83 protein-coding genes and 3 pseudogenes (1 of these 86 running past the window's edge) are annotated in these 98,236 nt (G+C 54.5%); 21 read left to right on the forward strand and 65 right to left on the reverse strand.

Annotated elements, in window-relative coordinates; genetic code table 11:
- Positions 1-678: the 3' portion of an ATP-binding protein gene (locus tag WMW72_RS26410; protein ID WP_341418582.1), read on the forward strand. The gene continues 609 nt to the left of window position 1, outside the view; 678 of the gene's 1,287 nt are visible here — the last part of the coding sequence; its start codon lies beyond the left edge, outside the window; it ends in the stop codon at positions 676-678.
- Here WMW72_RS26410 and WMW72_RS26415 read toward each other — a convergent pair.
- From WMW72_RS26415 to cymR, 17 genes are all read right to left on the reverse strand, one after another.
- The gene (locus tag WMW72_RS26415; RefSeq protein WP_341418583.1) at positions 675-2,507 is read right to left on the reverse strand and encodes a peptidoglycan D,D-transpeptidase FtsI family protein; all 1,833 of its coding nucleotides are present in this window, start codon (positions 2,505-2,507) and stop codon (positions 675-677) included. The genes WMW72_RS26410 and WMW72_RS26415 overlap by 4 nt on opposite strands.
- A 244-nt stretch (positions 2,508-2,751) precedes the next feature.
- Complete coding sequence (locus tag WMW72_RS26420; protein ID WP_423227605.1) at positions 2,752-4,788, reverse strand: methyl-accepting chemotaxis protein; 2,037 nt, start codon at positions 4,786-4,788, stop codon at positions 2,752-2,754.
- Positions 4,789-5,253: 465 nt separating this feature from the next.
- Positions 5,254-7,434 (reverse strand): methyl-accepting chemotaxis protein, encoded by a 2,181-nt coding sequence (locus WMW72_RS26425; RefSeq protein ID WP_341418585.1) that lies wholly within the window; start codon positions 7,432-7,434, stop codon positions 5,254-5,256.
- A 261-nt stretch (positions 7,435-7,695) separates the two neighbouring features.
- Positions 7,696-8,991: a peptidase U32 family protein gene (locus WMW72_RS26430; RefSeq protein ID WP_341418586.1), complete on the reverse strand. Its 1,296-nt coding sequence runs from the start codon at positions 8,989-8,991 to the stop codon at positions 7,696-7,698.
- 30 nt (positions 8,992-9,021) lie between these two features.
- Positions 9,022-9,972, reverse strand: a complete 951-nt coding sequence (locus WMW72_RS26435) for a peptidase U32 family protein (RefSeq protein ID WP_341418587.1) — start codon at positions 9,970-9,972, stop codon at positions 9,022-9,024.
- A 38-nt stretch (positions 9,973-10,010) separates the two neighbouring features.
- A complete protein-coding gene (mltG, locus tag WMW72_RS26440; RefSeq protein WP_341418658.1) occupies positions 10,011-11,072 on the reverse strand; it encodes an endolytic transglycosylase MltG in 1,062 nt (353 codons plus the stop codon).
- A gap of 107 nt (positions 11,073-11,179) precedes the next feature.
- On the reverse strand, positions 11,180-11,491 hold the full coding sequence (locus tag WMW72_RS26445) for a DUF1292 domain-containing protein (protein ID WP_341418588.1): 312 nt from the start codon (positions 11,489-11,491) through the stop codon (positions 11,180-11,182).
- Positions 11,492-11,525: 34 nt separating this feature from the next.
- A complete protein-coding gene (locus WMW72_RS26450; protein WP_341418589.1) occupies positions 11,526-11,855 on the reverse strand; it encodes a DUF1292 domain-containing protein in 330 nt (109 codons plus the stop codon).
- A gap of 6 nt (positions 11,856-11,861) precedes the next feature.
- Positions 11,862-12,284 (reverse strand): Holliday junction resolvase RuvX, encoded by a 423-nt coding sequence (gene ruvX, locus WMW72_RS26455; protein WP_341418590.1) that lies wholly within the window; start codon positions 12,282-12,284, stop codon positions 11,862-11,864.
- A gap of 21 nt (positions 12,285-12,305) precedes the next feature.
- Positions 12,306-12,569 (reverse strand): IreB family regulatory phosphoprotein, encoded by a 264-nt coding sequence (locus WMW72_RS26460; protein ID WP_072329451.1) that lies wholly within the window; start codon positions 12,567-12,569, stop codon positions 12,306-12,308.
- A 91-nt stretch (positions 12,570-12,660) separates the two neighbouring features.
- The gene (alaS, locus tag WMW72_RS26465; RefSeq protein WP_341418591.1) at positions 12,661-15,282 is read right to left on the reverse strand and encodes an alanine--tRNA ligase; all 2,622 of its coding nucleotides are present in this window, start codon (positions 15,280-15,282) and stop codon (positions 12,661-12,663) included.
- Positions 15,283-15,730: 448 nt separating this feature from the next.
- Positions 15,731-16,801 carry an AI-2E family transporter gene (locus WMW72_RS26470; RefSeq protein ID WP_341418592.1) on the reverse strand — a complete coding sequence of 357 codons (1,071 nt, stop codon included), beginning with the start codon at positions 16,799-16,801 and terminating at the stop codon, positions 15,731-15,733.
- A gap of 233 nt (positions 16,802-17,034) precedes the next feature.
- Positions 17,035-18,117: an LLM class flavin-dependent oxidoreductase gene (locus WMW72_RS26475; protein WP_341418659.1), complete on the reverse strand. Its 1,083-nt coding sequence runs from the start codon at positions 18,115-18,117 to the stop codon at positions 17,035-17,037.
- Between the two features lie 212 nt (positions 18,118-18,329).
- Positions 18,330-18,527 (reverse strand): hypothetical protein, encoded by a 198-nt coding sequence (locus WMW72_RS26480; protein WP_028549805.1) that lies wholly within the window; start codon positions 18,525-18,527, stop codon positions 18,330-18,332.
- 10 nt (positions 18,528-18,537) lie between these two features.
- Positions 18,538-19,074, reverse strand: a complete 537-nt coding sequence (locus WMW72_RS26485; RefSeq protein ID WP_341418593.1) for a PRC-barrel domain-containing protein — start codon at positions 19,072-19,074, stop codon at positions 18,538-18,540.
- Between the two features lie 139 nt (positions 19,075-19,213).
- A complete protein-coding gene (locus WMW72_RS26490) occupies positions 19,214-20,365 on the reverse strand; it encodes a cysteine desulfurase family protein (protein ID WP_341418594.1) in 1,152 nt (383 codons plus the stop codon).
- Positions 20,366-20,450: 85 nt separating this feature from the next.
- Positions 20,451-20,873: a cysteine metabolism transcriptional regulator CymR gene (cymR, locus tag WMW72_RS26495; protein ID WP_341418595.1), complete on the reverse strand. Its 423-nt coding sequence runs from the start codon at positions 20,871-20,873 to the stop codon at positions 20,451-20,453.
- 166 nt (positions 20,874-21,039) lie between these two features.
- On the opposite strand from cymR, the gene mnmA reads away from it, so the two are divergent.
- Positions 21,040-22,125 carry a tRNA 2-thiouridine(34) synthase MnmA gene (mnmA, locus tag WMW72_RS26500; protein ID WP_423227602.1) on the forward strand — a complete coding sequence of 362 codons (1,086 nt, stop codon included), beginning with the start codon at positions 21,040-21,042 and terminating at the stop codon, positions 22,123-22,125.
- 92 nt (positions 22,126-22,217) lie between these two features.
- On the opposite strand, the gene WMW72_RS26505 is transcribed toward mnmA, so the two are convergent.
- The 7 genes from WMW72_RS26505 to WMW72_RS26535 form a co-directional block, all read right to left on the reverse strand.
- Positions 22,218-23,558, reverse strand: coding sequence for a TrkH family potassium uptake protein (locus tag WMW72_RS26505; protein WP_341418597.1), 1,341 nt, complete (start codon positions 23,556-23,558; stop codon positions 22,218-22,220).
- Between the two features lie 75 nt (positions 23,559-23,633).
- Positions 23,634-25,172 (reverse strand): MDR family MFS transporter, encoded by a 1,539-nt coding sequence (locus tag WMW72_RS26510; RefSeq protein WP_341418598.1) that lies wholly within the window; start codon positions 25,170-25,172, stop codon positions 23,634-23,636.
- Positions 25,173-25,244: 72 nt separating this feature from the next.
- Positions 25,245-25,979 (reverse strand): bactofilin family protein, encoded by a 735-nt coding sequence (locus WMW72_RS26515; protein WP_341418599.1) that lies wholly within the window; start codon positions 25,977-25,979, stop codon positions 25,245-25,247.
- A gap of 5 nt (positions 25,980-25,984) precedes the next feature.
- Complete coding sequence (locus WMW72_RS26520) at positions 25,985-26,743, reverse strand: polymer-forming cytoskeletal protein (RefSeq protein ID WP_341418600.1); 759 nt, start codon at positions 26,741-26,743, stop codon at positions 25,985-25,987.
- A gap of 6 nt (positions 26,744-26,749) precedes the next feature.
- The gene (locus tag WMW72_RS26525; protein WP_341418601.1) at positions 26,750-27,373 is read right to left on the reverse strand and encodes a YhbD family protein; all 624 of its coding nucleotides are present in this window, start codon (positions 27,371-27,373) and stop codon (positions 26,750-26,752) included.
- A gap of 141 nt (positions 27,374-27,514) precedes the next feature.
- Complete coding sequence (locus WMW72_RS26530; RefSeq protein ID WP_341418602.1) at positions 27,515-27,727, reverse strand: helix-turn-helix domain-containing protein; 213 nt, start codon at positions 27,725-27,727, stop codon at positions 27,515-27,517.
- Between the two features lie 63 nt (positions 27,728-27,790).
- Positions 27,791-28,147, reverse strand: a complete 357-nt coding sequence (locus WMW72_RS26535; RefSeq protein ID WP_341418603.1) for a hypothetical protein — start codon at positions 28,145-28,147, stop codon at positions 27,791-27,793.
- Between the two features lie 205 nt (positions 28,148-28,352).
- Here WMW72_RS26535 and WMW72_RS26540 point away from each other — a divergent pair, with 205 nt between their 5' ends.
- On the forward strand, positions 28,353-28,796 hold the full coding sequence (locus WMW72_RS26540) for a helix-turn-helix domain-containing protein (RefSeq protein WP_341418604.1): 444 nt from the start codon (positions 28,353-28,355) through the stop codon (positions 28,794-28,796).
- A 236-nt stretch (positions 28,797-29,032) separates the two neighbouring features.
- Here the strand turns inward: WMW72_RS26540 and WMW72_RS26545 are convergent, their stop codons facing one another.
- The 6 genes and pseudogenes from WMW72_RS26545 to WMW72_RS26570 form a co-directional block, all read right to left on the reverse strand.
- A complete protein-coding gene (locus tag WMW72_RS26545) occupies positions 29,033-30,415 on the reverse strand; it encodes a hemolysin family protein (RefSeq protein ID WP_341418605.1) in 1,383 nt (460 codons plus the stop codon).
- Positions 30,416-30,767: 352 nt separating this feature from the next.
- Complete coding sequence (locus WMW72_RS26550; protein ID WP_341418606.1) at positions 30,768-31,277, reverse strand: PCYCGC motif-containing (lipo)protein; 510 nt, start codon at positions 31,275-31,277, stop codon at positions 30,768-30,770.
- A gap of 27 nt (positions 31,278-31,304) precedes the next feature.
- On the reverse strand, positions 31,305-32,570 hold the full coding sequence (locus WMW72_RS26555) for a replication-associated recombination protein A (protein ID WP_341418607.1): 1,266 nt from the start codon (positions 32,568-32,570) through the stop codon (positions 31,305-31,307).
- A 440-nt stretch (positions 32,571-33,010) separates the two neighbouring features.
- A pseudogene (locus tag WMW72_RS26560) lies at positions 33,011-33,670 on the reverse strand (ABC transporter transmembrane domain-containing protein); the annotation flags it as partial.
- A 76-nt stretch (positions 33,671-33,746) separates the two neighbouring features.
- Positions 33,747-34,757, reverse strand: a complete 1,011-nt coding sequence (locus tag WMW72_RS26565; protein ID WP_341418608.1) for a phosphotransferase enzyme family protein — start codon at positions 34,755-34,757, stop codon at positions 33,747-33,749.
- Complete coding sequence (locus tag WMW72_RS26570) at positions 34,723-35,301, reverse strand: serine/threonine-protein kinase (protein WP_341418609.1); 579 nt, start codon at positions 35,299-35,301, stop codon at positions 34,723-34,725. Before WMW72_RS26570 ends, WMW72_RS26565 begins: the two co-directional genes overlap by 35 nt.
- Before the next feature lie 181 nt (positions 35,302-35,482).
- Between WMW72_RS26570 and WMW72_RS26575 the strand changes: the two genes are divergently transcribed.
- From WMW72_RS26575 to WMW72_RS35700, 4 genes and pseudogenes are all read left to right on the forward strand, one after another.
- Positions 35,483-36,832 (forward strand): glycosyltransferase, encoded by a 1,350-nt coding sequence (locus WMW72_RS26575; protein ID WP_341418610.1) that lies wholly within the window; start codon positions 35,483-35,485, stop codon positions 36,830-36,832.
- Positions 36,833-36,996: 164 nt separating this feature from the next.
- A complete protein-coding gene (locus tag WMW72_RS26580) occupies positions 36,997-39,312 on the forward strand; it encodes a CotS family spore coat protein (protein WP_423227606.1) in 2,316 nt (771 codons plus the stop codon).
- Positions 39,313-39,332: 20 nt separating this feature from the next.
- The gene (locus WMW72_RS26585) at positions 39,333-40,478 is read left to right on the forward strand and encodes a glycosyltransferase family 4 protein (RefSeq protein ID WP_341418612.1); all 1,146 of its coding nucleotides are present in this window, start codon (positions 39,333-39,335) and stop codon (positions 40,476-40,478) included.
- 307 nt (positions 40,479-40,785) lie between these two features.
- Positions 40,786-41,290: pseudogene (locus WMW72_RS35700) on the forward strand (transposase); the annotation flags it as partial.
- A 252-nt stretch (positions 41,291-41,542) separates the two neighbouring features.
- On the opposite strand, the gene WMW72_RS26590 reads toward WMW72_RS35700, so the two are convergent.
- A complete protein-coding gene (locus WMW72_RS26590; RefSeq protein WP_341418613.1) occupies positions 41,543-41,989 on the reverse strand; it encodes a hypothetical protein in 447 nt (148 codons plus the stop codon).
- Between the two features lie 204 nt (positions 41,990-42,193).
- Here WMW72_RS26590 and WMW72_RS26595 point away from each other — a divergent pair, with 204 nt between their 5' ends.
- The 6 genes and pseudogenes from WMW72_RS26595 (at position 42,194) to WMW72_RS26620 (ending at position 45,427) form a co-directional block, all read left to right on the forward strand.
- A complete protein-coding gene (locus tag WMW72_RS26595) occupies positions 42,194-43,177 on the forward strand; it encodes a sugar phosphate nucleotidyltransferase (protein WP_341418614.1) in 984 nt (327 codons plus the stop codon).
- Positions 43,119-43,646: pseudogene (locus WMW72_RS26600) on the forward strand (hypothetical protein); the annotation flags it as partial. The gene WMW72_RS26595 and the pseudogene WMW72_RS26600, both read left to right, overlap by 59 nt.
- A gap of 30 nt (positions 43,647-43,676) precedes the next feature.
- Positions 43,677-44,009 (forward strand): hypothetical protein, encoded by a 333-nt coding sequence (locus WMW72_RS26605; RefSeq protein ID WP_341418660.1) that lies wholly within the window; start codon positions 43,677-43,679, stop codon positions 44,007-44,009.
- Positions 43,894-44,271: a UDP binding domain-containing protein gene (locus WMW72_RS26610; protein WP_341418615.1), complete on the forward strand. Its 378-nt coding sequence runs from the start codon at positions 43,894-43,896 to the stop codon at positions 44,269-44,271. The genes WMW72_RS26605 and WMW72_RS26610 overlap by 116 nt, the downstream gene beginning before the upstream one ends.
- A 32-nt stretch (positions 44,272-44,303) precedes the next feature.
- Entirely contained in the window at positions 44,304-44,471 is a 168-nt protein-coding gene (locus tag WMW72_RS26615; RefSeq protein ID WP_341418661.1) for a hypothetical protein, read from the forward strand.
- Between the two features lie 5 nt (positions 44,472-44,476).
- A complete protein-coding gene (locus WMW72_RS26620) occupies positions 44,477-45,427 on the forward strand; it encodes an NAD-dependent epimerase/dehydratase family protein (RefSeq protein WP_341418616.1) in 951 nt (316 codons plus the stop codon).
- A gap of 183 nt (positions 45,428-45,610) precedes the next feature.
- Here WMW72_RS26620 and WMW72_RS26625 read toward each other — a convergent pair whose 3' ends face one another.
- From WMW72_RS26625 to isdC, 11 genes are all read right to left on the reverse strand, one after another.
- Positions 45,611-46,360 (reverse strand): tRNA threonylcarbamoyladenosine dehydratase, encoded by a 750-nt coding sequence (locus tag WMW72_RS26625; RefSeq protein ID WP_341418617.1) that lies wholly within the window; start codon positions 46,358-46,360, stop codon positions 45,611-45,613.
- 34 nt (positions 46,361-46,394) lie between these two features.
- Positions 46,395-48,182, reverse strand: coding sequence for an aspartate--tRNA ligase (aspS, locus tag WMW72_RS26630; RefSeq protein ID WP_341418618.1), 1,788 nt, complete (start codon positions 48,180-48,182; stop codon positions 46,395-46,397).
- Positions 48,183-48,238: 56 nt separating this feature from the next.
- On the reverse strand, positions 48,239-49,498 hold the full coding sequence (hisS, locus tag WMW72_RS26635; protein WP_341418619.1) for a histidine--tRNA ligase: 1,260 nt from the start codon (positions 49,496-49,498) through the stop codon (positions 48,239-48,241).
- A 457-nt stretch (positions 49,499-49,955) separates the two neighbouring features.
- Positions 49,956-50,774: a class B sortase gene (gene srtB / locus WMW72_RS26640; protein WP_423227603.1), complete on the reverse strand. Its 819-nt coding sequence runs from the start codon at positions 50,772-50,774 to the stop codon at positions 49,956-49,958.
- 128 nt (positions 50,775-50,902) lie between these two features.
- Positions 50,903-56,977, reverse strand: a complete 6,075-nt coding sequence (locus WMW72_RS26645) for an NEAT domain-containing protein (protein ID WP_341418621.1) — start codon at positions 56,975-56,977, stop codon at positions 50,903-50,905.
- 151 nt (positions 56,978-57,128) lie between these two features.
- Positions 57,129-57,533 carry a hypothetical protein gene (locus tag WMW72_RS26650; RefSeq protein WP_341418622.1) on the reverse strand — a complete coding sequence of 135 codons (405 nt, stop codon included), beginning with the start codon at positions 57,531-57,533 and terminating at the stop codon, positions 57,129-57,131.
- 473 nt (positions 57,534-58,006) lie between these two features.
- Positions 58,007-58,783, reverse strand: coding sequence for an ABC transporter ATP-binding protein (locus tag WMW72_RS26655; RefSeq protein WP_341418623.1), 777 nt, complete (start codon positions 58,781-58,783; stop codon positions 58,007-58,009).
- Entirely contained in the window at positions 58,773-59,756 is a 984-nt protein-coding gene (locus tag WMW72_RS26660; RefSeq protein WP_341418624.1) for a FecCD family ABC transporter permease, read from the reverse strand. The genes WMW72_RS26655 and WMW72_RS26660 overlap by 11 nt, the downstream gene beginning before the upstream one ends.
- Before the next feature lie 29 nt (positions 59,757-59,785).
- Positions 59,786-60,697 carry a heme ABC transporter substrate-binding protein IsdE gene (gene isdE / locus WMW72_RS26665; RefSeq protein ID WP_341418625.1) on the reverse strand — a complete coding sequence of 304 codons (912 nt, stop codon included), beginning with the start codon at positions 60,695-60,697 and terminating at the stop codon, positions 59,786-59,788.
- A 68-nt stretch (positions 60,698-60,765) separates the two neighbouring features.
- Positions 60,766-61,992 (reverse strand): S-layer homology domain-containing protein, encoded by a 1,227-nt coding sequence (locus WMW72_RS26670; protein WP_341418626.1) that lies wholly within the window; start codon positions 61,990-61,992, stop codon positions 60,766-60,768.
- Positions 61,993-62,076: 84 nt separating this feature from the next.
- Positions 62,077-62,868 (reverse strand): heme uptake protein IsdC, encoded by a 792-nt coding sequence (isdC, locus tag WMW72_RS26675; protein ID WP_341418627.1) that lies wholly within the window; start codon positions 62,866-62,868, stop codon positions 62,077-62,079.
- 499 nt (positions 62,869-63,367) lie between these two features.
- Between isdC and WMW72_RS26680 the strand changes: the two genes are divergently transcribed.
- From WMW72_RS26680 to isdG, 3 genes are read left to right on the forward strand one after another with little or no spacing between them, the layout of a single operon-like run.
- Positions 63,368-64,324 carry an ABC transporter substrate-binding protein gene (locus tag WMW72_RS26680; protein ID WP_341418662.1) on the forward strand — a complete coding sequence of 319 codons (957 nt, stop codon included), beginning with the start codon at positions 63,368-63,370 and terminating at the stop codon, positions 64,322-64,324.
- Between the two features lie 4 nt (positions 64,325-64,328).
- Positions 64,329-65,327: a FecCD family ABC transporter permease gene (locus WMW72_RS26685; RefSeq protein ID WP_341418628.1), complete on the forward strand. Its 999-nt coding sequence runs from the start codon at positions 64,329-64,331 to the stop codon at positions 65,325-65,327.
- Positions 65,324-66,460 (forward strand): heme oxygenase, encoded by a 1,137-nt coding sequence (gene isdG, locus WMW72_RS26690; protein ID WP_341418629.1) that lies wholly within the window; start codon positions 65,324-65,326, stop codon positions 66,458-66,460. The genes WMW72_RS26685 and isdG overlap by 4 nt, the downstream gene beginning before the upstream one ends.
- Positions 66,461-66,542: 82 nt before the next feature.
- Here the strand turns inward: isdG and WMW72_RS26695 are convergent, their stop codons facing one another.
- The 7 genes from WMW72_RS26695 to WMW72_RS26725 all read right to left on the reverse strand — a co-directional run bounded on the left by WMW72_RS26695 (position 66,543) and on the right by WMW72_RS26725 (position 75,769).
- Positions 66,543-67,646 (reverse strand): glycosyl hydrolase family 18 protein, encoded by a 1,104-nt coding sequence (locus tag WMW72_RS26695; RefSeq protein ID WP_341418630.1) that lies wholly within the window; start codon positions 67,644-67,646, stop codon positions 66,543-66,545.
- A gap of 27 nt (positions 67,647-67,673) precedes the next feature.
- Positions 67,674-68,975, reverse strand: coding sequence for a nucleotide sugar dehydrogenase (locus WMW72_RS26700; RefSeq protein WP_341418631.1), 1,302 nt, complete (start codon positions 68,973-68,975; stop codon positions 67,674-67,676).
- 284 nt (positions 68,976-69,259) lie between these two features.
- Positions 69,260-71,215: an FAD-dependent oxidoreductase gene (locus WMW72_RS26705; protein ID WP_341418632.1), complete on the reverse strand. Its 1,956-nt coding sequence runs from the start codon at positions 71,213-71,215 to the stop codon at positions 69,260-69,262.
- A 313-nt stretch (positions 71,216-71,528) separates the two neighbouring features.
- Positions 71,529-71,705: a hypothetical protein gene (locus WMW72_RS26710; protein WP_341418633.1), complete on the reverse strand. Its 177-nt coding sequence runs from the start codon at positions 71,703-71,705 to the stop codon at positions 71,529-71,531.
- Between the two features lie 104 nt (positions 71,706-71,809).
- On the reverse strand, positions 71,810-72,259 hold the full coding sequence (gene dtd, locus WMW72_RS26715; protein WP_341418634.1) for a D-aminoacyl-tRNA deacylase: 450 nt from the start codon (positions 72,257-72,259) through the stop codon (positions 71,810-71,812).
- Between the two features lie 107 nt (positions 72,260-72,366).
- On the reverse strand, positions 72,367-74,565 hold the full coding sequence (locus WMW72_RS26720; protein ID WP_341418635.1) for a RelA/SpoT family protein: 2,199 nt from the start codon (positions 74,563-74,565) through the stop codon (positions 72,367-72,369).
- A gap of 151 nt (positions 74,566-74,716) precedes the next feature.
- On the reverse strand, positions 74,717-75,769 hold the full coding sequence (locus WMW72_RS26725; protein WP_341418636.1) for a CotH kinase family protein: 1,053 nt from the start codon (positions 75,767-75,769) through the stop codon (positions 74,717-74,719).
- 541 nt (positions 75,770-76,310) lie between these two features.
- Between WMW72_RS26725 and WMW72_RS26730 the strand changes: the two genes are divergently transcribed.
- Entirely contained in the window at positions 76,311-76,643 is a 333-nt protein-coding gene (locus WMW72_RS26730; protein ID WP_341418637.1) for a hypothetical protein, read from the forward strand.
- A 203-nt stretch (positions 76,644-76,846) separates the two neighbouring features.
- On the opposite strand, the gene WMW72_RS26735 is transcribed toward WMW72_RS26730, so the two are convergent.
- The 6 genes from WMW72_RS26735 to WMW72_RS26760 form a co-directional block, all read right to left on the reverse strand.
- On the reverse strand, positions 76,847-77,359 hold the full coding sequence (locus tag WMW72_RS26735) for an adenine phosphoribosyltransferase (protein WP_341418638.1): 513 nt from the start codon (positions 77,357-77,359) through the stop codon (positions 76,847-76,849).
- 81 nt (positions 77,360-77,440) lie between these two features.
- Positions 77,441-79,864: a single-stranded-DNA-specific exonuclease RecJ gene (recJ, locus tag WMW72_RS26740; RefSeq protein WP_341418639.1), complete on the reverse strand. Its 2,424-nt coding sequence runs from the start codon at positions 79,862-79,864 to the stop codon at positions 77,441-77,443.
- A gap of 65 nt (positions 79,865-79,929) precedes the next feature.
- Positions 79,930-80,880 (reverse strand): cation diffusion facilitator family transporter, encoded by a 951-nt coding sequence (locus tag WMW72_RS26745; protein WP_341418640.1) that lies wholly within the window; start codon positions 80,878-80,880, stop codon positions 79,930-79,932.
- A 95-nt stretch (positions 80,881-80,975) separates the two neighbouring features.
- On the reverse strand, positions 80,976-81,911 hold the full coding sequence (gene secF / locus WMW72_RS26750) for a protein translocase subunit SecF (protein WP_341418663.1): 936 nt from the start codon (positions 81,909-81,911) through the stop codon (positions 80,976-80,978).
- 1 nt (position 81,912) lies between these two features.
- Positions 81,913-83,145, reverse strand: coding sequence for a protein translocase subunit SecD (gene secD, locus WMW72_RS26755; RefSeq protein ID WP_341418641.1), 1,233 nt, complete (start codon positions 83,143-83,145; stop codon positions 81,913-81,915).
- A gap of 112 nt (positions 83,146-83,257) precedes the next feature.
- Complete coding sequence (locus WMW72_RS26760; RefSeq protein WP_341418642.1) at positions 83,258-84,025, reverse strand: post-transcriptional regulator; 768 nt, start codon at positions 84,023-84,025, stop codon at positions 83,258-83,260.
- 176 nt (positions 84,026-84,201) lie between these two features.
- Between WMW72_RS26760 and spoVB the strand changes: the two genes are divergently transcribed.
- The gene (gene spoVB / locus WMW72_RS26765; protein ID WP_341418643.1) at positions 84,202-85,773 is read left to right on the forward strand and encodes a stage V sporulation protein B; all 1,572 of its coding nucleotides are present in this window, start codon (positions 84,202-84,204) and stop codon (positions 85,771-85,773) included.
- Positions 85,774-85,776: 3 nt separating this feature from the next.
- Here spoVB and WMW72_RS26770 read toward each other — a convergent pair whose 3' ends face one another.
- Entirely contained in the window at positions 85,777-86,466 is a 690-nt protein-coding gene (locus WMW72_RS26770) for a DUF421 domain-containing protein (protein WP_341418644.1), read from the reverse strand.
- 154 nt (positions 86,467-86,620) lie between these two features.
- Here WMW72_RS26770 and WMW72_RS26775 point away from each other — a divergent pair, with 154 nt between their 5' ends.
- Positions 86,621-86,980: a TIGR04086 family membrane protein gene (locus tag WMW72_RS26775; protein WP_341418645.1), complete on the forward strand. Its 360-nt coding sequence runs from the start codon at positions 86,621-86,623 to the stop codon at positions 86,978-86,980.
- 110 nt (positions 86,981-87,090) lie between these two features.
- Here the strand turns inward: WMW72_RS26775 and yajC are convergent, their stop codons facing one another.
- The 8 genes from yajC to WMW72_RS26815 all read right to left on the reverse strand — a co-directional run bounded on the left by yajC (position 87,091) and on the right by WMW72_RS26815 (position 95,266).
- Entirely contained in the window at positions 87,091-87,396 is a 306-nt protein-coding gene (yajC, locus tag WMW72_RS26780) for a preprotein translocase subunit YajC (protein WP_341418646.1), read from the reverse strand.
- 48 nt (positions 87,397-87,444) lie between these two features.
- A complete protein-coding gene (gene tgt, locus WMW72_RS26785) occupies positions 87,445-88,578 on the reverse strand; it encodes a tRNA guanosine(34) transglycosylase Tgt (RefSeq protein ID WP_341418647.1) in 1,134 nt (377 codons plus the stop codon).
- A 17-nt stretch (positions 88,579-88,595) separates the two neighbouring features.
- Positions 88,596-89,666 carry a tRNA preQ1(34) S-adenosylmethionine ribosyltransferase-isomerase QueA gene (gene queA, locus WMW72_RS26790; RefSeq protein ID WP_341418648.1) on the reverse strand — a complete coding sequence of 357 codons (1,071 nt, stop codon included), beginning with the start codon at positions 89,664-89,666 and terminating at the stop codon, positions 88,596-88,598.
- Between the two features lie 125 nt (positions 89,667-89,791).
- The gene (locus WMW72_RS26795; RefSeq protein ID WP_341418649.1) at positions 89,792-91,981 is read right to left on the reverse strand and encodes a SpoIID/LytB domain-containing protein; all 2,190 of its coding nucleotides are present in this window, start codon (positions 91,979-91,981) and stop codon (positions 89,792-89,794) included.
- Positions 91,982-92,120: 139 nt separating this feature from the next.
- Positions 92,121-93,125 (reverse strand): Holliday junction branch migration DNA helicase RuvB, encoded by a 1,005-nt coding sequence (gene ruvB / locus WMW72_RS26800; RefSeq protein ID WP_341418650.1) that lies wholly within the window; start codon positions 93,123-93,125, stop codon positions 92,121-92,123.
- A gap of 41 nt (positions 93,126-93,166) precedes the next feature.
- Complete coding sequence (gene ruvA / locus WMW72_RS26805; protein ID WP_341418651.1) at positions 93,167-93,808, reverse strand: Holliday junction branch migration protein RuvA; 642 nt, start codon at positions 93,806-93,808, stop codon at positions 93,167-93,169.
- Positions 93,805-94,308, reverse strand: a complete 504-nt coding sequence (gene ruvC, locus WMW72_RS26810; RefSeq protein ID WP_341418664.1) for a crossover junction endodeoxyribonuclease RuvC — start codon at positions 94,306-94,308, stop codon at positions 93,805-93,807. Before ruvC ends, ruvA begins: the two co-directional genes overlap by 4 nt.
- Before the next feature lie 238 nt (positions 94,309-94,546).
- Positions 94,547-95,266, reverse strand: a complete 720-nt coding sequence (locus WMW72_RS26815; protein WP_341418652.1) for a BofC C-terminal domain-containing protein — start codon at positions 95,264-95,266, stop codon at positions 94,547-94,549.
- 128 nt (positions 95,267-95,394) lie between these two features.
- Here WMW72_RS26815 and lepB point away from each other — a divergent pair, with 128 nt between their 5' ends.
- A complete protein-coding gene (gene lepB / locus WMW72_RS26820; RefSeq protein ID WP_341418653.1) occupies positions 95,395-95,943 on the forward strand; it encodes a signal peptidase I in 549 nt (182 codons plus the stop codon).
- A 176-nt stretch (positions 95,944-96,119) separates the two neighbouring features.
- Positions 96,120-97,319 (forward strand): alanine racemase, encoded by a 1,200-nt coding sequence (alr, locus tag WMW72_RS26825; RefSeq protein ID WP_341418654.1) that lies wholly within the window; start codon positions 96,120-96,122, stop codon positions 97,317-97,319.
- A 144-nt stretch (positions 97,320-97,463) separates the two neighbouring features.
- Here alr and WMW72_RS26830 read toward each other — a convergent pair.
- On the reverse strand, positions 97,464-98,236 hold a 773-nt coding region (locus tag WMW72_RS26830; RefSeq protein ID WP_341418655.1), incomplete at its 5' end, for a hypothetical protein.

Raw genomic sequence — 98,236 nt, forward strand, 5'->3', positions numbered from 1 at the left:
CATCACGACAAGATGAATGTGCTGACCGAGCTGGCCGCTTCCTTCGCTCACGAGGTGCGCCATCCGATGACGGTTGCCAAGGGCTTTGTGCAAATGATCAAGCAAGGGGATGTTTCGGAGGGCAGACGCCAGGTCTACGTGCAGATGGTGCTGGAGGAGATCGAAAGAGCTCAAGCCCTGATTCAAGATTATTTATCGTTCGCCAAGCCCCAGATGGACGCGATCGAACTGCTGGATGCCAAGCATCTGGTGCTTCAGGCGATTGGCTCTGTGGAAACCTTCGCCCGCCTGCGGAATGTCAAAATCGATGCCGATCTGCAGGATAAGCTGATGATTAGCGCCAATTCGGATAAATTCATGCAATGCATCGTGCATCTGTGCAAAAACGGCATCGAATCGATGCCTGGAGGCGGAACGCTGCGGGTCGTCGGCTCTCTTCAAAGCACCACCGTCAGCATCGACATCATCGACCACGGCATCGGGATGACACCTGACGAGGTCGGGCGATTGGGCACGCCTTATTATTCGATAAGGGGCAAGGACGCCGGGCTCGGCATGATGGTCACTTACCGGGCGATCCAAAATATTCACGGGCGTATCGATGTGACCAGTGAGCGGGGCAAAGGTACCTGCTTCACCCTGCTGCTGCCGACTCTACAGCCTTCCAGCTATCACTAACGGTCACTGGCAGCCAGCAGGTCCATCACATCACGGAAAAGCCTTACCGACCGGTTGGCTTCCCCGGTAGAGACATGGCGGCTCAACACGGCCACCGCGTACTTGGGCGCATCCGCAGGCCCATACCCGATGAACCAATGATTCTCGCCTTCTCTGCCGGTCTCCAGCCTGATCTGAGCGGTACCGGACTTGCCTGCGAGCGGCCAGACCGCCGCTTGCAGCGCCTTGCCTGTTCCGCGCTCGACAACACCACTCATCCAATGCAGCAGCGTTTCGGCTGTTTTCGAATGAACAGAAACCTCGTCCGCTCCTAAACCCATCCCTGCATCATGCGAATCAAACCGTTCGTAGAGCCGACCGTTCCCGAAGCGTACCTCCTGGACAACTCGCGGAGAAAGCACATTCCCCTCATGAAGCAGGGTCACCACCAGATTAGCCGCTTGCAGCGGAGTCATCTGCACATCGCGCTGACCGATCGCCGTCTGTACCAGCGCCCCTGGATCCGTGCGGTCAGTCGCAGGGGCATAGGTCTGGCCTGGCTGCTCACCGTCCCACTGATGGAACGAAGCTCCCGCGCTAGTTCCCCCCGTCCATCCAACCGGGGCCGTTACGCCCAGACGGCGAGCATACTGCTCGAGCTTCTCACCGCCCAGCCGCTCGGCAAGATGGGCAAATACCACATTGCAGGACTGAGCATAGGCTTCCTCGATCGTCAAGTCCCCATGTCCTCCGTGCTTCCAGCAGCGAAATCCGAACCGCCCCAGTTCACCATCACAATGAAAGACTTCACCCGGCTTGACCACCTGTTCCTCCAATGCGGCAACCGCAGTCACCGTCTTGAAGATAGAGCCCGGAGCCTCTGCCTGCAGCGCATGGTTGTTCCAGTCGCTGCTGCCCGGATCGACATGATCCGGGTGAAAGGAAGGAGCGCTGGCCATCGCAATCACATCGGCCGTTGCGGTATCCAGTACGACGACGGCACCTTCCCGGATGCCGGACTGCATCAGCTTGGTCTCAACCTGCGCTTGCAAGCCGCGATCCAGCGTCGTCACAATCTTCAAGGGATAGTAAGGATTAGAGGGCTTGATCGTCCGTATATCCAGACCCGGCAGCGGCCGCTTGCCTGCATCCGTGAACAGCGACACGGAGATTGCCCCAATCCCCCTAAGCCAGGGCTCGAATGACTTTTCCAGTCCGGCATTGCCGATCCGGCTTGTCAACTGAAGCTCCCCTTTATGAAATTGATCGGTGAATTGCCGGGTGACGCGCTCCGGATTTTGCCCGATATAGCCGATCAATTGGGCGGCAAGCTGATGTTCAGCGTAGCGCTGCCTATAGGCCGTTACGCGCAGATCCTCCAGCCCCAGCGCCTCCAGCTGACGGGCCTGCTCCTCCCGCAGGGGGAGAGGCTTGCCGTCCGGTCCGGGCCACATTCTGGGAGCAGCTGCCGCCTGTTGGAAGCTTCTCAGACTGACCAGCGGCACGCTCAGAATACGAGCGGCTTCTCCAAGCATCCGCTCCCTCTCCCCATCCCGTTCCGGCTCACTCCGGATGGGAAAGATGGTCAGCGTCTGCAGCGTAGTCCCTGTCAACGGCTCACCGTGCCGATCTACGAAATCCCCGCGACCGCTATCGAGTACGATTCCCTGCTCCCGCTGGACGACCGAATTTTCCACCAGATTGATGTGGCGAGAAGTCCAGCGCCCCGAAGCAGCAATCTGAATCCAGAATAAACGAATATTCCAGATCAGCAAGATGCAGACGATGAAGATCAAGATGACGAAGATCCGGTTCTTTTTCAAGTGAGCGTGCTCATGCGATCCATTCATAGCTGTATCTCCCGCCCGAGGCTCACAGATGTAACGCTAACAGCGAGCCAGTCTGTATACATGTCCAGTCATGCTTCATATAGACACAGTATGTACATAACCAGGATTCCCCAAACCGGCGGTGCGGCTAGGCGACCTCCTCGAACAACAATCCTCCAAGGGGTCATGCCAGACAAACACGCGAAAAATGCCCGCCTCAACCCGAGGCGGGCATTCCTGAATAGTTAGAGTGATGAACGAACGGTTAGACTTGGAACTTAGAAAGCGACTGCTTCAGAGAGTTGGATAGCTCCTCCAGCTTGTCTGACAGCCTGACCAGGCCATTGGAGATGCTAAGCTGCTCCGTACTGAGCGAGGCGACCTCTTGCGATGTCGCCGACGATTCCTCGGCCACGGCACTCACATTCGTCATCGATTCGTTCAGGACGAGCTGCGAGGTTTCAAGCTGACTGATCGATTCTGTAACCTCGGACAGACGTTCGATAAACCCGCCCATCTGCGCATCCACCTGCTTGAAGATCGTATCCGCTTCTTTCACGGATGCAATCTGCTCCTGGAAAATCGGGTAGGCCTTGGACAGCACCTGAACCGTCTCTTCGATTTCATTCTGGATTTTCTCCGTAATCTGCCCGACGATGGCGATCGATTGGCGGGACTGATCCGCCAGCTTGCGGATTTCATCGGCAACCACCATGAAGCCCTTCCCTGCCGCTCCCGCTCTCGCCGCTTCGATCGTTGCATTCAGCGACAAAATATTCGTCTGCTTGGAGATGTTGCCCAATACATCGAGAATCTTAACGATAGAACGCGTGCTTTCCTTCAAATTATCGACCTTCTCGACCATCGAGCGCGTCATCGACTCGGTCTCATTCGTCTTGCCGATCAACTCGTTCATATACGTGATTCCCTGCTTACTGGAGGTCTGCACCTCACCAGCCGCCGTACCCATGATCACGTTGGCCGACACGACACTTTGCATCTGCATGCCGATGGAATGCGTCAGCTCATTGCCCCGCTCGGATTCAACCGCCAAGCTGCTAGCTCCTGTGGCAATTTCCTCCGTCGCGACCGCAATATCCTTGGCCGACATCGCCGTCTTCTTAGACGCCTCGGACAGCTCGCCCGCTGTACCCAGCACTTCCTGGGCCGAAACATTCGTCTGCTGCACCAGCTGAGTAATCTTCTCCATCATTTCATTGAAGCTGACGCTGAGCTGACCGATCTCATCCTGCCCCTTCACCGCCATACGCACGCGCAGATTGCCCTGCTCGCCCTCTTTCATCAGATTCCGCAGCTGGATGAGGGGCCGGCCGATCATGCGGGCCAGCAGGTAACCGATCACGATGGCAATCAGCATCGCACCGAACGCCATGGCCACCGTGATGTCGAAGATCACCTTCGCATCCTTGACCAGCTCGTTCACCGGCATTAAGCCGACGAGATGCCAGCCGTTGATCTTGGATTTGTAGAAAACCAGCTGATTTTGACCATCCTTGGTCTTCAATTGGCCGCTTTCCTTATCCAGCGCACTCTTATCCAGATTCAGCGTATTCGGTTTAGCGAGCAGAGCTTGATCCGCATTGTATACATAATTGCCACTCGAAGAAATAACAATCGTGCTTCCGCCATCGCCCATATCGATCTGCTTCATCTGATCGCCGATAACTTCGACTTTGATCTCGATCAACAGTACGCCCGTAATCTGGTTGGTGGTCATGCTCTTCAGCACCCGTCCGAGCGCAAAGGAAGGACTTGCCCCGCTTGATATGACATTTTCCTGGGAGTAGCCCTTTTCCGATGTTTCCAGCCATACCGCCTGTCCGCCTGCTTCCACGATTTGTTTAAACCATGGCTGCTCTGCTGCGGAGCCGCCGCCGGCTGCATTGGAGGATGACCCTACCCCTGCCCCCTTCTCCGACAGCAGGTGAATGGATTTGATGTTCTTATTAGCGAACGCGTAAACGTTCAGCTTATCCGTAATTTGACGTGATAGATCCATGTAATTGTATGTATTAGCTTCTGTCGTGCGAAGCTCCGTGACCAGCTTGCGAAGATCTTCGTTCAGCATAATCTGCATGGACAAATCTTCATAGGTCGAGTAAATCAGATCCAGCTTTTGCCCGGCTTGGATGGCCGTTTGTTCGGTAGCGTCTGCGACTTTAGTCTGAATAACATCCTTGGATTTCGCGTAGGAAATCAGCCCGACAATCAGTACGAAGAACACGATACAAAAGAAAAAGATCGCAAAAAGCTTCACGCCAACCGACTTCAACGGATTCACTTGCAGCCCTTCGCCCGTATTGGCCAGCCCGGCCGTTCCACCGGCTCCCCCTGAGCCGGATGGGGTACTGCGCGATGCCAGTTTCGCTAGTAAGGTTTTGCCGGCATGCTGCAGACTTTCAAGCAGTGAAGACCATGTCTTCTTCACAGGAAGCACCACCTAATTCTGTTAGATAGAACGTATATGACCAGAATTTTCGATTCTTTACACGTTCTTCATATTGTTATGTACATACACTTTCGACACAATCAGTCAAATTCCTTTTCGATTTCCAAAAAGTTTCCACTGATTAAATAGTAGTACCATAGTCTTATCGACATTTCAGTCTCATCTTGTTATATCGGTTTGATCTATTTCTTTGAAAAAAAGAAAAAAATCCTGATTTCCGGGACTTTGTGCCCCGTTATTGGAGAACAAGAAAAAAATCCGGTCGGGATGACCGGATTTTCCTCTTTACCCGCTCCGTTACACTTGAAATCTCGATAAAGATTCTTTCAGGGAATTGGACAGGTCTTCCAGCCGGTCCGCCAGCTTCACCAGGCCGCCAGAGATACTGAGCTGCTCATTGCTAAGCGATGCGACTTCTTGTGACGTCGCCGACGATTCCTCCGCCACGGCACTCACATTCGTCATCGATTCGCTCAGTACGAGCTGCGAGTTTTCCAGCTGGCTGATCGATTCCGTGACCTCGGACAGACGCTCGATAAATCCGCCCATCTGCGCGTCCACCTGCTTGAAGATCGTATCCGCTTCTTTCACAGATGTAATCTGCTCTTGGAAGATTGGGTAGGCCTTGGACAACACCTCAACGGTTTCACCGATTTCCTTCTGGATCTTCTCCGTGATCTGTCCGACGATGGCAATCGATTGGCGGGACTGATCCGCCAGCTTGCGGATTTCATCGGCAACCACCATGAAGCCCTTGCCCGCCGCTCCCGCCCTCGCTGCTTCGATCGTCGCATTCAGCGACAAAATATTCGTTTGCTTGGAGATGTTGCCCAGTACATCGAGAATCTTAACGATAGAACGTGTGCTTTCCTTCAAATTATCGACCTTCTCGACCATCGAGCGCGTCATCGACTCCGTCTCGTTCGTCTTGCCGATCAACTCGTTCATATACGTGATCCCCTGCTTACTGGAAGTCTGCACCTCACCCGCGGCCGTGCCCATGATCACATTGGCCGACACGACGCTTTGCATCTGCATCCCGATGCCATAGGTCAGCTCATTGCCGCGCTCCGATTCGACCGCCAGGCTGCTCGCTCCCATCGCAATTTCCTCCGTGGCGACCGCAATATCCTTGGCCGACATCGCCGTCTTCTTGGAGACGTCAGACAGCTCACCTGCTGTCGCCAGCACCTCCTGGGCGGACCTGTTCGTCTGCTGCACCAACTGGGTGATCTTCTCCATCATCTGGTTAAAGCTGATGCTGAGCTGGCCGATCTCGTCCTGACGATTCACCTCCATGCGCACCTGCAGATTACCCTGTTCACCCTCCTTCATCAGATTCCGAAGCACCACTAACGGCCGGCCGATCATCCGAGCAAGCATAAATCCGATGACGATGGCAATCAGCATCGCTCCGAATGCCATCGCAAACGTCATATCGTAGATGACGGATGCATCCTTCACCAGTTCCTTCACCGGCATCGTGCCTACGACAGTCCAGCCGTTCACCGGGGATTTATAGTACACAATCTGATCGGTGTCGTTTTGCGACTTCAACTGGTCATGCGCCTGCTGGAAGCGATCCATCCCCATCTGGAACGTATTGGGCTTGCCAAGCAGGTCGAGCTTCTCGTTGTACACATAGTTGCCTTTCCCTGACAGCACGACCGTACTGCCGCCCTCCCCCATCTGGATCTGCTTCATCTGGCTGCCGATGACATCGACCTTGATCTCAATCACGAGTACGCCGTTCACTTCGCCGGTGAGCGAATTTTTCAACAGCCGTCCGAGGGCAAAGGAGGGAAGCGAGTTGCCCGCCGTTCCGTCGGTATAGCCCTTCGCCTTCGTCTCCAGCCAGCGTGCCTGGCCTCCTCCGTCCAGTATCGTTTTAAACCATTCCTGGTCCCCCTGGACCGTCGTTCCCAGAGAGTTGGAGGTCGAGTTGATGCCCTCGCCCTTGTCTGAGATCAGGTGAATGGCTTGAATGTTCTTATTGGCGAACGAGTACATATTCAATTGATCCGTTAGCAGGCGCGTCTGCTCCAGAAACTCATAGGAATTTCGTTCCGTCTTTTTGCTAGCGCTTACAAGTCTGCTTATTTCGTTATTCAGCATGATTTGCATGGATAGCTCTTCGTAGCTGGCGAAGATCAGATCGAGCTTTTGTCCGGCTTGAATGATTGTTTGCTCGGATGCATCCGCAACCTTCCTCTGGATCACTTCCTTGGATTTATTGTACGAGATGAGCCCCACCGTCAATACGAAGCATACGATACTTAAGAAAAAAATAACAAACAGCTTCGTTCCTACCGACTTCAACGAATTGACCCGCATACTCCCCAAAGACTCAGAAACTCCGCGGGATTGAAGACCGCCAGGTTCGGAGGAGCTGGACCCGGATGCAGAAGCAGCTTTGGTTTTCACGGACCGGCCAGCGTGCTGAAGGCGCTCAAGCAGCAATGATAGCGTTTTCTTCATAGGATACACCACCTGTTCTTAATAGGAGCTGGACGTTGTCTTAAAGTAAATATTTACCTGATCCGCCTCACTAAGACCAAGTATTCGACATCCTGGCCGGGAATCCTCTTGAAGTCCCGGTTATTTCAAAAAAATATCGTTTACGTAGTCCTACGGACTCATCATCCCGCCTAACCAGACGACTAGAATAAGCTTGCCGGCAAAGAAAAAAGCCCGTCATCAGCAAGTCCCTTGCGGACTTCGCTTCGACAGGCTTCTGGATTACTTGGCTTTGCCCATACGCTTGCGGACCATATCCAGCGGACGGACGGGCGCTTCCACCTTCATCCGGATCGGCTGGAGCGGATGACGGGCGGCATCCAGCGATTCTCCCGTTTCATTGAAGATATCCGGTACCGTCTGTTTGAAAAATGTGCCGCCAGGACCGAAAAATTCAATTTCCTGGCCGGGCTTGAAGTGATTGCGCTGCTGAACCAATGCGGTGCCGTTCTCATCGTCGTATGCCAGCACGACTCCTACGAAATCGTAAGGAGCAGCTTTATCCTCCGGCTCGAAGATATGATCTTCATGCCCCGGATAGTCATAGAAGAAGCCGGTATTCAGCGGGCGGTTCGCCGCCTTCTGAATTTCATACAGCCACTCCGGCTTCAGCTCGTAATTCACCGGATCTGCGAAATACGCGTCGATCGCCTGGCGGTACGCATTCACCACAGTAGCGACATAATGGACGCTCTTCATCCGTCCCTCGATCTTGAAGCTGTCCACACCGGAACGGATAAGCTCCGGTACATGCTCAATCATGCAAAGGTCTTTGGAGCCCATCGAGAACGGATTGTCGCCCTCCTGGAACATCGGCAGCTCCTTGATCCCGATCTGCGGACCGCTGAGCTCCTCCTCGGTCGCGAACAGATCATACTTCCAGCGGCATGACTGCGAACAGCCCCCGCGGTTGGAGTCCCGGTCGGTAAAGTGGTTGGACAGCACACAGCGGCCCGAGTACGAGCTGCACATGGCGCCGTGCACGAATACCTCGATCTCCATCTCGACATTCTGCTTAATATCCACGATCTCTTCCATGCTGACCTCGCGGGCGAGCACGACACGATCGACACCGTCTTCCTTCCAGAACTGCACGGCCTGACGGTTCATCGTCGACTGCTGCGTACTCAGATGGATCTCCAGCTTGGGAGCGACGCGTCTACAGGTCTCGATGATGATCGGATCGGCGACGATAATCGCATGAACGCCGGCGCCTTCAATCCCCCGCAAATAAGCTTCCAGCCCCTCAATATCCTCGTTATGCGCATAAATATTGGTCGCTACGAATACCTTGGCCCCGTACTTCTCGGCAAACTCCACCCCTTCGCGCATTTCCTCGAATGTGAAGTTGTCTGCATTGGAGCGGAGACCGTATTGCTGCCCGCCGATGTAGACCGCATCCGCGCCGTAGTGAACGGCGAACTTCAGCTTCTCCAGGCTGCCCGCAGGCGCCAGCAGCTCAGGCTTATCCAGCCGGATCCGCTTGCCGAGCAACGCTTCCTGTTCCCTTGTAGTCATTCGACTCACCTCTTCCCCTTCTGCCTTGGCTTAGTAGACTTGCACTTTAAAGAAAAATCCGTAGCTCAGCTCGCGTCTCGGGTCCTGGAGCTCGCGGATGGCATCCAGCAGCCCTTCGTCGAATACATAGCCTTCCGGATCGGCTATATAGGCATCGATGGCTTGACGGTAGCCCCGCAGCACGGTTTCATTGTATTCGACGGACTTAAGCAGCGATTCGATCTTGAAGCTGTCGATCCCGCCCTCCAGCAGCTCATGCAGCGTGTCCAGCACACAGATATCGTCAGAGCTCATGATGTGGGTCCCGTTGATATCCTCATAGACCGGATAACGCTCGTTTTGGCGCTCCTGCTCGATGAGGAATAGACCTTGATCCACGCCTGCCTGCAGCACCTCATCCGATGTGAGCACGCGGCTCTCTCCCTGATGGTTCTGATAATTGGTCAGCAGGCTGCGCTTGGAATGATAAATATTCGTGATGCCATGGACCTGTACCTGAGCTTCCATGTCGGGGAGCAGGCGCTTGATCTCCAGCGTCTCGTCGAGATTCAGCTCACGTGCCAGCACCATACGCGTAGCTCCCTTGGTCCCCCAATACTTGGCCGTAGCGTAGTTGGTCGATGTCATCTCCGCGTTCCAATGCAAGCCGATGCCGGGAGCAGCCCCGCGTACCGCGATAAGCACAGCCGGATCTCCGAATACCAGCGCATCGATTTTCACCCGGTGCAGCTCCTTCAGATACTCGTGCAGGTCATCCAATTGCTCGTTGCTCATCAGGTTGTTAACGGCGGCATACACCTTCACCTGGCGCTCATGCAGCCAAGGCACCAGCTCTTCCAGTTCATTGACGGTAACTCCCCCGGGTAAACGCAGGCCGAAGCGATGCTCACCAAGCAGAATGGCGTCCGCTCCTGCCTCCACATACCGCCTGGCTTCTTCAGGCGTGCCTGCAGCTATCAACAATTCCGGCTTTTTCGTCATTGCGACACCTCTTGTCCTCAGATTCGGTTCACCCTGGATCAAGGCGATCCCGTCTTGTTGCTCTCGGCTATATTTTTCTTGTGCTCCTCGAAGGTTTCGGCGAACAGATGCTTGCGGCTGCCATCCTTCTTGGTCACATAAAATAAATACTTCGTCTCTTGGGGATAGATCGCCGCACGGATCGAAGCTAGTGACGGACTTGCGATCGGCCCCGGAGGCAATCCCCTATTCAAGTACGTATTATAAGGACTCTCGACCCGCAAATCCTTCTCGAAGAGCCGTTCCTTCTGCTTGTCGAATAAATACTGGATCGTGGCATCAATCTCGAGCTGCTTGTTCTGCTTGAGCCGGTTATGGATGACGCCGCTGACGAGCGCACGTTCCTCATCCACAGCTACCTCCCGCTCGATCAGCGACGCGAGCGTCAAGGTCTGATGTAAAGTCAGTCCCTGGTCCGCCATCGCCTGCCGCCAGCCCTCCGGCAGCTCCTGCAGCCGCTTGTCGAGCTGCCCTGTCATCGTGGCGATCATCTCGTCCGGCGTCGCATCCTTCTTCCACTCGTACGTGTCGGGGTACAGATACCCCTCCAGACGCACCTTCAGGTTCGGATCGCTCGGAATGGCGGATGCCGCCGAATCCTTGGGTGCTGCGAAGCGCGTGACAGCCGCCTCGAACGCGGCCGGGTCAATCCCGGCCTGCTGCAGCTTCTCCGCGATCTGCCGGACGGTGAACCCTTCCGGCACGGTCAGGCGCAGCCCGGCTTCCTTAACCGTCTCCCCGCGGTTCAGCTTGTCCATAATCGCATCCAGTGTCAGTCCTGGCTGCATGTCGTAGTCCCCAGCTTGAAAGCGGCCGCCCTCGCCCTTGTACTTCACATAGTACGTGAACAGCCGCGCATCGCGGATCAAGCCCTTGCGCTCCAGCTCAGCAGCAAGCTGGCTCACGCCGGTTCCCGCCGGGAATACTATGCGTACGGATATATCCGAGGCAGGAGACGGTGCCAGGCTGCGGCTGATATACAAGGCCAGGCCGGCCGCAAGACCGGCGGCCAAACAAATAATCAGGATAAGTCCTCTCAACCAAAGCCGCTTGACTTTCATCACAGTTCCTTCAGGCGCTTCTTACGTCTTACGCCGCTCCTTTCTCCCAAACAAACGAAAAAGAGCGGATTATCTCCGCTCATTGGCTGTTAAAGGTCAATTGCCGCTTACAAGGCTTCATCATCCGGCAGCAGCAGCTCGTCGAACAACTCCGAGATATCTTCCCACTCGTCGTCATCCTCGATCGTCTCCAGCTCCAGCTCGCCATCGCCCTTGCGCGTGACGCGAAAAATCTCCGGTTCATCCGACTTGCCCGGCTTTTCCTTCTCCAGCATAGCGTAACCGTTGCCGTTCCATATAAGCTCGGATACGATACGGTATACGACGGATTCCTGCTGTTCGTCATATAAAATAATATCATCTCCGTACGCATCCCGCAACTGGCGCGTAGGAGCTGCCTCTTGGGCCGAATTCGACATAGGGTCCTCCTCACGTAGGGAAAGAGCCGAAGTTTTACTTCGACTCTTCCTCTTCCTCATCTTCATCGAACTCATCCATCAGGGTGTTGAACGTTTCTTCGACGATGTTCCACTCTTCCTCGTCTTCGATCGTGTACAGCTGGAGATCATCTCCGTCTTCCTCATAGCGGAACGCGTACACTTCATCGGACTCCTCATCCGCATCGACAGGAACAACCATCATGTACTTCTTGTCCGAGTCATCCACCTCGAACTTCATGATCACTTCGAATTCTTCCTCATTGCCTTCTTCATCCGGAATAAAAATAATTTCGGGTTCTTCTTCCAGTTGACCCTGAATGTCGCCTTGTTCCTTCTGGGACATGGTCCTTCACCTCTTCGACTTGGAATGTGCATCCATATAGTTTTGCAGGATCAAAGCTGCGGCCATCTTATCGACGACCTGCTTCCGCTTCTTGCGGCTTACGTCCGCCTCGATCAGCGTCCGCTGCGCCGAGACGGTGGTCAGCCGTTCATCCCATAGATGAACGGGCAGCTGCAGCTCCTCGTGCAGCCACCGGGAGAACTCGATGCACAGCTCTCCACGGGGTCCGATCGTGTTATTCATGTTCTTCGGCAAACCGACGACAATCTCCGAAACCTCATAGTCGCGGATAATGTCCCGAAGCCGGCCCAGGTCTCGTTCTCCGGTCGTACGCCGGATCACCTCCAGCCCCTGGGCCGTCCATCCGAGCTCATCGCTGACCGCGACGCCAATCGTTTTGTCTCCGTAATCCAATCCCATCAACCGCATGCATGCTGCCCCGTTCGTGAACTATGACTTGTACTGCTTCAGATACGAACGGACCAATTCCTCGATCAGTTCGTCCCGCTCCCGTTTGCGAATGATGCTTCGGGCGTTATCGTGACGCGGGATATAAGCCGGATCGCCGGAGAGCAGATAACCGACGATCTGGTTAATGGGATTATACCCTTTTTCCTGCAGCGCGTCATATACCGCCAGAATGACTTCTTTGGGCGAGGTTTCAATTTCTTCCGCTTTCACGTTGAACTTCATCGTTTTATCCATTGAACTCATCTTGCGAAGCACCCCCTGCAATTCTTAGTTACTCACATATTCGCCATAAGTCTACAAATTCCTCTTGACAGGCGAACCTTTTATCCAACATTTATTTAGACTCAATCAAGGCTTCTACGCCGCTGAGCGCTTCGGACAGCTTGGAAGCATCCTTACCGCCTGCCTGTGCCATATCCGGACGGCCGCCGCCGCTCCCGCCGCAGGCTGTCGCCACTTCCTTGATCAGCTTGCCGGCGTGGTAGCCCTGGCTGACCAGATCCGGCGTTACGGCAGCGACGAGGTTCACCTTGCCTTCTGCCGCTGCGCCGAGCACGATAACGGCGGAGCCGAGCTTTTGCTTCATTTGATCCACAATATTGCGGAGCGTCTCCATATCCCCTGCGCTGACTTCAGCCGCCAGCAGGGTGATACCGCCGACCGTCTTGACTTGGGTAGTCAGAGAACCCGCCTCTACGCTGGACAGCTTCGCCTTGAGCGATTCATTCTCGCGCGCCTGTTCCTTGAGCTGGGCGAACAGACCCTCTACACGCTTAGGCACATCCTGAATATTGGACTTCAGCAAGGCTGCCGCATCGCGCAGCAGTTGCAGCTGGTCATCCAGATATTGATAAGCGCCTCTTCCCGTTGCCGCCTCGATCCGGCGCACACCGGAACCGATGCCCGACTCGCTGATGATCTTGAACAGACCGATCTGACCCGTGCTGCCGACATGACAGCCGCCGCACAGCTCAAGGCTGTAATCGCCGACGCGTACGACACGCACGATGTCGCCGTATTTCTCGCCGAACAGCGCCATCGCGCCCAACGCCTTCGCTTCCGCGATCGGCTTCAGGTCGATGTTGACAGCGATATTCTTCCATACCTGCGCATTGACGCGGCGCTCGATCTCCTGCAGCTCCTCGGCCGAGATGCCGCCGAAGTGCGAGAAGTCGAAGCGCAAACGGTCCGGAGCGACGAGCGAGCCCGCCTGGTTTACATGATCGCCCAGCACTTCCTTCAGCGCTTTATGCAGCAGGTGAGTCGCTGTATGGTTCTTGATGATATCCTCACGCACATCCTGAGTGACGACCGCCTGCACGGTCTCGCCCTTGCGGAGCACGCCCGCTTCGACACGCACCGTGTGCACATGCTGGCCATGCGGTGCCTTGCCGACGTCCTCAACTTTCAGCACAAGGTCGCCTGCCGTGATATAGCCATGGTCGCTGACCTGACCGCCGCTTTCCGCATAGAACGGTGTGCGGTCGAGGATGACCTGGCACAGCTCGCCCGTACCGACGAGATCCACGAACTGCTGCTCGTGAACGATCACTTCGATTTTAGCAGTTGTTACCAGTTCAGTATAACCAACAAACTCGCTTTTAACCGTATAATCCGCCAGCGGACCGCCCTGCACCTTCATGCTGTCGGACTCCTGACGAGCCGCGCGGGCGCGCTCCCGCTGCTCCTGCATAGAGGCATCGAAGCCGGCACGATCGACCGTGAGGCCTTGTTCGTTGGCAAAATCCTCGGTCAGGTCGAACGGGAACCCGTACGTGTCATACAGCTTGAACGCATCAGGTCCGCTGATGGAGGATTCGCCTGCTTGACGCGCCTTCGCCGTCAGCTCGGCCAGAATCGCCAGACCGCCGCCCAGCGTCTCGTGGAACCGCTCCTCTTCGTTGCGGATGACCTTCTCGATGAACTCACGCTTCTGTACAACCTCCGGATAGTAGACACCCATGATGTCGCCCACGATACCCGTCAGCGAGTACAGGAACGGCTTATCCAGGCCTATCACCTTGCCGTAGCGAACGGCACGGCGCAGTAGACGGCGGATGACATAACCGCGCCCTTCGTTGGAAGGCAGCACGCCGTCGCCCACAGAGAATGCCACGGTGCGGATATGGTCGGCAATGACCTTCAACGCAATGTCCGTCTCGGTGTTCTGCTTATACGTCACACCTGCCAGCTCAGCCGTCTTCTGAATAATCGGCTGGAACAGGTCGGTGTCGAAGTTGGAGTCTACGTCCTGCAGAATGGAAGCGAAGCGCTCCAACCCAGCGCCCGTATCGATATTCTTGTTCGGCAGCGGCGTGTAGCTGCCGTCCTTGTTGTGGTTGAATTGCGAGAAGACGAGGTTCCATACTTCGAGGAAGCGTTCGTTCTCGCCGCCCGGCCAGCACTCAGGATCGCTTAGATCACCGTACTTATCGCCGCGGTCGTAGAAAATCTCCGTACACGGGCCGCACGGACCTTCGCCGATATCCCAGAAGTTCTCATCCAGCTTGTAGATGCGCTCTTCGGGAAGACCGATCTTCTTGTTCCAGAATTCGAAGGCCTCGGTATCCTCAGGGTATACCGTAACCGACAGCCGCTCAGGATCGAAGCCGATCCACTCCTTGCTCGTCAGGAACTCCCAGGCCCAAGTGATCACTTCTTCCTTGAAATAATCGCCGATGGAGAAGTTGCCCAGCATCTCGAAGAACGTGTGGTGACGGCGCGTTTTGCCTACATTCTCGATATCATTGGTACGAATGCACTTCTGCGAATTGGCAATGCGCGGGTTCTCAGGCACGACGCGTCCATCAAAATACGGCTTCAGCGGCGCCATGCCAGCATTGATCCACAGTAGCGACGGGTCGTTGTGAGGGACGAGCGGAGCGCTCGGCTCGATCTTATGTCCCTTGCTTTCAAAAAAAGCTAACCATTTGGCGCGAATTTCACTAGCTTTCACTCTAATAACCCCCTCAATTGGTATGAAACGTAAAACGACAAAAAAACGCCCCTGAAAACAGGGACGATTGAATCGCGGTACCACCCTGGTTATTGCGCATATGAACCGCCGGAAGCCGCCTAGGCGCGCCGGAACGATGCACAATCTCCTCTTGCCGGACGTTAACGGGTCCGAATCCGGCGGAGTTTATCCGCACTCCGAAATGAGCTTTCGGTCATCCTTCATTAGAAAGGCTCTCACAGCGAAGCGTTTGGCACTTTTCCGCTGCCCGGCATCCTATGCCGACCCGCCGAGCATGCGCCACCGCCCCAAGCCTTCTCTCTGGCCAATGGACTACGACCTACTGGATTTCTTCAACGCTTTTTGACTATAGTCAATAAAAGCTATACCGGCAAATTATACCGCTGGATAGCGGAGACTGTCAACTGGCCGCCGGCCACTTTGGCCGCTACACCGTACGCTTATGTACATAGTACAGGAACAAGTGCTGCAGGATCACCTTCATCACCGCAAAAAATGGCACGGCCAGAATAAGCCCTGGCACTCCGGCTACTTCTCCGCCTACAAGTAGTGCAAAGATAATAAACAGCGGATGCATCTTGAGCGACCTCCCTACCACCTGCGGGGAGATGACATTGCCCTCTAGAATCTGGCACACCATATTCACTACAATGACCAGCAGCACCATCTTGATGGAGACCGTCGATGCCACGATCAGAGCAGGTGCCGCTCCGAGGAACGGCCCAAGATAAGGGACAATATTGAACACCGCCACGATGCTCGCCAGCAGCAGCGCGTAGGGAATACCTATCGCCCAATAACCGATGTAAGCCAGCACGCCGATGATGACACAGACGGTGAATTGACCCCGAATGTAGTTGCCGAGTGCCGTATCGATATCCATCAGCATCGAAACCAGCTCCTTGCGGTGCGTCTTGGGCACGATCGCCAGCGTCGTTTTCTCCAGCAGTTGAAAGTCCTTCAGCATATAGAACGAAACGAAGGGGATGATGAAAATCATGAACAGCGTATTGATCGTGTTGCCAATGCCGTTGATGTAATCCGCAATCGCCGAGGACACGCTGGCCTCCAGCTTAGATAACGACTGGTTGATCCCGATCCGGACGCTGTCCGGCAGAAATTGCAGGCCGTTCAGATTGTCCACCAGACTTTGTGCGCGGAAGGAGACATCCGGCATATGCTGGTTCAGCTCCGCGAGCTGCTTGACGAACATCGGGATGACATTCATCAGGATTACGGTCATGGACATGATGAACATGGCATAGATCAGGAGCACCGCAATCGTACGGGGCACCCGGCGGGCGCCAAGCAGCGATACGACGGGATTCAGCACATAGGATATGATCAGGGCGATGATGAACGGCGTCAGAATTTCCCGGAGAAATACATAGACCCCTGTAATCATCGGCCGAAGCTGCATCAGCAGCAGCAGGATAACGAGCCCGATCAGCACATAGACCATGCCCAGCAGAATGCGGTTTTTCGGCAGTTTGTCCATCGGCTTCCTCTCCTCGGCCGCATGGGCAGCGGCAGGTTTCCATTTTCTACAGTAGACAGTATATGTACAACCTTCCTTTCTTAACCCATATTTCGGCGGGACAGAAGAGCCTTTGATGGAAAAAGGACTGGGGCGAATCGGTAATGAACCGACCCGCACCCAGTCCTTAATTCCTTTCGATCTCCAAGCATGTCTTGCTGATGTCCGTATGGATGCTTCGTTATCCCCGCTTCTCAACGCGAGGATACGATCACTTCCCCTTGCTGCAACACCGAAGGGTTCGTGCTCCATACTGTGCTCGGAATTTCACGGCGCAGCACCGGAATCACATCCTTGGCAAAGCGCTCGAGCTGCTCGTGCTGCTCCGCTTCGGTAAGTCCGTCTACGCCGATGCTTAGCACTTGATGCCCGTAAGCTTTGTGGTAATTAAGAATTTTTTCGATCACGAAATCCGCGCTTCCCACCAGTATGGGGCCGTTCGCGAGATTGTCATCAAGATCCTTGAAAGGCGTCTTGTTGTGCTTCGAGGATGCGGTGGAGTGAAAGGCGTCATAGTAAGGACGAAACCGCTTGACCGCTTCTTCAGACGTATCCGCCAGATACAGGCTCCCTCCGCCTGCACCTACCACGGCATTCTTCGGATCATGACCATAGTGGGCCAACCGTTCCCGATAATGATCGATCAGCGCTTTGTACTTAGCCTGTGGATGGAACGTGTTGGATGAGAAAATCGGCTCTCCGTATTTCGCCGCAAGCTCCGTCGAGAGCGTGCTTGATGCACTGCCGTGCCAAACTGGGATGGATGCTTGATAAGGTCTGGGCTGCGTAGTCACTTGATGCAGCGGCGAGCGGTAACGTCCTTCCCAGGTGACTTCCTCTTCGTTCCAGAGCTGTTTGAGCAGCGCGTAGCGTTCAGCCAAGGAATCCCATTGCTCTTCCTCGGTAATGCCGAACAATGGGTAATGGCGCGGATCGTTGCCTTTGCCGATGATCAGCTCCAGCCGGCCGCCGGAGAGATGATCCAGTGTCGCATAATCCTCGGCTACACGTACAGGGTCCAGCACGCTCAATACCGTCACGGTGGTCAGCAGCCGGATTCGCGAGGTTTTGGCTGCAATTGCCGTCAAGACCACTGGAGGCGAGGAGGATAAGAACGGAGCTCCGTGCCGCTCCCCTATGCCATAAGCGTCAAACCCAAGCTCCTCGGCAAGTACAGCTTGTTTCAATATATTCTGATATTTCTGCTGTGTAGTGAGTGTCTCGCCTGTCACAGCGTTAGGGATATTCATCACAAGGCTGGATAATACAAATTTCAGAATGACCACCCCTTCATATCATATTATTAATGTAGGAATACTTTATTTAATTATATCGGTCTGGAATGAGCTTGACTAATTGAAATTTCCTATTCAACGATTAATAATCTCAATTTTCTTCCCGCTGCATGCCAAAAACGCCGCAAATCCAGCAAGCCCGGTTGGGCCTCAAGGATGCGGCGTTCCATATGCGTATCTAGCATGTACATTCGTTAGTTGGCGTGCACTTGCGGCATTTCCTCTTCGAAGAAGAGATCGTCCAGCGAGCTGAGCGTACCGTCTTCCTCTACTTGGTATACGGACATTTTTTCACCGTTCACGGTCAGTTCGATGAAGCAGCCCCAGCAATAAAACTGGTGCGAGCCGATTTTGCCAATATCTTTGGAGTTGCAATTTGGACAACGTAACATCGGTATCACCCTATTCTTCTTTTGGTACGAAGATTTCCTCCAATGCCTCGCTTGCGTGAACGGGAACAATCAAGGCATCCTCGCCGACTTTGACCGAGTCCGGCATTGGCAACCACTTGCGCCCTTCTTTGAGATCTGAAATGAAACCCTCGGTTACTTCATAACCTATTACTTTCCTACCCGATTCCTCATCCAGGTAAACATCGTCGACTATTCCGAGCTGGTGTCCGTTGACGGTAACCAGCGGCAGCCCCTTGATGCGGCGGCTTCCACCGAGCAGCATCCTCCACGAATCTGCAGCCTCCAGCGGTTTGATGAGATCTTCACGCTCGATCGTTACGGCATCGTCGCCGACCGCTATGACACCTTCCCATTCGACGCCATTCGCCTCCTGGAACCAGTGCCCGTCGCTGAGTATGAAAGCGCGAACCTGCCACTCGCCATCAAGCAGCACATCCTTCACAGCACCTACTTGCTTGCCGGTCTGCACGCAAATCACGGGCAGCCCGATCACATCTCGGGTTCGCTTCAACCGTAATCTCTCCATTCCGGGTTTGAGCCCAAATTGAGAGCATCGCCTCGTTGTCCTTGACAATCGCCCGACTTACCTGCACAGGGTAAGTTTTTAGGCGAAGACGGCTGCCCCACCGGCAATACCAGGAAAGGACATTTGCCGACAATGAAACTTATACCTTACTACGCAGACGCCGCACGACGGTTTCAACAATCTGGGCGGCGCGGACCATCTGATCCGCATCATTGCCTGCCCCGAAACTGAAGCGGATCGCCGAGCCTGCTCTCGAATCCGGCAATCCCATCGCACGCAGAACATGAGACGTCTCCAGCGACCCTGACGTACAGGCGGATCCGCTGGCAGCAGCTACTCCAGCGAGGTCCAGATTCATCAGCATCGTTTCCGTAGCGATGCCCGGGAAGCTGACGTTCAGAATATGCGGCAGCCGCTCAACCGGATGTCCGTTGATGAGAAAGGCTTCCTTGCCAAGTCGCAGTTCGAGCTCATGGACCAATCTACTACGTAGTGTTTCCACTTTCTCCCTAGATTCATACCTGTTCCGTTCAAATAGTTCCACCGCTTTGCCAAACCCGGCAATCCCCGGGATGTTCTCCGTGCCTGGGCGGCGTTTGCGCTCCTGCGAGCCTCCGTAGCCTTGCGGGATGAAACGCGCGGTTCTAGCTATATACAACGCGCCGATCCCCTTGGGACCGTTTAACTTGTGCGCGGAAAAGCTCATGAAATCGACAGGAAGCTCGGATAACCGGATGGGTACGTAAGCCAGCGACTGAACGGCATCCACGTGAAAAACGATGCCCCGTTCGCGCGCAAAGCTTCCGATCTCCTCGATCGGCTGCAGCGTACCTACTTCGTTATTGCCATGCATGACGCTGATCAGAACGGTGTCGGGCCTTACGGCCTCCCGTATAGCCTCTGGCGAGACTTGTCCGTATTCGTCTACCGGAACGTACGTCACTTCATAGCCAAGCTTCTCCAGGCGCTCGCAGGCATGCAGCACCGCATGATGCTCGATCTGCGTCGTCACAATATGAGCGCCACGGCTGCGTCCGGCTTCTGCCGCGCTATAGATCGCCAGATTATCGCTTTCTGTACCTCCGGACGTGAAAATAAGCTCGGAGGACGAGCAGCCGACAAAAGCGGCGATTCGGTCCCGAGCAGCATTCAGTGCGAGCTTCGCTGCGCGACCGGCTCCATGCATGCTGGACGCGTTGCCAAAGCTTCCTGTCCAGTAAGGCAGCATAGCCTCTACCACTTCCGGATGCACCGGCGTTGTAGCGGCATGATCCAAATAAATCGTGTCCAATTGAATTCACCACATTCGTCCCGCATTGATTTGCAACGGATTGAGAGTAAGGGTGGCAAGCCTTAGGAATAAGGCCTGCCCGGGTCTAAATATAAAACATGTAGCTGTCGTTCTGGCTGCCTTCGTCCTTGAACGAAATCAAGTCCTGCAGCGACGTCGAATCCAGCACCTCGGCGATCCCGTCGCGAATGCGAATCCACAAATGCCGCTTCGCCGGATCATCCTCTTCCGTAAAGTCGACCGGACTGATCGGCCCTTCCAATACCCGAATCACATCGCCAGCAGAAATCTCCTCGGCGTTCTTCGAAAGTATATAGCCACCGTAAGCGCCGCGAATGCTCTTGACCAACCCGGCGTTACGCAGCGGGGCAACCAATTGCTCTAAGTAATGTTCGGAAAGCTGATGCTTTTCCGCGATGCTTTTCAGTGAGGTGGGGCCTTCTCCGAAACGAGTCGCCAGTTCCATCATGATGGTCAGCCCGTAGCGGCCTTTGGTAGAAATTTTCAAGTCAAGCACCTCATTCACATATCATACATTATAGTATCTTTTCTATGGTAACATAAATCCGCTTCCTATGGGAGACTAACCTTGCTATATTGATGAAATTATTTTGTCTTCTCCTCAAATGGTTGTATAATACATACCATGTCACACGCAAAGCGAGGGAATGCACATGAGTAAACCACGTATCGTCCTTGGGATGTCCGGAGGTGTCGATTCCTCCGTATCCGCGCTCCTGCTGAAGGAACAAGGCTACGAGGTGATCGGCGTATTTATGAAAAACTGGGACGACACCGATGAATTCGGCCATTGCACGGCAGAGGAAGATGCCGAAGATGTACGCCGGGTATGCGATCAGATCGGTATCCCCTATTATACGGTAAATTTTGAGAAACCATACATGGATAAGGTATTTGCCTACTTCCTGGACGAATACCGCAAGGGGCGCACCCCGAATCCCGATGTGATGTGCAACCGGGAGATCAAGTTCGGTGAATTTCTGAACAAGGCTCTGGAGCTTGGCGCAGACTATATCGCCACGGGTCATTACGCCCGGGTGGAGCAGTCGGACGGCAAGTACCGCCTGCTGCGCGGCGTTGACGCCGGGAAGGATCAGACCTACTTCCTCAACGCGCTGAACCAGTACCAGCTGTCCAAAGCGATGTTCCCGATCGGTCATCTGCCGAAGCCTGAGGTACGGGCCATTGCCGAGAAAGCCGGTCTGGCTACGGCCAAGAAGAAGGACAGCACGGGCGTCTGCTTCATCGGCGAGCGGAACTTCAAGGAATTTCTGAGCGGCTATCTGCCGGCCAAGCCCGGCGAGATGAGAACGCTGGAGGGCGAGGTCAAGGGACGTCACGACGGACTGATGTATTACACGCTCGGTCAGCGTCAAGGACTCGGTATCGGCGGCTCAGGCAACGGAGAGCCTTGGTTCGTAGCCGGCAAGGACCTGGAGCAGAACATCCTGTACGTTGTCCAAGGGGAGAAGCATCCTGAGCTGTATTCCAAGGCACTACTAGCCTCCGAGCTGAACTGGATCGCTGGGGAGCCTCCTCAGACCTCCATCAAGTGTACAGCCAAATTCCGGTATCGCCAGCCCGATCAGGGGGTTACCGTTCAGTTTCTGCCGGACGGCCGCTGCGAGGTTGCTTTCGATCAGCCGCAGAAAGCCATTACTCCCGGACAGTCCGTCGTCTTCTACGATGGGGACATCTGTCTCGGCGGTGCTGTTATCGATCAGATGATTCAGGCCTAACACCCTAAAAAACCGTCAGGATTCGCTAGAATCTGACGGTTTTTTTGTAATTATTTCCCGGGCTATAATGATAATGGGCTTGTCCCAGACGGCTAACCGATTGTAAGCTTGCCTTCCGGATAGCGGAAAGGCTCTTTCTTCGGATTCGGCTGCAGCGCATAGGCCAGGGTCACAATACCCACTCGTCCGATAAACATCATCAGAATAATGATCACCTTGCCGCCTGTCCCCAGCTCCGTCGTCAGCCCTCCGCTCAGCCCTACCGTGCCGAAGGCCGACACCGCCTCGAATAAAATGATCAGGAAATCCTGCTGCTGTACAGCCGATAGCGCCATGGTCGAGGCAACGACGCAAAACAGCCCAATAAAGCAGAACGTCGTCGCTTTATAAATATCGCTCTTGGCGATGCGGTGGCGGAACAGCACCACATCTTCTTTGCCCCGGATCATAGCCAGCAATGCACCGACCAGGATCACGAAGGTCGTCAGCTTGATACCGCCACCCGTCGAGCTCGGGGCAGCTCCGATAAACATCATGATGATCATCAGAAACATCGTCGCCGACCGCAGCTGGGTAATGTCGACGGTATTCACCCCAGCTGAGCGAAGGCTGATCGATTGGAACAGGGAAGCCAGCAGCTTGGAATCCAAGTCCAGCGGACCGAGCGTCCGGGTGTTCGTAAACTCGAAGATGAAGATCAGCAATGCCCCGACCAAAGTCAGCGCAGCCGTAGCGGAAAGCACCACCTTGCTGTGAAGAGACAGCCTGCGCGTACGGCGGTAATCCACCAGCTCGGCCAATACGATAAATCCGATGCTTCCGAGCAGGATGAGCAGCATGGACACGACATTGATCCCCCAGTCGTTCACATAAGGGGTCAGATTGCGGTACCCGCCCAGCAGCTCGAACCCTGCATTGTTGAAGATGGATATCGCGTGGAACACGCCGTAATAAGCCGCCTGCGGCAGCGGCATCTCGTAGGACCAGCGGTACATGAAGTACAGCGCCGCCACACTCTCGATCAGCGCCGAATATAGCAACACCCTCAGGATCAGACGAACGACGCCCTCGATGCCCGACAGGTTCAGCGATTCCTTCAGCATAATCCGGTCGCGGAGCGAGATACGCTTGCGCAGAGCGACGGCGAACCAAGTGACTGTCGTCATGAATCCAAGCCCGCCAAGCTGGATCAGTCCCAGAATGACCAATTGTCCGAACGTCGTAAAATAAGTGCCGGTATCCACGATGACAAGTCCCGTTACACAGGTCGCAGACGTCGCCGTAAACAGCGCGTCGATGAACGGCGTGTGCTGGCCGCTCTCCGCAGCAGCCGGCAGGGACAGCAGCAGCGTCCCGATCGCAATAATAAGCGCAAAGCCCGCCGCAAAGACGCGCGGCGGGGTCAGCTTCAATCCCTTGAATCTACGGGCCAACTCTTACCCATCTCCTTGCTCTCGTCCTCAATCATGAATCGTTAGAGCAAGTATACCATGTCTTCCGTCATTTCGTTACTCCCCCTGCGGGCCGTTAGCTGCCTTGGCATGGTTCATCCGTTCCGGGCCCATGGTCAGCGCGAAGACGAAGGCAAGCACGGCAGGTACGATGGCCCACATGAAGGCGTACGTGATCGACTCCGACAGCACGCCTGTAATTTTCTCCAGCACCGGCGCCGGAATGGAGGCTCGGGCTTCCGGAGAGAGCAGCGCCCGCGGATCGCTGGAGAAACCGCCTCCGGGTAGTCCGCCCCCAGCCCCTGGGCCGAAAGCCTCTCCAAGCCCTGACGTAAAATGATTGCGCTGAATCAAGCCGTAGATCGTAATCCCGAGCGTCATTCCCAGCGTCCGGACGAAGGACATCGTCGAACTGGCCGAGCCGCGGCGGGTTTCGTCGAACGGATGCATGGCCGCCATGCCGAGTGTGGAGAACGAGGCGCCTACCCCCAAGCCGACAAGAATCATATAGACCGTCAATACCCAGCGCGGTGTATTTCCCGTAATCGTAGCAAGCAGCACGATGCTGATGATGAAAAGAATCGAGAAGATAATCATGACGCCCCGAAAGCTCATCCTGCCCGAGCCGGCCAGGAAGCCCCCAGCCTGCGCCGTCACGACCGTTCCCAGCATCATCGGGAGCAGAATCAGGCCGGAATTGGTCGCCGAACCGCCGAATACTCCCTGGATGAAGATCGGGATATAAACCGTAGCCACGATAAACGCGATGCCCAAGAAGAGGCCCACCAGGTTGCTGCCCGCATACAGCTTATTGCGGAACATATCGAACGAGATGATCGGCTCCTCCACCCTTCTCTCAATAACCAGGAAGAGCAGGAACAGAACGATGAAGCCCGCAAATAACCCCAGAATTTGTGGAGAGCTCCATCCGTACGTATGACCGCCCAGCTCCAGGCCGAACATCAGACAGACAATAGCCCCAACCAGCGTAACGGCGCCATACCAGTCGATCTTCTGAGGGGCGTGCCGAAGGGATTCCTTATAGAAAAGCAGAATGCAGCCCAGCGAGACAAGACCGATCGGCAGGTTGATATAAAACACCCAATGCCAGCTGATGTAATCGGTGATGTAAGCGCCGAGCAGCGGTCCGAAAATACTGGACATGCCGAACACAGCCCCGAATAAACCGGATACCTTCCCCCGCTTCTCCGGAGGGAATACGTCGAAGATAATCGTGAACGCGATCGGCATCAGCGCTCCGCCGCCGATGCCCTGAATCGCCCGGTACAGACTGAGCTGCTCGATGCTTTGCGCGGTGCCGCATAGGGCGGAGCCCAGCAGAAACACGATCATGCCGAAGACAAAGAAACGCTTGCGCCCGTACATATCCGACAGCTTGCCGAATATGGGCATGCCGGCCATCTCCGCGACCATATAAGCGCTAGTGACCCAGACGAATTTGTCCAGCCCGCCGAGCTCCGAGACGATCGTTCCCATCGCGGTCGCCACGATGGTATTGTCCATCGCAGCGGTCAATATGCCTAGCATTAATCCCGCTACAACGAATCCTAACTTAGGTTGAATGGCATTGGCCATATCGGACTACTCCCCATTCCTCTATATGATGTTACCAGTCTACAGATTTAGTCTGCCTGTTGCAGGGGAGTTTTAGCCGATTCTCCGGCTGTCTGTGACCTTGGCCTCCGGGTGCTGATCATAGGATTCGCTATATTCCACAACTCCGATCTCACAGCCTGGACCCAGCTTTACCCGTTTGCCCCGGACAACGCCCGCCTTGGTCGATTCCAGATAAATATCATCGCCCTCGATCGTCTCCGCGATTAAGTGATCGCCTCCGAAGATCAGCGAACGGACCCATTGGCCGAACGGGCTGTTTCCCGAGGGCTTGCGTACTTCAATCGTTTCTCCTCCGATTTCCTTCGCCTGGCATCCCGCATACAACTCCGCTTGGAGGGATCCGATATTCAGCAAGCCGTCGACACGGAAGCTGCCGCAGGAGCGGAAGCTTTCCGCCTCCAGGGAGCCCTTCACGCCCAAATATCCGTTGACCTCCACACTCTCTCCGGACAAGCCCGCGCCTACCTTCATATGTCCGTCGACGCGCAGCCGCCCGGCTCCCAGGAACCCCCCGACCTCCGCCTTGCCGTTAACATGCATATACCCGGCTTCCACGTCCTGCTCGAATACCGCTAAGCCATTCACGTCAACCTGCCCGGAAGCAACGACCTCACCCCGCACCACGGATCGCCCGTTCGACGTGAACGTAGCACAGTCGATGTTCCCGTTCACGGATCCATGACCGTTGATCGTCACATTGCGGTACAGCCCTCCTCCGGCGCCTCCCATGATGCCGTCTATGTTCAAATCCGCTCTGACCGTCATCTGATTCACTCCAATCCATGGCCGGTTTTGATAGCTTCCGCTACAGTGGACCCGGCTTCATTATGAAATTCATGGGTATATTCAACCTGCTGGATCCGGCAACCGGGACCAAGCGTCACGTGTTTGCCCCGCACAACCTTGGCATTTGTATACTCTACGTATACATCGTCACCTTCTATCGTTTCCGCGTCCAGGGTGCCCTCATAGAAATCCGCAGGGAGAAAGAACGATCCGATCAGCTTTTTCAGCATCGTGCCTTCGGCTCTCCGCACCTCGATCCGTTCGCCTCCGATCTCATGAGCGGTGCAGCGGCTGTGCATGCCTATGTGAACCAGGTCGGCTGTGACCAGTCCGCCGATTCGGAACATCCCCTTGATGCCGAGTGTCTCCGCTTCGCAACGGCCCTTGATATGGAACGTACCCTCCATCTGAATCTGCTCGCCGGCCACATGGCCGCGAATGGTGGTCTCTCCGTTGGACTTGATCTCCTGGGCTTTTACATTTCCCCCCACCTCAAGCCTGCCGTTGACGGTAGCCTTCCCCGTGTCCAGATCGCCGTCCATATCCAGGTTGCCGCTAAGTCCGAAGGAAGTGCTCTTCAGATCGCCAGATACCCGGGCTGTCCCTGTACACCGGAAGCTCATGCAATCCACAGAACCCTGAAATTGGGCATCGCCTACAATCTTGATATCCTTAAACACGCCGCCGGAGGAAGTACCGTTGCCCGTAACGTTAAGCGAATGACGCGTTTCCATATAACTCATCCTTTCCTAGCTCAGTTTGAGTTTCAATTCCTCAACGCATGCAGCCGTATGCAGCCTGGCTACGATCTTCGTGCCCGGCTCGAACCAGACCACTTCCCCCTCGGCCATGACGAAGGAAGATATGCCCATCTTGCGGATAATGGCCAGCACCCAGGGCTTTCGATCCAGGTCAGCTTCCCGCTCCTGCAAGGTCTGAAGCATCATTCGCCCTTCGTCCAGGTTAATCTCCCCGGAATGCAGCAGCTTGTCGAGCATATAGACGACCAGCACCCGTTGGAACGAGAGTGCCGCTTCTTCCCCGAATAGAGGGGTGAATACATCCAGGGACACCTTCGAAACAATGTTTCGTTCCAATAAAACAGATCGTTGCAGCGGTAAATCATCCATCACAGGGGAAAACACATCCGCCAGCTCATCCAATGACAGACCGTCCTTCATATTTACGATTTTATCAATACGGGCCAAGATGCTCCGCTTCGGAAAAAATGTCTCCTGCCCCGTGAAGGTCGACTTCCGTATAAACCACTCCTCCGGAATGAGCTGCTTCCGCTTCCAGCGGTACAGCTGCCCATAAGAGATACCTTTCAGTTCCAGCAGCTCTTTCTTGGAAATAAGCTCTTCATCGCTCATCGTATCCTCTCGCCTCCTCTTACAATGTAACATAACACTGTTACGTTGTAAATCAAAAAAAGAAACTGATCTGAATCAGATCAGCCGTATACTTTACTGCTATAATGGAACCTCCATGGGAACTTGCACGTTCCCGGCCTGTTACGCAGGCTGACGAATCGTATCCGGATCAATACCTAGCTCCGTCATGATTTTCGATAAATACTTTTTTCCTGAGCGTTGTCCATACAAGATCAGATTCAAATACTGATCACTGGTGCCGATTTTTTCCGCCAGTTGTCCCTGAGTCATTCCTATATCGATCAAGCGCTTTTTGACCTCTGCTCCCAGCGGCGTTAGCTCTCTCTTATTCAACAGGCATTTCCTCCTCGCGTCATTTTACGCTTGCCGGCATGTTCTCCCTCGCTCTGATTCGAATCAGCTCATAGTCAGAGGGACAGAAGGCGGTGAGGTACGGCGCTTCGGCCACGGGGCATGTCTCTGATGAAACCCGGTAAGCCCTGGCGTCATAGATCTAACGGCCTGCAGCCTCTGCACCGGCAACGTTCTGATTTCCGTTTGTTTGGCAGCAGTTCTGGACAAAGCCAGAGAAAGCTCCTCATAAAAATCCGGCGCTTCAATATGCAGGACCGAGGAAAGAACGTAAGCTCGTGCCGATGCTTCGTGATACCCGACGGCACAGATCCCATACGGCGTATGCACAGCGATAATCTCCAGCTTCACGCCGTCGAGCTCGTGCCATTCAAAGTTGCTTGCCTGTCCTTGAGCGAGCATCTCCGTTCACCCCCTTTCTCTATAGCCGAAACAGCAAAATCATCAGTCAACGTCAGGTTTGACCACCTATCGTTCGGACATAATGTATGATAAGCTTTTTTTGTGATGTAAAAGTAAATCTAAAATCAGTTTATATGTATATTTACATTTAGTCAAATGTAAATATGTTAATTTACATTAACATTTCAAGGGGGGGTTGAGTCTCTTGGACACATTGGGAAAACGAATAGCCTATTTACGGGAATCCCGGCATTTACGTCAGAAAGAACTGATGAAGCTGCTTAATTTCAGCAATTTGAGCCGTTTCGAAAAAGATAGTATGAAGCCGGGCATCGATATTATCTTGTCAATCGCGCTCTATTTTGACGTGACGACAGATTGGCTGCTGACCGGAAGAGAGAAGTGCGTCGATGTAAATTTACACCATAATTCCGATTTTTCTCCTGAAGAGATTGAACTGCTGGCAAAAATCCGCCAACTGCTGCCGGAGGAACGCGTACGTATCGATGGTCTTGTCGACGGGTTGTTGTTGGGAAGGGAGATCCATGGCCAAAGCCGTGCAGAAGGAAAAATGTCACCCATCTCGCGGAGTGGGCGGAGTAGCGAAGACGAACAGGCTGCGGCAAACGAAACAAGGGGTACCGCTTGATTTTTTTGCAGCTATTTGATGTAATTTTGAATCACTTCTTCATTACAACCGTATTTACCTGACAAATAAAGCGCTGTATGGCTTGATTCTTCAAGGCCTGCAGCGCTTTATTGATTTTTCTTGGGCCAATATCAATCCAGACGTGCCCGCATCTACAGAGCATCTAGCAGCTTCGGCCAATATGCGCTGCCGGCTCCCTTGACGGCAGGCCACGCCTATTGTTCTCCAGAGCGGGACTAGCTGCAGAAGGTCTCCTTCTCGGAGTCCGGATGCGCCCGGATAATGAGAATCCGCGAGATGCGCAGATGGTCGACCTCCTCGATAATGAAGGACCAGTGCTCTCCCCAGCGGATCTGCTGCTCCTGGACAGGAGGCATCTCGACCTGTGAATAAATCCAGCCCCCTATCGTATCGTAATCGTCCGTCTCGATATTCAATCCGAAGAAAGCGTTCACTTCTTCGATCAGTAACCGGCCGTCTATCGAGTGAACGGCTTCATTCCGGCGTTCGATCTGCGGTCGCTCCTCGTCGAATTCGTCCTGAACCTCTCCGACGATTTCTTCGATGATGTCCTCGAACGTGACCAGCCCGCTCGTGCCTCCGAACTCGTCAATGAGAAGCACCATTTGCGTTTTCCTCTTCTGCATCAGCTTGAGCAGAGCACTGATCTGCATCGACTCCGGCACCTTCAGAATCGGACGCACAATGTCCTGCATATCCACCGGATCGTCGGACAGCTTGAGCAGATCCTTGATATGGATAAATCCTACGATACTGTCCTTATCCGGCTTGCACAGCGGATAGCGTGTATGCATCTCACTGATCGCCAGCAGCTTGTTGTCTTCATACGATCGCTGGGCATAGAGGCAGGTCATCTCGGTCCTGGGAATCATGATCTCCCTGGCTGTCGTCTCTGCAAACTCGAAGATATTGTCGACCAGCGTCATCTCCGTGTTGGCAATGTATCCACGCCGGTTGCTTTCTTTCATCAGGGAACGGATCTCATCCTCGGTATGGGCGCCACGGCGCTCTTCCGCCGGGTCGATGCCGATCAGGCGCAGCAGCGCATGGGTTATGATCTCCGATAGACGCAGCAGCGGATGCAGCGCTACGGCGAGCCAAGTCAGGGTCTGGCCAGGCCAGACCGGAGACTGCGCAGGCCTATGGAGCGCATAAGCACGGGGCAATTGCTCTCCCAGCGTAAGCTGCAGCAGAGCGAGCAAGGAGAACCCGGCTGCAGCGGCAAGGGCATACACCGCCATCGCAGGCAGTCCCAGCGGATGAAGCAAGGGCTCCAGCAGCTCCGCCAGTCCTGACGATCCAAGCCACCCCAGGCCCAGCGTCGTCAGCAACATGCCCGCTCTGAGCACGCTCGCGTGCAGCTGAGGGCGGCGCAGCGGGGCCGGGACTCTCCCGGCTTCTCCGGCCTGCTCCCTCTCCTCCCTTCCCCATGGCTCCGCATGGGCTGACTCCCCGGAAGGGAGCTGCACAGGCTTCGTGCCCCCTCCCGGAGATGCTCTTGCCATCCCGTATTGGGCAGCAGCGAGCAAGCTGTGGATTCCAACCAACAGAATAGCCGACATGATGTACAACCAGATGGAGAACGGATCGCCGCTCAAGCCATACTCACCTTCCTAGCCGAGGATGCCTTACCTGATCATCCGGATTTTATTACTATTACCTTATACAACCGGAGTTTGGCCTAGAACGGAAATACAAGCCCGTATCGACAAAAACGATCCATAATGGAGTAATTCCGTCACGATATCCATTCCAGATATCAACAAGACCGAACGAAGATAGTCATTGATGCCTCGTTCGAAGCTGATTCAGGCGGGGATCCGTTTTTCTTACGTACCACCGTTGTCAAACAATAGCTGCAAACAAAAAAACGCTCAATCCCGCAGAGCCTGCGGAATTGAACGCTATCTTACCTACGCGACTCTTGCTGAAGCCTCAGACCTGCTCCAGCTAGGCCGACGGCATCGGCGTCTTGGTCGGCTTGGCGTATCCTTGCTTGTACGTCTGGTCGATCGTCTGGCGGATTTCCAGCAGCGACTTGCCATCCTGCTTCAGCTTGATCGACTTCACGGCGATCTGCAGGCAGACGCCGCAACGGGTGCCATGGTCATCCCAGACGATAGAGCCGTCTGGTTTCACTTCTTTGACGAAGCAATTCATATTGCTCTGATGTCCGGCGCTTTCGCCGCAGCCACAGTAGCACGGCATCCACTTGAGGATGTCGGTAGCGTGTCCGGCCGCCTGATAGACGAGGCGGATCTCCTCCGTCTGCTTGTCCAAAAATTTCGGCAGCACGGCGGCAGATGCCGTGGTTTCCTGAATGTCGCCATTCGCCATCTGATGCTGCTCATGCCCGGCATGCGTGCCGGCCGCTTCGGGCTTCGGCGAGCAGGCCACCGCGATGGAAGCGAGCAGCACGAGGGCGAGCGCCGGCTTGATCCGGGAGTGAATAAGTTTCATTGGATTCAGTCACACTCCGTCTTAGATTTACTTCGTACGCTTCTCCTGATGCTTCACATAGATCTTCCCCTCCACCCCGGCATTCTGCGGGGTATAGAACCGGGTATGCTTCAGTTCCTGAGGCATGTACTGAATGACCGCACCCGGGTTATCGATCGGATTGATATACGTTTTGGTCCCGTCGCGGATCTGCGCAGGCACCTCGTAGGCTCGGTGATCGCGCACCGTTTGCAGCGCCGCATTGATGCCTTTATACACGCTGTTCGACTTGGGGCTCTCGCACACATAGACGACCGCCTGCGCGAGCGGCAGCCTGCCTTCCGGCATACCTACGAACTGGATCGCCTCCTTGGCCGCCACAGCGACCTGCAGCGCATTCGGGTTCGCCATCCCGACATCCTCGCAGCTATGCACGATCACCCGGCGGATGATATACATCGGGTCCACCCCGCTGTCGAGCAGACGGGCCAGCCAGTAGAGCGCCCCGTCCGTATGACTGCCCCGCATGCATTTGCACAGCGCCGAGGTCAGGTTGTACATGTCGTTCGTGCTGATCGTATTGATCCGGGTCGCATACGCCTCGCGGACAGCGGGAAGCTCGACGACATCCGAATCGAACGTCGAGAAGACAGCAGCCTCCAGTGCATTGAGCGCATTGCGAAGGTCTCCGTTGCAGATGTCTGCCAGGTATTCGAGCGCATCGGGAGCCATCGTCAGCTTCAGCTTGCCTAGCCCGCGCTCCGTATCCTCCAAGGCCTGCAGCAGAGCCGTCCGAATCTCGCGGTCCGTCAGCGGCTGAAGCTGGAACACCCGGCAGCGCGACACGAGCGGAGGGATAATATCATGCTGTATACTCTCCGTCGTACAGCCGATCAAGGTGATCGTGCCGTTCTCGACGACGGGCAGCAGCGATTCCTGGATATTGCTTTTCATCGCATGAATCTCATCGATAAACACAATGGTCCGCTTATTGTACAGCTTCTTCATATCCCTAGCCTTCTCGAACGTTTCCCGCAGCAGCGCGATGGTCAAAGAGACGGCGTTCAGCTTGATGAACTCAGCCTCGCTCAGATAGCTGATGATCGTGGCCAGCGTCGTCTTGCCGCTGGAGGGCGGCCCCTGCAGGATCATCGAGGGAACCTTGTCCGACTCGATTAGGAGGCGCAGCGTCTTGCCCTTGCCAACCAGGTGGGTCTGGCCGATATATTCGTCCAAATTCCGCGGCCTCATGCGCTCGGCTAGCGGCATGTACTCCTCGGCGGAGGACTGCTGATTATAATCGAATAAGTCCATACCTATCTACCTTCTTCGTAACGGAATCTTATTCTATTGTAGCATATTCCTTGACCTGGAATCTAAATGCCGCTGAATCGCCATGACAAAGCAATAAGGCAAGGGCCTACGCCTGGGAATATCTAGTGAAAATGCTCTTGTCCGTTTGGACATGCATACACTGCCTCCCGAACGAAGTTCGCTAGCTTTACCCGTCTGGAAGATAAAAAAATCCCCCGATTTCTGAACTGAAATCGGGAGAGTCTTTGGACTTGGCTCACAGAATTCGCCACTTCTCAGGCTAACTTAAGCTTGACTGGAGATCTGCCAGGCGGTCGATGGCGCGTTGGATCTCGGCCTCATTCTCCGGATCGAGCTAGGCCGTCGTCTCGTCCAGGCAGCACGATCGGCGCATTATTCAGCAGAGCGCGGGCAATCGAGATCCGCTGTCCACTGCCAGCCGGAGGCTCATCGGTTCCGGGTATCACCGGTTCGCTCAGCAGCTTGGCGATGCGCTCGCCCGCCTGATCGTGATACCGGAATTCAGCGTAAATCACAAGTGCAGACGTGAGCGGGTCGAATATACGCTTGCCCACGATCAGGAAGGACACGAAGGTGATCAGGTCGAGCTGGCCTTCACTGAGCAGATGGACCCCCACCGCTACCATCAGCTTCAAGCCTGCGCTGATAAAAGCGATGGCGCTTAGGACGATCGGACCGAGCAGTCCTTCGATCCGGATTCTCTGACGCATCAGTTCCTTGAATGACTTCTCCAGGCGCACGAAGCGCGTTCCGGTCAAATTATAGGCTTTGATGACGCGGATACCGTTCAAGTATTCCTGCAGCCAGATCAGCCCCACTGCGATCGAGAGGGCGGCGAACAGGGCCAGAGCCATCCGCCAATCGAGCCAGACTAGCCCCATGATGGCTAGCAGCGGCATCAGGAGCGGGCCGAACATCTGCGGCACCAAGTGAGAAATGCCATGCTCGACAATCGTGAAGTCGCCCATCATCGTATTCGCCAGATGCCCGGGGTCGCTGCGGCCCAGGTAACCGAGCGGCAGCTTGCGCAGATGCTCGGCGAGCCGCGCTCTTCCTTCAGCAGCTGTGCTGTAGGCCCCGTTAGACAGCAAATCCCTAGCAGTGATGCTGGCCATGCGCCACCTGGCAACGGCCCGGATTCATTTTGGCGGCCTGCTACCCGACATCCTCCTCATCGTTGTCCTCTACGAACTCCTGCCCCTCGCTTGTCAAGCCACGCAACCTCTGGCCGCCGTCTTCCAGCAGCCAACGGATTAACGGAAGCTGTTTCCGGTATTGTTTCCGCCATTTTTCCTTCGGATTCGCAGAGTACGCCGAATAACATAAGAAAAATAAGGCCACTTTGGCTACAGCAACGGGCAGTATAGTGGCTTCTTCCTCGGTCAGGGAGCCATATCCTTTAAGAAAATCTCGGTCGAACGATCTGGATTGCGCCGGCAGCAGCATATAGATGACCCACAGAGCATAGGCGACATCATGAATCCGGTACCCCTGCTCTACGAAATCAAAATCCAGAACGCACACCACCTCATCATCGGCGTATCCTTGATTCCAGAAATGCCAATCCCCGTGTACGATCGACCGCTCAAGTCCCTCTTCGGCAGACTCAAAAAGCTCCAAAATTCGCTCGCTAATCAACCGGATCTTTTCTAACTGGTACTCCGGAATGTCAGGGACTTCCTCCAATAGGCTCAGCGCATTCAGAAAATAAGCTCTGTCCTTATTGAAGGACCATTTGGGCTTTGGCTCGACCGTTACCGCCTGCAGTGCATCATGAAAGTGGCGGAGCATGCGCCCGCTGGCAGTTACCTGTCCCTTCTTGTTTTCAAAGAGTCCCATTTCCACGAACCGTGTAACCTGCAGCAGCCTCCCCTTACAGTGAATGTACGGCTCACCCTCGGTGGAAACCAGCGGAAGTACAACAGGCAATCCTGCTTTACGGGCAGCCGTGAGCACCTTCTGAAGAGACCTCAAATGAGCAGTCGTACTGGAGCTATTCAATACGCGGACGACAAACTCTCCTTGATTCGTTTGCAGCTTGATATTCACATTATAGGATCCCCCGATAGAACCCTTGACCTGCCTGCTGTTGCCCAAGCGAAACCGTTGACAAATATAGTCCAGAATGAACTCATTGTTCAGGCTGAACGACCCTGACATGCCCATAACGTCCGCCCCTCTTCAAGAAATAATGGTTCCAGTCTCCGAGCATCACAGGATCCATCTCTTTCATATAATCCGCGAATCGATCCAGCTGCCCAAGCTTTTTCAACTGCTTGAATAGGAAATGGGGTACATTGCTTGTCTTGACATAGGCATGGACCAAATCAATGATCTTGAGACTTCCCTCCTCGGGAATAAGAATATGAAATAAGGCGATGTCCCGTCTGGTGAACTCGAGCCTTTTCATCTCCTTAAGTACTCCGTGCAGCATCTCCGCTTCTTTCCGGGTCATTCTTTTCTTTCTTTTCAGACGCTGGTATAAGGTCTCTCCCTGCACATATTCCATAATTAAATAGTCCGGCCCCGCCTCATACAGCTTGGGGGTATATTCTGAATGCTGAGCGCGAAGGTATGCCTCGTGCTCTTGACGGGCATGAACATGCTCCTTATATATCTTGATGCACCGTTCAGGTGAAATTCGATAGACCTCTCCTTGCTTGCCACGTCCAATCAACACGGCATCATGAGTGAGATATCGCTTGCTCAAGTACGCCCACCACCAGAAATTAGTTTTGTACTCCACTATATTCGGTATGTTTCTATAATTACTGGGACGAAGGTGTATTTCATATAATTTTCCAGTAAATCCGCACGTGCACTATCAAGGACATTTGAACGGACATATGCATAGGAGGAGGTACAGCATATCCGAATTTGGAGGTGATGAAATGTTAAACAAAAAACGAGTGTCCCCCAAACGGCCTGCGTATCCCAAAAAAAGAAAGGCAACGCCCCGCCGCTTAAAGAGACCCAGACCCCCGTCTATCTCGTTTCTTCCCCCTATACCGGCGATCTCCGAGCTGCTGACGCCTGTGGAGCTGCCTGCTCCCAAGGACGTGCGAAGTTCCACGGAAATGCCCCGCATCCTCATGGTCATGGATCAATTCAATATCGGCGGCACAGAAACCTATACCCTCACGTTGACGAGGGAGCTGCTGAAGAAAGGCTACACCGTCATGGCAGCCGGCAAAAAAGGAAAGCTGCTCGATAGCTTTCTTGGTCTGGGCTGTCCGTGCTTCGAGATCGATTTTGTCCTTGACAATTTCAAGGAAAATCTGCTTCAGCGCCGTGCGAACACCGAGATCCTTCAATCTATTATCAGAACCGAAGGTATCGATCTGGTGCACACCCATCAGATTCCTTCGGGAGGTGTTGCCATTGCAGCAGCAAATGAATTGCGGGTACCTGTCGTCTTTACGGTACACGGCACCTACTATGACCGAGAATTCCTTCACTCCGTCTGCAGGGGAACGACACTCACCAGCGTCAGTCCCTCCGTCCAACTCATGCTCCAGACCCGAGGAATTCACCATTCGTTTTTGATCCCTAACGGCATTGATCCCCTGGAATTCTCCACAGTAAGCCCGACTTATCGTGCTTATCTGAGACAAAAGCTGGGTATCCCTCCCTCTGCTCCTGTCGTGATGTATGCCGGACGTTTATCCTGGGAGAAAGCTGACATCTGCAACGAAATCATTCACGCAGTTTCCGCGATGCGGGGGAGCAGCCATCCCAACTTGCATTGTCTCATCGCAGGAGGAGGACGACAGGAGGAGCATGTATTCAAGCTTGCAACATTGAAGCACCGCAAAGCAAAGAAACGCTTTATCCATCACGTCGGAGAAGTTCTGAATATGAAGACGTATTACGCCATCAGCGATTGCATTATCGGAACAGGGAGAATTGCACTGGAAGCGATGGCATGCGAGCGGCCGCTCGTTGCAATCGGCAGCAAGAGCTTCTTCGGTCTGGTCAACCCGGATCATTATGAAGACGCCTGGGACAGCTGGTTCGGAGATCACGGAGGGAACCGCGGACTACTGCGCTACCAATTGATTGAACACCTTCGCACAGCACTGGATATGGATGAAGTACGCAAGCGCAAGCTCGTGCAGGATGGAAAGGAATGGGTAAGCGCTATGTATCCCGTTTCTCAAACAACTGCCAAGATGATAGAAGTCTATTCACATGCCTTAAAGGGTAACCCTGCAGAAATCCGCAAGGAGGCTCTACAATAAACGACCTGGATGGAGTGATGTAGGTGGAAGAGTATCGAATCGGGCCGTGGGATCAACTTACGGATACCCTGCCCCCAGGCACGGTCCTGGAACAGTATGTTCCCCCCGAACTGGAGGAATTGGCCAGAACGGTAAGTGCACATTACGACATGGAATTACACGGTATGACACTGATCACGTCAAAACCGGATAAGGGCGGCGCCATATGGAAGATTGATACGAATCATGGACCCCGCAGTCTTAAGGTACTGCACCGTGGACCGGCACGCAGTCTGTTCAGTATAGGTGCACAGGATTATCTGGTTCAGCAGGGAGCGCGTGTTCCTGCTCTACTCCCGAATAAGGACGGTCAACATTATACGGAAGCTGGCGGTAAGCTATGGATCGTAACCGAGTGGGTTGAGCCGCTTGTTCCAGTGTCGAAGGTTGACTTGGAAGGGGCAGCGGAACTCTGCAAAGGACTTGGTGAATTTCACAAAAAAAGTCAGGGTTATGAGCCTCCGTTTGGTGCTGCTCGTTCATCCCGTCTATACCGCTGGCCCAAATATTATGAAAAAATAATTGCAAAGATCGGATGGTTCCGCGATATTTGCCACCTCTACAACGAATATCCTGCAAGTGCATCGCTGCTCGCTGTAGTGGATCAATTTGAGCAGCAGGCCCGAGATATCTATGAACGGTTTCAGCAATCGCCGTACTATCGGATGACCGGTGTGGGAGAAGCGCATTTTGGGCTTGCCCACCAGGATTACGGTTGGTCTAACGGGCAGATGGGACCGGGCGGTATCTGGGTCATCGACTTGGACGGCGTAGCCTATGACCTGCCTGTCCGAGACCTCCGCAAGCTGATGACCAGTACGATGGATGATATGGGCAGCTGGGATTTAACCTGGCTTCGGGGGATGATTGCCGCTTATCACGAAGGAAATCCGCTTGATCGGGAAACCTTTGAAATTCTATGGCTCGATATGGCGTTTCCCAATGAATTTTACAAACATGTCAAAGAAATCGTCTTTGAGCCCGAGATCTTTCTCCAAACGGATCTGGCAAATATTCTTCAACGCGTCCTGACTGTAGAAAGTACCAAATGGGAAGTATTGCAGGAGCTTGAGCATGATAAGGAGAACTACGCTCCCGGAAACTACTCGGAACTAGCAGAGAGGAAACCATCCTGGACGGAAAGAGTGTTGGATTACGACAACCTGGCGGCGCCGGGAGCATTCGACGGCTTGCTGAAGGAGCGGCCCATTTCCCTCCCTTCCGAAAACTACTCCATCTCCCCAGAGAAAGTCGACGCTTTTACTCCCGATGATGATATTTTTGATCATTCCCTTATTGCCGAAGAAGTCTTGCAAGTGCCACAAGCGGAGCAAGAACATGAACCTCCGTATGCTGACCAGGTTCAGGAGGAACCGTTCGCTGAGCACGTTCGCGAGGACTCGTTTGCTGAACACGTTCACGAAGAATCGTTCGCTGAGCACGTTCGCGAGGACTCGTTCGCTGAACACGTTCACGAAGAATCGTTCGCTGAGCATGTTCACGAAGAATCGTTCGCTGAGCATGTTCACGAAGAATCGTTCGCTGAGTATGTTCAGGAGGAATCGTTCGCTGAGTATGTTCAGGAGGAATCGTTCGCTGAGCACGTTCACGAAGTTCCTTACGCTGAGCACGTTCACCTAGTCCCTTACACTGAGCACGTTCACGAAGTCCCTTATGCTGAGCATGTTCACCAAGTCTCTTACGCTGAGCACGTTCACCAAGTCCCTTACGCTGAGCACGTTCACCAAGTCCCTTACACTGAGCACGTTCACGAAGTCCCTTATGCTGAGCATGTTCACCAAGTCTCTTACGCTGAGCACGTTCACGAAGTCCCTTATGCTGAGCACGTTCACGAAGTCTCTTACGCTGAGCACGTTCACGAAGTCCCTTATGCTGAGCTCATTCAGGAAGGTCAGCACGCAGCCTGGAGTGAACCCGCTCTTCAATTGCCGGTCCACAGTTCTGCTGAACAGTTCTCCGTCCTGCCGCAGGAACAACTGGTTCATCACGTTCAACAGGTTCAGTCTGCTGAGTCTGTTCAACGGCCAACTGAAGTTCCCATCGTTGTGCATCTGCCGATCGCTGCCGCTCCTGTACCTTCACGCAGGCCAAGAAGACGTCGCAAGAAAATCATCCGCATCGCAAAGCCGCTGTCTGCCAAATCAAACAAGCGCAGTAAAGTTAATAAAAAGAGGAAGAGCGGAGCCAAGCGCAATGTAATCTCTAAACTACAGCGGAAAACAAAAACTACAAAGATTGTCAAACGTTCTACTCGTTCTATACATTCCGGCAACAAATCCAGAACAGCCTCAAAGGTCAAAGTTGTGTCCAGACCGATTGCGGCAACGACAAGCGCTCCTCTTAACTTGCGGAATCATGCATCCCGGCTAAAAACGAGTGCCGGCAAAACCAAGCTGAAGCAGCGTAAACGGACAGCTTAATCAAAGGAGGAAGAGGCAATTTGAACGTATTGATGATTTGTACAGAAAAACTGCCTGTCCCCAATATTCGCGGCGGCGCTATTCAAACGTATATTTGCGGCGTAGCCGGCTTTCTGGCACAGAAGCACAGCCTGACGATCCTCGGAAGAGACGATCCCGAGCTGCCCGCCGACGAATGGTCGGACGGCATTCGTTATATTCGTGTGCCGTCCGAGGGCACACTTGACATTTATGCCAAAGGCGTACTGGAGTTCGTCAGGCTTTATGGGGCGGAATACGATATCATTCATATATTTAACCGTCCCAAATTGGTCCTGCCTGTACGGGAGCTGGCACCGGGCGCCAGGATCATATTGAGCATGCACAACGACATGTTTACTCCCGAGAAAATTGATCCGCAAGAAGCGCAGGGCACCATCTTTCAAACTGAGCGGATCATAACGATCAGCAATTATATCGGGAAGTCCATTGAAAACTATTATCCTGAGGCAGAAGCCAAGACCAAGACCATCTATTCCGGTGTCGATTTATCCCGTTTTACACCGTGGTCCCAATCACTAGCCGTTCAGCACGACCGGGAAGCCCTCCGGGCCGAACACGGACTTAGTCATAAAAAAGTCATTTTATTCGTCGGCCGGCTTTCTCGAAATAAGGGGCCGCATGTGCTTGTGAGGGCGATGGGCCAGATTAATCATTCGGATGCGGTACTGGTGGTCGTCGGAGGTGCCTGGTACAGCGATCAGACTGTCAGCGATTATATTGCTTATATCAGAGCGCTTGCGCAAAAGTCACCCCTTCCTGTCCTGACGACAGGCTATGTGGATGCTCATCAGGTTCATCGCTGGTTTACGGCTGCTGATATCTTCGTCTGCACCTCTATATGGCAAGAACCTCTGGCTCGTGTCCATTATGAGGCTATGGCTGCAGGACTTCCATTTCTGACGACGGACCGGGGCGGTAACCAAGAGATCGTCATGGCCAACAATGGCCTGCTCGTGATGGACCCCGAAAATCCTGCAGAATATGCACAGAAGCTAAACCAGTTGTTGTCCGATCCGGATCTTTGCCGCCGGATGGGGGAACAGGGCCGCCGGCTCGCCGAAGAACGTTTCACCTGGCAGCGTGTAGCCGAGGATATTATGTCGGTATGGGAACGCCTGGCTTAATAGCGGATATTCCGCATCCGATCATTCGCAGCGGGGAGAATACCTCCCCCTTGTGAAAACTTTAGCCTCAAAATCTGGCTTGGCGGGGTATTTTCTATACTCCCCGTCAAGCCTATAGGCATGTCCCGCCGGTTAACCCGCACATGACAGACCCTATAAGCACCTTTGCTTAATAAGCCTGCAGCTGTAACTCCCAAGTAAGGGGCTGTCTCCAAACTAGATTTCCCTATTTTAGAGACGGCCCCGCTTGAATTTAGTTTTCTTCGTCTTCCTCTTCTTTGGATCGGCTGCACTAAAACCTTAACGGGCGGTCGTGAACAAAGCAGACTACAGGGTCATCAGGATGGATCTGGATCACAATAAAGATGTGCTGAGCATCATTCTCCAAATCCTCAGTTCCGCACGCTATGTGTCCTGCAAAGACTTGAGACGAGTCACGGCTACTCTCAAGCAGATCTACGAAGCACCGGCGGAGGAAGCTGTTCGAGCGGAACTAGATCGGTTTGAGGAAGCATGAGGAACGAAGTCCCCGCTGCTCATAGAGTCGTGGCGGTAGAATTAAGAGGAGCTCTCGACCTTCTTCACCTATCCGCCGAAGCTGCGGAAGCTCATCTACACGACAATATGATCGCGGGAGACCATTGACAACTGCCAAAGGTCACCAAAAGCAAGACCATCTATCCGAACGACAAATCACGCTGAAGATGCTGTACCTGGCTACCATGGATGTGCTGAGAAAATGGACAAGACAGATTCAGAATAGGGGACAAATTCTACTGCAGCTCACGGTATTTCATGGGGAGGCGAGCTAAGCTGCCCCAAGGCGGAGGGGGCGGGCCTGATAGGCCGATCGCGGAGCGAAAAAGGCCCACAGGCCTCTTCGCCCATCGCCGGTGCATCGGGACCGCCAGAGGCTCCCGGTCAAGCTGCAGTTCGCTGTTTGCTTGATTCTGCTTTCGAAAGTTACACTTTTAAAATGGACAGTTTCGGATTACCGAACACCAAGTGGAAGCTAGTCGATTGCCCTCAAGATCGTGATTCAATTAGATGCTGATGTTCCACTCTTAGTCTTCTTTCTTTTCATCTTCTTCTTCGTTGTCTTCGTCTTCGTCTTCGTTGTCTTCGTCTTCGTTCTCGTCCTCATCGTCCACTTCTTCTTCTTCTTCTTCGCCCTCTTCGTCTTCGTCTTCTTCGCCCTCTTCGTCTTCGTCTTCGTCTTCTTCGCCCTCTTCGTCTTCTTCGCCCTCTTCGTCTTCTTCCTCTTCCTCTTCCTCTTCCTCCTCTTCTTCGTCTTCTTCGAAGTCATAGCTCTGTTTGGAGCCATCTGCGTACTCGATCTCAACTTCGATTACTTGATCCCAGTTGACTTCATTCCAGAGAGCAGACTCTCCGCCTTCGGTCAGATCATATTCTGCCGTTTCTCCGCTTGCATATTCCACCTGTACCTCTTCAGCCTCGCCTTTGCCTTCCAGCCAGCCTTTAACTTGATCCGCTTTTGACAATTCAATCATTCCTCTCGGTTTTTAAATATCGAAACCTGCTCAGCAGTTTCACTGTATTCTATGAGTCGCCAGTGATATTGTGCAGGCTGCTAACAGAGTCGAAAAGCGGATATTAACCGCACACATTTTTGTCCATCTCTGGTAAATGCCCTGCCAGTAATATTTTTTTTTCATAAATTTATAGTAAATACAACAGACAAGGAGAACATGCTTATGAAAGGACTCATCCTATGCGCTGGCAACGGCAACAGACTGAAGCCGTTTTCCCAAATCAAGCCAAAGGGGCTGCTTCCAGTCGTCAATAAACCTATTATTCATTACTGCCTGGAAAAGCTCGCCGAGCTTTATATGACAGAGGTAGGAATCGTGATCAAGCCGGAACACCGCTTCTTGTTTGTTGAAGAAGTCGGATACGGTGAGAAGTGGAACCTATCCATTACTTACATTGAACAGCAACAAGCGTTAGGCATCGCCGACGCGGTAAAACAGTCGGAATTTTTTCTAGATCGTTCACCTTTCATCCTGCTCTTAGGCGATAATTTATTCGTCGAATCCCTTGAACGCCTGTCACACTTTATACAAGTTGAGGGTTACGAGGCAGCTGTCATCTTAGCGGCTGTCAAAACCCCGAGCGATTTCGGCATCGCGGAGGTCGAAGGAAACCAAATCGTGCATTTGGAAGAAAAACCCGCAAAGCCCAAATCCAATCTAGCGCTTCTCGGAGCTTACGCCTTCCAACCTTCCATCTTTGAGGCCATCCACAAAATTCCGCCATCCGCCAGGGGCGAATACGAGATCACTGACGCCATCCAATGGATGCTGAATCATCAACGCAAAATCGCCTTCTGTGTGACAAATCAAAACTACTCCGATGTAGGAACCCTGGAACGCTGGCTGGAAGCCAACCGCTGGATGCTGGACCAGCAATTAGCTGCCGGAAAGCTCGAATCCTTCGCCTCCGACTCGCTCAATCATTACATCCCTCCCGTCTGTATTGATCCGGGTGCTGAGCTAACCAACTGCATTATCGGACCGTATGTCACGATCGGCCCCGGAGTTAAGCTGAGCAATTGCCGCTTAGAAGACAGCATCATACTGGAAGGAACCCGGCTAATATCCCCCCCGCTGCCGATTACGCATGCGATTACCAGGCCCGGATCGAGTTATATGCTTGACTCCAAAGGAGAGTCTGGATGAACATCTTAATCATGGGAACAGGATACTTCGGAGTCACAACGGGGCTATATTTGCCGAACTCGGGTATCAAGTCACCGGATTTGACCCTGACATCAGGAAAGTGAACGCTGTGGCTGCAGGAATTCTCACCTTCTACGAGCCTGGGTTGGATCTCATTCTATCGAAACACGTCCAAGCAGGCTCCATCCGCTTCACTACGGATGTTGTAGCTGCCATGAGCGATCATCACATCATCTTCATCTGCGTGGGTACGCCTTCCCGCGAAGATGGAACTGCCGACCTGCAATAAATGAGACAATCTGCCACACAGATCGGCCAGCATATGAAAGCTTATAAAATTATCGTGATGAAGAGCACAGTGCCTGTCGGCACAAGCGAACTATTGACGCAAATGATTCGTGAAGCCCAACCCTCTCCCCTCGCATTTGATGTCGCATCCAACCCTGAATTTCTGCGGGAAGGCAATGCGTGGCACGATGCGCGGCATCCCGATCGTATCGTGATCGGTGCACTCCATGCTCCAATAGCCAGGCAGATTCAAAGTCTTTATGAACCGCTCAACTTCCCCGTACTCATTACGACACCTCGAACGGCGGAGTTTATTAAATATGCTGCCAACGCCTTTTTAGCCACAAAATATCTTTTTATCAACGAAATCTCCCAATTTGTGCGAATCCATCGATGTCCCTGTCAACGAGGTGTCTGCAGCACTCGGAATGGATCACCGGATCGGCGCGTATTTTCTGAACGCAGGTCTCGGTTACGGGGGGCCTGCTTCCCCAAGGATATTCAAGCACTCCTGCATATCGCAGGCAATCATGGAAAAAGCTAGCCATTCTCGAACAGGCCGATCGTGTGAATCGAACTCAAATCCCGCATCTTCTGCACACCTGGGAACAGGCAATCGGTACGGTAAGACCGTCGCGGTCTTGGTGCTATCGTTTAAACCGGAAACCGACGATCTGCGGGAAGCCCCTTCATTAAAGCTGATTTCTTTGCTCGCCGAAAAAGATACCGTTATTCGCGTTCACGATCCGGTAGCCATGCTGCCTTCTGCTTTACGCTCCACACGTATCCAGCATTCGATTCGATAGAGGAAACACTCACCCCATGCGATGCAGTCATTCTGTGCTCTGAATGGCAGGCCTACAAAGACGCGGATTGGCGCAGGCTGCACAGCCTCATGAGAGATTATTATTGCTTTGATGGAAGAAATATGCTTAATGTTCAGCAAATGTCTGCACTCGGCTACTTGTATCAAGGTGTCGGAATCGGGCAGACACAGAGAGGATGAATACCTTGAGAATCTTAGTCACCGGTGCCGCGGGCTTTATCGGCTCACATCTTTGTGAAAAACTGCTTCAGGACCCTCGGCATGAAGTGATCGGAATGGATGCGTTTGTGCCCTCCACCTCGCCCATTTCCGTCAGAGAACAAAATCTGACCAACCTGCTTCGAAACACAAGATTTCAGTTTCTCCAGCAGGATCTGCGGCAAGCCGACTGGACGGCGGTTCTGCCGCGAGTCGACGTGATTTATCATTTGGCCGGGATTCCAGGAGTACGCTCAAGCTGGGGCAATGATTTTCAACATTATGTATCCCATAATATTTTGGCTACACAGTCGCTGCTGGAGGCATGCCGGCAATTTCCCATCTCCAAATTCATCTATGCGTCCACTTCATCCGTCTATGGGGAGCAATCGGGAGCCGTTCCTGAGCATGCCGTTACACGTCCGCTATCCCCATATGGCGTCAGCAAGCTGACCGGCGAGCATCTATGCCGAGTCTACGCCCATAACAACGGACTTCCGGTAGTGATCCTGAGATTTTTTACCGTGTACGGTCCAAGGCAGCGCACCGATATGGCGTTCCATCGTTTTATCCGCCAACTGCTCCATCAGGAGCCCATTACAATCTATGGCGATGGCACCCAAAGCCGCGATTTCACCTTTGTGCAGGATTGTGTGAGTGCGGTAGCCTCTGTCCTGGATGCGCCGGAGGTCATTGGCGAGACTATAAACATCGGCGGCAAAGAACGGGCCACGGTCTTGGAAAGTCTCGCACTCTTGGAAGATCTCCTGGGCGTTCAAGGCAACTATCAATTTATCGGAAAAATTTACGGTGAACCCAGCCAGACGTGGGCAGACATCCGCAAGGCGCACAAGCTGCTGGGCTATGAGCCGCAAGTGACGCTGCGTCAAGGACTGGCCCTGGAATGCGAATATATGCGGAAACTTTATAACCTCTAGGTAGATAAGCTCAAGCCTGACAAGTCCCTGCCTCCCCGCACTAAGCGGCCCTTCCTATACAAACGGAGGGCCGTTTTATCTTGACAAGGATGTTTTCGTGGCGGAGTTGCTTTTACGCCAATTCCAAAAACACGGCACCCGCTTCTGAGAAGCGAATGCCGTGTTCGTGGACTCACGGAATTACTAGATGTCTGCCTTAGCCAGCAAATCGCGGACAACCGCGCTAACCATGACAAGTCCGGCCGCGGGCGGCACGAAAGCATTGCTCGCCGGCGGCTGCTGCGCTTTGCGGATTTCCGGAGCGTTCTCCGGTACAATCTTCTGGGTTACATCCAGACGCGGCTTGATCGGCTCCTCGGTCGAGAAGACGACCTTTACCCCTTTGTGGATGCCCTCCTTGCGCAGCTTGTGACGAATGACACGAGCCATGGGATCGACGCTCGTCTTGGAGATGTCCGCCACCTGAAACCGGCTAGGATCCATCTTATTCGCCGCTCCCATGCAGGAGATCAGCGGAATTTTGCGGCGCAGGCATTCCTTGATCAAGTGAATCTTGTAGCTGATCGTGTCCGAAGCGTCGAGCACATAATCGAGCGGATACTGGAAGAGCTGCTCATAGGTTTCTTCCGTGTAGAACATCCGCAGCGCGATGGCGTCGCACTCCGGGTTGATCTGCAGAATGCGGTCCCTCATCAGCTCCGCCTTCGGCTGGCCGACGGTCGTCGTGAGCGCATGAATCTGGCGGTTCACATTGGTGATGTCCACGACATCCTTGTCGATCATGATAATCCGGCCGATCCCCGTACGGGCCAGCGCTTCCGTCGCCATCCCGCCGACGCCGCCGATGCCGAGAACGGCCACCGTGCTGTTCTTCATGATCTCCAGCCCTTCCGGGCCAATCGCCAGCTCTGTGCGTGAAAATTGATGCAGCATCGCGTGTTTCGCTCCTTTTTTCGCTTCCGCAGCCTTAAGCTTTGGAGACCGGTGGCTTCTTAGCTACGCGGATCGACAACTGCTCCAGCTGATTGTCTTCCACTTCGGCCGGCGCGTTCATCAGCAGATCCGTAGCGCTCGCCGTTTTAGGGAACGCGATCGTCTCCCGCAGGTTGGTGCGGCCTGTCAGCAGCATAACCAGACGGTCGAAGCCGAATGCCATCCCGCCGTGTGGAGGCGTGCCGTATTCGAAGGCTTCCAGCAGGTAGCCGAACTTATCATTCGCCGTCTCCTCGGAGAAGCCAAGGGCTGCAAACATTTTCTCCTGCACCTCACGCTGGAAGATCCGCATGGATCCGCCGCCGACTTCGTAGCCGTTCAGTACGAGGTCATAAGCCTGCGCCCGGATTTGACCCGGATCGGTGTCGAAGAAGTGAAGATCCTCATCCTTCGGACGGGTGAACGGATGATGCTCGGCGACATAGCGCTTCGCTTCATCGTCATAGCTGAGCAGCGGGAAGTCTACGACCCAGGCGAACTTGAACTTGCTTTCGTCGATCAGGCCAAGCTGCTTGCCAATCTTCAGACGCAGGTTGCCCAGTACGTCGGCTACGACCTTCTTGCTGTCCGCGGAGAAGAGCAGCAGGTCGCCTTCCTCGGCTTCCAGACGCTCCTTCAGCAATTCCAGCTCCGACTCGTTGAAGAACTTAACGATCGGTCCCTTCAGCTCGCCGTCCTTGTACGTGATCCAGGCCAGACCCTTCGCACCGTAACGCGAGGCGAACGAGCCGAGATCGTCAATTTCCTTGCGGCTCCAGACGCCGCAGCCCTTCGCGTTCAGCGCCTTCACCTGGCCGCCCTTGGAGACGACGGTGTTGAACACTTGGACGCCGGAGTTCGCGACGATATCCGAGACGTCCTTCAACTCCAAGCCGAAGCGCAGATCCGGCTTGTCGGAGCCGTACTTGCCCATCGCATCCGCATAGCTGATCCGCTGGAACGGAGTCGGGATTTCAACACCAATCGTTTCACGGAACAATCTTGCGGAGAGCGTCTCCATAGTCTCGAGGAGTTGATCCTGCGACAGGAACGAAGTCTCGATGTCCACTTGAGTAAATTCCGGCTGACGGTCAGCGCGGAGATCCTCATCGCGGAAGCAGCGGGCGATCTGGTAATAGCGCTCCAGGCCGCTGACCATCAGCAATTGCTTGTAGATTTGCGGCGATTGCGGCAGGGCGAAGAATTCCCCCGGATGCACGCGGCTCGGCACGAGATAATCGCGCGCGCCCTCTGGCGAGCTCTTGGTCAGAATCGGCGTCTCCACCTCGATAAAGCCGTTCTCGTCCAGGTAGTCGCGGAATATCTTTGCTGCTTTGGAACGAAGCTGCAGCGTGCGCTGCATCTCGGGACGGCGCAGGTCCAGGTAACGATATTTCAGGCGCAGCGATTCGTCGATCTCGATGCCGTCTTCGATGAAGAACGGCGGGTTTTTCGCTGCGTTGAGAATTTCAATCTCCGTAACACGGACTTCAATCTCGCCAGTCGGGAGATTCGCGTTAACCGTCTCGGCATCGCGTTCCACGATCGTTCCGCGCACGGCCAGCACGTATTCGTTGCGGGCACGGTCGGCGATGCCGTGTGCTTCTCCGGAAAACTCAGGGTTGAATACGATCTGCACGATACCGCTGCGGTCGCGCAGGTCGATGAACAGCACTCCGCCCAAGTCGCGGCGGCGCTGAACCCAGCCGTTCAAGATTACAGTCTGTCCGACGTTGGCTTTACTGAGTGTGCCGCAGTCCTGGTTTTTTAACAATTGTGTCATGTTAAACCCTACCTCCAGTATGTGAATGGGATGAATCGATCGTTGACGGGTTGTTCCTAGCCGTGCAGCCTGGCAGCGAGCGTGCGCGCTACATCAGCCAGCGGCAGTGTCTCCTGCTCGCCGGTAGCGAGCGCTTTGAGCGAAATCTCGCCTTTCTCCAGCTCGTTATCGCCTAAGATGGCGACATACGACGCGTTGTAGCGATCAGCCGATTTCATCTGCGCCTTCATCTTGCGGGACTGGTAATCCTTCTCCGCTGTTAGCCCTTCTAGGCGCAGCTCATGCAGCAGTCCGACGATCCGCTTCTCGGCGGCTTCGCCCAGCCCGATCAGGTACACATCGAGCGGCTTCGCAGCCGGAATCTCCACGCCCTGTGCCTGCAGCACCAGCAGGATACGCTCTAGCCCGAGCCCCAGGCCTACGCCAGGCTCGTCATTGCCGCCGATCTGGCCAACAAGGCCGTTATAGCGCCCGCCGCCGCCGATCGTGTCGATCGCTCCGATGCCTGCAGCTTTGTACTCGAACGCGGTATGCGTGTAGTAGTCCAGACCGCGCACCAGACGCGGATTCAAGCGGAACGGGATATCCAGCGCCGTCAAGTATTCCTGTACAAGCGCGAAGTGCGTACGGCACTCCTCGTCCAAATGCTCAACGATCGTAGGCGCTCCCTCACAGAACTTCTGATCGATCTTGCAGTCGAGGATACGCATCGGGTTGCGGTCGTAGCGCGATTGACAGTCCTTGCAGAGCTGATCCTTCACCGGAGCGAAAAACTGCTGGATATGCTCGCGGTAAGCCGCGCGGACGGCCGGATTGCCTACGGAGTTGATCTCTACCGTCACATCCTTCAACCCGATTTCCTTATAAAAGGTGTAACCCAAGGCAATGACCTCAGCATCCAGACTTGGATCGACAGATCCGATCGCCTCGATACCGAATTGGTGGAACTGGCGGTAACGGCCGGATTGTGGCTGCTCGTAACGGAACATCGGTCCCACATAATACAGCTTGCTGACATCCGGCTCCCCATACAGCTTGTTCTCCACATAAGAGCGGACGACGCCGGCCGTTCCTTCCGGGCGGAGCGACAGACTGCGGTCGCCTTTATCCAAGAAGGTGTACATTTCCTTCTCGACAATGTCGGTCGTCTCGCCAACGCCCCGTTGAAACAGCTCCGTATGCTCGAAGATCGGAGTCCGGATCTCCCGGTAATTAAACTTCCGGCACAGCTCGCGCGCCTTGCTCTCTAGATACTGCCACTTCTCGATTTCGCCGGGCAGCAGATCCTGCGTGCCCTTCGGCTTCTGAATACTCATCTTGCATTCGCTCCTTTCCATACGGTTCCTTGCCCGTCCCGCGGTCAAGCGCGGAACATAAAAAAACTCCCGCCCCTGTCGAAAACAGGGACGAGAGAACGTATCGGTTTCTCCCGCGGTACCACCCGCGATTTGAATGCATGATCCTCGCGGCAAGCCGCGCTAACGTGCATTCACACTTGAAGCGGTTAACGCCCGCCTACGCAATTCGGCTACTGACCAGCTGTCGCAGTCCCGGCGCATGGCCTGGAATACTCGAGCAGCGGCGGTTCCCCGACTGTCCTCCGGGAGGTCTGTTCGTCCGATTCGCATAAGGAAGCTTGCAGCCTATGGCTTCCCTCTCTGACCTATGCAAGGTTCGAAGTACTTGTTCCCATCACTGGATCGCGTTGATGACATTCAATGTTCACATTTTAACCGTGAAATTTGGTAAAGTCAAGCATGTCTAGCAGCGCTGTTATTTTCCTTCAGGGACTAGCCGGGCATGCACGACAAACCGCCCTGCCACCGGGTCCAGCAAATAGTCGCAGGTCGATAGCGTGAGGAGGCGATCCCCCGGACCCAGCTCCACATCGCGGGGATACAGCGATTGCTGCTGAATATCCTGTAGAAAGCCGGCATAGGCCGCATCGTCCTGGAATTCCGTTTCAATATAATGGAAGTCCGTCGTCGTATAATATGCGGCGAATACTTCGGCCGTATAGGATTCGTACAACGTGTCAAAATGGAACGCCCGATGGGCCTCATAGTAGTCCCGGTTGATGTACTGCTTTAACTCCCCGAACATCGTGCCGTCCTTCATCCGGTGACCGTACAGAATCGTATGCCGCGTATCCGATGCGATGTCATTGCGGAAGTCCATAAAGATGCTGCCTGCCTTAGACGCTTCTCCTTTATAATTCCGGGTCAAATAATGGTCGTTGTCTGCTCCTTGTACGACGGGATAATCGATGGGGCTGCCCTCCAGCCTGATCCAGCCCACAACCTCGGGATTCAGCTCCAGCAAAGGCTTGAACTTGCTTCGTACAGGCCGTTCAGGATGCACGGCGTCCGTGCCCTCTCCGCCCAGCACGGCAGCGGCCTCTTGCGGGGCACCCTCCTGCGTCTCCTGACCGGCTGCGAACAGGAGACTCGCTTCCGCCAGCACGGTGCGGTTTTCATAATAGCCCCAGCCGATCGCCGTAAGCCGAACCGACGCATAAATGAATACAGCTGCCGCTAATAAGGTCCATACAGAGCGCAAGACGATCGATCTCCTTCCCGTCTGAGTAAACAAAGCCCTTCCTAATAAAAGGTATCCATATACCGTCTAGTCTTACACTAGATAAGGAGAAAGCAAGTAGAAATACCCGAGGCGCCTTTTCTTCAGCGGCCTCGGGCTTTCGTCATGAATACGAACCTCTCCTACTTCACTTCGCTAAGCAAAGCCAATATCAGCTTCACAGCTTCCGCTCTCGTCGCACTTTCATTCGGAGCGAACTCATTATGATCACGGCCGCTGATCAGGCCGTGCTGATGGGCTGCAGCTACATGGGCTTGCGCCCACTGCGGGATGCTTCCCGCGTCCGCAAACGATGCTTGCGCATGGGTATCCACGTCCAGCTTAAGCGCACGGGTTACGATGACGGCAAGCTCCGTACGGCTAATCTGCCTGCTCGCCTGGAATGTTCCGTCCTCGTAGCCTCCGATGATGCCCGCCTTCACAACAGCACCTAACTGCGGCTTCACCCACGACGGAATTTCCGCCGCATCGGTGAAATTCAGTTCATCTTCGCTGCCTTCCAGCTTCAGCGTCCTGCCTAGCAGAGCTGTGAACTCCGCACGCGTTACTGCATCATTCGGCCTGAACGTTCCGTCCTCATAGCCGTTGACTAAGCCAAGTCCTACAGCACGCTCGATGAGCGCCTTCGCCCAGTGGTCTTCCACATCGGCAAAGCTGCTGAGACCAGGCTTCGTCGGCTGCTTGCCAGGGTCCTTGCCGCCTTCTACTGCTTGCTCTTTGTAAGGCATAATGCTTGTTCCGTCGAGCACGAATTCTACACCGTACTCCCCACTATACTTACCAGGTACCGCCATTGTAAATTGTGCAAAGATTTTGGTCTTCGTATCCTTGACCTCGAACTGCAGCGTTCTTTCATTGCGTTGTTCATTGGTGGAGACAATTTCTGCATCTTTCAAGACGCTCTCATTTTCGATCTTCAGTCCCGTAACTTCTTTGTGCGAGACCGTCACTTGCAGATAACTTTTACCATCCTTGACGATCAGCTTGGCTGGATGTTTGATATATGCATTCGTAATCGACGTTTGCTTGGAGCCTCGCAGATTCAACTCGTACTCGATGCTGTACTCCCCGGCCGTATAAGCTTGAGACAGCGGTTTGACATCGACTTCTCCCGGATTAGCTCCGTTAGGAATCGACTTAAGCGAGGACTTATCGAACTGAAGGTGAACATCATAGTTATGAACGTAGTTAATCTCCGGCCAATTTACATCCACCCAGCCGTGCAGTTTGTCATTTAGATTTGGAACGGTGAATTTAAAAGTACGCGTGTTTTTCGTCTCATCGGACGCCGAAACCTCTGGAGTCGATAAGCCTCCGCCGTTATCAATTTTAAACTGCGGTATTTGCTTGCTTTGCTTCAAGATAAATTCGAAATATTTAATCCCATTGTCAATCGTCAGCTTGCCTGGTGTCACGACATAATCATGCATAACGGATACGGTATCCGCATTGTATTTCAGGAACTTGAAGTTGATGCTGTATGTGCCGTCCGGATAATCTTGAACAGGACCCGTCCCAGGACCGCTTGGACCACCAGGACCAGGACCCGCCGGCACAGGTGCCACAGTGGAATTAGCCAATGGAATCACAAACTCCCGCTCCACATGATCTGCTCCAGCCAAAGTCAATACATAATCTGCGGTGCGGTCCACTTCGAAACTGATCGACTTGCTGCCGCTGTCCGCCGCCAGAATAGTCACTGCTTCTTTCTGTTTAGCAGCTACGGCTTGCTGCTGGAGTTGTACATCCTCCAATGTGCCGTCGGCTTTTTTCTTCTGTACTTTTTTCAGCGTTACGCCGCCTTTGAGCTCAAAGGTTGCCACCTGCTTGCCGTTGTTTACATTCAGCTTGGCCCCGGTCGAGACAAAGTTGCTCAGTGGAGTTCCGGAACTGTCTGTAATGGTTGCAGGCAAGGTCATCGTATAATTGTCATTAGCCAAGATGATGGAGGCTATGAGTACGTTTAATGCTTTTTGAAGAGCAACTCCTGCCGCATCTACTGCTTGCTGCGAAGCGGAGATACTGCTACTGACAGCCTTGGCCGCATCGATAGCCGCCTTCAAGGCTGCCTTGCTTCCTGCCGGATATTGTCCGGTAGCTGTGCCTTCTACGGCCGCATCATGCTTACTTTGAGCCGATGCGATCAGCGCAGTTAAGCCTGCTTTATCCGTTGGAGATAGCTTTAAGCGGATATTATGATCCATTTCATACGGCTGTCCGTTGGCAATGGTGGACACATGCACTTGAGCGTTCAGCAGCGTCGTCAGATCCGCTGTCTCGAACTGCACGACACGCGTATTCGCTGCCGTATCTCTGCTCACAATCGTTGTTTCCACCAGCACTCCGTTTTGCTCGACCTTTAAGCTCGGAATCGTCGTGCTGTCCTTCAGTGTCAGGGTGATTCTCTTCTTCCCGTTGACATCCGTGTATTTCCCTGGCTTGACGAAGTATCTATCCATGGAAGAAGCTTCGTCCTTGGTAGCATGCAGCACGCTGAAATTCAGATCCTGTTGTACCCCAGGTACAACGGGCTGCCCGAAGCCCAACTCTACATCATACTCATGATCGTACAAGCCGAGCGGAGGAGGCAAATCCCAGTAAATCTTTACCCAACCGTTCAGACGCTTGCTTAAGTCGGTAACTGGAAATTTAACGACACGCGTATTGGCGGCAGTATCCACGCTAACTTTATCCGTTTCTACCAAGACACCATTCCGTTCGGTCTTGAACGACAGAATTTCCGCGTTTTTATTCAGCGTGAACGTTACGTACTTTTGATCGCCGTCTACGATCAGCTTGCCGCTGTTCCGGTCTACGTAGTCATACATGACCGAATTCTCGGATGTGCCCTTTTTATAAATGTGATACTCAATCGGGTATTCCCCATTCGGCAGTTGGCCTCCGCCACCACCCGGGGTAGTAACAATGACGGCAGCGTCAAAGACCGTTACAGCCTGCTTCAAGGCTGCTGCTGCTGATTCTATAGCCTGTTGCGATGCCGATGCGCTAGCATTTACCGACTTGGCTGCGTCAATAGCTGTCTTTAAAATAGCCTTGCTTCCTGCCGGATATTGTCCGGCAGACGTGCCTTCCACAGCCGCATCATATTTGCTCTGTGCCGATGCGATCAGCGTAGCCAAGCTTGCTTTGTCTGTCGCGTACAGCTTCAAGCGGATATTATGATCCATTTCATACGGCTGCCCGTTGGCAACGGTCGACACATGCACTTGAGCATTCAGCAATGTCGTCAGATCCGCTGTCTCGAACTGCACGACCCGCGTATTCGCTGCCGTATCTCTGCTGACAACCGTTGTTTCCACCAGCACTCCGTTTTGCTCTACTTTGAAGCTCGGAATCGTCGTGCTGTCCTTCAGTGTCAAGGTGATTTTCTTCTTACCGTTGACGTCACTGTATTTGCCCGGCTTGACGAAATATCTGTCCATGGAGGACGCTTCGTCCTTCGTCGCATGCAGGGCACTGAAGTTCAGATCGTACTGGGTTTCTGGAATCGACGGCTGATCAAAGCCGATCTCCACATCGTATTCATGATCGTACAAGCCGATCGGAGGAGGCAGCACCCAGTAAATTTTCACCCAGCCGCTCAGACGGGCGCTCAGGTCACTGACCGGGAAACGGACGACACGCATGTTGGCTGCCTGATCCACGCTCACCTTGTCGGTTTCCACCAGCACACCGTTGCGATCCGTTTTGAACGACAAGATCTCTGCGTTTTGCTTAAGCTTGAACGAAACAAACTTCTTCCCGTCTACGATCGTCAGTTTGCCGCTGTTCGGGTCAACATAGCTGTACATGACGGAGTTTTCGTTCGAGCCTTTTTTATAGATGCGGAAGCCGATCGCATAGTCGCCGTCCGGCAGGTTGCTGCCTCCGCCGCCGGGGTTCGTCACGATGACCGCTGCTTCAAAGGTTGTTACAGCCTGCTGCAGCGCAGCTGTTGCCGATTCTACCGCAGCCTGTGCAGCCGATGCGCTGGCGTTTACTACCTTCGCTGCATCAATAGCTGTCTTTAACGTAGCCTTGCTCCCTGCCGGATACTGTCCGACAGCTGTGCCTTCCACAGCCGCATCATGCTTGCCTTGCGCCGATGCGATCACCGCAGCCAGGCTCGCTTTGTCCGTCGTATACAGCCTCAAGCGGATGTTATGATCCATTTCATACGGCTGTCCGTTGGCAACGGTCGACACATGCACTTGTGCGTTCAGCAGCGTCGTCAGATCTGCCGTCTCAAACTGCACGACTCGCGTATTCGCTGCCGTATCTCTGCTCACAACCGTCGTTTCCACCAGCACTCCGTTTTGCTCGACCTTGAAGCTCGGAATCGTCGTGCTGTCCTTCAGCGTCAGAGTGATTCTCTTCTTCCCGTTGACGTCACTGTAATTCCCTGGCTTGACGAAATATCTGTCCATGGAGGACGCCTCGTCCTTGGTGGCATGCAGGGCGCTGAAGTTCAGTACGAACTGGGCCTTGGCCTTAAAGGCATCCGCCGCCTGCTTCAAAGCAGTGGTTGCTGTCACGATTTTCGGTCGGGTCTCAGCCAGATTGGAAGCTACGGGTTGTGCCTCGTCAATCTTCGCCTGCAGCACAGCCTTTGCCTCCGCATAGGCTTGTTCTTCGCCCGGCAATGGCGTCGTCGACTGCCCATACAGCTTTTTGGCCTCGTTCAGCGTCTGGTTCAATGCGTCCAGTTGATTGCCGTTATAGCTGATGTACACTTCTTTGGTCTCGCCGTTCAGCTTGTAACGTACGTAGGAACGACCCTCCCAAAACTTATCCTGAATACCGGAGTCACGGACAATAACTTGGTACACTTTCTTTTGAGCATCGGTGCTTTTGAGAAGCGGAAGCGCCCGTTGCGCTTCATTGGCATAATCCAGTCCTTCTATCGAGAAACCCGCGCCATTGTTCACAGAATATCTGTTAGGAGTGGATTGAACGATCTCTGTCGGTGCAACTCCTTTGAATGTAAGATTTGCTCTTACTCTGTCATTTCCTACTTGGCTAGCGTTGCTGCTAGTGTTGATAAACGTAGCGGTTTCAGCTATCTCCGGAGCCTTTTGTGAAGGTGTGCTGGTCGGATTCAGCGAATCCAGCACGATCAGTTTGGGTGTTTCCACGACAACGTATTTATTGGGTTGATAAGAAGTCAGACGAGTCGTTGCGGTTCTTATGTTACTTTCGGTCGCATATACGTTTTGCAGTACGGACCGGGGCATCGTGTTCGTTGAGATCGAAGTCAAATACGTATTCAGAGAATCTTTAGTGCCTTTAGAATACTCGCCGGGAGTCACAGGCGGATAAGTAAATCCTTCCTTGCACTCAGCGTATCCAATCTCGTGCAGGTTGTTATAAGCTTCCTGGGACTCAAAAAACTGTTGGGTAAGCCCCGTCTTATTTTGTTGAGAGTTGACGCTAAACTTATACTTATCCAACGACAACGTCAAAGAATGATAGACATCCCTGGTCACCTCGGAGGGCGCATTGCCTGATACAATAAGACCGTTGGCAAGGGAAATATTCGCATTCAACGGCTGCTTGGAGCCTGTCGGATATTCACCCAGACTCGTTCCCTCATACGTGCTTGCCGTTACAGACTTCGCTTCAGAGACGAGGCCCTGCAATTGCTGCAAAGTGATCACCGGAGGAACGGGATTGACACACTCTTGCCCATTGTTTGTATCAATCAGCAGTTGTACGTTATACCAGTTATCATATACAAAATCCGGGCCGTAATCGGGATCATCCTTAATCACGATATGCATAAGCAAATCCGGTTTTTTGGCCATGTCTTCAACGTTGATGGTCACAATCTTGTTGCCCGAACCATCGCCAGCGTCTCGTACCGGGACAGTCTGATAGCCGTCCATCCCTTGAATTTCGTGGGTAACGGGATTAATGTAAGCTTTTTCCGCTCCCGGCTTCCGAAAGCCAAGATATTTAAAATAATTGTAATTCTTTAATGTAATCTGATGCTCGAACTTTGTGCTGCCATTTTTCACAATCAGCTTGCCCGTGTTCTCCACATGCATAAAAGGATTCGCAGCGGAAGAATCGCTGGATCCGTCTTTCAAATACCTGTAATTAACCGCATATTCACCGTCGGAAGTGAAATTTTCAGCCCAGGCTGTACCGATACTAACATTCAATGCGGACAGCAAAGTGGAAAGGAATAAAGCCAACGAAAGCCATCTAGCTATAAATTGTTTCAAACTGCTCTTCAACTTTATGTACACTCCTTCTTCTACAGTCTTGGATCAGGTACAAACGCAGCAGCGAAAAGCGATGGAAACGCTTTTCGCTGCTGCTTGTTGCCGATATCAATCTGCAGGATTAATTCTTCCAGTGAATCGTCAGATTATAAGTTTGGCTGTGAGGCCCGGCATTAACGAAAAGCTGTGTATCAATATCTTCCGATGGATCGGAGTTGGTGAAAGTGAATACCGAATTGCCGCTGGCATTCAACGACTTGGATGCAGTTACAAACCCGGTAGAACCGTTATCCGCCAGCAAATTTCCGTAGTTGTTGCCAGCCAGCGTAATCGTTACCGTCGTCCCGGACACAACCGCGTCCCCTACGATATATCCGTTCACATGAGCGTTATAAGGCGAGCTAGGATCGCCGTTGTAATAAAATTCATAAGATTGGTTGGCAGCGAAAGCGGAAGCAGCGAAAGCAAGAACGAGTACGAACGTCAACACCATCATCGAAAACGATTTTTTCAAAGACAATTTCATGTTTGGACACACTCCTTGGCTTTAATTTTTGTTTAGCGACAAATACGACAAATGTACTGCACGGTTTTGAACTCTGCATCGACTGCCTGCAACCAAAAAATGAAATCGAGAGCCGGCTTTCCCTCCTCTTGCTTTCGTGTAGAAGCGTTACAGAAAGCATGTTAAGCAGATAATGATAATCATTATCAATCTTGTTGTAAAAAAAAAAGCTTCTGCGGCTGAGGTCTTGATTAGGCCTATAATCAATTCCTCTTCTCTTCAAAGCATCGATGATGTGTACACCATCTATCGACACCCCTATCTTATATTTGTGATCTAAAATTTGTCAATCCCTTTTTAAACCTATTTTAGATAAAAATTACTTATTAATTCGTTCTCTAATTTGTAATAATTTGGGTAATATTAGGTCTACAGCACGGAGCAGACATAGAGGAAAACCTCTATGCCCGGACAACGCTGGATAAGGCAAAAGCTTATATACCTACAGGAAGCACCGTTAAGCCGGCCTCCTCATCCTCACGGATGACAGACCTCACCCCGTACACAGACTGAATCGTCTGTTCCGTAATCACGTCACGAGGCGCCCCCTGCAGATGTACGCGCCCGCTCTTCATCACGACAATCTCGTCGCTGTAACGGATCGCCTGGTTAATATCATGCAGTACCATAATGATGGTCAGCCCATGAGACGCGTTTAAGCTCCTGACCAGCTCCAGCACCTCGATCTGGTAGTAAATATCCAGGAAGGTCGTAGGCTCATCCAGAAATAAAATTTGCGTCTGCTGGGCGAGCGCCATCGCAATCCATACCCGCTGCTTCTCCCCGCCTGATAGCTGATCCAGGGTAGCTTCCCGCTTCTCAAGCAGATTGGTGCAGCTCAAAGCCCACTCCACCGCCTGCTCATCGTCCTTCCCATGGGCAGAGAACAAGCCCTTGTACGCCATCCGGCCAAAGCTCGTCAGCTTCTCCACCGTCAGATCCGGCGGTGCTTCATTCTGCTGATGCACGACAGCCAGCTTCTGAGCTAGCTCCTTCGGCTTATAGCTGGCGATGGCTTTGCCATCCAGAATCACTTCTCCGCTGCGGGGCTTGTAATTCTGCGACATCACGCCGAGCAAGGTCGATTTTCCACAGCCGTTCGGGCCGATGATCGTCGTAATCTTGCCATGCTGGAAGCCGCAGTTGATCTCCTGAAGCTGAAGCTGCTCCTTCCTCAGATCATACGAGAAGCTCAGCTGCTTAATGTCCATAGACGCGATCACTCTTCCTGAGCAAAAATATTAAGAAGGGACCGCCGATAACGGTCATGATGATAGAAGCCGGAATTTCCGCCGGTGCGAGTACGGTTCTTCCGAGCGTGTCCGCTGTCAGGATCAGCAGCGCCCCTGCCAGCGCCGAGAATGGAATCAGCACCTTATGGTCCGACCCGACGAGCAGACGGGCGATATGGGGAATCAGCAAGCCGACGAAGGCGATTAATCCGCCGATAGCGGTTGCTACGGCAGCAAGCAAGACGGCGATAGCCGAGATCCACAGCCGTGCCCGGGAAACGTTGAGTCCCACGTTTTTGGCCGATTTATCCTGCAGGGCCAGCAGATTGCACCACGGGCTTACGATCCAGGCGAGCAGCAGTCCGATCGTGCCATAAAGGAGCATGATCCGGACATCCCCCCAATTTTTCATCGTGAAAATGGAGGTGACCGCCTGATTGATACTCGTTACCGCATAGCTCCCCCGGTAATTAAAGGACTGCCCGAGACCGCTAAAGGTCGCATTGATCGCGATCCCCACTAGAATGATCCTGATCGGGCTCAGCCCTGATTTCCATGAGAAGGAGTACACCAGGAAGCAGGCCAAGGCTCCGCCCAAGCAGGCGAATAGCGGCATCCAGAAAAACAGATTCGGAAAGATCGATACCGTCAAGATGGAGACGAAGCCCGCACCCGACGATATCCCGATCACGCCCGCGTCAGCGAGTGAGCTGCGCATAACGGCTTGCAGCAGCACCCCGGAGACGGCCAGCGCTGCTCCTACGAGCAAGGCCACGATGATGCGGGGAAGCCGCAGATCGCGGATGACCTCCACTTGCTTATTGGTTCCGGTGAATAACCCTTGAACCAGCTCAAGCCCTCCGACCTTGATGCTGCCTGTGCAGGCCGAATAAATCGTAACCGCAAGGAGCAGAACAATAACTGCGCAAAGGCTCCAACTCTTTTTACTCATCTCAAGCATCCTTCGTTAGAGGTAAATGATTACGGGTACAGCATCTTCACCGTGGCATCCAGCGCTTCGCCTACGGCAAAATTTCCTGTTGTCGGAAACAGCTCTTCCGGCAGGTCGTAGACCCGGTTGTTCTGCACAGCGGAAAAATGCTTCCAGATGTCGTTCTTCTTGAATTCCTTCTCGAACATTTTAACGACTTCCTCCGGCATGCCATGGGCCGCACGCAGGATCACGTCCGGGTTGGATTTCTGCAAATATTCCGTGTTGGAGGCCAGATATTCCACTTTCTCTCCCTGCACGATATTTTTGCCGCCGGCCAGCCTGACCAGGTCACCGATATAGGAGTTTTCTGTCGCCACCAGGTAGCTCCCAGGCACCCCGAGCAGGATCAGTACCGTAGGCTGCGGTTTGCTTTCGATCTGTTTACGAATCTGCTCCACCTTGGCCTTATAACCGTCCACGAGGGCCTTGGCCTGCTTTTCCCGTCCATAGCGGGTTCCAATATCCAGAATCGCTTGATTCATATGGTCCAGGCTCGTGAAATCGAGAAAATTAGCTTTGATATTGGCATTCTTGAACACCGGGGCCAGATCATACTCCAGCGTCGTGACGGACAGTACCTCTGTCGGATCGAGCGACTTCACGATCTCCATGTTAGGCGTCATCGGGTTGCCGACCTTGGTGACTCCGTCATACCGCTTGGGCAGCTCCTTGGAGCTGGTCGGAATGCCGACCAGACCGAGTTCCAGAGCATCTGTGAATTGCGTGGCGGCAACGGTGGTAGAGATGATTCGCTGGTTGTCTGCAGCCGCAGTCTCTGCGGCCGGCGTTCCCCCTGCTGACGACGCCGACGTCGCTCCCGTTGCCGGGTCGCCTGAGCAGCCCGTGACAAGAAGCGTCCACGTGACAAGAGAAGCACCCAACCATGATTTTATACGCATGTTAGGCCTGTGGCTCCTTTCCGTTCAGTTCGCAGCTTAGCCTTCCCTTGTTCCTCCTGCTGGAATGCCTACTTCGCTTCCTTGCTTAAGGCCAGAATCAGGCTGACCGCCTCGGCACGCGTTGCACTTTCAGCAGGGGCGAACAAATTCCCGTCCCGTCCGCTGATCACGCCCGCTTGATGAGCTGCGGCTACTTCGGCTTGAGCCCACTGCGGAATACGGTCTGCGTCAGCAAAATCCGGCTTGGCGCTGGCATCCACAGCCAGCTTCATCGCCCGTACCACGATGACCGCCAGCTCGGCCCGGCTGATCTTGCGGTCGGCCCGGAACGAACCGTCCTCATAGCCTCCGATGATTCCCGCCTTGACGACAGGTGCCAGATGCGGCTGCACCCATGCCGGGATATCCTTCAGATCGGTGAAGCTCAGCTCGTCACCCTTCGCTTCGAGCTTCAAGGCCCGGCTCAGCAGCGTCGTGAACTCCGCCCGGTTAATCTCACCGTTCGGCTTGAAGGTGCCGTCCTCATAACCGTTCGCAATCCCCAGGCTAACCGCACGCTCAATGGCCGCTTGGGCCCAGTGATTGTTCAGATCCCGCAGGCTGCCTGAGGCCGGTTGGCTTCCAGTTGCAGGGCTATCCGATTGAGCGGGCTTCTCCTGCGGCACAGCCTTGTCCGGGGACTTTTCATTTCCGGTGGAGCCTGCGGCCGGTTGTCCGGTCCCAGATGGCTCGCTCTTCGCTGCCGGCGGATTCGTGCTTGCCGCAATTTCCTTCAATGTCGATTTGTCAAAGGTCAAATGAATATCGTACTCATGGTCGTACAGGAAGGTCGGGCTGACCTGCCAGTAAATTTTAACCCAGCCCTTAAGCTTGGCCGTCAGATCCTTAACCTCAAACTGCACGGTCCGAGTATTGCTTGCCTCATCGGCAGAGGCTGTCTCCGGAGTTACCAGACTTCCGCCGCTTTCGAGCTTGAAGACCGTAATTTCCTTACTCTGTTTCAATGTAACCTGGGCAGTCATGGCCCCGTTCTTGATAATCAGCTTGCCCGGATTCACCACATATTCCTGCATCACGGATACCTGATCGGTATTAAACTTCTGAAACTTATATTCAATGCTGTAGGTACCATCGGCGATGCCATGCGGATTGGAAGCGGTGGAAGTGCTGCTGACAGCGGCACCCGAACCGGCTGTTGCAGCACTAGCCGCATACACGCCCTCCGTCTGGGCGCCTGCAAGTAAAGTAACCAGCAAGGCCGAAGCCGATACGGTCTTGAGGAAGCGGTGATTCAACACGATCTCTCCTTTGGTGAGCCCTTAATGATAGATAATGATAGATAACGATGGATAACAACGACTGCCCCTAGCGATCTAGCTCTACAGCCCTTGACGGCGATGCTTGCCCCGAAGCTGCGTGATGATGAACAAGCCCGACACGATCAGCAAGCCAGTCAGCACAGCGAGAGGAGCTTCATCTCCGGTTTGCGGATTCACGACAGTGGCAGTAGCGCCTTGTCCCGATTTGCCAGCTTCAGCCGATTTCCCTCCCGCAGCAGGAGCCTGCTCGCTGGAGTTAGCCCCTGTCTTGCCAGGGACAGCCTTGCTGCTGCCTGCGGCCTGGCTGGCTGTGGACTTGGCAGGGTCCGTGTTCTTGGTTGAGCCTGCAGCAGCCGGCTCGTTCTTGGCAGGTTCGGCCGCTTTGGCTTTGCCGGTGTTTTTAAGCGTTTTTTGATCGAACAGGAAGCGGATCGTATAGTCGTGGTCGTAGTCGATATCCGGTACTGTCACATGGATTTTCGAGAGCAACGGCTTGCTCAAATCCTCAATCTTGAACTGAACGACCCGCGTATCTTCTTCCTTGTCGGTTTTGATCACTTTCGCATCAGGGAAGTCAGTGCCTGCGGCTGTTTTAAAGATGGTGATCCACTTACTGTGGTTCACCTGAACCTGAGCTGTGATTTCTCCACCCTTTACGGTCAGCACCGCTGGCTTTTCGAAATAATCGTTAGCCATCGACGCCGACTCGTTCTCGGCCTTCGTAATCACGTAGTCTATGCTGTATGTACCATCTGCCAGGTCAGACACCGCCTGGACGGCCGGCGAAACCAAAATCTGCAGAGCGAAAAGCAGCGCAAAAACAAAAGATGGTAAAGCTAACCTCTTGATCATCGTAACCTTTTCCTCCATATTCCGCGGACATTAGACAATGATTATCATTCTCAATAAAATGTGAAAAAAAATGACGACTACTTATCCGTCCGCATCAATATTCATTCTCTACTGCTTCAGGTGCTTCGTCTTCCATGCTCAGCATCCTGAGCCTGATCCAACTCCAACCCATCAGCCCTGATTTTTACCGACGGGTTGATGATAGCCCAGCTTACTGGAAATTGTCAACACTTTTCCGTAAAGGAAATTTTCCGTCATTCCCCTGACAGTTGCTGCAAAAAACTGTAGACATCAAGTTCTCTTAACTAAAACATCCAGAATGAATCTGATAAATTCGGTTCTCTGCATGATATGGGTAATCATTCCAAATAACTCTTGACATTGATATTCATTCTCATTATTATCGATATTGATATTCATTCTCAACTATTCGACTCTGTGCATCGACTTGCTTAACTGCAAACTGCTTTCGGATATAGACAGGAGGATTTTAGGCATGATGAAGGCCGCATTTATGAGCTCTGCTCTTGCCCTTCTGCTGGTGACGGTGACGGGGTGCAGCTCTTCCTCCGCTGCAGGAGGAGAAACGACGGCAGCGGCTTCCGCCTCTCAGGGCGTGACCGTCAAGGACTTTGCGGGAAGAAGCGTTGCCCTTAAGGGGGCACCCAGCAAAATTGTCGCATTGAGCAATGGGGAACTGGATATCGTCTATGCGCTGGGCAGCGAGGTTGTCGGGAGGCCTGCCTCCACTTCACCGGTACCGGTGAAGGCAGCGGAGAAGGCGGTGCAGGTCGGCTCCACGCACGGTATCGATCTGGAGAAGATTGCTTTGCTGAGTCCCGATGTCGTGCTTGGCAACAACCCAATGAACGCCAAGGACATTCCTTCGGTGGAGTCTCTGGGCCCCAAGATGGTGCTCTCCTCGGCCAATTCCATCGACGACATCAAGAAGCAGATTCAACTGATCGGCCAGCTTCTGCAGAAGGAATCCAAGGCAGCGGAGCTGATCAAGGGATTGGACGATAAGCTGCAGGCCCTTGTTCCCAAGGAAGGCGCCTCCAAGCCGAGGGTACTGCTCGTCTACGGAGCCCCGGGCACTTACATGGCTGCGCTGAACAATTCCCTCAGCGGAGATATTCTGGTCAAGGCCGGCGGGGAAAATATTGCAGCCGACTATCCGAAGCTGGAGAGCTATCCCCAGTATGCGCAGCTGAATACGGAGAAAATTGTGAAATCCAATCCGCAGCTCGTGCTGTTGATGAGCCACACGAACCCGGATCAGGTGAAGGAAGGCTTCATGAAGGAAATGTCGCAAAATGCAGCCTGGAGCAGTCTCGATGCGGTCAAGAACAACCGGGTCGAGGTATTGCCTGCCGATTTGTTCGGGACCAATCCGGGTACGCGGGTGAGTGAATCGCTGGATCAGCTCAGCCGTCTGCTCCAGACGGTGAAGTAGCCCTATGAACCTGGAACAGCGGAATCTCCGACGGAAGTGGGGGCTACTGGCAGCTCCCCTGCTCTTGCTTTTTGTTGCTTTCTATGGCTTGACTTACGGCTCTGTCCCCATCTCATTCCGTGAGACCTGGGACGTCTTCACCTCAGCCGGCGAACCGCTGCATGAGAAAATTATCATGAATCTGCGGCTGCCGAGGGTCCTGATCGGACTGCTCGTGGGAGCCTGTCTTGCAGCTTCCGGAGCTTTGCTCCAAGGGGTTATGAAAAATCCGCTGGCCGACCCGGGCATCATCGGGGTTTCCGCCGGCGGGGGGCTCGCAGCCATTATGGCGATGATCGTGTTCCCTCAGCTCAGTTATCTGCTGCCTCTGCTCGCATTCGGCGGAGCGTTTGCGACCTCGATCTTTATTTATTTGCTAGCCTGGGACAAAGGCTCCTCTCCGCTGAAAATCGTGCTGGCCGGCGTCGCCATCAACGCGCTGCTCGGCGCGGCAACTAACGGATTCATGGTGATTTACAGCGACCGGGTTCAGGCTGTGCTTCCCTGGCTTGCGGGCGGACTCAGCGGGCGGAGCTGGCATCATCTGTCGTTCATGGCGCCCTATGCGATCGCTGGGCTGATCTTGACGGTGTTCGCGATCAAGCCGGCCAATCTGCTGCTGCTCGGCGACGATGCTTCCAAGCTGCTCGGGCAAAAGGTAGAAATCCAGCGGCTCGCGCTGATTCTGCTCGCTTCTCTATTGGCCGGGGCGGCCGTCAGCGTCGCCGGACTGGTCGGATTTGTCGGGCTGGTCGTCCCACATGCCGTGCGTCTGCTGGTCGGCGACGATTACCGCTTCCTGCTCCCGCTGTCGATTGCAGGCGGGGCGGCGCTGGTCGTCTTCGCGGATACGGTAGCCCGGTCGTGGTTTGACCCGATCGAGCTGCCGGTCGGTATACTGCTGGCTGCGTTAGGCGCACCCTTCTTTTTATACTTGCTGAAGAAAAGGGGGCTCACGGGATGAGCGCGATCGAAGCGAAGCATGTCCGTCTCCAGGTAGGCGGGTTCGGTATGGAGGATTTGTCGGTCTCGTTCCCCGCTGGGAAGATGACCGCCATCGTCGGGCCTAACGGCTCCGGCAAGTCCACGCTGCTGAAAATCATCACCCGGCTGGTACAGCCTGACCGTGGCGAGGTCGAGGTGCATGGACAACCGGCCAAAGCCTATTCCTCCGTGCAATTCGCCCAGACCATCGCGATGCTGACCCAGTCGAAAGGACAGTTACCCGATATGACCGTGCGGGAGCTCGTCGCCTACGGCCGATCGCCCTACAAGCGATTATTCGACCGAATGAGCGCCGAGGATCAGGAGATCGTCGATTGGGCGCTACAGGTCACCGGTACCAAGCGGAATGAGCACCGGATGTTTCAAACTTTGTCGGGAGGTGAACAGCAAAAAGCTCGAATTGCCATGGCTTTGGCTCAGAAAACGAATATTCTTCTGCTCGATGAACCGACAACCTATCTGGACATTTCTCATCAACTGGATGTGATGGAGATGCTGGAGACGATCAACCGGGAGTATGGACTTACCATCGTGATGGTTCTGCACGATCTGCAGCAGGCTGCCGCTTACTGCCACTTCATGATCGCCATGAAGCGCGGTAAAGTCGTCGAAACCGGCGAACCGAAGGAAATGCTGACCAGCCGCTTCCTGCAAGAGGTGTACCGGATCGAAGCCAAAGTCAAATTCGAAGACGATTATCCTGTCATTATCCCGATTAAACCTGTAACAAAACCTAAGGAGGAATTATCCATGATCATTGTAACCAACACTTCTCAAATTACGAAGGGCGAAGCCCACAAGCTGATTGAGCGTTTCGACAAAGTCGGCAAGGTCGAGTACATGGAAGGCTTTCTTGGCCTGGAAGTGCATCTGACTGAAAGCATCAAGGAATACGATGAAGTATCCGTTGTGACCCGCTGGACCTCCAAGGAAGCCTTCAACGGCTGGACCAAGAGCGAAGCGTTCCGGGAGTCGCATTCCCACCGCAGCACGCCGGAGTACATCCTCTCGAACAAAATTACGTTTTACGAGGTTAAAATCGTACGTCAGCCTATCGCAGCAGGCGATGCTTCTTCGGCAACGGCGAGCTAATACAGCTTCTTACTAATGTGAAAAAGGGCTGAGTCTAAGGACTCGGCCCTTTCTGCGTCTGTGTTCCTTCTTAGTCTTGAAACTATCTGATCCTTCCATATAAAGCAGACACGCGCTCGTCCGCATTCCGAATTTCCTGCAGCATTCCGGCATCCAATCCTCCCAGACGCCATAGAGCTACGCTGCCATAGCCCGCCTCACGTGCAGCCTGCCTCCAGAGCTTCAAGGTCAGCTCATCGGCATACCATACCTCGTGCCGGGCCTGCTTGTCATCTTTGTAAATAAAATAAAGGCTTCCGCTCTCCTCATCCCGCTCCGGCCGAACGCTGCTCCTCGCGGTCAAAGCCACCGCCTCTTTCTCTGTCAACGCAGTAACCCGTCCCTCGCTCCAGTCAAATCCTCCTAGTGCGAATGCCAGATAGCGATGACCGGGAATCCGGTCCAGCTTCGCAGCCAGCCGCTTGATCAAAGCCGGATTGGCCTTCGGACCGGGTCCATTATGTGTGCCATGCAGATTATATGCCATCATCACATAGACAGGCCCCTCAGGCAAAGAAATTCCTTCCAGCGGAGCTCCCGGCTCCAGCACGACTCGAAATTCCTTGTCCATCTGCTTCAGCCGGCCGCACAGCTCATCCATAAACAAAACTAGCTGTCTCCAGGTTTCTTCATCGCTTTTACTATAATTCAGCTCCACACCGTCGAAGCCATAACGTAGCACAGCATCGATCAATTCTTGCATATGCCGCCTCCGGCTTTCCTCCGTAGCCAGTAATCTTCTGACGAGAGCTGCTTCCCTCTGTACCACGGTACCATCGGGCAGATAGCGATCGTTGACGACGGTTAGATAGATCTCGCCAGTCCCTCCGTGCCCTCTGTAGGCTTTGACAAGCTGAGGCAGCGCAGCTTCGAATTCCGAAGTGACATACAACCGGTCATTCGCATCGAAATAGGCGGCAAACATCTGAACGCTTGCCAACTCCGCAGCAACCGGACGAAGATCGTCAAGCGCCTCCCTCCACTGCCAATCCGTTATCCATGCGGACATTTCCACAGGCGAATGCATGCCCTGATCCTCCCCGTTCACCTTGATGCAATACCAGAGAATGCCGCAGCCTGTCACCAGGATGAGCAAGGCGCCAGCGGTTCGACTGACCCGTCTGTTCCTAACCTGCACACCAATCACGACCAATCTCCCTCTTTATCAAACGAACTAAAGACTCCAATACAAGTATCCATTTTGTTCGAATTTCGACCGGCTATAGCTTGCCTTGATATCGAACAAGATTTTCGGAACGCCTTCGCCATACAACGCATCGAAGTCAGGCAGCCGCATGAGAGAGAACCGGCTATGCGGCACCGCGACGATCACCACATTCAGATCCTTCATCTCCGCCAAGTCCGTTAGCTGAATCCCGTATTCCTCAAGGGCCTGTCTGGCATTCGCTATCGGGTCAGCCACCTGACAGCTGATGCCGTACTCATCCAGCTCCTTGATGATATCCATTACCTTGGTATTGCCTATATCGGAGCAGTCCTCCTTGTAGGATAAGCCGAGCAGCCCAACCTTCACTCGTCCAAGATCCTGCCGCAGCTTCAACAGCAGCTTGATGAGCTGCTGAGCCACATATTTGCCCATGCCCTCATTAATATGTCTGCCGGCCAACATGATCTGAGACCGGTACCCGTTATCCTCTGCCCTGCTCATGAGGTTATAGGGATCAATTCCGACGGCATGACCACCCACAAGCCCCGGGGTAAACCGCATAAAGTTCCATTTCGTTCCCGCTGCCTGCAGAACGGCCTTCGTATCGATTTCCATCTCGTGGAACAGCATGGATAGCTCGTTCATGAAGGCGATATTGACATCCCGCTGCGCGTTTTCAATCACCTTGGCCGCCTCTGCCACCTTGATGCTTTCCGCTCTATAGACACCCGCCTCCACGATCAGCTCGTACAGCTCCGCGACAAACTCCAGCGTGTCCTCATCCATGCCCGAGACGATCTTGATCACATTCTCCAGCCGGTGTACCTTGTCCCCGGGATTTATACGCTCGGGCGAATAGCCGACCTTGAAATCTACGCCGCATATCAGGCCGGACTCGGCCTCCAGGATCGGAACGCAGACCTCCTCCGTTACCCCCGGATATACGGTCGCTTCGTAGATCACTACCGCTCCCTTGCGCAGTCTCCTACCCACGATCCGGCTGGCGGTGCGCACGTGATGAAGCGCCGGCTCTTGGTCAGACGGTACGGCGATGAGATGGACCATCGCCTCAGCCAGCTTGCTATCATCGGAAGTAAAGGATACCTGACTCTCCTGAATGGCCTGATCGCCGACTTCTCCGAACGGATCGGTGCCGCCCAGATAGGCTTCCATTCGGCTCTGGTTGGCCTCGTAGCCGATCACCTTGATCTTTTTGGCGAAAGCCAGTGCAAGCGAAAGCCCGACATATCCCATGCCGATAATGGCGATCTGCTCCTGACCGCTCCTGATTTGCTTATATAATCCCATAAGCCCGGCCCCATCCTCTCATCTGCACGTGACATTCCCCTGCATGTCCGAGTCTTGCATGCTTCTGCAAGCTTACTACAGAGGACTATACAATTTCTGAACGTCCACCTGCGGGGAACATCCCTTCGCTCGAGGATCGGGCCAAGACAAGCTGTTTTCCGGATAGCCTGCTCCTCGCGGCGCAGCCTAGGGACAGGAATCTGGCTCAGGGCACACCTTGCCACTCCCTAAGCACAAAAACAGGCGGTTCTCCTGGAGAGAACCGCCTGTCGGGCCAAAATAGCTTATTTATTTTTTTGCAACGCCTGGTATACGTCCTTGATCAGCATGTACGTATCGCCGTTGGTCAACTCCTGCTTGTTGGATATCGTATCGACAGAAGCCTTAGTCAGGAACCCCTTTGCTTGCAGCACGTCCACTGCGGTTTCCTGCGTCGCTTCCTGCTTCAGGAGCAATGCGAACATATAAGCTGCGGCATCCAGCGTTACCGGCAGCGTCTTCGCGTCCGTGCCCTTGGCGATCGCCGATGACGGAGCTCCTGGGAGCACGTCGGGCTTGAACTTGCGCATGCCTTCCAGCATGTTCAGCATCCGCTGCTGATTGCTTTTATCGTCGAGGCGGAAGTTGTTGTCATAACCGCCCGTTGCTAGACCCAGCTTGACCGCAGCCTTCAAGCCCTCGTAGGACTTGTGCTCGGTGAACGGTTCAGGCTTCAGTGTGTATTCGTTCAATACCATGCCCTGCTGCTTCAGTACCGCATGCAGCTCCGCGATCACTTCCTTGGACGCCGCCATCTGGCGGAAAGTCAGCTTCTTGTCCGCCGCGAGCTTAGCTGCGGCACCTGCTGCCTCCGCAGCAGCCATACCGATCGGAATAACACGCGCACTGCCGTGAGGCAGGGTATCGAAGCTGGCTGCTCGTCCTACAACGAGCAGTCCGTCTACCTTCAGCGGTACAATGCTGCGGAACGGGATGGCGTATTGCTTAGGATCGGTCACAACCGCACCCGTATCTGCCGGTGAAATCCGTTGGATATCAACCGGATACTCGCCAAATCCGATCCGGTCCCATTGATCCCGATTCTCCAGCACATCGATGATGCTCAGACGGTACTCGCCCTGGATATGACGCGTCTCGCGCACGTATAGCTCCGGAGCGGTTGCATCCAGCTCGATGCCGGCAAACTCCGGATACTTAGCCTTCATATAATCCACGATATGAGGTAGCTCGTTCTTAGCGAGTGTGAATGCCTCTTCCCGCGACTTGGGATCCGTACCGTCTATGCCGAATACCTGCAAGGCGTTAATCAGCATGGTGTTATCATTTTGTCTGCCGATGTTCAAACCGCGCATAGCCACGCGCTCTTTGTTCACAGGTGGGTAGTCCTTCATATCCTTGTAGCCCCAGGCGCTCATCGCGTTGGCGCCCGTACCCGGGTCACCGTCCCCTTCCAAACGATCCTGGACTTTCTTCCATACGTCAGGCGTAATATTCTTGAGGCGGAAGACTAGCGTTACCGCCATCCGGGATTTCTTGTCGCCCAGATCCTCACGGCCTGTCGTATAAGGCACGCCAGCCTTCGCAGCGATGTCGGCATCCTGTGTCGCATCGATGACAGAACCCGCCTTGACCGTCTTCTGCGTGCCGTCTGCCAGCGTCAGCTTCAGACCTGCTACCGTCTGTCCGCTGCTGCCTGCCTGCACGAGCGGATCCATGCCCTTCACCATCAACAGTACATCAATGTTTTTCTCCGCAGCTACCAGGTCATGGAAGGCATTGGCTGCTGTCACCACATCGAATGAATCCCCTTCGATCTTGCTGTACCAGGCGCTGAAAATACCTTTGTTCATAATCTCACGCTTGTGCAGCATGCCTTTGTCCGGCTCATAGTTCATATCGAGGCTGTTCAGCCAGCCAAGCGTCATCAGCCCGCCCAATATGCGGCGGTCATGTCCGTCGACCAGCAAGGTCTTCTGGCCGTTACGCGCCGCCGATACAGCCGCAGCGACTCCCTCCGGGTCCGTACCAGCCACGATAACATCATACTCGTCCGCCGGAGTCTGGATAGTCTTGATTTCCTTGAGCGCCTGAGCGGCTCCGGTGACTACGCTGTGCTTCAATGCTTTGGTCTTCCATACATAAATACCGCTGGCTCCGGCCGCAAGGATGATGATCGCCACCAACACTGCGATGTAACCCTTCAAATTGCCACCGGAAGCATACCTAGAATTGCCTGCCATGTCACACCTCTTGTATAAAGAATAAGGACTTCCTCCAGATCTGCCTTCTTGAGAAGCAGGTCTGGCTACAACGAATACTGCCATAAATAATAATACGAGAGAACCGTGCAAAAAGTTGCAGATTTTGCCCAAAAACGACAGCATTCAGACAAATTTGCTTATATAAAGGGGAATGACACGCATTCTCGCGTTATTACAGGCTATTTTCTCACGCTGACGCGATTCTTCTTCCTTGGATGAAGCTATCGAACTGCAGACATAGAAACAGGCCACTGCCCGCGCTATAACGCGCGGGCAGTGGCCCTCATCTGCTTCAACGGAACGTTTTGCGGGGTGTCCGCTTCAACTGTTCCTGGGCGGAAGAATGTCCGGCACTCCATGAGCCGGCGCCCCTCTCTGCAGAGAGCAGCGCAGCGGCCTCTTCCATGTGTCCAAGAGTCACATACAGTTCCGGCATAAGCGCGATTTGTTCCTTAGGGGAGCGATACATCGCCCTCAGCCTCCTTGGGGAATCAAGATGTCAAGAAGAGTCTTGCATCTGTCAGGTTACCCCAAAAACAGCCTGTTTAACCTCTCTGGCCAGTGAATGTTCAGTTAGTCACGAGACTTGCTTTCAATAATTAACGTGACGGGACCGTCATTGACCAGGGACACGTCCATCATGCAGCCGAACCGGCCAGTCTCCACATGCAGTCCCTGCTCTCTGAGGAGGGCATTGAACCGCTCATAGAGCGGCTCGGCTATCTCCGGACGGGCAGCGGCCATAAAGTTCGGACGTCTGCCCTTCCTGCAGTCACCGTACAAGGTGAACTGGGAGATCGACAACACCTGCCCGCCTGTCTCCTGCACGGACATGTTCATCTTGCCCGATTCATCCTCGAAGATCCGCAGTCCGGCCACCTTCTCCGCAACATAGCGCGCATCCTGCTCGGTGTCGCCCTCAGCGACCCCCACCAGCAGCACGAGGCCTCTCGGAATGCTTCCCACCGTCTCACCGTTCACGGCCACGCTTGCGGCCTTGCTTCGTTGCAGCACAACCTTCACTTCAACTTGAGCCCCGTTTCTATGCGTAAACTGCATTCCTCGAATAACATGGACGTCGAATCGCATTTCATGCAGGATGGGTACCGGCAGGCGCGCTACGCCCGCCTCTAGGCCTGCATGATCCTTTGCACGGAATAGACATCCTTCACACGCTTGATTTTCTCCACGACCGCGTGCAGATGGTCGATATTGCGGATGAGAATCGTCATATGAATCAACGCCATCTTGTTCTTGTCCGAACGGCCCGTCACGGCAGAGAGGACGGTCTTGCTCTCCGATACGGCCTGAAGCACTTCGTTGAGCAGATGCCTCCGGTCATGACCGGTAATCTCGATCTCGACGTAATAATTGGCCTCCACCTGATCAGCCCACTCCACATCGATCACGCGGTTCCCTTCGTCGCTGCACTCCGGCGAAGGGATGTTGGTACAATCGGCCCTGTGTACGGAAACGCCCCTACCTCTTGTAATGTAACCGATAATTTGATCCCCCGGAACCGGGTTGCAGCAGCGAGCGAAGCGGACGAGCAGGTTGTCGACGCCCTTGACGCGGACACCGTTCGTTGGGCGTCCCTTGCGCTCCTTGTCGATCGAAGGAGCCTTCATCTCCTTCACTTCGGAAGTCAGCTGCATCGCCTGCTGCTGCGCTTCCTCCGCTTCCTTGCGTGCCTTCTCGGTGAGCCGGGTCACGATCTGGGCTGCGGTGATGCCGGAGAAGCCTACGGCGGACAACATGTCCTCCACTTCGTTGAAGTTGAACTTCTTGGCAACCTCCATCATCTCGTCGTCCTTCATCATCTGAGACGGCTCGTAGCCCAGCCGCTTTAGCTCGCGCTCGATCATCTCGTGGCCCTTGATGACGTTTTCCTCGCGGCGTTCCTTCTTAAACCATTGTTTGATCTTCGTCCGCGCATGTGACGACTGGGCGATTTTTACCCAGTCCTGGCTTGGTCCGTACGAGTGCTTGGACGTCAGAATCTCGACGATATCGCCTGTATTCAGCTTGTAATCCAGCGGCACGATGCGACCGTTGATTTTGGCGCCGATCGTCCGGTTCCCTACCTCCGTATGAATCCGGTAAGCAAAATCAAGCGGCACCGAACCTGCAGGGAGCTCGATCACCTCACCCTTAGGCGTAAATACAAAAACAAGATCGGAGAAGAAATCCATCTTCAGCGACTCGACGAATTCGGACGCATCCTCTGCTTCATTCTGCAGCTCCAGAATTTCGCGGATAAACTGCATCTTATCCTCGTAGCCACCGGACGGCACATTTGCGCCTTCTTTGTAAGCCCAGTGCGCCGCTACCCCGTACTCGGAGGTACGATGCATATCGAACGTACGAATCTGTACTTCCAGCGGCTCGCCCTTGGGCCCTATGACAGTCGTATGAAGGGACTGATACATATTGGGCTTCGGCATCGCGATATAGTCCTTAAAGCGGCCTGGCATCGGCTTCCACAGCGTGTGGATGATGCCGAGGGTCGCATAGCAATCCCTTATGCTGTCTACGATAATCCGCAGCGCCAGCAGATCGTAGATTTCATTGAACTGCTTGCTGCGGGCGGTCATTTTCTTATAGATACTGTAGATGTGCTTCGGACGGCCGGAAATATCGCCTTCGATGGCCATTTCGCTCAGCTTGTCCTGCACGGTATGAATCACGTCATTGATATACTGCTCGCGCTCAGTGCGCTTCTTCTGCATCAGGTTGACGATCCGGTAGTATTGCTGCGGATTGAGGTACCGCAGGGCAATATCCTCCATCTCCCACTTGATCGCCGATATCCCCAGACGGTGGGCAATCGGACAGAAGATTTCCAGCGTCTCGTCCGCGATGCGCCGCTGGGCCTCCTCAGACTGATGCTTCAAGGTACGCATATTGTGCAGCCGGTCGGCGAGCTTGATCAGAATGACGCGGATATCCTGAGCCATCGCGACGAACATCTTGCGGTAGTTCTCGTTCTGATGCTCTTCTTTGCTCTTGAACTTAATCTTCTCCAGCTTGGTCAGGCCGTCAACGATCATGGCGCAGGTCGCCCCGAACTTCTCCTTCACGGACTCCAGCGGCACCGTCGTATCCTCCACGACGTCATGAAGCAGCGCAGCGATGACACTCGTCGTGTCCATCTGCATATTGACCAAAATCTCCGCTACGGCCAGCGGATGCAGGATATACGGCTCGCCCGACTTCCGAACCTGACCATAATGGGCTTGATCGGCAAATTCGTAGGCCTCCCGAATCCGAACGAGATCCTGCTCTTTTATATAACTGGATGCCTTCTCAAGAAGCTGCTCTATCCCCATTGGTCTGATCCATTCCCTTAACACGATTTTAATCCATTATGCCCCTGAATCGTACCCTGCGTCAAGAATTTGCGGGACAAACCGACATATTGTGCCAAGCTGGCAAAAAAAGCATTTCGCCGCTCTGCGTGAAATGCTTTCTAGCCTCCGCTCATAGCCTCTCCAGAGCAGCCTGCACCAGCCTCCTGCGCTCTTGCACATAACGCCGGATCACGCCCCGTTCCCCTTCGAATTCTGCGAATGTCCACTTCCGCGAAACATCCTGTCTCACCTGATCCCGGATCAGGCCATGCATGGATTCGACAACCGGCATGATCCGGTCCACAGTGAAGGTCCGGCGAAGCGCGCTGCCAAGCCGCCGTTTGTAGGCCGACCTCCAGGAGGGCACCCGGAGCAGCTGCCGGGTCAGCTCATTGTACCCCTTTACCCGAACCAGATCGCTTCCGCAGAGCTTGCCGTAGCAATTGCGCCCCCAGGTTCCCTCGTAGTCCCAAGGGAGCATCCTGTACTTCAGCGTGACTGGGCTGCGGTATAGGGAGTAGTTCTGTACAAAGCCGTCGTAATTGCCCGTCAACACGGCTCCGCTCAGCCATCTGGCATAATTATCGATATCCATTTCCCGTTTTATAACCCGTGTCCTGCTCGTGCCCGGAGCATTCAACCGTCTGATAAATGCCGCCAGCCTTCTCCCATCCTCTCTCGTCCCGAGCTTCCGCTGATAACCGTCCAGAAGCGAAGCCTTGCGTCTGCCCGACTCCGTCCTGCTGCTAAAGTTGGCATGATCGTTCACCGCGTAGAACAAAGAACGAACCTTCAACCCTCTCCTGCGGAAAAACGACCGGTTCACACCTTCAATTTCCAAATAAACGCCGAGCGGCTGCCCATTCAAATAGAGCAGACAATGTTTGGCTCGAGGACTCGGTACCGCGAGCCAGCCGAAGAATTGAAAGGACAGCGCATTACGCAGGAGCGAAGGATCGTCATACTCTGCATTATAGTGGTAGGTTCGGCTGCCCAATCTTATCTCATAGGAACGCTTGGGATAATTGCGTGTGTGGCCTCCTCGGTACCGAAGCCGGATGGAGGCCTTTTGTGTACCGTCGCTGAATTCCGCCTGGACGAACCGGTCACTCCAAACGTCCCTCTGCAAGATCCGTAATTGCCCGGCTTCGACGACAAGCGATCTTACAGGCAGCACTGTCATCGGCCCCTCCTCCCGTCTGCACTGTCGGCATACGCAGCACGAAGCCCTTCGCGCGTCTGCTTCCATAGGCTGTTTGCTCTACCTTATTCCCTGATTTCTCAGGCTGGAACGGCGTGAGCCCGGAATCAAATCAGACACGATGATGTCCGGCGAATCGGACAAGAGCGGATATTGAGCGCTAACAGGATCATCGACTATACCGAAGGGACGAGGGGGTCATATACATAGAGTACAGTTCGAACTCCCTTAGCTGCCCCAGGCTCCACCAACCCCAAAGCCCAAGGGAAGCGAATATGCCGTTAGGGCAGCCGCTGAAAGGGATTTCAGCGAGAGACTCTGAGGACAACAGAAAGGAGCAATCACATGGCAAGCAGCAACAAACATTCGGTCTCGAAGCGTCTGCGAGTCAAAAGCTTGATAGAGGGCTCACACAGCTGGGGCCCCGAAAGCGGACTATTAAGTAACCGTTCCGCGGTTCCTGGTCATCCGTCAGGTGATCCTGCGCATCGGTCCGGCCAACGGGCTCATCGTTCAGGTCATCATGCTCGCCGTTCCGGCGAACAGGCTCATCGCTCGGGACATCATGCTCACCGATCCGGCGAACAGGCTCATCGCTCGGGACATCATCCGCATCGATCTGGCGAACAGGCTCATCGCTCAGGTCATCATGCACATCGGTCCGGTGAACATGGCCACAACTTTGGCTTTCCAGGGAAATGGCCGCTGCAGGTTCCGGGCTTACCGGAAGGCTGGCCCTATCCGCACCCCGAAGCTGCTGATCCGAGCAGTGCCCCAGCGGAAGCTGGACAGCGGAGCGGTCATCACCGGCGCAAGCATCGGCCCGCCGCCGGTAAGCGGATATGCCGGTGCGTGAAGCGCAAGGGGACAGGAACTCGTAGGCGCACGGGAGCCGCCGCTGGCGGGAGCCGGACCGTACGGGATCCGAAGAAGATCAACAGAAAGCCTTGTTAAGAAACGCTGCAGCCCATCCCCGTAACCCTACGCAAAAAACCGTCCGAATGTCCGGACGGTTTTTTCTTGTGATCTTGGCAGGCGGCTTCTCTCGATGCCGTATCCTTAATATTGAACGAGTGACAGCACTTCGACGCCATCCAGCTTATCGCGGCCGTTCAGCTCCAGCAGCTCGATCAGAAACGCCGCGCCGATGACTTCACCGCCGAGCTGCTTAACCAGATTGATGGAAGTCGCGATCGTGCCTCCTGTAGCAAGCAGATCATCAGCGATCAGCACCTTCTGCCCAGGCGAGATCGCATCGGCATGCATAGCGAGCTTGTCATTGCCGTATTCCAGCGCATAGTCCGCTTCGATCGTTTGACCTGGCAGCTTGCCGCTCTTGCGGATCGGGATGAATCCGATGCCCAGCGCTACCGCAAGGGGAGCACCGATCACAAAGCCGCGCGCCTCCGGTCCCGCGATACAGTCGATTTGCTTGCCTTCGAGCTTCTTAGCCAGCTCGGCGATGACAGCGCGATAGGCTTCGCCGTCCTTCAACAAGGTCGTGATGTCCTTGAAGCTGATGCCCGGCTGCGGGAAATTCTCAATCTCCCGAATGTAAGACTTGTAATCCATATGATCTCCTCCAAAGTGTAAGTTCGTCTTGTTCGATGTATAGAAGATAGCTTTGCTCAGGCCATGACTCTGCAAGCAGCCTCAAGCGAATCTCTCCAGCAGCTCCTTGGCCGAGGAGTACAGCAGCGTTTGCTCGGTCTCCGGACGCTTCATTCTTGCCTGATACAGCATCGAGGTCGTCAATTCTCGCTTAGGCGCCGAAGGTACGAGCCGGTAACCGCCCCCGGTAGTCGGAGCCGCTATGCCGAGCTCGGCGAACACTTCCAGCATGAAAGTCACCAGCGAGGGCGACAAGCCTGTACGCTTGGCTACGGCTTGGCAGAAGCCAGCCTCTAGCACTGTGCCTGCCTTTTCCAGCATGGCGACAGCGCCATAAACCGACTTGAACATATCCCGTCCTGGTACGACAGCGGACTGACGGTCATTTTCCGTATCCCCGAACACCGCATAATACCGGCGCACAGCGAGGGCTTCGCCTGCAAGCGACTCGATCTGCTCTAACTTATCGGGCACATTGAACACAATGATATCCTCCGCTTTAGACAGCGGAATGGCTCGCGCCAGCTCGTTCTGCGGATGGACGGCCAAGTGAATGTCCATCATCCAGATAGCCGTTTCTTCTGCGAACGGCCTCAGCACAGGCGGCGATATCTGGCCGAACACGACAATCGCCGGAGGCACACTTCCACCGGCCTCGCCGGGAGGCTTGCGCTTACACTTATCCAGCAGCTCAGCGACCCGGCGCTCCGGCTTGGCCGCTCCCCGCCAGTCGAACAACTGCACATCAGCAATCCGCAGATCCTGGATCAAGATCTGGGGGCGCCGGTTTCCGTTCCATTCATTGATCGACAGCTCTCCCAGCACATCCAGTGTCGCCGAAGGCGAGATCCACTCCGACAGCAAGCCTTTGCCAAAGCCGATCGCTTCAATGCTGGCAGCCTCCTGAACGGCTTGATCGGTCAGCGTCAGCTTCAAGTGCTGCTTCTCTTTGCCTAGTATTCTCATCTCCCCGAGACTCAGCCCCCGGAAGATGAAGCGAGGCACCGGATTGCCCATACCGAACGGGCCCAGCAGCTCCAGCTGCCGAATATTCTCCAGGGTGATATCCTCAGCACTGCAAGCCAAGTCAGCCTGCAGGAGCGGCGTCAAATCCTCTGGACTGAGCGATTCCTCCGCCATCCGGTTCAGCTGCTCAGCCAGCTCAGGAAGCGAGCTGCGCTCCAGCGTCATGCCTGCCGCCATCTGATGTCCACCGTAATGGTCGAGCAGATGCTGGCACCCCGTCAGGGCTTGATACAAATCGAAACCGGCAATGGAACGGGCCGAGCCCTTGGCCATCCCCGTTTCCTTGTCAATGCCGAGAACAACGGTCGGACGGTAGTAGCGGTCCACCATCTTGGAGGCCACGATTCCGATGACCCCGACATTCCAATCCTCCTGGGCCAGCACAAGCGCCTTGGGCAGTTGACCGGACGCGTCTCTCAGCTTCTCGACCATACCCGCTGCTTCCTTGGTCATGTCGTCTACGATCCGCTGCCGTTCTTTGTTCAGCGCATCGAGACTATCGGCCAGCTGTATCGCTTCCTGCTCGCTGTCTGTCGTCAGCAGCTTGACGGCTGCATCCGCACTCAGCAGCCTCCCGCTTGCATTGATCCGTGGCGCCAGGGCGAACCCTATATGGGTGGAGTTCACATCTTTGACGGCAACACCGGACACCTCGAGTAGCGCACGCAGACCAGGATTCGCGGTATTCCGCATCCGCTCGATCCCTTGCTTCACCATGATCCGGTTCTCATCGGACAAATGCATCAAGTCCGCAATCGTCCCAATCGCCACATATTCCAGCAGTTCCTCTGGCCAGCGCCCCAGCAGCGCCTGTGCGAGCTTGAAGGCTACGCCAACCCCGGCGAGCTGCTTGAACGGATAAGGGCAATTAGGTTTCTTCGGATTCACGAGCGCATAGGCTTCGGGAAGCTGCTCCGGAGGCTCGTGATGATCCGTCACTACGATATCGATACCGACCGAAACGGCATGGGCGACCTGCTCGACAGCGCTGATACCGGTGTCGACCGTAACGATCAGGCTGACACCCTGTTCCTTGGCCGCATCGATCGCGCCTATATGAAGACCATACCCCTCCTGCACACGATGAGGGATGTAGGTATCGAAGTTAGCCCCGAGCTGCTTGAACAAGCTGACCATCAACGAGGTGCTGCTTACTCCGTCTGCATCGTAATCCCCGTACACACGGATCTTCTCCCCTGTCTCGACCGCGCGGCGAATCCGATCGACTGCCAGGTCCATACCGTCCAAAAGGAACGGATCGTATATACAATCCGTTCCTCCATGTAGAAATTCAGCCGCATGGCCGCTATCCGTGATTCCCCTTGCCGCCAGCAAGCGCGACAAAAACGGGGAGACGTTCAGGGCTTGCTCAAGCTCTTGGGCCTTGGCGTCGTATGGCTCGGCTTGACCGACGGTCCACCTTGCTTTTCCTTGCAGCATACGGTGAATCCTCCTTGTTTAATTCCACGATCTCTGCCGCTTTCATCCAGCCTGACGTGCGTTCGTCAATGCAGCAGAGTCGGCATATCATCCTGCTCCACATCCGCATTTTTATACGGATATCCGGGATCATAAGGAAACACTTGAACCATAACATCCGCAATATGAGTAAACCGCTTCATCAGCACCTGCTTGATCGTTTTGGCAATTTCATGCCCCTCATAGATCGAAATGCGGGGGTTGACGCTGATTTTAACGTCTACGGTTACATAGTGCCCTTGTTCCTTCGCTTGCAGATCATCGATAGAGATGACACCCTTGATCCGCTGCACCGTTGCCAGAAGATCCTGGGCGTCCTCCATATGCAGCGATCGGGGCTTGGAGCGAAGCGCCGCTTCCAGCAGAAGCAGATAGCCTCTCCATAGGACGGCGAATGTGATCACCAGCGCCGCCACTGCATCTAGCAGATAGAAATAAGAAAGCCCGAAATACCCCGCAGTCATCGAGCCCGTTATGCCGATGCAGGCAACGAGCGGCATGAGCAGATCTCTGTGCTTACGCGCTGCGATAACCGCCGCATACGGGTTGGCCTCTTGGTGAGCAAGTCTCAGCTGATAACGATACCAGATTTCTTTGGCTAATATAGAGATAACAATAACGATAAGAGCCGCAGTTCTAGGCGGTTGAACCACCCCTTGAAGCATGGACCTGACAGTCGTGACGGCAATTTCGATGCTGCCGACCATCAGCAGAGCAGCGAGCAGAATGGTAGCCATTGGCTCAATTCTTTCCCTGCCTGCCGACCCGTCTCTGGACATGACGAACCTGCCGCTCTTCGCGCCTCTCAGCTCGGACAATGAGCCGACGACATGTGCAGCCGAATAGACGGCATCGGCGAGGAGCGCTTTACTTTGCGCCGTGATGCCAAAGAAGCCCTTCACGACCGCCAGCGCGAAATGCAATCCGATCCCGGGCCATAGGCCGATGGACGCCTGCTTAGTTCTGTCTTCCGTCATGGAGCCACTCCTCTATGAAAAGTGATATCCGCTTAGCGCCTGAAAAGAGAGAGGCCGCCGCAGGCTAGCTGACGCGACGGCCAAGGTATTCGTTCTTACGCAGCGGCTTTTTTCTTCGAACCCAGCGCTTTATTTTTCAATTCGTACCAAAGCGGACCGGCAATGCAAATCGAGGAATAGGCACCGCTGGTCAAACCGATAATTTTGGCGAGAGCGAACAGCTTAATGGCCGGACTTCCGAAGATCAGCAGACAAACTGCCGCGATCAGAACCGTCAAGACCGTATTGATATTCCGCTTCATCGTCTGCCAGATACTGTCATGCAGCATATTGGACAAATCCTCTGTCGTCTTCAGCTTGGCAAAGCGAAGATTTTCGCGGACCCGGTCAAAAATGACGATCTTGTCATTGATCGAGTAACCGATGGTGGTCAAAATTGCCGCCATAAAAGGAAGATTGACTTCCATTCGGAAAATGGCGAAAAAGCTGATAACGACAAAAGCATCGTGCAGAATCGCAATGATCGACGCGATGGCGAAGCGCCATTCGAACCGGATCGTTACATACAAAGCGATCGCGATACTCGCTATTCCGATGGCAAGCAAGGCTTTGTTCTGCTGTTCGATGGCCATGTCAGGCGTCACCGTGTTCACTTCCTGCGACACACTGTCGCCGTAAGCCGCGACAAAGCTTTGTTTGATCTTAGTCACGGTAGCTTCATCCAAAATCTCGCTGAAACGAGCGGACAACCGGGTGGCATTATCTCCGCCCAGCGTCAAAGTCTCGGCCGTGGCTCCGTTCGCTTTCAACAGCTCTTCCGCCTTGGCCTTGTCGATGGACTGAGGAGAAGAGATGTCCATGGAAGTACCGGCCCGGAAGTCGACGCCGTAATTCAATCCCTTCCACGAGAGCATGATCACGCCGAGCAAGCAGATGATCAGCGAAGCGATGTAGAAGTATTTCCGGTGCTTGACGAAGTCAAAAAAGTTTTTGTAATAGTCGTGCGTATTCGTTACATGATTCGTATTCATTTTAGAGGGCACGGATTTCCGACTCCTTTACGCCAAAGTAAGACGGCTTCTTGAACACATTGGCGCGAATCAGCAGGACCAGCAAAAGCCGCGCAAAGAAGATATTGGTGACGATACTCAGAGCAATACTGAGCATGTTCGTCAGTGCAAATCCGCGAATGGCCCCGTTTCCGATATAAAAGAGTACGGCTCCGCAGATAATGTTCGTGATATTGGCGTCCATGATCGTACGGAACGAATGCTTCGATCCGGCCTTCAGCGAGGACAATACGCTCTTGCCGCTGCGAATTTCTTCCTTGATCCGTTCGGCGGTAATGATGTTGGCGTCAACGGCCATCCCCACCCCGAGAATAAAGGCCGCGATTCCCGGCAGCGTCAGCGTAGCATGGACAAGCTCGAATACAATAAGCAGCAGCCAAGCATATGTAATGATCGAGATCGACGCGACCAAGCCTGGAATGCGGTAGAAAATCAGCATGAACAGCAAGATGAGCACCGAGCCAATCAAGCCTGCCTTCACCGTCTCTTGCAGAGACAGCAGACCCAGCGTCGCGCCTACGCTTTGCGAGTACTTCTCGGTCAGCTTGAGCGGCAACGCGCCCAGATTGATCGTATCCGCCAGCTTCTTGGCCTCATCGAACGTGAAATTGCCCGTAATCGTCGCTTTGCCGTCCGACAGCACTTGCTGGATCGTCGGCGCGGACAGCTGCTTCTCATCCAAGTAGATGCCCAGCGGCTGACCCAGCAGCCTAGTCGTCACATCGCGGAACTTGTCCTTATTCTTGACTTCGATGGCGATGATCGGCCGGTTCGTCTGGTCGAACTGGACCTTGGCCGCACCCTCGACGAAATCGCTTCCGAGCATTTCCTTGGTTCCGTCCGGCCCCCGGAAGGTCAGCTGCGCCGGTTCTTTGATGACTTTTCTTACTTCTTCTTCATTGCTAACCCCCGGAAACTTGACACGAATACGGTCCGTTCCTTCCGTTGTCACTTCCGGCTCCGTTACGCCCAGCGAGTTGGCCCGCTGCTCCAGACTGAGGGCGGTCTGGGTAAGAGAGTCCTTGTTTACCGGCTTACCAGCCTCGATCGGCTCAGCCACATACAGAATTTCGAATCCGCCCTTCAAGTCGAGACCCAGCTTGACGTTCTTGACCAGATTAGGGCTCGACAGTCCGATCGAAGTGAATACGATCAGGATTATCGCGAGAAAAGCGACAATGCGTTTGATGTCCATAAGGATCTCCTTCCACACTCAATAGTCCTATTATACCCACCTGTGAAAATCGAGTCAATTTGCCAATTGACGGCATCACAGGCCCGCATAGCGGGCAAAAAAAGACACCCGCTTACATAATACGGGGGTCTTTGAAGGCACTCATCGTCATCCAGTTCATGAACGAGGTCACCTTGAGCGACAAAATATCGTTCACGATGCGGTGCAGCGCCGGAAGTCCCTGCTTGCGGTACTTGTCGCTGACGCACTCCCAAATTTCCGAGCCTGTCACATATTCATAGCCGAGCATCCGGAACTCCTCAGCCTTGCTCGTGCAAATCTCTTCAATCATCAGACTAAGCTCTTCCCCGGTCATGACGTTCTCCGCGTCGTCATCCTCCGTCTCAGGGAAAAGCTCCGGATCCACCAGACTGCCGCTTTCAGCATCCGGCGATGCCGCAGCTGCCGGTTCCACTGAATTCTCCGGCTTCTCCGCATCAGGCTCCAGCACAGCAGCGTCCGAAGCCGCGGCTGCCTCCTCATCACCAGCTTCAACAGCCTCCGCCACGGTCCAACCTCCGAGCCAAGCCTCTGCTTGCTCCCGTTCATGTTCGGGCCGGGCCAGCGAAGCATCCTCTTCTGCGTCATCCGGACTGGCAAAAAATCGTTCCATGTAAGGTACTTCGCCGGCAAGTCCGGCAGAAGCTTCACTATTGTCCTCCAGCCCGGAATCTCTAGCGCCTTCCGTCATGTCACGAGATTCGGGATGACCCTCGATTTCCGGCTCCTCGTCCTCCAGCCTGCCGTCTGACGGCGTCCCCGGTTCCCTCTCCACCGGCTGCTCCGGCTCCTCGATCCGCTCCTGATCCGTTCCCTCCAACCGCTTGCCGTCGTCCCCCATGACCGATCCCTCCCGATGCGCATCCGTTCTGTGCCTGTGCTGTATGTAATTCGCTGCCTGCAGCCGATTTCCTGCTTACAGGCCGGTCAAGGCTTGTATAAAAATGTGTGCATGCGTGCGGACAGGTTCCGCATATCCATTACTATACTCCTGCTGTGAGAAAAGAGGTTATTCCATTGACCAAACAAACTTTCATCAAAGGAACGATGATTCTTCTCGCCGCCGGTATCATCAACCGCATCCTGGGTTTTATCCCCCGTATGACGCTGCCACGTGTCATCGGGGCGGAAGGAATCGGCTTATATCAGATGGGGTGGCCCTTTCTGGTCGTCATTCTGACCATCGTGACCGGCGGCATCCCTGTCGCGGTGGCCAAGCTGGTCGCGGCGGCCGAGGCTGAGGGCAATGAGTCGCGGGTCAGAAGCATTTTCCGCGTCGCGATGGCACTGGCCAGTGTGCTTGGTATTGTCTTCACGGGAATTATCCTGTACGGAGCCCGCTGGATAACCGACCACTTGTTCACCGATCCCAGAGTCTACTACACCTTCCTGTGCATGACTCCCATCGTTCCGCTAGTCGCTATATCCTCCGTGTACCGCGGGTATTTCCAGGGCCGGCAGAATATGATCCCGACCGCTCTCTCACAGGTTACCGAAACGCTGGTACGCATCGTAACCGTGCTCACCTTTGCCTATATGATGCTGCCGTATGGGATTGCCTATGCCGCAGCTGGAGCGATGGTCGGCGTGCTGGCCGGGGAGATCGCGGCGCTGCTCGTGCTGCTGCTGTTGTACAAGCGTGAAGCTATCCACCCGGAACGCGCGGTTGGCACGCTCTCTTCTGCAGCAAGCTCAGACAAGCCGGGGAGACGCTCCAGCTTCAGGCAGCTGTTAAGGCTGGCCCTTCCCGTCACAGGCAGCAAGCTGGTCGGCTCCGGCTCTTACTTTCTGGAATCGATCCTAATCGTCCAGAGCTTGGCCGCTGCTGGAGTCGCGACCGCGATGGCTACCGCCCAATACGGAGCATTACAAGGGATGGTTATCCCGATCCTTATGCTGCCGAGCGCGCTGACCTATTCGCTCGCGGTCTCTCTGGTCCCCTCCTTGTCCGAGGCCGCGGCCAAGGGCGATATGAAAACCATCCATATGAGGCTTCATCAGTCGTTAAGACTTGCGCTCGTGACCGGCGCGCCGTTCGCCGTCCTCATGTATGTGCTGGCGGAGCCGATCTGCACCTATATGTATGCGCAGCCTGAAGTCGGAGCCATGCTGCGGCTGATGGCCCCGGCAGCTTTGTTTATTTACCTGCAGGCCCCGCTGCAGGCGGCGCTGCAAGCTTTGGAGAAGCCCGGAGCGGCGCTTGTGAACACGCTGGTAGGCTCTGCTGTGAAGCTGTCTCTGATCTATTTGCTGGCCAGCCGTCCAGAATTCGGCATCTTGGGCGCTATCGTAGCCATCACCGTCAATATTATGCTTGTCACCATCCTGCACGGATATAGTGTGGCCAGGCTGCTGCAATTCAAGATGTCCGCTCTTGATTTCGTCAAGGCCGGAATCAGCATGGCTGGGGCAGGCTGGATCAGCGCGGTGCTTATCCAAGCCTCCTGGATCGAGGAAGGGCTCAGCCGCTTCCTCGTCGCTTGCGCAGCCGGATTCCTCTTCTACCTGGCGCTGGCGCTGGCGACAAGGCTGATTGACCGGGATGATTTTTTCCGGATCATGTGGCTCGGCAAGAAATTCGTGAAATAAGCTTTAGCGGTTCCTATCGATAAACCATCTGCCTCGATGATCGATGGAACAGAAGAATACATCCTTAAACTCCTTGATTCCTTTGGCTTGAAGCTCTTTTTTCAGCCAAAACCGGTTTTGACCAAGCTTGGTTAAGTTCTCATCCTGTACCTTGCCATCCATAATCAGCGGCACCGGCAAGCCCACATAACGGAATGCGGGCTTCGGGTTCCCCCCAGCTTCGGCCTCTTCGGTCTTGTGGTCGCTCTGCTTTTCCTTCACGGTCAGTTTGCCGGACGTCTCCAGAATGGCAAATTCCACATCAGCAGGATTCATAATTTTGTTCTCGCGCAGCTGGAGCATCAGGTCATCCAGATTGTAGCGTTGTTTACTCATTTCATCGCGGTTCATCTTTCCATTTTCCACCAGCAGCGCTGCCCGGCCTTCAATCCAGCGGCGCAGCTTTTCATTTTTGAGTGAGAGATAAGCAATTAATATTTGAACGGCTACCAGCGTAAGCATGGGGAGCAGTCCTTCGATCAGCGGTTTATGTACATCCTCCAACACGAATACTGCAATTTCCGCGATCATAATCGAGATAACCAGATCAAAGATCGATAGCTTGCCGATCTCGCGCTTGCCCATGATCCGCATCGTCAGAAATACAAGAACATAAAGCAGAATGGTGCGCCAGAACAAGGCCCAAAGCTCCATGAGACATTCCCTCCCGCCTTTCGGTTCACTGGGTATTGTGACCTCCACCGGGAGACGGCATTCGGGTGAAATGTTGGTAACACAGAACTTGTACTATTTGTGCGGCCAGGCCCATACAATGGAAACAAGATAACCAGGGGAGGTTTCCAGTCTTATGAACCGTTCGCCGCTTCTATCCGGGCTCACGTATTCCGCCGGCGTCGCCCTCATCGGTACGCTGCTTGCTTCGCTTCTGATGCTCGGCACAGGTCTGTCCGAAAATTCGTGGCTTGCCGTTACGCTGTTCATCCACGGGCTAGCTCTGCTCGTCGGCGGAATCATAACCGGCAAGCGCTGCGAATCCAGAGGCTGGTACCATGGAGGGCTGCTGGGTCTGGCCTATACCCTCGTCGTTTGGCTGATCGGATTTCTCGCCTATGACAGCAGCTTCACCCGCGAGCTGATGATGATCGCCGGACTGGCGCTAGCAGCCGGTGCATTCGGCGGGATGATCGGCGTTAATGTGAAGAAGTAATTCACAGCCCGTCGCACCATGCAAAGAAGACCCGATCCTGGCCAAAGCGCAGGTTCGGGTCTTCTTTGTATCGAAGCGCAGCCGGTCAAAAACCGGTGCAGCTTTCGAATTTATTCCGCAGTCGATTTAACGGAATTGATAGCGGAGCGCTCAAAGGTCAGCTTCGTGACGTCGTTGACACGCACAATCACGTTATCATCGTTGATCTCCAGAATCGTACCGTGAAGGCCGCCGATCGTGACGATTTTATCGCCCTTTTTCAAGTTGCCGAGCATCATATTCCGCGTCTTCTGACGCTTTTGCTGCGGGCGAATCAGCAGGAAATACAAGACGACGAACATCAGAACGAGCGGTCCGTACGTTCCCAGATAAGTGACCAAGCCTGCAGGCTCTTGTGTAGCTGTTGCCAAAAACATGAACGATTCCTCCCTTTTTGTAAACTAACAGCTCTATATAATGGTTGACTAGAACCCTTTGCTATTCTCGTCGATGCCATACTTCTCAAAAAATTCGCCGCGGAAATCAAGCAGCCGGTCCTCACGGATCGCCTGGCGTACGCCGCGCATAAGCTCCAGCAAGAAGTGCAGATTGTGATAGGTCGTCAGCCGGATGCCGAACGTCTCATCAGCCTTGATCAGATGGCGGATGTAAGCGCGCGAATAATTACGGCAGGTGTAGCAGTCGCAAGCCGGGTCTAACGGGCCGAAGTCCTCGGCATACTTGGCATTGCGGACGACCAGACGTCCCTGGCTCGTCATCACGGTCCCATTGCGTGCGATCCGGGTAGGCAGCACGCAGTCGAACATGTCCACACCGCGAATCGATCCCTCGATGAGCGCATCTGGAGAACCGACGCCCATCAGATAACGAGGCTTGTTAGCGGGCAGCAGCGGAACGGTATAATCGAGCACTTCCATCATCAGCGGCTTAGGCTCGCCGACGCTAAGTCCTCCAATAGCATACCCCGGGAAATCCATGGAAGTCAACTCGGCTGCGCTTTGCTTGCGCAGATCCTCGTACATGCCTCCCTGCACGATCGCGAACAGTCCCTGATCATGCTTCCGTTCATGAGCTTCCAGACAGCGCGCGGCCCAACGGGTCGTCCGCTCCAGCGACTGCTTGGCATAGCTGTGCTCCGCCGGATATGGAGGACATTCGTCGAAGGCCATAATGATATCGGAGCCCAGCGCATTCTGAATCTCAATCGATTTCTCAGGAGAAATAAACAGCTTGTCCCCATTCAGATGAGAGCGGAACTGTACGCCCTCTTCGGTGATTTTCCGCATCTCGCTGAGCGAGAACACCTGGAAGCCGCCGCTGTCCGTCAGAATCGGACGGTCCCAGTTCATGAACTTGTGCAGTCCTCCGGCTTTCTTCACAATGTCATGCCCGGGCCGCAGAAACAGGTGGTACGTGTTGCTCAAAATGATATGCGCATCCATCTGCTTAAGCTCTTCGGGGCTCATCGTCTTCACGCTGGCCTGCGTACCGACCGGCATGAAGGCAGGGGTTTCGATCGTACCGTGCGGCGTATGCACGAGCCCGAGTCTGGCTCCCGATTGCTTGCAGGTTTTAATAGGTTCATACGTAATTGCCATAAGTAAGGTCACTTCCTTTAATAAATAAACATGGCGTCGCCGAAGCTGAAAAACCGGTATTCCCGCTCGACCGCTTCCTTGTAAGCAGCCAGAACCCGCTCACGTCCCGCTAGCGCGCTTATCAGCATTAGCAGGGTTGACTTTGGCAGATGGAAATTGGTCAGCAGCGCATCGACGATGCGGTATTGGTAACCCGGGTAGATGAAGATCCCTGTCCAGCCGCTGCCGGCTTCCAGGATCCCGTCCTCACGCGCAGCCGTCTCCAGCGTGCGGGCACTTGTCGTGCCTACCGCGATGACTCGGCCGCCCTGGGCTTTGGCCGCATTGATCCGCTCGGCTGTTTCACGGGAAACCTCGTAGTACTCCTCGTGCATGTCATGCTCCTCGATCGATTCCGCCGACACGGGACGGAACGTGCCGAGGCCGACATGCAGCGTCACATAAGCCAATTGCACGCCTTTCTGCTCCAGCCTATGCAGGTATTCCTCGGTAAAATGAAGCCCTGCCGTCGGAGCCGCCGCGGAGCCCTGATGCTTGGCATACACCGTCTGGTAACGCTCACGCTCGGGCAACTGCTCCTTGATATAGGGAGGCAGCGGCATATGGCCGAGCCGGTCCAGAATTTCATTGAAAATGCCGGTATACGAGAAGCGAAGCACTCTCGTGCCCATCTCACCTTCCGATTCTACCGTTGCCGTCAGCAGCGGCTCTCCTGCAGATGCCTCATCCGTATTTTCCGTCTGTGCATGCTCTCCGCCGAATTGTATGGAGGCTCCGACTTTCAGCCTCTTGCCCGGACGAACAAGTGCTTCCCAGGTATCACCTTCGAGCTGCTTAAGAAGCAGCACCTCTGCCTTGGCCCCGGTATCCGGCTTCACGCCAAAAAGCCGGGCTGGAATGACCCTCGTGTCATTGAGCACGAGCACATCCCCGGCTTGCAAATAATTCTCCAACTGTTCGAACCCGTGGTGCCCGATCTCCCCGCTCCGCTTGTCGAGCGTCAGCAGCCGGGAAGCCGTACGGTTCGCCAGCGGCGTCTGCGCTATTAATGACTCGGGCAGCTCGTAATCAAATAAATCGACTTGCATGGACGGTTCTCATTCCCTTGGCTGATATAGTTCGCCCTCGTATGAAGGTTCAGAAAGCCTCGCTGGATCATGAGCAACTCAAGATCTGGCGTGCTTTCTGAACCAGCTTCTTATAGGGCGACCGCTTACGGCGCAGACTTGGTCAGTACGACGCCAGTATAATAGGTATTCAATATATATAGGTAGTCATGCCCCAGATCAGCGAGTCCTTTGGCTCCCCACTGGCTCATGCCGAGCCCGTGGCCGAATCCGCTGCCGGTAAACACAAACTGCGGCTTAGCCGACACGGCCTTGACCGCTCCATCCCCGCTCAGCACGAAAAACTGCTCGGGCTTGTAGGCTTGGGCTGAACCGGAAGCGCCTGTCACGTACAACGGCTGTCCGGAGCTTTCATTGCGGGACGCACCCGCAGCTCCCTGTATAGTATAGCGTCCCCATTCCTCAATTTCAAACCGGGTGCTCGGCAATCCCCCGAGCAGCGAACGAAGGGCATCCGGGTATGAGGTTTTGACCGGGGCTCCGTTCACTGAAATTTCCAGTGCACGCCCTGACGGACCTTGCTTGGACACCTCCAGGCTGTAAATGTCCCCGGACACCGAGGCAGGCAGCGAGGTGCCGAGCACTTGCTTCAGCTTGGCTGAGTCGTACGGTCCGCGAATCCAGGAGTACGCGTTGGATTCCACCGTTTCCCCGATGACTACAAACCGGGTACCGACCTCGGCCTTAGCAATAGCGGGGTTGCTTGTGTTGTCCACGAATGGAGCGGAGCGGATGTTGACTGTCTCCGTATGCGACTGATAGATAGGAAATCCGGCTTCATTCTTCTGCCCCGTATCCTTGGCATAATCGGAATGAATGTATCCGATCACTCCATTCTGGAGCACGATCCGGTACCACAGCTTCTTCCCGGCCTGGGCGCCTTCATCGGGCGACGGAACACTCACTAGATAAGGCACGGGATTCCCCCATACCTCGGAGGAATCGGCTGTAATTCCTCCGGCATTGGAGAAGAACAGCGGTTCGATCAGCGCCCCCTTATAGGTTAGCACTTCGCCCCGGGTCGCATCGATAGCCTGGACGGCTGCCGGAAATTCGGCCTCGACTCCCTTGTACACCTGATCCATCGTCGTATCGCTGACATGGGCGATTTCATATTTGAGACCTTGCTTCTTTACGTAGGTCCGGGCGGCGACCGCTTGGGCCTTCAAGGCTTCCATCGGCCAGGATGATCCGATCTCCGAGCCCAGCACCCCATATAAATATTGATCCATGGACACTTCGTTGATGACGGCCAGCTTGCCGCTGAGCGCCGTCACCTCGATGCCCCCGCGATAAGAGCGTCCGAAACGCTCGGCCACCTTCACACCGTTCTTGGCATCTGCTGACGCGGCCCATAGCTTGGCTCCCTTACCTGCAATGAGACCGGTCACGGGTTCCGTGCCTTGCGCAGACGCGAGAAGCTCCTGCCGCTTGATCACATAGCCCTGTGCTGGATCGATGCCCGTGAGCTGAACGGCCGGAAGCGCTGCGGCTACCTTGGTCTTAAGCGCAGCGAGCCCCGCCGCATCGGCTTCCGCGCCGACCAGGACGGCAAATCCGCTGGCGGTCACCGCGACGTCGGCCTCGAAGCCCGCTTGGTATAGCGCGGATGCTTGTGCAGCCGCCTCCGCCTCCGTCGCGTAAAGACCGGCGCTCAGCCGTTCAGGGCCGGAGACCGTCGCCCCTGCGCTGCTCTTGGCAGCTGCATCGGCGGCCGCCTTAGTGGCGTAAGGCCCCTGATAAACGACATACAGCGGCTTGCCCTGCTTGGTCCGCTGTACAATGCCGGCCTCTGTGCCGGAGCCCTTGAGCGCCTGCGCCTTGGAGGCCGCTTGCTCTCTATCTGCTGTCGCAAGCGCCTGCACATAGAAGGTGTCCGTGTATGCCCGGACAGACTCTTTGGCCTTGGAGCCGTATACCGGCTTCAGTCCGGTCGCGTCGCGCAAGGACAGCGTCAGACCGTTGTCCCCAGATAATGTAACGGCAGACGCCCGGTTCGTATAACGAGCCGTCTCGATGAACAGCGCGACCCGCACCGTGTCTCCCGCGGCGGTAACCTGATCCGCAGAGCCTGCCTGGGGATTGGTATTGGCCGTAGACGGATTGCTCGTCGGCGGATTGATAGCCGGAGCATCCGCTCCATAGGCGGAAGGAAGCAGCAGATCATTGTGCAGGAGCGCTCCGGTGCTTAGCGCTGCGACTACAGCCATGCTTACGGCAGTTTTGGCAGCAGCCCTAAGCCAATGGCCGGCATGCTCCCCTGCTGATTGGCTCATGGTTGATGAAGCTATCCTAGACGCTGTCCCGCGCTTTTCCGCCGGCGGATATTCTCCACCGGTATACAGCTTGGTATGCGGATTCATGACGATGTATTCCCCTTCCTTACCGTCGGACGGCCGTGCCGCCCGCTTGTTGTCAGGAACGCTTGGGCATGGGCAAGCCCAAATGCTTGCAGGCGTTCTCGGTTACCATCCGACCACGAGGCGTACGCTGCAGAAATCCGATCTGAAGCAGATATGGCTCGTATACATCCTCGATCGTCTGGCTCTCTTCTCCGATAGAAGCGGCGATCGTATCCAGTCCGACCGGACCTCCCTGAAAGCTCAGGATGATCGCGCGCAGCATCTTGTGGTCGATCTCGTCGAGTCCCATCGGGTCTACCTGCAGATTGCTCAGCGCCATATGCGTTATCTCCTGCGTGATGATGCCGTCGCCCTTGACCTGCGCGAAATCGCGCACGCGCTTGAGCAAGCGGTTCGCTATCCGCGGAGTCCCGCGCGACCGCATCCCGATCTCCCGGGAAGCCTCCCCGATGATCTGTGCCTGGAGGAGATCCGCGGTGCGGCTGACGATGTAGGACAGCTCATCGACCGTATAATATTCTAAGCGGCTGACGACTCCGAACCGGTCTCTCAGCGGCGCGGACAGCAGCCCGACTCTCGTCGTTGCGCCGACCAGCGTAAAGGGCGGCAGATCCAGGCGGACCGACCGTGCGCTTGGTCCTTTGCCGATCATGATATCTAGCGCATAATCCTCCATCGCCGGATACAGCACCTCCTCCACCGTACGGTGGAGTCGGTGAATCTCATCGATGAACAGCACGTCGCCTTCCTGCAGATTCGTCAGAATCGCCGCCAAATCTCCGGGCCGCTCAATCGCAGGGCCGCTTGTGGTCCGCAGATTAACGCCGAGCTCGTTAGCAATAATATTGGATAATGTCGTCTTTCCCAGCCCCGGAGGGCCATAGAGCAGCACATGATCAAGTGCTTCCTTGCGCATCTTGGCCGCCTCGATATAAATTTTGAGGTTTTCCTTCGCTTGCGCCTGACCGATATATTCGGCCAAATAACGCGGGCGCAGGCTGAACTCCGCTACATCTTCTTCCATCATCAAATTCGCCGAGATGATGCGGTCATCCATGTCGAATCTCTCCTTTCCTTACGAGCCTCCCGACGGCGGCGTCAACGAGACAAAGATTGCTGAAACAATGCCTGCAGAGCCAGCTTCGTGAGTCCCTCTGCCGTCTCGAATCCCGTTAGCTTCGACTGGATGGCCGATCCTGCACGGTCCGCCTCAGCCTCCGTATAACCGAGAGCGAGCAGCGCAGCCTTGGCTTCGGCCCAGGCTCCTGCGTCGGAAGGAACATCCAGCGGGATTCCCATCGCCATGAAGCCTTCCGCTTCGCTGCTTGCCGCGTAAGCGCCAAGCTTGTCTTTCAAGTCCAGCACCATCCGCTGAGCGGTCTTCTTCCCGATGCCGGGCAGCTTGGTCAGGAACGACAGGTTCTCCTGCCGGATCGCAGCCACGATCGTCTCCGGGCGCCCCCCGGCCATGATGCCGACCGCTACCTTCGGCCCGATGCCGTTCACATCGAGCAGCAGCCGGAACAGAGACTGCTCCTCCCGCGTCTGGAAGCCGAACAGCAGATGGGCATCCTCTCGCACCTGGAAGTGAATGAACATCGTGACCTCGGCATCCTTGCTCTCCTTGGCCCCGATGGCATAAGGATTCGGCGTAAATACCCGGTACCCGACTCCCTTCACATCCAACACGACATAATCAGTTTCCCGGTGGGCAACCACACCTCGCAAAAAATCAATCATCGTTTCGTGGCTCCGTTCAATTTGGATTGAAGCGCCGAAGAATGCGCATGACAAATAGCGACAGCCAGCGCGTCGGCGACATCGTCCGGCTTGGGCACGGCCGACAAGTGCAGGAACATCTTCACCATCTCCTGCACCTGCTTCTTCTCGGCCTTGCCGTAGCCGACAATCGCCTGCTTCACCTGCAGCGGCGTATATTCCGCAACCGGCAGTCCTTGCTGGACAGCGGCCAGTATGAGCACGCCTCTGGCCTGACTAACCGTCATCGCAGTCGTGACGTTGCGGTTGAAGAACAGCTTCTCGATGGCCACCGCATCCGGCTTGTACTTGTCAATGAGCTGGACGAGTGCGTCATACACCTGCTTCAGCCGCAGACTGTCATCCGTATGCGCCTCGGTCTGAATCGAACCGTACTGCACCGGCACTAGCTTATGTCCCTGCTTATCGATAAATCCGAAACCAACAATCGCGATTCCCGGATCAATGCCTAAAATACGCAAATCTGCCGCAGCTCCCCCGCCCGCTCCCCCGGCAAACCAAGTCTGCCATAGCCGAAAGCGAACATATGTATTCACTTCTCATTATAGCAGAATAAAGCAGGGATGAACACGCCGAAAAAGACATCCGCGTTCAGACGGATGCCTTAGCTGGTCAAGACCTTAGCAGGAATATAACCAGCCCGCTGCGGATGGGAGCGGGCTTAGGTCTTCATCCGCGCGGGCTTATGGCTGCTTGATTTCATTCTATTGGAAGTGGCGCTTGCTGCATCGCCTTCTCCGTCTCCTCCACCGCATAATCGCTCAGCGTGGACAGTACGCTGTTGTAGTCATCCAAGTCTCGAATCCGTATGCCCTGGTACAATTGACGGACCGTTTCGCGGGGGAGACTGCTTTCCAAATGTCCAATGTTCAATTGGAAAAAGGTACGCAGTACATTTTCCGAGCCCGAGCCAGGAACACCCTCGAACATCGACAAATTTCCTTGGGCGTCCAGCCCGAAGTAGGCATGCTCCTTGCACTCCGGCGACAGATCGTCAATCAACTCCGTGAAAAACACCCGATTGGCTTCCCCCAGGCTGACGACCAGTGAAGGATGCTGCCGATAATAATCCAGAATCCCCTCTGCGTTCAGCATGCCGACTCTCTCCAACTCTTCCCCGCACACATACGATTTGCGTGTGAAGGCTTCCCGCTCCCCATCCATCCCTTGAAGCATGCGGGTTACTTCCTCCTCCGGCTGCTTGCTTTCGGCCACAGTCTTCCCGAATACCGCCTGGCTATGTCGTTCAAACCATGCGCGGGTCTCATCGGTCGCACTCCTGTCCTGAGCGAACCACACCCACGCCGAGCACGAGGCAAGCACCAGCGTCAAGACTGCCAAATACAGCAACCTTCGCTTCAACCGAAGCCTGCGCTTCCACTGCCTCCTCAGATGATTCCACCACTTGTAGAGTTTCATCAGCAATCCCCTCTTTATTTATGCATCATGATTTTACTATTTTTCCCATAGGGATCGACGTTTATACGGATTCTGTGTATACTTGGACATATGGCTTCATTGCAGCAGGAAAGGATGTTGACGAACCGATGCAATCGCTACTGAAGGAAGTGTGGGCTTGGACCCGTTCCATTGCAGCAGCCTTTATTTTGACCATCCTGATCGGCATGTTTATCTTCCAGCCGACCAAGGTGCTCGGGCATTCCATGGACCCGACCCTGCACGATCAACAACGAATCTACGTCTCCAAGCTGTCGCATACGTTCCGTTATGCGCCGGAGTACGGGGATATCGTCATTATCGACAGCCGGGTAGACCGGCCGCGCACGCTGAAGGACGACTTGCTTGAGCATCCGCTGCTTCGCCTGATCAGCGGAGTGGACGATCCCAATATGTACGTGAAGCGTGTCATCGGCAAGCCAGGCGATGTCCTGGAGCTGAAGGACCGGAAGATGTACCGCAATGGACAACCGCTGGATGAGCCTTACTTGAATGAGCAGATGCAAGCCGAGCCTTCCCAGACCTGGACCGTACCTGAAGGGAATGTGTTCGTCATGGGCGACAATCGCAACCATAGCAAGGACAGCCGGGCCATCGGGTTCGTCCCGTACAACCACGTGCTGGGTATCAAGTTCTGATCGGGTTCACACTGCCCCTAGCAGTGAAACGCATCACCGACAGGCCGATTCCTCAAGCTTCTCGCTCGGGGGAACCGGCCTGTTTCGTTACGGCTATCCATTCAACAAAAAGATGATAATCTCCGGTCCTGCAAGCCAAAGACAACGGAGTTACATATGAGAGGAGCTTCACCCGCATGTTCAGCTACCGACACACCTGGGCTCAGATTTCGCTGGACGCCATCGGGGCTAATATCCGCTCCTTCCAGGCTTTGCTACGGCCCGGTATTCGTCTGATGGCTGTCGTCAAAGCGGATGCTTACGGCCACGGCGCCATCCCGGTCGCCCGGGCCGCTCTGGCTGCAGGAGCAACCCACCTTGGAGTCGCGTTCCTCGATGAGGCGCTCCAGCTCAGACTGGCCGGCATCGGTGCACCTATTCTCATTCTAGGTTATACACCTCCTGCATCCGTCATAGCTGCCGTTGAACACGACATCGCAATTACCGTGATCTCGTCCGAAACGCTGGACGCGCTGGAGGCCGCCGTGCGAACGATCGGAAAGAAAGCCAAACTGCACCTGAAGCTGGATACAGGCATGACCCGGCTCGGAACTGCGTCAGCAGAAGAGGCTTGGACACTGCTTCGCCGAATCCAGGCTAACCCGCTGCTTGAGCTTGAGGGGGTATTTACCCATTTTGCCGATGCGGATAACCTAGATAGTGCCTACACCCGCAAGCAGTTCGCTCTATTCGGCGAGATGCTGCAGACCATGCGGATACATGGAACGGAAAAGGTGCTCCGCCATTGCTGCAATACGGCGGCGACCTTGCTTTATCCGGATATGCATCTGGATATGGTGCGTGTCGGCGTCGGCCTGTATGGCTTGTATCCGATTGCGGAAGCTCGCACCAGGACCCGCCTTATTCCTGCGATGCGCTTCTGTACAACCATCGCGGCACTCAAGCATGTTCCCCAAGGCCAAGCGATCAGCTACGGCTGCACGTTCCAGCCGGCGAAGGACAGCCTCATCGCTGTCATGCCCGTCGGATATGCGGACGGCTTGCCCCGCCAGCTCTCCAACCGCGGGCATGTGCTTGTCCGCGGAGTCCGCGTGCCCATCGTCGGGACCGTCTGCATGGACCAGACGATGCTAGACGTCAGCGCTATTCCCGGCTTACTGCCGGGAGAGGAGGTTACCCTGTTCGGACAAGATCCGCTGGGACCTCCGCTCGGTGCAGCCGAATGGGCGGTGTTGATGAACAGTATTCATTACGAGGTCGTTTGCGGCATCGGCAAACGGGTCCCTCGCGTCTACGAAAGCGAGGGCAGCATTCTCGAAGGGAACAATGCCCTGCTGGCACAGCCTCCAGGCAGCTCATTCCCCGCTTCTTCCTAGCGAGCCTAACGCAGTATCGGTCCTTATCCATCAGGCCTACTTCCTTATTCATGGAAGTAGGCCTATCTTTATGGATGGATAAGAAAAACCGTTCCTCCATCTGGAAGAACGGTTTGGCTTGATTTCTATCGAAGACGTTGCCGACTAACTGCTCAGCCAAGGACTATTTCTCTTAACTCTGGATAGGCTTGCCTTGCGCCGGTTTCTGTTCAGTAGGCTGTTGATCGCCGCATAAGCCGATTTTTGGCGGTTACGGGCTTTGCTCTTCGGAGGTGAAGTCTTTGCGCTTCCCTTCGCTTTATTTTCCTGCTGCTTTGGGGTGAATTCATCCACCAGCGGGGAAATAGGCGCTACCGGAGATTCCGGCGCTCCGAACGAAGCAAAAGGCAGTGTGCCGACACCCGGGTAAGCACTAACCGTAGCGATCTGATTCCCATACGGATAGGACGTTGTCAGATGGGGCAACAAAGGTGCCGAAAAGGGCGGACTGCCGTTAAAAGCCGTTCCCTGATCATTCCCGCGCTTTCCTGACACCGGACTAATGGAAGGCTGCGCATTCGGCCATTCCGCTACGGGACTTACCGCTGTCGGATGATACGCATTCGGCCATTCCGCTACAGGACCTACCGCCGTCGGATGGTACGCATTCGGCCATTCAGACGCTGGGCTTACCGCTGTCGGGTTGTACGCATTTGGCCATTCGGCTGCGGGACTTACCGCCGTCGGATGGTACGCGTTCGGCCATTCAGACGCTGGGCTTACCGCTGTCGGGTTGTACGCATTTGGCCATTCGGCTGCGGGGCTTACCGCTGTCGGGTTGTACGCATTTGGCCATTCGGCTGCGGGGCTTACCGCTGTCGGGTTGTACGCGTTTGGCCATTCGGCTGCGGGGCTCACCGCTGTCGGGTTGTACGCGT

This window comes from Paenibacillus filicis (genome assembly GCF_038070315.1).
Classification (GTDB): domain Bacteria; phylum Bacillota; class Bacilli; order Paenibacillales; family NBRC-103111; genus Paenibacillus_G; species Paenibacillus_G filicis.

Bases quoted from the DNA above. Each gene is read 5' to 3' on its own strand.
- WMW72_RS26520 (WP_341418600.1), bottom strand. From the start codon at position 26,743: ATGAGTTATATGGAAACGCGTCATTCGCTTAACGTTACGGGCAACGGT.
- WMW72_RS26415 (WP_341418583.1), bottom strand. From the start codon at position 2,507: ATGAATGGATCGCATGAGCACGCTCACTTGAAAAAGAACCGGATCTTC.
- WMW72_RS26580 (WP_423227606.1), top strand. From the start codon at position 36,997: ATGACACTGATCACGTCAAAACCGGATAAGGGCGGCGCCATATGGAAG.
- WMW72_RS26655 (WP_341418623.1), bottom strand. From the start codon at position 58,783: ATGGACATTAAGCAGCTGAGCTTCTCGTATGATCTGAGGAAGGAGCAG.
- WMW72_RS26795 (WP_341418649.1), bottom strand. From the start codon at position 91,981: ATGAGCCAATCAGCAGGGGAGCATGCCGGCCATTGGCTTAGGGCTGCT.
- alr (WP_341418654.1), top strand. From the start codon at position 96,120: ATGTTCAGCTACCGACACACCTGGGCTCAGATTTCGCTGGACGCCATC.
- hisS (WP_341418619.1), bottom strand. From the start codon at position 49,498: ATGAGTATTCAGAAGCCGAAGGGCACGCAGGATCTGCTGCCCGGCGAA.
- isdG (WP_341418629.1), top strand. From the start codon at position 65,324: ATGAGCGCGATCGAAGCGAAGCATGTCCGTCTCCAGGTAGGCGGGTTC.
- WMW72_RS26470 (WP_341418592.1), bottom strand. From the start codon at position 16,801: ATGGACAAACTGCCGAAAAACCGCATTCTGCTGGGCATGGTCTATGTG.
- WMW72_RS26745 (WP_341418640.1), bottom strand. From the start codon at position 80,880: ATGACGGAAGACAGAACTAAGCAGGCGTCCATCGGCCTATGGCCCGGG.
- WMW72_RS26590 (WP_341418613.1), bottom strand. From the start codon at position 41,989: ATGATTGAATTGTCAAAAGCGGATCAAGTTAAAGGCTGGCTGGAAGGC.
- WMW72_RS26535 (WP_341418603.1), bottom strand. From the start codon at position 28,147: ATGCTCGCTCAAGGACAGGCAAGCAACTTTGAATGGCACGAGCTCGAC.
- WMW72_RS26770 (WP_341418644.1), bottom strand. From the start codon at position 86,466: ATGGAGCTTTGGGCCTTGTTCTGGCGCACCATTCTGCTTTATGTTCTT.
- WMW72_RS26555 (WP_341418607.1), bottom strand. From the start codon at position 32,570: ATGGACTTATTCGATTATAATCAGCAGTCCTCCGCCGAGGAGTACATG.
- yajC (WP_341418646.1), bottom strand. From the start codon at position 87,396: ATGTTTTTGGCAACAGCTACACAAGAGCCTGCAGGCTTGGTCACTTAT.
- WMW72_RS26705 (WP_341418632.1), bottom strand. From the start codon at position 71,215: ATGGCAGGCAATTCTAGGTATGCTTCCGGTGGCAATTTGAAGGGTTAC.
- WMW72_RS26510 (WP_341418598.1), bottom strand. From the start codon at position 25,172: ATGGCCAATGCCATTCAACCTAAGTTAGGATTCGTTGTAGCGGGATTA.
- WMW72_RS26575 (WP_341418610.1), top strand. From the start codon at position 35,483: ATGTTAAACAAAAAACGAGTGTCCCCCAAACGGCCTGCGTATCCCAAA.
- WMW72_RS26650 (WP_341418622.1), bottom strand. From the start codon at position 57,533: ATGAAATTGTCTTTGAAAAAATCGTTTTCGATGATGGTGTTGACGTTC.
- aspS (WP_341418618.1), bottom strand. From the start codon at position 48,182: ATGACACAATTGTTAAAAAACCAGGACTGCGGCACACTCAGTAAAGCC.
- WMW72_RS26485 (WP_341418593.1), bottom strand. From the start codon at position 19,074: ATGGAGAGATTACGGTTGAAGCGAACCCGAGATGTGATCGGGCTGCCC.
- WMW72_RS26425 (WP_341418585.1), bottom strand. From the start codon at position 7,434: ATGAAGAAAACGCTATCATTGCTGCTTGAGCGCCTTCAGCACGCTGGC.
- WMW72_RS26430 (WP_341418586.1), bottom strand. From the start codon at position 8,991: ATGACTACAAGGGAACAGGAAGCGTTGCTCGGCAAGCGGATCCGGCTG.
- secF (WP_341418663.1), bottom strand. From the start codon at position 81,911: ATGAATACGAATCATGTAACGAATACGCACGACTATTACAAAAACTTT.
- isdE (WP_341418625.1), bottom strand. From the start codon at position 60,697: ATGCGTATAAAATCATGGTTGGGTGCTTCTCTTGTCACGTGGACGCTT.
- WMW72_RS26550 (WP_341418606.1), bottom strand. From the start codon at position 31,277: ATGAAACTTATTCACTCCCGGATCAAGCCGGCGCTCGCCCTCGTGCTG.
- WMW72_RS26815 (WP_341418652.1), bottom strand. From the start codon at position 95,266: ATGAAACTCTACAAGTGGTGGAATCATCTGAGGAGGCAGTGGAAGCGC.
- WMW72_RS26480 (WP_028549805.1), bottom strand. From the start codon at position 18,527: ATGTTACGTTGTCCAAATTGCAACTCCAAAGATATTGGCAAAATCGGC.
- WMW72_RS26445 (WP_341418588.1), bottom strand. From the start codon at position 11,491: ATGTCGAATTCGGCCCAAGAGGCAGCTCCTACGCGCCAGTTGCGGGAT.
- WMW72_RS26710 (WP_341418633.1), bottom strand. From the start codon at position 71,705: ATGTATCGCTCCCCTAAGGAACAAATCGCGCTTATGCCGGAACTGTAT.
- WMW72_RS26515 (WP_341418599.1), bottom strand. From the start codon at position 25,979: ATGACGGTCAGAGCGGATTTGAACATAGACGGCATCATGGGAGGCGCC.
- mnmA (WP_423227602.1), top strand. From the start codon at position 21,040: ATGAGTAAACCACGTATCGTCCTTGGGATGTCCGGAGGTGTCGATTCC.
- WMW72_RS26775 (WP_341418645.1), top strand. From the start codon at position 86,621: ATGAACCGTTCGCCGCTTCTATCCGGGCTCACGTATTCCGCCGGCGTC.
- ruvX (WP_341418590.1), bottom strand. From the start codon at position 12,284: ATGCGGTTGATGGGATTGGATTACGGAGACAAAACGATTGGCGTCGCG.
- WMW72_RS26660 (WP_341418624.1), bottom strand. From the start codon at position 59,756: ATGAGTAAAAAGAGTTGGAGCCTTTGCGCAGTTATTGTTCTGCTCCTT.
- WMW72_RS26625 (WP_341418617.1), bottom strand. From the start codon at position 46,360: ATGCTGCATCAATTTTCACGCACAGAGCTGGCGATTGGCCCGGAAGGG.
- WMW72_RS26700 (WP_341418631.1), bottom strand. From the start codon at position 68,975: ATGGGATTATATAAGCAAATCAGGAGCGGTCAGGAGCAGATCGCCATT.
- WMW72_RS26725 (WP_341418636.1), bottom strand. From the start codon at position 75,769: ATGACAGTGCTGCCTGTAAGATCGCTTGTCGTCGAAGCCGGGCAATTA.
- WMW72_RS26610 (WP_341418615.1), top strand. From the start codon at position 43,894: ATGGATCACCGGATCGGCGCGTATTTTCTGAACGCAGGTCTCGGTTAC.
- WMW72_RS26730 (WP_341418637.1), top strand. From the start codon at position 76,311: ATGCTCGCCGTTCCGGCGAACAGGCTCATCGCTCGGGACATCATGCTC.
- WMW72_RS26525 (WP_341418601.1), bottom strand. From the start codon at position 27,373: ATGAGCGATGAAGAGCTTATTTCCAAGAAAGAGCTGCTGGAACTGAAA.
- WMW72_RS26760 (WP_341418642.1), bottom strand. From the start codon at position 84,025: ATGGGGGACGACGGCAAGCGGTTGGAGGGAACGGATCAGGAGCGGATC.
- ruvB (WP_341418650.1), bottom strand. From the start codon at position 93,125: ATGGATGACCGCATCATCTCGGCGAATTTGATGATGGAAGAAGATGTA.
- WMW72_RS26720 (WP_341418635.1), bottom strand. From the start codon at position 74,565: ATGGGGATAGAGCAGCTTCTTGAGAAGGCATCCAGTTATATAAAAGAG.
- secD (WP_341418641.1), bottom strand. From the start codon at position 83,145: ATGGACATCAAACGCATTGTCGCTTTTCTCGCGATAATCCTGATCGTA.
- WMW72_RS26595 (WP_341418614.1), top strand. From the start codon at position 42,194: ATGAAAGGACTCATCCTATGCGCTGGCAACGGCAACAGACTGAAGCCG.
- lepB (WP_341418653.1), top strand. From the start codon at position 95,395: ATGCAATCGCTACTGAAGGAAGTGTGGGCTTGGACCCGTTCCATTGCA.
- recJ (WP_341418639.1), bottom strand. From the start codon at position 79,864: ATGCTGCAAGGAAAAGCAAGGTGGACCGTCGGTCAAGCCGAGCCATAC.
- isdC (WP_341418627.1), bottom strand. From the start codon at position 62,868: ATGATCAAGAGGTTAGCTTTACCATCTTTTGTTTTTGCGCTGCTTTTC.
- mltG (WP_341418658.1), bottom strand. From the start codon at position 11,072: ATGAAAGTCAAGCGGCTTTGGTTGAGAGGACTTATCCTGATTATTTGT.
- WMW72_RS26450 (WP_341418589.1), bottom strand. From the start codon at position 11,855: ATGTCCCAGAAGGAACAAGGCGACATTCAGGGTCAACTGGAAGAAGAA.
- WMW72_RS26435 (WP_341418587.1), bottom strand. From the start codon at position 9,972: ATGACGAAAAAGCCGGAATTGTTGATAGCTGCAGGCACGCCTGAAGAA.
- WMW72_RS26735 (WP_341418638.1), bottom strand. From the start codon at position 77,359: ATGGATTACAAGTCTTACATTCGGGAGATTGAGAATTTCCCGCAGCCG.
- queA (WP_341418648.1), bottom strand. From the start codon at position 89,666: ATGCAAGTCGATTTATTTGATTACGAGCTGCCCGAGTCATTAATAGCG.
- WMW72_RS26685 (WP_341418628.1), top strand. From the start codon at position 64,329: ATGAACCTGGAACAGCGGAATCTCCGACGGAAGTGGGGGCTACTGGCA.
- ruvA (WP_341418651.1), bottom strand. From the start codon at position 93,808: ATGATTGATTTTTTGCGAGGTGTGGTTGCCCACCGGGAAACTGATTAT.
- tgt (WP_341418647.1), bottom strand. From the start codon at position 88,578: ATGGCAATTACGTATGAACCTATTAAAACCTGCAAGCAATCGGGAGCC.
- WMW72_RS26460 (WP_072329451.1), bottom strand. From the start codon at position 12,569: ATGAGTTCAATGGATAAAACGATGAAGTTCAACGTGAAAGCGGAAGAA.
- WMW72_RS26565 (WP_341418608.1), bottom strand. From the start codon at position 34,757: ATGGGCATGTCAGGGTCGTTCAGCCTGAACAATGAGTTCATTCTGGAC.
- WMW72_RS26680 (WP_341418662.1), top strand. From the start codon at position 63,368: ATGAAGGCCGCATTTATGAGCTCTGCTCTTGCCCTTCTGCTGGTGACG.